Consider the following 113129-nt stretch of genomic DNA (forward strand, 5'->3'; position numbering starts at 1 on the left):
CTTCTTTGCTGTGACCTTTCTGATCCAGCCCGCTCCGAATCCCCTGACATCCTCAAAGGATTCCCTGAGGAGTAACGCCATCCTTGGGAATACTTCGTCCATCAGGAAATCGGTGGCCATGGCAGCGAGAGGTATCGTCGCGTAGGGGTCACGAAAGCGGAAGGAGATACCGCCGGCGAGCATAAATGCCCAGGCCCAAAGGGCAAAGCCCCTCCTTATGGGATCTTTTTCGAGGTAATATTTCGTTCCGAGAGCGCCAAATACGAGCTGGATGATCCCTATCCACTTGAAGTAGCCCAAGAAGCTGACTTCCGTCTTCTGCAGCCTCAGGAAGAAGTCCGCAACGAGGGAGTTAATGAACTCGACCTGGAGGTATGCTATGTACGCCAGAACTAGCAGGGCTAGGAAGTAGTGGAGGTTCCTCTTTACCGTTGGCCACAGGTAGGAGAAAACTATCAGTGCTGCCGCCATCATGAAGAATATCCATCCCCTATGGGTGAGCATGTACACCCCAAGCAAAACGCCAAGGATTATCAGATACTTGAGACGCCTGGTCTTCAGGAACTTTATCAGGAACAGCAGGCTGAAGGAGAACATTGCCAGTCCGAGGTTCTCAGGGATGTAGAGCCCAGTCCTGTATATGAAGTTCGGAGCGAAAGCTAAAAGCGCCGTCGCAAGGAGTGCGCGCTTTCTATCTTCCATGAGCTCTTTAAAGGCGAGATAGAAGCCAAACACAGCTATGGTGCCGTAGATGGGCGGGAGTATGAAGAATATGTAATCCGAGGGGAACAGCTTATACACTGCTGCTCCGATGATGTGGAAGAGCGGTGGGTAGCTGTAGGCCCTCAGACCGAGAAGGGATGGGATATCTTTTGATATCGCACTTAATCCCTGCTCGGCGAGCCTCAGTGTTATGTCTCTGTGAAGGTACTCGTCGTAGGTCGCCAGCAGAAGAGTCCTGTGAGGTATCAGCCTGATGATAAAAGACGCGACGAGGAGCAGTGGAAGGTAACGCTTTTCAGCCCTAGTTTTCATCTCACCGGCACCCCTCAAACCTTTTAAGCTCTCCCTTTAACATTAGTTGGTGGTAAAGTGAGGGGGTTAAAAATCTTTAGCCTCGCCTTTTTCAGTTATCTCCTCATCTCCCTCTATTCCAACTACTTTGACGGCGAGTTGAGGGAGCTAATTTATGCTAAGGGCCTTTCTCCCTCAATGCTACTGTTAGGCGTGGTTTATGCTCTGGCGTTCTTTGCAGTATTTGCCCTCGGATATTCAACCAGATTCAAGGTAAATCCTTGGTTCTACGCTCTGGGAATATTCGTGCTCTCATTCCTTGAATATCCCCTCGGCCCGCTGTTAGCCACCTTGCTCATTGTGGCTTATTGTCTCCGTATCAATGTGTACAACAGATTTGCAGTTCATGCTTTGGTTATTGCCCTTCTTATCCCGATTGGTCTTTATCTGGCCGTGGGTGTTCCTCTATTTGAGAAACACCTGAGGTATGAGCTGGTTGGACCGCTTGTCTTTTCTGCGCTTTTGGGGGCCCTCAGCATTGTGTACACAGACACCAGCACCAAAGTGAAGACTCTACTGTTCCTGATCTTTACCTTCATCTTCTTCCTCGGAACGTTCCGCTCCCTTATAGTGCTGATGTACCTCGCCTACGTCTTTGACCTGTACTCCCGCGGGATTTTCAGAGTTGATACAAAAACTCTGGGAAGTGGTCTCCTCTTGGGCCTTTTGGTGATATGGCTCAGCGGTAGCATCGAAGCAATTCTGATTAGGATTGGTTTTACTTTCTTAGTGTTTCACAACTTGGTTCGTCTTTCCCTTCCGACTGGCATCTTCCATGGGAGTCTGCTATTCAGCGACAATCCGAGGCATATGATTGCAGGGCTCTTTGGGGCGAGCGGCAACTACACATATTTCTTTTTCGGACAGGCAATTGCCGATTTTGGATTTTTTGGACTTCTGGAGGCTTTTTTGTTAGGTTTCCTCCTGAGGGAGAGTGAGAAAAACACAAAAAGTTTTGCATTTGTGCTTGCCATTATGATATACGCCCTCGATCCTGGAATCGATGCCTTCCTGCTGATATTCCTTCTGGGAACACTGTTGTTTCTAGAGGAGTAATCTGTACTGTTCCTATCCGGGTCAAGGCAGATTCTATGAAGAGTGTGGGAGTTACATCTCCCTACTATTAGATTCACTTTCCGTTTTATTGAGATTGACAAACTAGCATTCTAATGTTCAAAAAGAGTCACTGCTGGTGTTACAGGGTTAGTAGAGGAGATATGGTTACTCCATAGAACGAAATCTTTATATCCATGCGATTTTCACTGTATAGATGAGCATTACGATTAGGAGGTGTTAGGATGAATAAAAAGGCTCTGAGCCTTTTAGTCGTGGTAGTGATGCTACTATCGGCAATCCCAATGGCACTATCAACGGTGCCAGTCTCAGCTGCGCCTGTAATGGACTCTACCTCTACCATTCAAACGAGCGACACTCTCTCACAACGGGAATGGATCAGCGGTTCAACCATAGAAGAGCAAATACAGAGGATCATAAAGACCAGTGACAAGACCGTCAGGCTCATAGTTGCACCTGACAAGGAGCATGCCATGGACGTTTACAGCGCTTTAAAGAAGCTGGGTGAAATCGACCCCATAAGCAAGCCTCAGTACCAATTCATCGTCGTTACTATGCCTGTTTCTAAAGTTGAAGAGCTTGCTGATATTCCGGGAATCCTCTACGTCTGGAAGGACGCTATCGTCAAGCTTGCGGAGCCGGTTCTGCCAGAAGTGGGCAGTGAAGAGCCCTCCAAAGACGTTCCCGAGCTGCCTAACATGTTCATGAGCGTCTTCACTATCAAGGCCTACGATGCCTGGATCAACTACGGCGTATTCGGTGACAATGTTACAGTTGCCGTTCTCGATACCGGAGTTGACGTTGGACACCCGTTCCTTCAGATGACCCTCGACGGAAGAAGGAAGATAATTGACGTATATGATGCGAGCGATGAGGGGATTGCTGACATCTATTACAACACCAGTGTTGTCATCAATGGCACCATAGCGGTCAACCAGAACGTTACACTTGACTGGGGTGTTTACTACCTCTACTATGGCCATCCTGAGGAATTCACCAACTACACGATGGGCACTTACTACGTTGGCAACATAACCGGTGACATGTACTATATAGGACTCCTCCCGGAGAGGTACTTTGACTTGAACTTTGATGGTGATAAGAACGATGTTTACCCGGTTCTCGTCGTTGACAACAATGGCACTTACACCGCATACATGGATATCAATATGAACAATAACTTTACTGATGACACTGGAGTTGGCCTTTACAATGAGACGAGTGAATACTTCACCTTCAACACCAGCCTCGTTAACGTTGCGTTTGCCGAGTTCATGGCTCCATACTACGCAATGTTCATGTGGGACGCTCACGGTCACGGAACTCACGTCAGCGGTACCGTTGCAGGTGTTGGCCTGCCCACTGATCCAGTGTTCTACGGCGTTTACGGTGTGGCTCCGAACGCCCAGCTCATAGAAGTCAAGGTACTTCCTGGTGAGTACGGATTCGGAAGAACAAGCTGGATTATCAACGGAATGATATATGCTACCCTAGAAGGTGCCGATGTTATAAGCATGTCCCTCGGAAGCTCTCCGGAGTACAACGACGGTCTCGAGAACCCCGAAATATTCTACGTTAACCTGCTTAGCGATTGGTTTGGAGTTGTATTCTCAATAGCGGCTGGAAACGACGGTCCAACGACCAACACCGTCGGCTCGCCTGGTGACTCTGACCTCGCTATTACTGTCGGTAACTACTGGAGCAGTGAAAGGTGGGAGTTCTGGTACGGTGTTGATGGGGTTGCCAATGGGCCTGCAATGAGCTCCAGCAGGGGCCCGAGGATGGATGGTCTCCTTGACCCGGATGTTATGGCACCAGGAACACTGATATTCTCCAGCCTTCCAATGTGGTACACTATCGTTTACAACAACTCCTACAGATACTATGGAATATGGAGCGGTACATCAATGGCCACTCCGCACGTCAGCGGTGCTGTTGCACTCATGGTAAGCTATGCAAAGCAGCACGGTCTTAACTATGACCCAATCATGATAAAACGCGCCCTTGAGATGAGCGCCGCTCCCACCAATCAGACAATGATTGATCAGGGATTCGGCCTGATACAGATCGACAAAGCCATACAGACTCTCCAAGAGCTCAGCCAAGAGCCAACTACTTACATCTATGCTGGAACCACCTTCACGAGCTTCAAGAATCCACTAGGCCATGAGTTAATACCGCTTTCACCTGCCATTATAGAGTTCAATGGCTACTTCCAGGCAATGTTTGGACTCCCGTACCTCTACCGCGGCGTTTACATAAGGAACGAGTACCCTGGAAGCGTTCCGGTATACTTCTACCCGATGGACTACATACCAGGCGGGGGTCTCTGGTACACCTCTGCGGAGAAGACCTACAAGATAAGCACGAACGTTGATTGGATTATCCCGAACACCTCCGAGGTCATCGCAGGAAACGCCACTATCGGACAGTTCTCCATAAACATTGACTACTCCAAGCTCCAGAAGAGCGGCACCTACGTTGGTCTTATCTACATAGACGACCCGGACACCAGCTACATTGACGGTTATGTGGCTGTTACCGTTGACATCCCAATGAACCCGAACGGAGAGACCAGTGTTAAGCTTTCTGACGTCGAAAGTCCCGGTGAGGCCAAGCACTACTTCGTTGATGTCCCACGTGGAGCCAAGATGCTTGAGGTTACCCTTCGTGTTCCTGCCGATGAGAACGGCAATCCAATGGGTAGAACAACCCTCCTAATCGCAAAGCCCACTGGCAGTGTTGTTGCTGGCTATGTGCCAGATTACTACTACGTCGGTGCTAACCCAGCAGGAAACATCTTTGAGTACACATGGTACATACCTGAGCCAGAAGAGGGAACTTGGGAAATAACCGCTTACAGCAGTACCTTCACCAAGTACTTCAGCGGATACGACACCTCTACCTATGAGATTGAAGTCAAGATTAGCTCTATCTCAATAACTCCCGAAATCATCCAGAAAGACATCCCCTCACCGAACAACGTCAGCGTTAGTGCAGTTGTTGAGAACAGCTACATGACCCTCAACGCCAGTGTCGTCGGCTATGGTGTTGGCAGGCTGGACGAGGCATACGCCATGATCAGGGAAGTCAACCAGAGCGACTGGGATATCATAAGTGCAGTGGGGATCACCAGCTCTGACTACTACATCAAGTTCGGAATCACCCAGCCAGAAGACCCGAACGCTGACCTTGATCTGTACGTGTTCTACTTCCCGACTTACGAGGACCTCATGAACTTCACAAACTACACCCTTTACTGGGAGCAGATAGGCCCAACCTCCGACGAGGTATTTGAGAAGTTTATGCCAGAGCCGGGCTATTACCTCATCGCGGTTTACGGCTACGACACAGTTGACTACAACCCAATCCAGTACGTCTTCTACTACCAGATACTCGGCGATAACGGCAACGTCAGCGTTGATAGTACTCCGTTTACATTCACAGATGGCACCAGCAAGACCATAAAGGCCACTGTTGAACTCAACAACTATGGAACTTACCTTGGAGTCATGGGTCTCGTCGATTCCGGCACTGGCGAGGCTCTCACCTACGCGCCTATGATATTCCAAGTGGGCAGTCCGGAGATGTTTGTGGCAGTCTATTCAGAGGCCACGCTTGGCAAGCAGTCGGTGCTTAAGATCAAGCTCCTCGACCTTGCGACCATGCAGCTGATAAACGCTCCAGCCAAGGTCATCGTGAACGGCAGGGAGTACTACACTGACAACGGTGAAGTGGATGTCTACTTCGTTCCACTTAAGCTTGAGGAAACCTTCAATATCCGTGTCATCAGTGACTACTACATGGACTACTCTGGAACATTCACGATCAAGGTGAAGGAGCTTGCTGGCAATGAGGTTTACGATGCTACCCAGATAGAACCATACATCGCCACGGGACTTGGTAGTGTAACCAATGTCAATGTTTCGGACAGCGGCACGATGATAGAAATTACCGCTGAAGGTTCCAGCGGTACGATTGGATATCTCCTAGTCACCCTTCCAGTTGACACCCAGTACGTCAAGGTCGCCGGCGATCATGTGCTCGAGTACTATACCATTGAGGGCCAGAATGCCGTCTACACTATTGTCAAGGTCAGGTACGCGTCCCCAGTTACAGTCACCATCGAGTACAAGACCGCCCGCTACATCGTCAGCACCTGGAACTATGTCTGGTACATGCTCTACTGGAGGTACAACCAGAAGTTTGATCCGCTCTACCAGAAAGCAGTCAAACTCGGTGTTGACAACGAGACCCTTCAGGAGGCCATGCGCTACAAGGAGCTCGCCGACGAGTACTACGCAGAGGCAAAGAAGTACATGAACCCGTACAGAGAGAACCTCGCCGTTGCGGCACTTCCGTACGTCAGGAAGGCCTATCTCAACATCCTCAAGGCCTACACACTGCTCGAGGAGGCAGTTAACGAGATAGAAGGTTCCGAGGGCTGATGCCCTCTTTTCTTCTCTCTTGATTTTTCTACCCAATGCTTTTAAACCACCGGATGTTTCTCTTCTCGGTGGCGCTCATGATATACATCAAGGTCTATCGCGTTCAGGGAGAAGTTCTGTTAGCAGCATGCGACGAGGAGCTTCTTGGAAAGACCTTCAGAGAAGGAGAACTCAAATTAGAAGTAAAGGAACGCTTTTACAAAGGAGAATTAGTTGAGGAAGATGCCCTGGAGAGCCTTCTCGAGGAAGCCACGATAGCTAACCTCACGGGCGAAAGATGCGTTAGAAAGGCTATAGAGCTGGGCTATGTGGACGAGGATAGAGTCCTGAGGATCCAGGGAATTCCACATGCCCAAATGGCCAAGATGTTCCTCTAAGGAAATCAGAGGTTTTTTAAACATCCCTTCTCACTTCTTCTCCGGTGAGAACTATGAGTGAGAGGTTCTGCTACAGGTGTGGAATAAGCGAGAGCGAGGGTGGGCCTCTAGTGGTTGGTCTCTGCCAGGTGTGCTTCCGTAAAGAGAACCCTGTCCTGCTCATCGAAAGAGAGATAAACACAGAGCTCTGTCAAAACTGTGGGAGCTACAAGAAGCGAGGGGTGTGGGTTGACCCGAGCACCTACGAGCTTGAGGAGCTTATTTTTGAAGTTGCTGAGGGTGCTCTCCTTGAGGAGCTCGGGGATTCCCTCGATGAACGCGTGAGGAGCTTTGAAGTAGTTTCAATGGAAGAACTTGGAGAAATAAATGATCTCCCGGTTGGAGCGGCAGTAGTAGCCTTCCAGCCGGTGGACTGGCACATCGAGTACTTCCCCGCCATAATAACCTATGAAGTTCGTGTTAAAGCCAGAATCCACGAGCTCCAGCGCGAGCTCCACGACGAGGTCAAGTACGTGACGGTCTACGTCCGTCAGACGGTATGTCCCCGTTGCCAGAAGTTCCTTGGGGGCTACTTTGAGGCGATTCTGCAGGTCAGAGCGGAGGATAGACCTCTAACTGAAGAGGAGCGTAAAGCGATAGGCAAGCTCGTGGAGGAGAAGGTTGACGAGATAATGCGCAAGGACAGGATGGGCTTCATTCAAGATACCATAGAGAAGGAGGAAGGCTTGGACTTCTACATGGGTTCGACTTCGAGTGCCAGAAAGCTTGCCCAGGCAATAAAGGAACGCTTCGGCGGAACAATAAGTGAAGCCTATGAACTCGTGGGCATGGACAGGCTGACGAGTAAGGAAGTCTACCGCACGAGCGTGAGCATTAGAATCCCGAAGTTCCAGAAAGGGGACATAGTTGAAGATAGGCGCGGCAACGTCTATGAAGTTGAGAGGGTCGATGGGAAGGGCATGAGCCTCAGGAACCTTTCGACCAACGAAAGTGAGCACAGGGACTGGAAGACCGTGAAGAGGGAGGGCATAGATTGGGTGGAGTACGAGAAAAGCGAGGCAATGGTGACAAGCATAACCCCGAACGAAGTTCAGCTGATGGATATGGAAACCTATGAGACGTATGAGCTTGACAAGCCAGGCATTGATCTGAGGGAAGGTGAGATATACCGCATGGTGGAGGTCAGGGGCAGGAAGTACTTCCTTCGGAAGAAGGAGTGACCCGCTTTTGTCCACCAACTTTTTTAACCGTAGGTTTTGAACCTCTTTTGGTGATTCTTATGAGGAAGACAGTCGTTATCATAGGTGGTGGAGCAGCTGGAATGAGCGCTGCATCTCGCATCAAGCGCCTGAAGCCGGAATGGGACGTTAAGGTCTTTGAAGCAACAGAATGGGTCAGCCACGCTCCCTGCGGAGTTCCATACGTGGTAGAAGGAATCTCGCCGAAGGAGAAGCTCATGCACTATCCACCGGAGGTTTTCATTAAGAAGCGTGGCATAGACCTTCACATGAAGGCAGAGGTAATAGAGGTCGAAGAGGGTTCTGTGAGGGTTCGCGAGGAAGACGGGGAACACACCTACGAGTGGGATTACCTCGTCTTCGCCAACGGTGCTTCTCCTCATGTTCCATCCATAGAGGGACTCGAGCTAGAGGGAGTTTTCACTGCAGATCTCCCTCCGGATGCCGTTGCGATAAGAGATTACATTGAGAAGAACAAGGTTGAAAACGTCGTCATCATTGGAACGGGCTACATAGCCATCGAGATGGCCGAGGCCTTTGTCGCCCAGGGCAAGAACGTAACGCTCATCGGCAGGAGTGAGCGCGTTCTTAGAAAGACCTTCGACAAGGAGATCACTGACATTGTGGAGGAGAAACTCAAAGCCCACCTCAACCTCCGCCTGCAGGAGCTGACGATGAGGATAGAGGGTGACGGAAGGGTCGAAAAGGTAGTCACCGACGCCTCCGAGTATCCCGCTGACCTTGTTATAATCGCGACGGGCATAAAACCCAACACTGAACTAGCCAAACAGCTTGGAGTTAGAACAGGCGAAACTGGGGCAATCTGGACGAACGAAAAGATGCAGACCAGTGTTGAGAACGTCTATGCCGCTGGGGATGTAGCAGAGACTCGGCATATCATAACCGGCAGGCGCGTGTGGATTCCACTGGCTCCGTCAGGCAATAAGATGGGCTACGTGGCCGGGAGCAACATCGCCGGCAAGGAAATAACCTTCCCGGGTGTCCTTGGTACCAGCATAACCAAGTTCCTTGACCTCGAGATGGGCAAGACCGGCCTAACTGAGGCTGAGGCTATAAAAGAGGGCTACGACGTTAGAACCGCCTTCATAAAGGCGAAGACAAGACCGCACTACTATCCCGGGGCTAAGGAAATCCATCTTAAGGGCGTCGTTGACAACGAGACCAACAGGCTGCTTGGCGTTCAGGCCGTCGGTGGGGAGATACTGCCAAGGATTGACGCTGCAGCGGCCATGATTCAGGCTGGATTCACCACGAAGGATGTTTTCTTCACGGATCTAGCCTACGCGCCACCCTTCGCTCCTGTGTGGGACCCTCTGATAGTCCTAGCTAGGGTTCTGAAGTTCTGACTCTCTTTTCATTTCCTCAATAGCGCGATGCTTCCCCCAAGGAGCACTAAGCCAAGGCCAAAAGCTGTTCCAAAGCCTGCAGTGGCTACAATCCAGCCGCCGAGGGCGCTTCCCGTGATGTAACCAGCAGAGCTTACAACGTTGTAGGTCCCCATAGCGCTTCCATTTTCCTTTTCACCGGCATTTTCACTAACTATGGCCGTCGATGAAACACCTATGAAGGTCCAGGAGTAGCCAGCCAGGGCGTATGAGACGAACGCCAGGGGGAGCAGTGCTGGAGAGATCAGCGCGCCGGCGGTGATTGCTACGAACGCCCCTGCCCTGATAAGGAGGCCTTTTCTAAGCGTTCCTTCCTTGTTTTCACCCATACTCGTCCCGACGCTGGTGTAGTTGAGGGCCGCTATGGTGGAGTTGACGATCAGGGTAAGGTAAATGATTTCCCTAGTGAAGCCGTTCTCCGTAAGGAGCACGGGAACCTGCGGAAAATATAGTCCTGCAGCTATCCAGAAGAGCAGAAACGATATGTAGAACCTTTTCAGACCCTCTGGAAGGCTGAAATTGGTGTGGAGGATGAAGCTAGGGAAGTAGCGAGCCTTCTCGATGACGTAGTTGCCGAATGCTCTTATGGCTTTTCTGTTGACGTATATCGGAACCTCGCGTATCATCCTTTGGGCCATGAACACAGATGGCAGACCGAAGAGGGCGAATGCCACGAACAGCTGGGGAATCGTAAAAAATCTTGACAGGCCAAAGCCAAGAACTAGACCGAGCACCCAGCCCCAGCCACTTATCTCGTTGAACTTCCCTATGCCGTAGTCCCAGCTGTGCTTTCTGACGCTTCTTAAAACTAGGGCTATCGGTACGGAGAGCGTCGATGCAAGGAAGAATGCGTAGGCGGTGTTTATTGCTATGAGCTGTGCAGGAGTTCTCGCCAGTGCCATCAGCGTTAGGAAGAGTGGCACGCTCGCGAAGCCGAGCAGTATGAAGGGTTTCCTCCTCAGAGTCTTATCGCTGAGCTTTCCCCAGAAGAGAGCGCCGAGCATCGATGCCAAGCTCGCCAGTGCGAAAGTAAGACCGACGGTCGAGGCATTCCCGCCCAGCTCAAGGAGGTAGAGGCTGACCAAGGCGGAGCTTCCACCTGTGGCTACCTTGAAGGGCACGAAAGAGTAAAACCACCGCGGCATCTTGGGAACGTAGCGGTAGCGGTTCGAGACCATTGCGTTTCTAACCGCAACCGAAACTCTTTGACTCATTTTCTCACCTTGGAGCCTTCGGGAGTCGCTTTCGGTTTAAAAAGATTTGTGACGCGGAGAAGGCTATGATGTTCGGAATTGTTCATTGAATATGTGTGGAAGAAACGACAAAAGAAGAAAGCCCCGTCAAGGCTCAACGACGTACTTCTTGCTCTCGTCGGAGAATCCCGAAAACGTTGAGGTCATCAACGAGACTGAGACAGAGCTCCTTGATCCGTACACAGCTTTCAAGCAGTATACCGTCAGAGTTCTCGGCAACGGCACCCTTGACGTTGTGTTTAAATACGGCAGTGGCTGTCCCTACGGTACTGAGGAGAGAGTAACCATCGGGTTCTACATCGGATTGCCTCCTGAGGATATCAATCTCACCGTGACGAATCCCGAGGAAGTGCTCAACATCACGACTTTGAACATCACAGACATCGTTGAGGAGGTCAACTTGGTTGACCGCTATTTTGTCGTGGAGGGGGCAGACGATAGCGGTGAGGGGTAAGTGGACGGGGCCGGATGGGGCTGAATACAACTGGAAGGACATGCTTCTCCTTCTCCACGTTAGAGAGAGGGTTGAAGTCTTCGCAAGTTATGAGGATGATGAGCTGAAGGCGGATGTTATCATAATAAACGGTCAGAGGTTTGTAGGGGGTAGTGCCATGAGCTATAAGCTGAGGATGTGGGTTTCACTTACTCCCTTCGTCCTATGGTTGATCACGGGAATAACGGGGACAATCCTACTGGTTGCTCCACTGGCGGCTCAATTCGGACTAACCTTACCGGTTAGTCTGACCGATACCCTCCACACATACCTTGGCTTCGCCTTCTTCGGGCTGTCGTTCGTCCATATAGCCCTTAACTGGTCTACGATGAAGGCCTACTTCAGAAAGCTCAGTTCGTGAGCAAAGTTTATACGCTTTTAGGCTAACCTAATTCTGGTGGTGGCATGATAGCCTTTGGTCCAGTTTCATCGAGAATGTTAGGGAAAAGCTCTGGTGTCAACAACATTCCCGACAAGGTCTGCTCCTACGCCTAAGTTTACTGCCAGATAGGAAGAACACTGAAGATGGAGGTCGAGAGGAGGGCTTTTTACGAACCGGAATTCATCTTTGAGGAAGTTCGGAAAAGGTAGAAGCCGCTGGAACTTTTGAGGATAAGTCTGCTAATGGAGCTGGACTATAACGGGAAGAAGTTCTAGATGAGAACTCTGGAAAGCAGGAGAAAACTTAATTAGTTGCCAGATGAGTTTATTTGGGAGAGCCATGTGCGAGTATACCTACGAAAGCGGTAAAAGGTGCAGGTTGAAGTCCCTTGAAGGCTCTAAGTACTGCGCCCTCCATATCCCCTACGACGAGGGCGAACGCCTGTTCGGGGAGGATATAAAGCGCATCAAAGTGGAAGCCTTTCTCAAGAGGTTGAAGGAGGGTCAGACATACTTTGAGAGTGTCTACCTGTATGAAGCTAAAATAAGTAATTTCCGGGCTGAAAAACCGATAGTCTTCAAAAACTCGCGGATTAAGACAATCCTATTTGACGACGTCACAGTTCCGGGAATTACTTTCTACAACTCCTACGCAGGCAGAATAGTCGTCTTTGAGAGTAAGGTCGGAACGCTCCTTGTCCATAGTTCCAATGTCTTTGGCCTCAACATCCTCCGCGTAAAGTTCTCGAACTCGATGTATGTCAGGAACTCGAGTGTCAGGTACCTAATGATTAACTCGACAGAGTACGTTGGAAAGGCTGAAAAGAGTGAGGAGGAATACGGTGAGAGAAAGACGGCAACGGGCAGGATAGAGCTTAGCAATCTGGATAACGTTCGCAGAATAGGTGTGAACGTCAGGTATCCACTTATGAGGCGTATCCTCGAGGAGCATGGCATAACGCCCTCTGGCTCGTCGGAGAGGAGTGTGAAGGCAACGGTACTCGCCTTCAGGAACGTCAGGTTTGACCAATCCGCGCGCTTTAAGAGGCAGGTCAGGCTGAGCGTGAGACACTTCCACGGCCAGCTCGTCTTTGAAAACCTCAACGTCTTTGGTCACGCTGAAATTCTTGGCGGCAGGATAAAGTCCCCCGAGTTCGTTCACGTCACCGTGATGGGTAACTTCATTTTCAGAAGGGTTGGCTTCTACGGCGATGCCACCTGGAACGTGACTGTTCTGCCCCACCTTCCCCTCGAGCTAAGCGTTCAGGGCTTCGTCGTCGTTGAGGACTGCCGCTTCAGCAACCCAAGGATGGCGGAGATATTCTACAGGATAGCAAGAACTAGCTGGGAACGGAACGGTGATCTAGAGCGTGCCGATGAGTACTATTACAAAGAAATGGTTTCCAGAAGGCAATCTCGCCTCACAGCGAGGGTGAGGGGAATTAAGAAGGTCCTGCTGAAGCTGGAGGCGACCTTTGAATGGCTCTTCGCCGATTTGACATGCAAGTACGGAATGGACTGGAAAAGGCCGATACTGATATGGCTCGCGGCCGTTAACGTCTTCTTCCCACTCCTCTTCTTCTTAACCCAGAGCGTGGAAGGCGTTTCAGGTAACATGGGGTTCCTTGACTATGAGTACTTCAGCGTTGTGACCGCCACCACTCTTGGCTATGGCGACTACCATCCAGTGGGAGTGGGCAGGATTATAGCGTCTGTCGAGGCGCTGTTCGGAATGTTCATGTGGGCAGTGTTCCTTACAGTCTTTGCCAGGAAGTACATGAGGTGAGTCTATGAAAGTTGGACTTATCATTAACCCCATAGCGGGCATGGGAGGCAGGGTTGCCCTAAAGGGCACCGACGGAGTCGTTGAGGAAGCAATTAAGCGCGGTGCGAGACCGGTAGCTTCTGATCTGGTCAGGCTTTTCCTGAGAGAGCTTTCCCACTATGAAGAAGCCCGCTCGATAGAGTTCCTGACCGGACCAAATGGTCTCGGTGAGGATGTTTTGAGGGAGTTCAACTTCCCCTTCGAGGTGATACAACACAGGGAAATAAGCCCTCGTGAAATCCTTGGAGTTAAGATACCGGATACAAGTTCGGAAGACACGCGGGAGCTCGCCAGGCGCATGCTCGGGAAGGCTGAGCTCATAATCTTCGCTGGCGGAGATGGAACGGCAAGGGACGTTCACTCGGCCGTCGATGAGGAGGTTCCGATTCTAGGAATTCCTACCGGCGTCAAGATGTACTCGGGAGTTTTTGCAACCTCCCCGGAGGATGCCGCCAGGGTTCTCGTGGAGTGGCTCAGGGGGCGGGCAAAGCTCGTGGAGAGAGAAGTTAATGACATAGACGAAAACGCTTATCGCCACGATGAGGTTAAAGCAAGGCTCTATGGAAGGGCCCTCGTCCCCTACGTCGAGACCCTTGTCCAGGGGAGCAAGGAAGCGACCCCACTCGACGAAGAGGAAGAGCTTGAAGCTATAGCCGAGGCATTGGCCGAGGAAATCCTCGAAAGCGATGGGATTTACTTCCTCGGTGCTGGCTCGACGGTAAAGAGGATAAAGGAGAAGCTCGGTATAGAGGGAACCCTCCTTGGTGTCGACGTAGTCCAGGTGAAGGACGGAGAGGCTGAGCTTTTAGTTAAAGATGCCACCGAAAAAGACCTTCTGGAGTTTGCTGACAGAAATCCCAGGATAGTTGTCACTGTGATCGGGGGTCTTGGATTCCTCTTTGGCAGGGGCAACCAGCAGTTTTCTCCAGAAGTCCTGAGGCGCATTCCAAAGGAGAACATAATCGTCGTTACGACGCCTTCAAAGATTGAAAACGGTACCATCAGGGTATATACCGGTGATAGAGAGGTCGATGAGAAGCTCAGGGGTTACATCAGGGTTCGTGTAAGCCCCTGGATGGAACGGATGGTGAGGGTTATTTAGATAGGTCTCTTAGGCATAGAACAATAAACATAGGGAAAGGGAATTAAGTCTTCAGACCTTTTACCAGCTCTTCCATAACTCCGAGGAAAGTCTCAACCTCTTCGAGGCTGTTGTAGACGTGGAAGGAAGCCCTCACCGTTCCGTTTATTCCAAGCTTTTTCATCACCGGCAAAGCACAGTGGTGGCCGGAGCGGACCATTATGTTGTGGTCGTCGAGTATAGCAGCGACGTCGTGGGGGTGAAGTCCAGGCACATTGAAGCTTACGACTCCTGCATGCTTCTTCAGGTTCCTCGGTCCATACCATGGGACCTCGAGCTCGTCGAGGCCTTCGGTGGTTCTCTTAACAAGCTTGTGCTCCTGTCTCTCGATTCTGCCCAGCCCAATCCTCTCGATGTAGCGGATTCCTGCTGCGAGGCCTATCGCACCACCTATGTTCGGCGTTCCGGCCTCGAAGCGCTCTGGCGGCTCTGTGAGCTTATAGCCGTCTAGACTAACGTCCTCAATAGTCCCACCGCCTATGAAGGGCGGTTCGAATGTATCAAAGAACTCTTCCCTGATGTAAAGCACGCCTATTCCAGTCGGTCCCATGGGCCCCTTGTGGCCGGAGAAAGCCAAAAAGTCCGCGTGGAGCTTCTTAATGTTAACCTCCATGTGGCCAGCGCTCTGAGCGGCGTCGACCACAAATATCGAGCCTTCATCCTTGGCAATCTTTCCAAGCTCTTCCACCTCATGGATCACTCCCAGCGCGTTCGAGACGTGCTGAACAGCGACAAGCTTTGCTCCCTTTATCTTCTTTTCCGCATCGCTTAAATCAAGGTTGCCTTCGTCGTCACCTTCTATGAACTCCAGCTTAAGGCCGAGTTTCTTGGCCAGACGCTGCCAGGGGAGCAGATCGGAGTGGTGCTCGTAGGGGGTAGTCACGATTTTGTCGCCCCTCTTGAATATGTGCTCCAGGCCAAGGGCAACTAAATTAAGGCTCTCGCTCGTGTTCTTTGTGAAGACTATTTCTTCGAACTTGGCTCCAATGAAGTCCGCAACGATCTTTCTGGACTCTTCATACTTGTGAGTCGCCATCTGGGAGAGCCTGTGAACGCCTCTGTGAACGTTGGCGCGGTACTTCAGGTAGTACTCGTCCATGGCCTCAACAACTGGCTTCGGCGTGAGTGAAGTGGCGGTGTTGTCGAAGTAAATCACCTCATTTGTAAGAGGTATGTCCTTCCTAACATCCTCCGGAATCCTCATGAAACCACCTCCAATATTCCGGCGCAGTCGTATATGATTCTAGCCATCTCCTCACCCTTTTTCGAGTCCTCAAGGAGCTTGATGATTATCTTACCGCTTGGATAGACGCTGACCTCATAGCCTTCCATCTCAAGGATCAGCATCATCCCGGGGAGAATCTTTTTGATGACGTAACCTTTTTCCTTCAGGCACTGGGCGGTTCTCGTTAGATCCACCTCGACCTTTCTATCCCAAGAATAGCCGCTTATCACTATTCCCTTCATGGTTACGCATGGCTTCGCAATTATCATGCTCTCACCAATTGAGAGCTTGAGAAGGAAGGATTTATAGCTTTCCCAAACCGATGGTTAAGGACAAAAATGGGAAAATCAGCAGACCCTCGGAACAGGGTCTCCCGCAGGTGGCTCAAGGAATCTCTTTCCACCTATGCCTGTCTCAACTAAGACCTTTCCGCGGTAGTCCTCTATAACCTCACCGATTATCGCCGCGTTCTTTCCTTTCTCCGTCTTCCTCATAGCCTCTAGGGCTTCCTCGGCGTACTCTTTTGGAACTATCATGACGACCTTACCCTCATTTGCTACATCGAAGGGGCTTATGCCGAGCATCTCACTTGCAGCTCTGACTTCGGGCCTTATCGGCACGTCGGCTTCCCTTATCAGTATCCCAACGTTTGCCTTCCTGGCCATCTCGTTGAGGGCGTTGCTTAAACCACCCCTCGTAGGGTCCTTCATGGCGTGGATGTTTCCCCAGCCAATAGTTTTTGCAACGGCCTCAACGACCTCCCAGATTGGGGCCACGTCACTCTTAAGCTCGGTCTCGAAGCTTATCCCTTCGCGATGGCTCATCAGTGCTATTCCGTGGTCGCCTATCGTCCCGCTGATGAGGACAACGTCGCCGACCTTCGCCCCGGCGTCGCTTATAGGTCTCTCTGCGATTCCTATACCTGCCGTTATGACGAACATGCCTATCTCATCCTCAACGACCTTCGTGTCGCCTGTGACTATTGGAACGGGCACTTCACTAGCGGTTTTGTCCATCGAGCAGAGGATTTTTTTCAGGTCTTCCCCGTCGAAGCCCTCTCCAATTATCATCGAGTTCGCCAGCGCGAGGGGCTTTGCGCCCATAACGGCCAAATCGTTCACCGTTCCACTAACTGCCAGTCGCCCTATGTCTCCCCCCGGAAAGAAGAGGGGCTTCACGGTGTGGCCGTCGATGGTAAAAACGATGTGTTTATCCCCGAAGGGTATTGTGGCCCCGTCGTCGAGGGCATCCAAGCCAATTCCACCCGCAGATTTCAGGCTGAGGTTCTTCAGTATGACGTCTCTCAGGAGCTCCTCCATTATTTCTCCACCGGCTCCGTGTTCGAGCTTGATTTTCATGCTTACCCCTCCATATTCATCTTGATGGTGAACACCTTTAACTTTTTCACAGCATCAGGTCTTCCTTCGTTAGATATCCCTCCAAGTAAAGTCCACCGAGGAAGGCTTGACCGACGTTTATTCCGTTGTCGCCCCTCGGCACCTCGTAGGTCGAGTAGAATCTCAGACCATTGGCCTCCACTATCTTCCTCACCGTCTTCACGATAAGCTCGTTGAACGCAACACCGCCGCTGATTCCGACGTTCTTAACCCCAAACTCTTTGGCTTTCTCCACTGCTATCTCTGCGAATGCCCTTCCAAGGGCCAGGTGAACTGAATAGGCCACGTCCGCAGGAGAGGCATTGATCTCAAGCGCCTGCTGGAAGAGCTCCTCCACCTTTATCAGTTCGCCCTCCACAGGAACGCTGAAGCCGAGGTCGTTCTTGCCGCGCATGGCGAAGCTTTCAAGCTTCATTGCCGGCTCGCCTTCGTAGTGCCTTCTGTAGGCTACATTGAGCAGAACAGAGAAGGCATCGAGCACCCTGCCCGTAGATGATGCGTAACTCGTGTTTACCTCTTTCGCCAGCTGGGTGAGGACGACGTTGAATTCAACCTTTCCGTAGCGGAGGCTTTCGATGGCCTTTGGACAGCACTTCTCTATTACCTCTTCCAGCTCCTCTATGCCGTATACCTTGCTTAAAATTCCCATCAGAGCCCTCAGTGGATAGTAGCTCGCCAAATCACCGCCGGGAAGTGGATAGTAATCTATGTGCGCCAGCCTTTCAACATCCTCGTAGGAGAGGTAGATCACCTCGCCGCCCCACGTGTGCCCGTCCGTTCCGTATCCGACTCCATCGACCGCTATGCCGACTATTTCGTCAAGGTTGTGCTCCGCCATGATCGAGGCTATGTGGGCGTAGTGGTGCTGGACCTGCAGGAACTCGACGCCGAGTTCATTGGCCATTTCCATGGCGAGCTTGGTGGTGTTGTAGCTTGGGTGGAGATCGGCCACGATTAAATCGAAGTCCCTAACCCTGAGAATCCTCTTGAAGTGCTCCACCGCCTCGCGCATGAACTCAAGGACTTCCACCTTCGACGTATTTCCTATGTACTGACTCGGATAAACCTTACCGTTTTTGGCCACTCCGAAGGCGTTCATGAGCTCTGCACCGACCGCCAATCCCCTATAGTCGAAGGGGATCTCTATTGGAAGCGGGACGAAGCCGCGGGAACGCCTTATAACTGCCCTCCTCCCGTTGACAAATCTGACAACGCTGTCGTCAGCCCGGTTGAGTATCTTCCGGTTATGGAGAAGGAAGTAGTCGGCAACGTCCTTCAGCTCCTCGAAGGCCCTCTCGTTGTCCTTGACCATTGGCATGCCCGGATAGTTGGCGGAGGTCATGACGTAAACCGGAGTCTTGGAATAGTGGAAGAGGATGTAGTGGGTGCCGGCGTAGGGGAGCATCACACCGATGGTGTGCAAGCCGGGAGCGAGGTTTTCCGGAAGCGGGAAGGGCTCCTTCTTGCGGAGCGTCATGATGGGTCTTCTGTAACTCTTCAGTTCCTCTAGCTCTTCCGGGGATATGAAGGCGAACTCCTCTATAGTTTCCACGTCCTTCGCCATTATTGCGAAGGGCTTCTGTGGCCTGTGGGTTCTCTTCCTTAGCTCGGCAACCACATCTTCCCTCGTCGCGTCGCAGGCTAAATGGATCCCGCCGATCCCCTTGATGGCCACGATGTAGCCATTATCTATCAGCTCCGCGGCCTTTTTCAGCGGGTCGCCTATGAGCTCCTCACCGTCGTTGGTGTATAACCGGTAGCTCGGCCCGCAGACCGGACAGCAGACGGGCTCGGCGTGGTAACGCCTGTTCAAGGGATCTTTGTACTCGCTCTCGCAGAAGTCGCACATCGGGAACTCTCTCATTGTTGTGTTCACGCGATCATAAGGTAAATCCTCAATAATTGTGAACCTCGGGCCGCAGTTAGTGCAGACGATGAATGGGTACATATAGCGCTTGTTGGTTGGGTCGAAGAGCTCCCTTAGACAATCCTCACATATGGCTATGTCTGGCGGGATTATCGAGTCTCCTCCGCTCCCTCCTTGGGAGCTCTTCTCGATGTAAAAGCGGTCAAAGCCCTGAATCGGAATCTCCTTCTTTTTAATCTTCTCGATCTTAGCTAAAGGGGGGAGCTTCTCTCTCAGATCTAGCAGAAACGCGTCTATATCCTTCTCATGACCCTCAACGACGATCTCAACACCTGCATCGCCGAGATTTTTGACGTAGCCCCTTAAACCATGCTCATGAGCTATCCTGTAAACGAACGGTCGGAATCCAACCGCTTGAACGATGCCCTGAACGTGAAGTCTGTAAGCCTTCATTCCTCTCACCGCTTTCTTCTTGGTTTTTACAGTCTTTATAGGTTTCTAAAACCAAAAGTTAAAAACTTGGAAGGAGTTTTGAACCTCTGGTGTCAGAACAAAGCCCCATATTTGTAAAAGATGCTGCATGTTCCCTCATAGGACACCATGCATGGCCCTATCGGCTGTCTTGGAGTGCAGGTCTTCCCAAAGTGTGGACACTGTGGAGGGAGTGCCAATCCGCGCAGAATGGCACCGCAAAGACAACCCTTTTCAAGGTCGGGAAGCTTCGGGACTTCTGGATCATAGTATGTCCTTATCTCCAGCTCTTTCCACTCCTTCTTGAGTTCGAGTCCGCTCTTGGGCATCACACCTAGAGCACGCCATCTGGCGTCTTTAACCTCAAAGAACTTGTCCACAAGCCGCTGGGCTGTAACATTGCCCTCGTATCTGACGGCCCTGGTGTACTCGTTGATGATTCTTGCTTCACCAGCTTTGACCATCTTAAGGAGTAGCAGAATCGCAAGTAACATATCCACTGGTTCGAAACCAGCTATAACCTGCGGAATGCCATATTCGGTGGTTATATATTCCCATCCCTTGACCCCAATTATCGTTGAGACGTGGCCGGGATCTATTAATCCGTGGAACTTTGTGCCCTGCTTCACTAGAGTTTCAACTGCGGGGGGCGTTAGGCGGTGAACGGAATATATTTTGAAGTTCTCAAGCCCTTCCTCAACAACAGAGTTGAGCATCCCAGCGGCCGGTGCAGTGGTGGTTTCAAAACCTGGACTAAAGTGAACCACTGTTTTGTCGGGATTTTCCTTGGCAAGTTTGTATGCATCATAGATAGAATATACTATCCTAACGTCATAGCCTTCGCTCTTTAGGTCGGCGAAGCTTCCTCTTGGGGTTGGTATCTTGTACATGTCCCCAAATGTCGTGAGAATTATTCTCTCGCCTTCTTCATGAGCTTGGCGCATTATCTCTTGCATCTTGACTATGTCTTCGACCGGCGTTATGCAGACGGGACAGCCGGGGCCACTGACGATTTTGACATTCTCTGGAAGTAGTGACCGGATTCCGCTTCTCGTTACAGTGTCCTCATGGGTTCCGCAGACGTGCATGAAACGAACCTCTTCGAGACCATTTGCCTCTTCGTGGATTTTTTTAACGATTTTTTGGGCCAGTCCTCGATCCCTGAACTTCTCGAGCATCTCAATACCCCCGTGGGAGTTCCTCGCCCCGGGTTATTCTGAACACCTCGTCCCATGCTTCGAGTATCTCTTTAGCGCGCTCCTCGTCCAGCTTCTCTATTGCAAAGCCTGTATGCACGATCACGTAATCGCCAACCTCAACATCAGGAAGCAAATCAAGGCGAGCTTCCCTCTTTACGCCCCCGAAATCAACAATCGCAACGTTTCCGTTGATCTCAAGAACCTTAGCTGGAACTGCCAGACACATTTTTCTCACCTGTTTCTAGGTTTGTCCGGGACTTTTTAAATGTTGCATAAAAAAGAATTTCATATAACCTCAACTAAAGGGAGGATTCTCTAACTGCGAATTCTAGTTCTAACTTAAGGCCTGATCACACTCACAAATCAAAAATTCCAAAGAATAGCAGATTTGATATCCTTTAGGAATTATAATTATTCTATTGAGTGAATTGAATTATTTAAATTGCCGTAACTTTTTTATATAACGCCAATGACCTCGCAGTCAGTACTATACGGGGAGTGCTGGGGATGGACACTAAGGAACGGATATTGAAAGCTGCAGAAGAACTCTTTGCCGAGAAGGGCTACGATAAGACCACCGTTGATGAAATCGTTGAGAAAGCTGGAGTTGCTAAGGGCACTTTCTACAACTACTTTAAGAGTAAAGAGGAATTGATAAAAATCGTTGCTCTCCAGTCTCTGCCATACTCAGCAATACGAGAGGAGCTTGAAAAAGAGCATGAGGACCTCACTGATTTTCTGCACAGTATTGCAAAGGCGTACATCGTATATTACTGCGATCCTGTTCTGAGATCCCTGTTTTTCTACACGCTGGCTGTTAAGGGTAAGATAAGAGAGGTTGAGGAAATTCACAGGAAATTCTGCACAGAGGCGATTTCCAAAGGTGCCAAGAAGATATCACAGCTCGCAAACGTGGATGAAAAAACTGCCATGGTTGTTTTTAAGGCGTTTTATGGGGCCTTATTTTCGAGACTTGTTTTTGCTGAGTATTCGTGTATCCCCGATGTTGATTATGTTTCGGAACTCATCCAGCTTATAGAGAAAAGCTTGAAAAACTAGCACTTTTTATGAATAATTTTTTGGATATTCTGCTGGTTATTGAACTATTTTATGCATCCTAATGGAAGTGCGAACGAAAGTAAATACAATTATTAACCAATATTGACGCTTGATTAGATATCCGTTTAACTTTGGGTGCCTTTTCGTGTCCATCTAGTAATTGGTATTCAAATTGTTGTCATGCATATGTGAATTGTTACGAATTTTAGCATTATCATGCTGATCTGAATACTATGATTTCTATAGACTGAAAAATCCACACTTTTAGTCACTATATGACTAAATGGTCATAAATTTACACTGGAAAATCAATTATGTGTACAACATAATGTTAGAGAAAATTATTTAAATGGTCCATTACTCACACCATCTGAATAAACTGACTAGTCAGTCATCACGGGTTGGTGATGCATATGGCAGAAAAGCTCGTATCAGTGGTGTGTCCGTGGTGTTCCGTTGGTTGTAGATTCTACATAGTAAACGTCAATGGCTACCCAAAGAAGATCGAGTTCGACTACGACCACGACATCAGGAACCACGGCAAGCTCTGTCCAAAGGGTGTCGCAGCCTTCCAGCACCTCAGGCATCCAGACAGGCTTAAAAAGCCCCTTAAGAGGGTTGGCGAGAGGGGTGAAGGCAAGTTCAAGGAAATAAGCTGGGAAGAGGCTATTAAGGAAATCGCACAGAAGCTCAGTGAAATCAAGGAGAAGTATGGTCCAGAGGCTCTTGCCTTTCTCGGAAGTGAAAGGTGCTCCATAGAGGAGAACTACGTTCTTCAGAAGCTGGCAAGGGCTTTGGGAACCAATAACATTGAATATGTGTGTAGGATGTGTCAGTCAACGGCTGTTGCAGGTAAAGGAATGGTTCTTGGACACCCCGGCCTGACGAACCCCTTCGAGGACATTCTTAAGGCCAAAGTCATCGTCCTTTGGGGATACAATCCAGCCGCAACTAATCCGGTCTTCTTCGGCCAGTACATTGAGAAGGCAATTCTCGACAACAACGCCACCCTCATTGTCGTTGACCCAAGAAAAACGAAAACAGCCAAGTACGCGGACATGCACCTGCAGCCATATCCTGGAACCGACCTTGCCATTGCCTTGGCTATGCTCAACGTCATAATCACCGAGGAGCTCTACGATAAGGACTTCGTGGCGGAGCGCGCGGAGGGCCTTGAGGAGCTCGCCAAGACCGTCGAAAAGTACACTCCAGAATGGGCTGAGAAGGTCAGCGGCGTTCCTGCCGAGCTCATAAGGAAGGCCGCAATCACCTTTGCAACGGCTGGAACTGCCGCCCTGCTGACGAACGAGGGAGTGAACCAGCACGCCAACGGAACGAGGACAGTTATGGCCCTCACTGAGATGATGGTTCTCTGCGGCTACTTCGGAAAGGAGGGCGTTATGTCTGGAGCGATACCAGGTGCCCACAACGGTATGGGCGCTGGACTCATGGGGGTTGAGCCAGACGGGCTGCCAGGAAAGTTCCCGCTTCATGCTGAGGAGCACAGGAGAAGAATTGAGGAAGTGTGGGGCTTCAAGATTCCGGAGAAGCCTGGAATCACTTACGTTGAGATGATCGACGCAATCCTTGAGGGCAAGCTCAAGGCCCTCTACGTCATGGGAACTAACCCTGCTAAGGCCCTTCCAAACCTTAAGAAGGTCGAGGAGGCCTTTAAGAACATCGAGTTCCTTGTCGTCCAAGATATTTTCCTCACTGAGACTGCGAGATACGCTGACATAGTCCTTCCAGCGGCTGCATGGTTCGAGAAGGATGGAACTGCCATAAGCTTTGAGAGAAGGGTTCAGAGGAGCTTCAAGGCTGCTGATGCGCCAGGAGAGGCCAAACCAGACTGGGAAATCCTTGTTATGCTCGCTAAGGAGCTCGGTCTCGGAGAGTACTTCAACTACTCCGATGTAGACGACATCCTGAGAGAGATAAACAGAACGATCCCATTCCTCACCGGTGCAACACCAGAGAGGCTCAAGAAGAACCTCAAAGGGTGTATGATACCATGTCCAGACGAGAACATCGAGACCCCAAGACTCTTTGTCCAGGGCTTCCTCACGCCAAATGGAAAGGCTCAGCTCATTCCTGTGGAATATAAAGAGCCTGGTGAAGTTCCCGATGAGGACTACCCATTCTGGCTCACCAACTACAGGTTCGTTGGTCAGTTCCACACTGGAACTATGAGCCACAGAAGCAAGAGCCTGAACAAGAGATGGCCTGGTGAGTATATTGAAATCAACGAGAACGACGCGAAGAGGCTCGGCATAAAGGACGGTGACCTTGTAAAGGTCGAGACTAGGAGGGCAGCACTGGTTCTCAGGGCCAAGGTTACACCGCACATCCGGGAGGGTGTCGTTGCCGCGCCGTGGCACTGGGACTTCAACTACCTGACTACGGACGTCCTCGACGAATACGCCAAGATGCCGGAGCTGAAGACGGCCGCATGTAGGATCTCCAAGGTTGAGGGGTGATTTAAATGAGCAAGAAGATATTTATCGATTTTAAGCGCTGCATTGCCTGTAAGGCCTGTGAAGTCGCCTGTGAAATGGAGCATGGAGAAGCGAGGATTAGGGTTTTTGAGTTCCCTGACTTGACCAGCGTCGCCTTCAACTGCCGCCACTGTGAAAAGGCCCCGTGTATGGAGGTCTGTCCAGTCAACGCGCTCTCCAAGGACGATGATGGCGCAGTCGTTCTCGACCCCCTCAAGTGTATCGGCTGTCTCATGTGCGGTCTGGCCTGTCCATTTGGCATTCCAAAGATAGACGAGTACAACAAGATAATGGACAAGTGCGACCTCTGTGCCCACAGGAGAGCCGAAGGAAAGCTTCCAGCTTGTGTCTCAGCGTGCCCAACTGAGGCCCTCAAGTACGGCGACATAAACGATGTCCTCTGGGCCAGAGAAGGAAAGATAGTCGCCGAGCTTAAGGACATCGGGGATAGAACCAACGTCCTTGAGGCCTACATCATCAGATGAAAGGAGGTGCCGAGATGAACACCTCTCCATTCATCATATCTTTTTTGATTCCACTGCTCCTCGGTCCGCTCCTGTTCAAATTAGACGGTAGAAAGGCCGATGTATTCATGCTTATCTCCGTTGTGTCTTCCTTCCTGGCTAATCTGGTTGGAGTCCTCGAATACCTAAAGATTGGTGGCGCTCATCACATCGTTTACCTCGAAACTTCTTCCCTCGGTGAGGTCTACGGCGTTATAATCGACCCAATGAGCGTTTTGGTCGGTTTTGTCGTGAGCTTGGCTGGCGTGCTGTTCCTTCTCTACGCGGTGGACTACATGAGCGAGAGGAACAAGCAGCACCCTGTCTACTCTGATAAGGGCAGGTTCTATGCTTGGATGGTCATCTTCGTTGGGGCTACGCTGGCATTCATATACTCCTCCACGACGCTTCAGCTGCTCATATTCTTCGAGATAATGGGACTCGCCTGCTGGGGTGTCGTTGGGTATTATAAGGGCCCAAAAGCCGAGAGGGCTGCATACAAGGCTCTGCTCGTGCCGAACTTCGGTGCGATGGTTGGTCTTTATACTACCGTCGGTATCGGCATCCTCAAGCTCCATGATTTGAGCATCTATGCGCTCCAGAACCTGAATGATGAGCTCAAACTTCTCGTGTTTCTTGGCGTAATGGTTGCGGCATTTACCAAGAGCGCCCAGTTCCCACTCTATTCATGGCTTCCGGACGCGATGGTAGCGCCGACACCGGCAAGCGCCTTCCTCCATGGAGCAGCAATGGTTGAGATGGGCGTCTATCTGCTCGCCAGGGTCACCCAGTTCATGCAACCGATTCCGGAGACAGCTTTCTACGTTATGCTCGTCTTCGTGTCGCTAACTTTACTCATAGCAATTCTCTACTACCCGCTCCAGAAGGACGCCAAGAGACTCCTTGCTTATTCAACCATAGCAGAGGCAGGAGTGATGTACGTTGGCGTGCTCTATGCCGTGCTCGGCTCTGTCTATGGTCTCCAGGCGGCCATGTTCCAGCTGGCTAACCACGCTTTCGTCAAGGGTCTTGCCTTCCTCACCGCGGGAACCTTCAGTTACGCTTTTGGAACGCTCGACATGGAGAAGATTAAGGGCCTCGGAAAGCTCGTTCCGGTCGTTGGTGCAAGCTGGTTCTTAGCCCTTCTCGGCCTGGCTGGAGTTCCTCCGCTCGGTCTGTTCTTCAGCAAGGCGTATCTCTTCATGAACGCGTCTTCAATAACCAGCTGGGTTGGCTGGATTCCGCTCTTCCTAGTGTTGGCCGATGCCACGGTTTTCCTTGCGGTATCTCTCGGATGGATTAAGAGGATGGTATTCAGCGAGCCCCTCCAGGAGAGTGCAGAAGTTTCCCCGCTGATGCGCTTTGTCCTCGTAGTCCTAATAGTCCTGTCCATCGTTGCGCCGTTCCTAAGCGTGAAGCTCGTGACTCAGATAGGGTTCATGGGGTGATGCGGGATGATGGAAATTCCGATCGCGCTCTACTCGCTCTCAGCGATTTCCGGCCTGGTTGGGGACTTTAAGCGGAGCATTAAGATTTCGAGCGTCTTCTCAGCCATAGCATCCTTATCCCTCCTGGGCATAGCTGCCCATGCCCTATCCAGGGGGCTTCCCGTTCAGGAGAGCTTTTTGGGCATTCCCCTAATCATAGACAGCCTCTCCCTCCCGTTCATGTTCATCATCGCCCTGCTCAGCCTTGTGGTTTCAGTGTACTCCATTTCATATATGGAAGTCCACAGAGATACCGGAAGACCACTGGCGTACACCCTCCTCTACGGCACGTTCGTGCTGTCGATTGTATTCGTGGCTCTGACGTCAAACCTGCTCTGGTTCGTCTTTTTCTGGGAGATGATGACCCTAACTTCCTTCGTCTTCGTGAGCTGGAGGGAGCAGGACGCTGGAATTAAATACCTCCTCACGATGCAGCTCGCCAACACGGTGCCCCTCTTCGTGGCCCTCGGCATAATCTACTCCGCCACTGGAAGCTTCAGCGTTGATTACGCCACGCTCAAGGAGGTTGCATCTTCCCTTTCTCCAGTCCAGCTCAAGCTGCTCTACGCGATGTTCCTCGTGACGTTCCTTGCGAAATCTGGAAGCGTGCCCTTCCAGTTCTGGGTGCCCGATGCCTACGAAGCCGCTCCCAGCAATATAGCCTCGCTGATGGCCGGCGTCATGGAGAAGATGGCGGTTTACGGTCTGATAAGGCTCCTCTGCAATGCCCTGCCATGCAGTGAAGGCATTGGTTACGTTCTCGTTATCGTCGGCATACTTACCATGACCTTCGGAACCCTCTATGCCCTCAGAGAGACCCACGCGAAGAGACTCCTCGCGTACTCAAGCGTTGGACAAATGGGCTACATCTGGTTCGCGGTGGGCATGGGTATGGTCTTCCTGACGATGGGCATGGAGAGCCTGGCTTACCTGGCCTTCCTCGCCGGAGTCTTCCACTCCTTCAATCACACCCTCTTCAAGGGGCTGCTCTTTCTCATCTCGGGCAACTTCGAGTACTCCGCCGGAACCGCTGACCTCAACGAGCTGGGCGGTCTGAGGAGGGCAATGCCGTACTCGTCGCTCTTCACCGTCATAGGTGCGCTCTCCCTCGCTGGAGTGCCCCTCTTCAGCGGTTTCCTCTCTAAGTGGATGATTTACCAGGCCGGCTACTACTCTGGAATCGGCCTCTTCGTCTTTGGCTCCGTAATGGCGGTGTTTATGAGCGCCGTAACCTTGGCATATTCGCTCAAGCTCTACACCTCTGCCTTTGGAGGCGAGCCAAACAAGTGGACTGAAAATGCTATTGAAGTGCCATCGAGCATGCTCCTTGGTGAGGGAATCCTGGCTTTAATCTCGCTCGTCATTGGAGTGTTCCCTGTCATCGCTTATCCACTCTTGACGATTTCAGTGAAGGGAAGCGTTGCCGTTACCATGAGCTCAATATCCACAGGCTTTGATTACTTCTCGCCGATAGCCCTTCTCCTTGTGGTTTCATTCGTTGCAGTTGCTTCGTACTTCGTCCTCAGGCCAAAGACCTTCGATGTCAAACCTTGGAACACTGGAGCGCTTTTCCTGCCGGAGGAGAGGTATGGAGCGAAGGCCAGGGACTATTACAGGCAGTACTTTACCGAGATGGAGGGCCTCTACAAGCTTGGAAGCGCCGCTGGCAAGGTCGGAAGAGTCCTTCTCTCTGCTCTGATGTCCGTCTACCTCGTTCTCGCCAGGGGCCTCGTCTACACCGGCAGGGAGAAGAAGCGCTCCTTCACCCTTGACGAGCTTCGCCACCGCACCGTCAGGTACCTGGACGAGGCATTCTTCGCGCCGATGATGGATCTAGTCAAAAACATCGCCGTGCTGGCAGCGGGCATCTCGGTGTCCATGAACGAGCTCTTCCTGGCTTCAATGCTGACCACGGTGATAATACTCGCACTTCTTGTGTTGTGAGGTGATGGTGATGGACTACGTAAGCATTATCGCCGCTCCAATCGTCCTCTTCCTCCTTCCACCGTTCCTTGACGGAATAGGGAGAAGGATAAAGGCGAGGATTCAGTACAGGAGAGGACCGCCTATAATGCAGACGTTCTACGACCTCGAAAAGCTTCTCAAGCTGTCGTCAGTGCTTCCCACTGACAGCCCAATCTTCAGGCTGGCCCCGTACATAGCCCTGGCATCTGCCATTGCCGGCGGCCTAATGCTTCCCTTTGGAAGCGAGCCGGTGTTGGCTTTTGGAAAGAGCCTCATAGTGTTCTTCTACGTCATGGCTATGGTCAGCGTAGTGATGATACTTGCTGCTTTCTCCGTCCAGAACGCGTTCTCGCACATAGGCGGACACAGAGAGGTCATGCTGATACTCTCGATTGAGCCAGTGCTGGCCGTCGTCTTCGGTGTCCTGGCATTCAAGCTTGGAACGCTCAACGTCGCTGAGATGCCCTTCAGTGCTAACCTCTCGCTTTCCGTTGCCCTAGCTTACATCTTGCTGGCTTACACGGTCTACGTTGAGGGCGGATTCGTTCCATTTGACATAGCTGAGGCAGAAACCGAAGTAATCGGGGGCCCGCTCACCGAGTACAGCGGAAGGCTCCTCGGAGTCTTCAAGTACGCCCTGCTCGTCAAGAGGGTTGTCCTGCTCTGGTTGCTGGCGTCTATGATTGTGATTCCCGCCATGAGGTCTCTCGGTATAACAAGCTCAATGGCACTGCTCGTCGCCCAGCTGGTCGTTACGTTTCTGCTTTATTCGCTTGCCGTGGCCGTTGAGGCTGCAAACGCCCGCCTGAGGATCGACCAGGCGGTTTCCCTTAACAAGAAGGTCTTCCTGATGTCCCTTGCTGTCCTGATAATAGCGCTGGTGGGGTGGTGAATTATGGAGTGCAGCGTGTGTGCGGGTGGATGCAGATCGGCTGAAGTTGAGGACGTCCTTGAGGATGGTCATCTAAAGGAATTCGTGGAGAAGTTTAGGAGGGTAATCTTCGAGTGCAAGAAGCTGACGAGGAACCAGTACCTGTTCGTCGTTGATAGGGAGGCACTTCCGGAGATGGTCCTCCACTGGCACAACCATCCCGAGCTGAAAGAAACCCACTTCTCGATGGGAATAGGAACCGATGAGAGGAACATCACCGGAAAGTTCGCCTACGCTCCGGTGATAAACGTTGCCGTTGAGCCTGGAAACGGGGAGAGGAACTACTGGGTTATTCTGAAGGCCTACCTCGACGAGGACAACCCGGAGTTCCCCTCCATAGCCGCGAAGCTTCCAGCAGCCCTCTGGGCGGAGAGGGAAGTCTATGATCTGCTTGGCTTCAACCCCAAAGGCCATCCCGACCTGAGGCGGCTCATTCTTCCAGAGGACTGGCCGGAGGGTGTTTACCCGCTCAGGAAGGACCATGACTACAAGGCCTCGCCAATGGACACTCCAAAGTGTTACTACAAGCCCGGGCCGCCCGACACGATGACGGTTCCGATTGGTCCGTACCACCTGGCGCTCGACGAGCCAGCCCACTTCAGGATATTCGTCAAGGGGGAAACGGTGGTTGACGTTGACTATCGCGGTTTCTACTCCCACAGGGGAATTGAGAAGATAGGAGAGGGAAGACTGACCTACAATCAGGTGCTCTTCATAGCCGAGAGGATATGTGGAATCTGTGGCTTCCAGCACTCGACGAGCTACGCCCAGGCGGTTGAAAACATAGCCGGCGTTGAAATCCCCGAGAGGGCCATGTACATAAGGACGATAATGCTGGAGATAGAAAGGATTCACTCCCACATGCTCTGGGCTGGTGTTGCGGCTCACCTGACGGGCTTTGACACGGGATTCATGCACGCTTGGCGCGTCAGAGAGCCCGTCATGTGGCTCGCAGAGAGGCTCACAGGAAACAGGAAGACCTACGGAATCAACATCGTCGGAGGAGTTAGGAGGGACTTCCTCGACTACCGCAAGGAGATGATAATGGAGAAGATCAAGGAGCTCAGGAGGCAGGTCGAAGAGTTCATCGAAATAGCGACCGGTACAGCAACCTTCGTCAAGAGGGCTGAGGGAGTTGGGATTCTGCCGTACAAGGTGGCCAAGGCTTACTCAGTCCTTGGTCCGAACGGCAGGGCCAGTGGGAGGAACATTGACATTAGAAGGGACCAGCCGTTCGCGGCATACAAGGATTTGGACTTCAAGGTTCCAGTCTACAAGGAGGGCGACGTCTTGGCAAGGTTCCTCATCAGGATGGACGAGGTGCTCGAAAGCATCTGGATAATCGAGCAGGCCATTGACCAGATGCCCGGAGGAGACGTCTTTGTGCCGATAGGAGAGCTCCCGGAGTATGGAGAGGGTCTTGGTTACAGTGAAGCTCCAAGGGGTGAAGTCATCCACTACGTCATGACTGACAAGAAGAACAAGGTCTACCGCTGGAAGGTCAGGGCGCCGACTTACAACAACCTGCCCGCCGTTCCAGAGATGCTCAAGGGCTACAGCGTCGCCGATGCCCCGCTCATCATAGCGAGCATAGATCCGTGCTACTCCTGTACGGAGAGGGTTCAGATAGTGGACGTTGAGACCGGAAAGGCCCAGACCCTGAACGAGCAGCAGTTCAACATGCTCTCAATACAGAAGGGCAAGGGGGTGGCCTGATGGCCCAGGCGATTTCGTTCACCGACAGGCTCAAGTTCTGGAAGCGGCCAGAGGAGGACGTTAAGAAGGCTCCCGTCACGACTCCTTATCCTTTTGTTGATATCGAAAAGCCGCCGGAGTACAGGGGCATACCCCACATAGACCCTCACCTCTGCATTGGCTGTGGCGCCTGTGTTAGGGCCTGTCCACCAGACGCGCTCACGATAGAGTGGGACTTCGAGAACGGGAGGAAGAGGATAGTCTTCAACGCCGCGCGCTGCATAAGGTGCCATCGCTGCGTCGAGGTTTGTCCAACCGGTGCGATGCAGGGCACAACGAGGTTCGAGATAGCGACGCCGAACAAGGAGGACCTCATCGAGGTCGTTGACCACAAGCTCTACAGATGCCCGCGCTGTAGGCAGTACGAGGAGTTCACCGAGAGGCAGATACAGAAGATGTTCCAGATTCTTCCAAAGGAAGTTATTGACCAGCACGGCATAGCCGAGAGGGCTTTTCTCTGCAGGGAGTGCAGGATGGAGGAGAGCGCCAAGACCTTGGCGGTTCAAGGGCCCTATGCGGATAGCCTTCTCCTTTCCCTCTATCCGAGAGGCTCAAAGGTGATGGGTGAGAGGAGATGAGCGGGTTGAAGTCCGTTTGGGTCTTCCACGTTGACAGTGGGAGCTGCAACGGCTGCGACATAGAGATACTCGACGTGCTCACGCCCTACTACGACGCCGAGAGGCTCGGAATAAAGCTCGTGCCGAGTCCAAGACATGCCGATGCCCTCCTCGTTTCAGGCCCACTCACGAGGCAGACTTACTACGCTGTCAAAGCCGCCTACGAGGCGATGCCGCCGAAGCCGAGGATAGTTGTGGCCATAGGCACCTGCGCGTCCAGTGGCGGTATATTCTACAACGGTTACCCAATCTACAACCCGAACCCGGAGAGGGGAAGCGACAGGCTCAGGACGGGTGGAATAGAGGTTCTTTTGGCGGAGTACGGGAAAAAGCCCGACATGTACATACCAGGATGCCCACCGAGTCCAGAGGAGATACTATATGGACTGGCCCAGCTTCTCGGCCTGAAGGAGAAGAAGATGAAGGGCGAGTACTACTACGCAGACGAGATTGAGTTCGTTCTTCCAGAGAGACCGATTGAGGAGAGGATTTACCTGACGCTCAGAGAATCCCTGAGGCGCGTCGTGGGGTACTTCGACAGGGAGAAGGTTCTCGAGGACTTCATGGCCCTCGTGAAAAAGGCCCAGGAGAGCGAGAACCCGAGGGAGAGGCTCCACGAGCTAGTCATCGGCTACTTCCTGAGGGAGAAGGACTCCCGTGTGAAGTTCGCGATAAGGTTCCTCGAAAACGAGTACTGGAGGTTGAAGGATGCCTACGAAAAGAGGCACCTGGCACTTGTTAAAGCTGGTGTACGTTAATCCACCTTACGTCTCGAAGGCGATGGCACACTTCGCTGGCGACATTGCTGTGTTAGAGGAAATAGGCACGCTGAATGAGAAAAGCGTCGAGATAATCAAGGAGAGCCTCGGGGCAAAGGGAAACGAGATAGACCTGTCTATAGGCGACCTTATACTGATACCAGTGGAAAGGTTGCCCGAGGACGATAGGAAGCTCCTCTTAAAGGTCGCCCAGGAGCTTGGGGCGGACGCCAAGCTCAAGATAGTGAGGAGGTGAGGGTATGAGCCTTGAGTCCCAGTTCTTCCTCCTGATGAAGTTTGTGATACCGGTTTATCTGCTGGCTTTCATCGTCTATGCCGTCAGAGCCTTCAAGGGCCCAACGATAGCGGATATAATCCTCGCCGTTGACTGTCTCTCCTTCGATGTAGCAGCGTTCATGGCCATCCTTGCGGTTTACTTCAAGAGCGTTTACTTAGTGAGCGGGGCGATGATTCTGGCACTGTGGGGCTATCTGCTGGATATCTACATCGCCAAGCACCTGGTGAGCAAGGAGGTGGGAGCATGAGCGCTCTGTTCTACATAGGGGCGCTCCTGATAGTCATAGGCGCCCTCTGCGATTTCTTCGGAGCGTTAGGATTACTCCGCTTCCCTAACTTCTACGTTAGGCTGCACGCCGCGACCGTGGGTATCATTGGCGGTGCAGCGGTTCCGCTCTTCGGCGTTGCCCTGCTTGCCCTCGGTGCTGACTTCCTGCCCAACAGGTACGCCATAGCGGGAGCGAGCTTCATCACCGGGGTGATAGTGCTCCTTGCTTCCCCAGCTGGAAGCCACGCTTTGGCCTACGCCGCCCACAGGGCCAAGCTCATAGAGTGGAAGCCCAAAGTGGACCACCTCGGGGAGGTGAGGGAGAGTGATTGAAGTTCATCTGCTCATCCTCAGCCTTGCCCTCATCCTGGGATTCATAGCCAGCTATCTAGCGGTGATGGAGAGGGATCTGCTTAAGGCAGTGGGCTTTTCCTCCGTCCAGGCAATAGCCTACGCCATAGCCTTCTACATCCTAATGGCGCCGGACATAGTTCTCGCCTACATAGCGATAGCCGTGGGAATATACTCCGCCCTGCTGATATTCGCCATCAGCAAGACCGAGAGGTACGAGGTGGTGTGAATGAGGGGCAAAGGCCTCATCACGGCGGTTATAATCCTGACCTTCGCCGCGCTCATGACTTACGCCGTGGTTTCTCTCCAGGTCTTCGGTGAGGGTACTGGAGTTAGACCCCTTGGCGAGTTCTACCTTGAAAACAGCTATTTCGGGGATTACTCTGCCAGGAGTCCGGAGGTTATCACCTCAATCCTCTGGGACTACCGTGGCATTGACACGCTCTTCGAGACTGCAGTGTTCTTCCTCGCAATAATAGGCAGCCTGACCGTCTTCAGGCTCACCAGGGAGCAGGAGAAAGAAGTCAAGAAGGCTGAAAGCACTCCAACCGAGCTGACGCCAATAGTGAAGGACGTTACTAAAGTTATCGTCGTCATGATTCTTGCCGTTTCAGCTTCAATAGCCCTGCACGGTCACTTAACGCCTGGAGGAGGCTTCCAGGGCGGTTCGGCATTGGCTGTGGCACCACTCCTCATAATAGCGGCATACTCAAAATACACTCTGGAAGGCCACGGTATGGACAAAACCAGAGCTTTAATCCTTCGTTCCATCGGACTGCTTGGCATAGCCCTGGTTGCTTTGGTTCCCCTCCTCAGCGGCGGCTTCATCATGCAGAACCAGCCAATATTCCCAGCTGAGATTGGAGGTCAGCTTATCGGTGGTTCCCTAATCTACTACAACTTCTTCGAGTTCCTGGCTGTTGGCGCTGGATTCACGGCGGTATTCCTCCTCCTGAGCATACCAGAGGAGAAGTTCAAGAAAATCCTGGGGGTGAAGAAATGACCACTTCAGAGTTTCTGTGGGCTTACCTTTGGGTCGTCTTACTGCTCACGCTGGCGGTATCGCTGTACGGCATAATCGCTAGACCGAACATGCTGAAGAAAATCATATCCCTCACGATACTCGGCGATGCCGTCAACGTCATGGTCGTTCTCATAGGCTACCGCCTCACCTATCCAATCGCCCCACCGATACTGCCATCGCTCTCAAAGGAAGCATTGGAAGGGTTCGTGAGCTCTGCCGTTGACCCGCTTCCTCAGGCGCTCGTCATTACCGCCGTCGTCATAGGAATGGCAGTAAACATGCTCCTCGCGGTGCTGGCGATACAGCTCTACCGCCTTTACGGCACGCTCGACGTGAGGGAGATAGCGAAGAGGGGTGGTGAGGAATGAGGGGGGTCATTTCAACGGCCCTGCTCGCGTTCATCACGTACATAATCTTCTCTGGTTCAAGCAGCCCCTACGACCTGTTCACTGGAGCAGTTGTGGCAATAGGAGTGGGGCTGCTGATGGGGAAATACGTTGTCCAGAATGATGCCAAGGCCATGAATCCAGTGAGGTGGCTGTGGGGACTCGTGTACTTCCTCTGGTATATGCTCGTGGCAGAAACGAAGTCCCACATAGACGTCATAATCAGGACTATCACCGGCAACTACAACCCCGGAATTGTGAAGGTGCCTATTGGTGTCGAGACGAGCTACGCCAAGACCCTCGTGGCGAACTCCATAACCAACACACCCGGAACCGTTGTGGTGGACATGGACGAGAACTATCTCTATGTGAACTGGATTGACGTGACGACTCTGGACCCTGAGAAGGCTAAGGGAGAAATCTCGGCAGACTTTGAGAGGTTCGCGAAGAGAATATTCGAGTGAGGTGAGAGGCATGGATGTGGTCGGACTGACCCCAATCATTCCAGTACTGTTTGCCTTTGGCCTTCCCCTCACGTCGATTATTATCAAGGGCAACAGGAAGATAATCCAGGCGTATGCCCTCCTGGGAACGGGATTAACTTTAATCAGTGCCTTTAAGCTCTTCCAGCTGGCCTACTCCTCGGATAAGCCCCTGATTTACACCTTTGGTAAGTGGGTGGCTCCAATAGGCATAATCTACGAGGTTGACAGGACTGGCGCTCTCATAGCCCTGGTTACAGCTGCTCTGATGTTTCTGATTGCAATCTACAGTTACCGCTATCTGGAGCACGAGGAGGGCTTAGAGTGGTACTACACGCTCTACCTCGGCCTTGAGGCAGGTTTACTCGGCGTTCTCCTCACAGGCGACGCCTTCAACCTCTTCGTCATGATAGAAGTCACCAGCATCGCAGCGTATGCCCTCGTGGCGTTCTACAGGGGAAGGAGGGATGCCGTGCACGCTGCCCTTAAGTACGCATTCATAGGCGCCATAGGAACCACCATGTACTTCCTCGCGCTTGGAATACTCTACGGCGCCTTCGGCACGGTTAATCTTGCCGATTTGACGGCAAAGGTTCACGGAATGGACTTCCCTCTAACTGGTGCTCCAGTTGGGGATATCGCGGTTGCCTCGGGTGTTGCCTTGGCCTTGGCCACCTGGGCGTTTCTCATAAAGGCCGCAATAGTCCCGAACCACTTCTGGCTCCCAGAAGCACACCCAGCAGCACCAAGCCCAATCTCCGCCGTACTCTCTGGATTAGTCGTCAACGTCGGAATTTACGCACTCATCAGATTCCTCTACACCGTCTACGGCGGCGAACTTACGCCGGGCTTGGCGAAAGTAGTTAGTACCCTTGGAACGGTGCTCATTGCCCTCGGTGCAATCTCAGCACTCTTCGGTGCCCTTATGATGAACGCCCAGTGCGACGTCAAGAAGCTCATTGCTTACTCCACGATAATGCACATGGGTTACCTGTTCATGGCCGTTGGCCTCGGGACCCAGCTTGGACTTCAGGCGGCACTTTTCCATATCATTAACCATGCTATCGCTAAGGCCCTCCTCTTCCTCGCCGCTGGGATGTTCATCCACGCCGCTGGCTCCAGGGACATCGGCGATTTGGCCGGCCTTGGCAGGCAGATGCCCGTTGCCACCTTCGGCCTGGCCATAGCAACGCTGAGCCTCGTGGGGATCCCACCGCTCAACGTCTTCTTCAGCAAGTTACTGCTCTTCGATGCGCTGATGGAGAGGAGCCTCGCCCTGGCAATGGTCATAGTTGTCAGCTCAGTCACTGCGCTCGTTGCCTACATGCGCGTCCTCTACAGGGTATGGCTCGGCAAGCCGTCCAGAGAAGTGGCAGTAGGAGAATCTAGGAGCATGGCATTCGTGGTGCTCCTGCTGGCGGCTGCGGTTGTTGTGATAGGCCTCGCCGCGCCGGTGATACTCCAGCACTACATCGAACCTGCCGCGGCCCAGACGATGGACTACAGGCTTTACATCCAGACCGCCCTGGAGTATGCGTCAAGATTAAAACTCCTCTAACCTTTCAATTTTTGGAGGTGTTGGAATGAGCATTGAGGCGGCAAAGCAGAGTCTTCTTCAGCGGATAAGGGAATTCTACGGCGACAATTTGCTCTCCGTGGTCTTCTATGGGGCACACCTGAAGGGAGGGCTTGATGAGATTGATGTGCTGGTTATAATCGATGAACCCTACGACCCGGTCAAGATCAACCGGGTGGCGGACTTTATAGAAAACATCAAGGAGCCCGTTGAGGAGGAATACGGCCACTTTATAGCCTTTGAGCTCTACACGAGGGAAGAGGCGGAGAACTTCCACTCGTCCTTCCTCGACGTTGCCAAGGCCCACGAGATTGCCTACGACAGGGACAACTACTTCCAGAACCTGCTAAGAGAGATGCTAAATCCGAAGAAGACTATAGAGTACGTGAAGTACATAAGCACCATCGAGTACATCCCAGTTGATGAGGAGAAAAGGGAGGAGCAATGATAGGAGCAGTTTTGGCCGGGGGAAGGGGCAGACGCTTCGGCGGCAATAAGCTGCTCTTCAGGATAGACGGGAAGCCGCTTGTTCTTTACGCCGTCGAAGCCCTTGAAGCCACCAAAGAAATAGATGGGATCGTCCTTGTGGCTTCTCCCGAGAATGCAGAACGTCTGAAAAAGTTCGGCTACGAGGTCATCGTTGACGAGCTGATGGTCGGTCCCATAGGCGGCATCTACACTGCATTGAGCCTCGGTGATGCCTTCGTGGTGGCTGGCGACATGCCCCTGATAGTCTCAGAATTCGTTGATCACATAATTCATGAATTCTGGAAAAGTGGGAAAGCGGTCTGCGTTCCGCGCTGGAGTAATGGATACATAGAACCCCTCCACGCAGCTTACTCTGAGAGATTCAGAAAAATCCTTGAGGAACAGATTAAGAGCGGAGAATACATGATAAAGAAAGCCATAGAAAGAGTCGACACCTGCTACCTGCCGATAGAGGAGCTCCCAGAGAGGTGGCGCGAGAGCTTCTTCAACGTGAACAGGAAGGAGGATTTACGGAAGCTTACCTATACCTCCTTCTAATCCACCACTTCTTTGCCTCGGGCAGGTAGATTATCCCTGCAGCTGCAACGAACACCAGTCCGACAATGAACCCTCCCCAGTACCATGCGAGGAACCGATGCCAAGAAACAGGTCTTTCAAGGTCTCGTATCGGTTCTCCTCTGTCCTGAGATCCAGAAAGAAGGCTAAGAGTGAGAGGACACCTGCAATAAGCCACAGGAGGTTCCAGTCCATTCATTCGTCCCCGTTAAGCGAATCTGCAATTGCCTGTGCCAGCATCTCAGCCCTCTCTCTTATCACCTCGCTCGGCTCCTCGAAAAGGCCGAGTGAGCGTGGCTGGCAGCCTAGGAGGACGAACTTTGCGTTTACCTTCGTTTTGAGATACTGGACTAAGAATTTAAGGGGCAGACTGTGGGTCGAAACCGCCTCACCGAGTGTTCCCTCGGGATCGGCGACTACGAGCTCTCCGTGCTCCCCGCCGAAGTCAACGGCATCAACGAAGATAACCAGATCAGGCTTGAAATTCACTATCTTTCCGGTGTAGCTCTCGGGCACTTCACCGCAGTTGATGACTAAGACGTTCGGGCTTTTGACGAGCTCCGCCAGTATCTCCGCCACAAAGACACCAAAGGCGTCATCTCCCCTGATTTCGTTCCCTATGCCGCAGATAACGATACGTTTAGCGTTCTGAAAGAGTTCTTCAAGCTCCATAGTTCCACCCCAAAATAAAGAAGGATCAGAGCTTCCCCGCAACTTCCCTTATCTTCTCTGCAAACTCCGTCCTGAGGAGCTCCTCGGGCTTTCCTATCTTCTCCTCGAGGTCGTCGTAGAGCGGGATACCAGCCAGGTAGGGCACGCCGAACTCCTCTGCAAGAGCCTCTATGCCCTTCTCGTTGTTTCGTTGCTCCGAATGGAGTTTCATGTTCTCGACGATACCGAGAATCTTGTAGTCCCTCTCCTTCAGGAGGGTAAGAAGCTTCCTGACGATGTTGAGGGAAAGCTTTGAGGGTGTTGCCACAACCAGGAACTCGCCCCTCTTAAGGAAGCGAAGGACATCTAGGAACTGGTCGCCGAGGCCGGGCGGCATGTCAATGATGAGGTAGTCCAGCTCGTCCCAGCGCGTTATGGTGAGGAGCTCAATGAGCGCATCGCTTATCTCCATACCCCTCATGGGTGTTGGTTTATCTTCCGAGTAGTAGACAATGCTCATGAACTTTATTCCGTGAACCGTCGGCGGGACGACGCCTTTATCCTCCTCTGGGAAGTCCTCCGGCTCGAATCCAAGGATTACGTGGTCGCTCGCGCCGTGGAAGTCGAGGTCAAGGAGACCGACCTTATAGCCCTTCTCCGCCAGGACGAGGGCGAGCGTTGTTGAAACCAGCGACTTTCCAACGCCGCCCTTGCCACTGACGACGGGAATGATGCGCTTCACATTTTCAAAGCGAGCCTCTATGCCCTTGACGCGGGGATCGATGGCTATCATGTCTCCCCCTCCTTCTCGATTTTTATCCCGCTTATGTAAACTCCCCTGCCCTGTACGACTTCGAAGTCCCTGCTGCTACACTTCGGGCAGGCCAAGAAGGCATGAACTACCTCAGGGATGAAGTGGATGTCCTCTTTGATGCGCTCATCGAAGCTTCCCTTCACTTCCTTGAGCTTCCACTCGTGACCGCAGTCGCGGCACTTGAAAACTGCCTCCTCCTCGATGAACTCTATCTCCGCACCCTCCCCGATGGTGCCCTTGAGAAGCTCCTTCATGGCAAACTCGACTATCTCGGCGTTAACGTCCTGGAGCTCTCCGAGGACTACTTGAATTGCCAGAAGCTTTTTTGCACCTTCTCTTTGAGCGTAGTCGAGGGCGGTTCTAACTATTCCATCAGCCAGAGCCCATTCGTGCATTGTATCACCACCAACTTTTTCAGTGCTATCCTTAAAAAGGGTTGAGTTTTTAACCCTATGTTTATGTCTTCCCCTATCTGGGATTAAAACTTCCCAATTCTGACCTCAAAAGGCTTTTAAGTCTCCAATCAGACCCCTCTCAGGGAGAGAAATGGAACACAAACACTCCCACGGGGCCATGAAATCCCGTATGGTCTTCTCCATAATCCTGAACTTTGTCATTACGATAGCTGAGGTCATAGGTGGAATTCTCTCCGGTAGCTTGGCCCTCCTGAGCGACTCGCTCCACAACTTCAGCGACACTATGAGCCTTCTGGCGAGCTACATAGCGATAAGAATCGGTGAGCGTGAAAAGAACGAAAAGTACACCTTCGGCTATAAGAGGGCCGAGATACTCGTCGCCTTTGTCAACTCTGCCGTCCTCGTCGGCGTTGCCCTCTTCCTGCTCGTGGAGGCCTATAAGCGCTTCAGGAATCCCAATCCAATAGACACAGGGCTCATGCTTGTAGTGGCGGTTATTGGACTTCTGGCTAACCTTCTCTCCGTTCTCCTCCTCCATAAGCATGCCCACGAGAGCATCAACGTCCGCTCCGCTTACCTTCACCTCATGAGCGACACGCTGTCTTCTGTGGCCGTAGTGGCAGGTGGTCTGGCTATAAGATACTATGACCTCGTCTGGATAGACCCCCTTGTCACCGTGTTCATTTCCCTTTACATCCTCCGCGAGGGCTACGATATACTGAAAGAAAGCGTTGAGGTTCTCATGGAGGCATCGCCCGAGCTCGACTTCGATGCAATAAAGGCGGAAATCGAGTCAATTCCCGGCGTTAAAAACGCTCACCACTTCCACGCATGGCGCATTGGAGAAAATGAAACCCACTTTGAGTGCCACGTTGCTGTGAATGACATGTCCCTAAGCGAGGCCCAGCGCATCATTGATGAGGTCGAGAAGATTCTGGAGAAGTATGGAATAACCCATGTCACAGTGCAACTCGAGGTGAACCGCTGTGATGACGACGATGTGGTATGCAAGAGTTAAGCGCTTTCCTTGCCTTCGGGCTGTGCTTGGGCAATTTCCTTTCTCTTCTTGAGAAGGTATGCAAAGGTTGTTATTCCGAGGATGGACTAACCGAGGAAACCGTTCAGTCCAGGGATTATGTAACAAATCGAACCCGCACCACCTTAGTAGACGCAGAGGAAAAGGAACGTCAATGGATTGACGGCTTCCAGAGGGAGTGGAGCCTCTGAGCACCTCGGCGTAAAAGTTGAGGTGGAAGAAATAAGGGGAATCCCAGTGGTCGTTTCCCTTTCACATCTCGGCCTCTCCGAGGAATTCAAGTAAGTCAAGCAGCCTTCTGTCTTTGACTTTCTCGATGACTTTTCTGGCCTCTTCCAAGTCAATTTTACCATCCTTGTAGAGGGCTATGGCCTTAACACCTTCGAAGAACTCCTTGAGCTCCGGCAGGGCGTTGGCAAACATGTCCATGTGGAGATAAACTGTCTCGAAGTCGTCCTCGAGCATCAGCTGCCAGATGACGTCAATGAGCGCGTCGAATGCCACGTCATAGTACTCTGTACCCCTAGCCCTCAACAGGGCATAGAGGCACTCCTGCAGGGCGGCATCATAGTTCTCGTCGTCCTCGAATATCTCCTCATAGGAGAGGTGTATCTCAGCCAGGAGTTTGTCGTTGCCCATAGCTTTTGGAATGACTTCCGCGAGCATGGCCTTGGCCCTGTAAGGCTCACCCATCTCGAAGGTTACGTATGCCTTGTAGACCGCTATGTGGAGAATCTCCTCCTCATTTCCGAGCTCTCTGTAAATCTCCTCGGCCTTCTCCATGAGTTCAACGGCCTTCTCGTACTCCTGAAGCTCCTCGTGGATGAGAGCCATGTTGTAGTAGATCTTCGCTATGTTCTCCTTATTGCCCTTCTCGGTCTCTTCCTCCAGGAGAGCCCTGTAGAGGTCGAGGCTCTTCTCAAGCTCGCCAAGGAGGTAGTAGAGGTCAGCAAGCTGGAACTTGGCTTCGAAGGTGTCTTCCTCCCCGGCCATCTTTTCGAATTCGCTTATCTTATCCACACCAAGCAGCTCGTGGAAGTAGTAAACGATGAGCTTGTAGAGTTTGGGATCCTTACACTCAAGGGCGAGCTTTTCAGCTTTTTCGAGGACCTCCGTGAGATCCTCATCGCTCAGCCCGTCCACCTTGTAGTAGAGGAGGTTCGCCACTTTTTTGCAGTCTTTCTCCCCAATTGCTTTCAGAATTTCCTCCATCACGGTACACCTCATATTCAGTTGCCGCCCCGAACTATTTAACCTTTGGCCTAACTTTTTAACCCCTCCTGCGGAGATGAAACCATGCTTGAAGTGATATTCCTCGGCACCGGCGGTATAATGCCTAACCACGAGAGGAACGTCCCGGCCATAGCGCTCCGCTACAAAGGTGAGATTATCCTCTTCGATGTTGGAGAAGGCACGATGAGGCAGATGAGCACTGCCAAGCTCAGCCCCATGAAAGTCGAGAAGATATTCATCACGCACTTCCACGGCGACCACTACCTCGGCCTGGCTGCACTGATACAGACTATGAATCTCTGGGACAGGGAAAAGCCCCTCCATATCTACGGGCCGAAGTACACCTTCCAGTTCATCCAGAATTTTCTCAACAGCGGCTTCTTCAGGCCAGGCTTTGATATACACGTCCATGAGATAGGTGAGGTAAGGCTCAAGTTTGGCGATTACGAAATCTGGAGCTTCAAAGTTGAGCATGGAATTCCTGCTCTGGGCTATGTCTTCAAGGAAAAGGATAAGCGTGGGAAGTTCCTCCCTGAGAAGCTCGCAGAATACGGCCTGAGCGAGGGGCCGATTCTGGGGAAGCTTGAGAAGCAGGGTCAAATCGAGTGGAACGGTCGAATAATCCGCCTGGAGGACGTGACCGGACCGAGGAGGAAAGGTGTTAAGGTAGTTTACACCGGCGATACCGAGCCGTGCGAGAGGACGAGGCTCTTCGCCGAGAACGCTGACCTGCTCATCCACGAGGCGACCTATCTGAGGCCGGAGGATAGAGGGGACAGTTACCACACCACCGTTGAGGAGGCCTGTGAGATAGCCAAAAAGGCCAAGGTTAAACTTTTGGCGTTGTTCCACAGAGCGTTCCGTTATACTTATGACGAATACGTGGCAAAGGCGAGAGAATTGTGCGATGTCCCCTTTGTAATCCCTAAGGACTTCGACGTTCTGACTTTCAAATCCGGACGCTGGGAGATGAGAAACCTTCTGGAGGATTGGCAATGAGCTACCTGCGCTACGTCAAGCTTATCGGGACCATGCATGTCTCCCCAAAGAGTAGAGAAGAGGTAATAAGTACCATCCTCTCTGAGAAACCTCATGCAGTTGCGATAGAGCTCGACAGGGCACGTTTCCTGGCTATGAAGCAGAACAGAGAGCTAACGCTGGAGGAATCCCTCCGCTATGGAAAGAGAGGGCTTATAAACTACGTTCTGGCTAAGGTCGAGGAGAGGCTTGGGGAAGAGTTCGGCATGAAGCCGGGAGAGGAAATGAAGGCGGCTATAAGTGCTGCCCAAACCCTCGGCGTCCCGTTATACCTCATCGACGAGGACATCAACGTCATCTTAGCGAAGATAGCCGCGGCCCCATCGCGCGAGAAGCTCCTGATGGCGCTTGAGGCTTTGAGCGTCTTTTTGCCTGTTGGGGTCTCTGGGAGCTCTCCCGATGTTATGGCAGACTACAAAGTTATGATGATACAGTTCAGGTTGCGTTACCCCTATCTCTACCGAGTTCTTGTGGAAGAGCGCAACGAGGTCATGGCGAGAAACCTAATCTCAATCGTCAACTCCCTGAAGGCTCAAGGCGTTAAGAAGCCGAAGGTTGTGGCGGTAGTTGGCCTTGGCCACAAACCTGGCATTGAACACCTGCTAAACTCTGCAAAGGAAAAAGCATTTATATCTTCAAGTTGGAACTACTACTGGTGATCGACATGGAACACAGGCACCTTAAATGTCCCCTCTGCGGAGGGACAGATTTCAAAGTTGAGAAAGGAAAGCTCGACAGCAAGTGGGGCTTTACTGCCCATAAGGTCAAGATAGTCATCTGCAAGAACTGCGGCTATGTGATGATGTTCTACAAGGGAAGAACCATCTGGGACTTCGACTGATTTCGTTACTTTTATATTTGGAACCGCTGAGCATTCTTGGGGATTCACCATGAAGGACAGGCTGGAGAAAATGCTCAACGTTAAGATCTTGGAGATAGAGGAGCTCGACGACAAGATAGTTGTCTATGTTCCAGAGGATCAGGTGAGGATAGCCGTTGGTAGCGGCGGTGCTGCAGTGAAAGCCGCCGAGCTCGTTATCGGCAAGAAGATTGAGGTGAAAAGTAAATGAATCTCTCCCTTGGGGAGCGTTTCCACCGAAGGGAGCTGGAAGACCTAGCCATCTCTTTCCTTGTCCTTGTCTTGCTATTTTCCAACTTTGACCCCTATAACATCCCCTACGTCGTAGTGGCGGTTCTGACGGCCTTTATATTCCACGAACTCGCTCATAGAAGCATGGCCAGGCGCTACGGCTACGTTGCCTACTATAAGCGGTGGGACACTGGAATAGTGATGGCCCTTCTCATTGGTATAATCACGAAGCTCTTAACGGGGGGAGTGTGGATATTCGCAGCCCTGGGGGCGGTTTATATCTACGCGCCTTATCAGTACTGGGAGGATAAGGAGGCACATGGGAAGATAAGCCTCGTCGGCCCGCTGATGAACATAGTGGTAGGCATAGTGGCCATAGTCATGATGAGGGCGGTTACGCCGCTCACAACGCTGTGGTGGGTTCTCAGGACAACCGCGAGCGTGAACCTCTGGCTGGCCTTCTTCAATCTCCTTCCGGTTCCTCCGCTCGATGGCTGGAAGGTGCTCCGCTGGAACACCGGATACTGGGCGATAGCCATAGGTGTGGCCTATCTGCTTAGGGCCTTTATATAACACCCACAGTGATATAGAAGCGAAAGATTAAATAGGCCTGGAACGACTTTAGAGTGGTGATCAAAATGGAGTACAAAGCTCCGATTGGTGTTAAGATTGACCTTGAAACCGGCGTTATCCCCGGCGCCAAGAAGCTTGTGAGAAGGCTCAGTAACCTCAAGGGATACTTCATCGATGAAGAGGCATACAACGAGCTTCTCAATGAGGATCCAGTTGTTTATGAGGTCTATGCAATCGAACAGGAGGAGAAGGACGGTGATCTCAACTTCGCGACCACAGTTCTCTATCCGGGCAAGGTTGGAAAGGAATTCTTCTTTACGAAGGGTCACTACCATGCTAAGGCCGACAGGGCGGAGATATACTACGCCATCAAAGGTAAGGGAGGAATGCTCCTCCAGACGCCTGAAGGAAATGCCAAGTGGGTCCCAATGGAGCCGGGAACAGTCGTCTACGTCCCACCATACTGGGCCCACAGAACAGTCAACACCGGGGATGAGCCATTTATATTCCTGGCGATATATCCGGCCGATGCCGGCCATGACTACGGCTCAATAAAGGAGAAGGGCTTCTCAAAGCTTGTGATTGATGAGGACGGGGAAGTCAAGGTCATCGACAACCCGAAGTGGAAGGCCTGAGCCTCCTCCCAATTTTCATCCATTGATTTTTAACATCCACCGCAACCCTTATTAACTTTCAGGAGTTACATCACTTCTGGTGATACATATGATGTGGGACGATCTCTACTCATCGGCTTTTCAGCACATCAAGGATAAAATCGGAAAAGTCGGCGGCGTTCTTCTTGCGTACAATACCAACATCGACGCGATAAAGTACCTCGATTCGAAAGATCTTGAGGGGAGGGTAGGGAAGGTTGGAAAGGAAGAGGTTTTTCGCTTTTCTGAGGAGCTTCCTGGAAGGATAACGAAGATTCATCACCTTCTCGGTGGAATCCTCTGGAGCATTCGGAGGGGAAAGGCCGCCGAGCTCTTCGTCGAGAGCTGCACGGTCAGGCTCTACATGAAGAACTGGGGCTGGGACGAGCTCAGGATGGGCGGCCAGGTCGGAATAATGGCTAACCTCCTCGGCGGTGTTTACGGCGTTCCAGTTATAGCGCACGTTCCGCAGATATCAAAGCTCCAGGCAAACCTGTTCAAGGACGGGCCGATTTACGTGCCGAAGCTCGAGGATGGAAAGCTCAAGCTCCTCCACCCCAGGGAGTTCGCCGGCGACGAGGAGAACCTTATCCACTACATCTATGAGTTCCCGCGCGGATTCAGGGTTTTCGACTTCGAGGCCCCGAGGGAGAATCGCTTCATAGGATCCGCTGATGACTACAATCCAAACGTCTACATAAGGCCTGAGTTTAGGGAAGCTTTCGAAGAGATAGCTGGAAAGGCCGAGCTGGCGATAATAAGCGGACTCCAAGCTTTGACAAAGGAGAACTACAAAGAGCCCTTTGAAGAGCTTGAGAGGCACCTTGAGGTGCTTGGAGAGAGAAGAATTCCCGTTCACCTGGAGTTCGCCTTCACGCCAGACGAGACCGTCAGAAGGAGGCTCGTCGAGATTCTGGGCAAGTTCACGAGCGTTGGCCTGAATGAGGTCGAGCTAGCCTCGATAATGGGGGTTCTTGGCGAGAAAGCCATAGCGGAGAAGCTTCTTGCAAGCGACCCTGTTGACCCGATAGCTGTTACGGAGGCCATGCTCAAGCTGGCGGAGAAGACCGGCGTTGAGAGGATACACTTCCACACTTACGGCTATTACTTGGCTTTAACTGCCTACGATGGGGCCCACGTGCGCGATGCCCTACTCTTTGCGGCCCTAGCCGCCGCAGCCAAGGCTAAACTTGGTGACGTTAGAGACATAGACGACGTGGGTGAGGCCATAGACGTTCCAGTTAACGAGAAGGCCAAAGCTGTCAAGGGAGCTCTCGTTAGGGAGTATGGCATGAAGGATTGCATTGCTAAAGTGGACGACTATCAGCTCGCATTTGTCCCAACCAAGATAGTCACCAAGCCCAAGAGCACAGTTGGCATTGGTGACACGATTTCCAGTTCCGCCTTCATCGGGGAATTCGCCCTTCGCTGAGTTTTCCTTCTTTCCCCTTAAAGTTAAAAACTTTGAATGCTAAAGGAATTCAGAGCTAAACTAGGGTGATGCTCAATGAAGACCCTGATTCTTGCCGGTGGTAAGGGGACTCGCCTTTGGCCTCTGAGCAGGGAGCTGATGCCAAAGCAGTTCATGAGGATGTTTGATGACTATTCCCTCTTTCAGAAAACGGTTCAGAGGGCGTTGATGTTCTCAAAACCAAACGAAATATTCATCGTGACTAATAAGAAGTACAAGTTTCGTGTCCTTGACGATTTAAGAGAACTCGGCCTGGAGCTCCCAGAAGAGAATCTCCTCCTTGAGCCCGTGGGAAAGAACACCCTCCCCGCCATTTACTGGGGAATAATGAGAATCGAAGAAATCTTCAGAGACTCTATTGTGGCGGTCCTCCCGTCGGATCACCTGATAGAAGCGGATAAGAACTACGAGAAAGCCTTCAAGAGTGCCGAGAGGCTTGCTCATGATTACCTCGTAACCTTTGGGATAAAACCAACGAGGCCGCACACCGGCTATGGCTACATAAAGCCGGGGGAAAGGCTTGAAGGTGGCTACCGCGTTGTGGAGTTCAAGGAGAAGCCGGATTTGGAGACTGCCAAACGCTACGTTGAGGAAGGCTATTACTGGAACAGCGGCATGTTTATGTTCGATACTGAGCTCTTCATTGATGAAGTGAAGAGGCTAGCTCCCGAAATCTACTCTGCTTTTGAAGAGGCTGCGACTATCCGGGAAGCCTACGAACGGGTTCAGGATATCTCCGTTGACTACGGGATAATGGAGAAAACTGATAAAGCCGCCGTCGTCCCTCTCAACGTCTACTGGAATGATCTCGGCAGCTTCGACGCTATCTACGAGGTTCTCGAGAAAGACGAAAACGGCAACGCTGTGAAGATACGGGGAAAGAAGGGCTATCACGTCGGCATCGATTCGAGGAACAACCTCATAATGACGGAGCGTTTGACCGCTACAGTTGGTGTCGAGGATTTGATAATCATTGACACTGGCGATGCCCTCCTCGTCGCCCATCGCGGTGATAGTCAGAAAGTCAAGGAGGTTTACAAAAGGCTCAAGGAGAAGGGTGATGAGAGGGTCTTTGTTCATAGAACCGCTTATCGCCCCTGGGGAAGCTACACCATCCTCGAGGAGGGCGAGCGCTACAAGATAAAGCGTCTGACAGTTCTGCCCGGCAAAAAGCTTTCCCTGCAGATGCACTATCACAGGAGCGAGCACTGGGTCGTGGTGAGGGGAACGGCCAAGGTTTTCATTGACGGTGAGGAGATACTCCTCAGACCGGGGGAGAGCACTTTCATTCCCGCGGGCGTAGTTCACAGGCTTGAGAACCCCGGAAAGGTCGTCCTTGAGGTCATTGAAACGCAGATAGGAGAATACCTTGGTGAAGATGATATAGTCCGCTTTGATGACGACTTTGGGAGGGAGTGATTTTGACCGAGAAGGAAAAAGCCAAAAGTTGCGGCGATGGATGGGAAAAGCTTAGCAGTACTGTCTCATCATTTTCCCTCAGCTTGCTTCCCACGATGCTCTTCATCCTGATAATGTCTTACATCCTCGTAGTTGGTCTTCAAAACGCCGAAATAACATTCACCGTCCAGGGACAGGAGGTTACAGTCAACTACCCTGAGATTCCAGTTCCGATAGATTATTCTGCCATACGGAACGCGGTGATGTACCTCTTCGTCGCCGTTGTGATGGGCCTTCCGGTTCCTTTGCTGTCTGAGGGTAAGAAACTCCTGAAAGCTGCGATTGCACTCGTACAGGCAGGAATTTTCGTTTACGCACTCTACATTTTCGTGTCCATGATAATCCAGTTTGCAAATGCACTAACATGAGGTGTCGAACGTGGAAACCTGGTTCGTTTTTTCTTTTCTTTCGGCCCTCCTCCTCGCGGTGGGGAACATACTGATGAGAATTGAGTTTGCCAGGGGTAGGGATTTCTGGGACACTCTAATCGAAGCCATGTTCTGGGGACTGATAGTTCTGGTGCCCTTTTCCGTCCATGAGCTCTCCTCAAAGCACTACGCGATAACGCATGACCAGGCGTTGCTTTACTTGATCGTCGGTCTGCTTCAGTTTTTCCTCTCCAGGATAGCGTACTTCAAGGCTGTCGAGCTTGGAGGAGCCTCGGTTGCTTCCACAGCCTCCTCAGCCTCCGAGCCGATACTGACGGCTTTTCTGGCTCTCTTGCTTATACATGAGATTATCAGTCCCAAGCTTGCCTTGGGTGCAGTTATAGCGGCCCTCTCAATGCTCCTGCTTCATGTGGAATCCACCAAGTCATTTGTAGGCTCCACAACGGCAGTGCTTCTCGGAATGGGAGCTGGGTCTATAGCGGCCCTTACCGCGGTTATGCTACGTTATCTATCGCTCGCTGAGGAAATGACGTTTCCCATAACAGGGGTACTTATAGGGCAGGGTACAGCACTCGTTGCCATGCTTTTTCTTAGGGGCTTTCCGTGGAGAACATTCTCGGGATTTTCTCTCTGGAGGGCGGTTGTTTTTGCGGGATTTTCCTTGTCTCTAGCCCATGTAATGCGCTTCGCAGCACTTGGCATCGGTGGTGCAACAGAGGTCACAGTCGTGGTTCTTTCTTATCCTGCAATCATAGTTCTCCTTGGGGCAATTATCAAATCGGCCAGTGAGAACATCACACCTTATAAGGTGGCCGCCGTGATAGGTGTTGTCATAGCTAACGCCCTTGTGGTTTCGGCGGGGTGATAGGATGGAGGGAGAGTTTGAAAAGAGCTTTGAACTTTTTACCCTGATCGACGATACCTTCAGAAACGTGCTCATTGGAATACTCGGCATAATCCTTGCAATTCTTGCCGTGGAACCTTCCCCTCTTGAGGTGACCGGGAGCATACTCTCTATCCTTCCCACCCCCTACTGGGCATCCCTGATTTTGATTTCACTTATTCCCCTTATCCTCATGGCCTCAGGGGTTTACGGTTGGGTGTACGCCCGCCTCCTGGAGAGAACCGGAAAATCTGTTCTAAAACTCCTTAATGTGTTTATTGATTTCAGAAACTTCATAAAGGCGCTCACTATTGGGGGTCTCCTTCTCGTACTCTCTGCGATGACAGTAAGGTTACTAGACGATGGGACGCTGCTGCTCTTTTACTCCTACATCCTTGTGATTGTTGAAGTCAACCTCTTTGCGTTTTTCATCTACTTTATGTACAGGCTCTTCGTTGAAGTTTCAGAGACCCATCTCATTCTACCAAGAGAAAGGCCAGAGGAAATGGAGCACGTTGTAAATCTCTCCCAGAGCCTCAGAAAGGTGAGAAGGCTCAGCAACGAGACGTTTATCGTTTCGGGTCTTATAATAACCCTTCTCGTATCAATGGGAATTGCGTTCTCTTCTATAACCCAGCTTGGTGGCTCCGTGGGGAGTGTGGATTGGTGGTACGTGCCTTTGACGCTGGTTCTCTGGCTACCTTTGGGCCTTTTCGCGGCGTTTTTCATGAAGTCATATGAGCTGGGAGTGGAGTCTTTGGGTAAGCACCTCCTTGACGACTACGACATCGTGATATTCCTGACCGGATTCGAGTATGGAGATATACCGAGGAGCTTTTCCCTAATATCGGCAATAGAAAACGTTTTGAAGAAATTCAAGCCCAAGGAAATCCCAAAGAACACTTACTTCCGGAGCCTTTCAACCGACCGAGTGGCGGCTATGATAGCGGGCGTTGGTCTCGCCGGAAAGGTTCCATACCCCGACAGCGAGATATATGGCGTGGGGAAAAGTGACGATGGAAGGCTGGTTATAGTGGAAAGCTACGATTCATTCGGCGGGATAATGAACCTAATCCCTCCCCTTCTCCTGCCGGAAGAAGCCGCTAAGAAGGGCCTTACGAGTGTCTCCGGATCTCCGGTTCCAATTCTGGGAACGTTTCCCTACGCCCTAAAACTCGCCATCGAAGTTAAAGAAGAGAACGTTGACCTCGAGGGTATTTTTAAGGAGGTGTTCGGTTCCGGACAGGTTGGGTACTCCCCGACAATACTTGCACACGTTCTCGAAGAAGTCCGACAGTCACTCGGCGTGGAAAAGCTTAAGGTTGACGTCAGGTTTGAAGTGAGCACAGATGCTATACGGGAAGCCGTGAACCACAAGGAGGAGCTCGTCGGGATTATCGTTGACTTCATAAACGACCTAAGGGAGTCCGGCCTTCCCGAGGCGCTTTTCTATTCGGTTTGTCATCCTGACTTCTGCGAGAGAGATAACGAGGATCCCCACGTGGTCCTTCACATCCTTGGATACAACGAGGAACTTCCCGAGGGAGCGGTCGAGTACCCCCTGCCACTGCTGGTTCCCATAATCTCGGTTCGTGCCCTGGAGAAAATCCTGGGACTCTATGCCCAGAAAAATTCTCCCCATGAGAAAAAGCTCAAGATAGCGGTCGTTGCTTTGGGTTCAATCCAGTCAAACCCAGTTATTCACTACGTTATCGCCCACAACAGGTGGGTAGGGAGGGCGAGGGGAATCTATGACCTCTCGAATCCCTTCGACTGCGAGGAGTTCAGGATGAAGAGATATCGGCAGGGGCTGACGGTCAAGAGCGTTGGGCCGCTCCAGTTCTCTGTAAGCGGTTACGACCCCAAGGTCAGAAAGATAGTGACAGGCTTTGCGTGCGGCAGGGAAACGGAGAACAACTGCTTCCTGGTGGGTATGGTACCTTTCTCGTTCCTCTACTTCCCGTACAGTCCGCTCCACAAGGTAGTCCTTAGGGTAAGGGATGCACTGAAGGCCCTCGGGCTTGAGCCTAGGAAAGTCTCAGTGGACTTCTGGACGCTTAGCGGTGCGGGACATCCAGGGGCCATATCGACTATCATAGGTGTCATGATTCTCCCCGGGTTGCTGAAGAGTCTTGAGGGGGCAGTCATGAGGACGGAACTGCTAGATGACGATGACCCAACTTTCTACATAGTCTCCTTCCCCATCGATAAGACCCTGAGACTCCTCTCAAAGGATGGAAAAGGAACCGCGCCCTGCCCCAACTTAGGATCTATAAACTCCTGCTACACAGTTTTCGAGGAGATGGTTAAGGCTTTGGAGTCTGAAGAGGTTAAGTCGCTTAAGGTCGTTGGAATGAGGATTGATTGAGGAGGTGAAAGACATGGGAAAGATGTTTGGAACCTTCGGCGTCAGGGGGATAGCCAACGAGAAGATAACCCCAGAGTTCGCGCTTAAGATGGGCATGGCCTTCGGAACGATGCTGAAGAGGGAAGGAAGGGAGAAGCCGCTGGTAGTTGTTGGTAGGGACACCCGCGTTAGCGGTGAGATGCTCGAGGAGGCTTTAATAAGCGGTCTCCTCAGCGTTGGATGTGACGTTATCGATGTTGGAGTCGCTCCAACTCCCGCCATACAGTTTGCCTGCAGGTACTTCAAGGCCGACGGCGGAGCGGCAATAACTGCAAGCCACAACCCACCTGAATACAACGGCATAAAGCTCCTCGAGCCCAACGGCATGGGCTTGAAGAAGGAGAGGGAGACGGTAGTTGAGGAGCTGTTCTTCAACGAGGACTTCGACAGAGCTAAGTGGGACGAAATCGGAGAGGTCAGGAAGGAGGACATAATAAGGCCCTATCTCGACGCCATAAAATCGAGGGTGGACGTTGAGGCAATAAGGAAGAGGAGGCCATTCGTAGTCGTCGATACATCCAACGGTGCCGGCTCGCTCACTTTACCCTACCTGCTCAGGGAACTAGGCTGTAAGGTCGTCAGCGTAAACGCCCATCCAGACGGCCACTTCCCTGCGAGAAATCCTGAGCCCAACGAGGAAAACCTTAAGGACTTTATGAATGTTGTCAAGGCTCTCGGGGCGGACTTTGGAGTGGCTCAGGACGGGGATGCCGACAGAGCCGTTTTCATCGACGAGAACGGCAACTTTGTTCAGGGCGATAAGACCTTTGCGCTGGTTGCTGACGCTGTTCTCAGAGAAAACGGCGGCGGGCTGCTTGTCACAACCGTCGCTACCTCCTACCTGCTTGATGACATAGCCAAGAGGAACAACGCCAAGGTAATGCGCACGAAGGTCGGCGACCTTATAGTGGCGAGGGCTTTGTTGGAGCACGACGGAACCATAGGTGGCGAGGAGAACGGCGGCGTAATCTTTCCAGACTTTGTCCTCGGCAGGGATGGGGCCATGACAGCGGCAAAAATCGTGGAGATATTCGCGAAAAGCGGTAAGAAGTTCAGCGAGCTTATAGATGAACTCCCCAGGTACTACCAGTTCAAGACGAAAAGGCACATCGAAGGAGACAGGAAGGCGATAGTCGCTAAAGTGGCTGAGTTGGCCAGGGAGGGAGGTTACACCATCGATACAACTGACGGAACCAAGATACTCTTCGACGACGGCTGGGTATTGGTCAGGGCCAGCGGAACGGAGCCGATAATAAGGGTTTTCAGCGAGGCGAAGAGCGAAGAAAAGGCAAGGGAATACCTCGACCTTGGCCTGGAGCTTTTGGAGAAGGCTATGGAGTAGTTCTTCTGCATTCTTCGAGTATTTTTCTTGCCTCTTCAACGTTCCTTGGAACCTTCAGCCCCAAGCTCAGGAACAGCTCCGCGATGGATGGGACCTCAAGGTTGTGCTCTCTAAGGAGCCTGGGATTACCGAGTATCTCCTCGGGTGTTCCAACGGTTATTATTTTCCCACTGTCCATCAGGGCTATCCTGTCGCAGAGGGCCAGATATTCTGCCTCGTGGGAGGCCAAGATTACCGTCTTCCCTTCCTCCTTCATTCTCCTTATCAGCTCTCCGAGGAGCCGTTTCCCTCTGAAATCAAGGTTGGCGAAGGGCTCGTCAAAGACGATGATTTCGGGTTCCATCGCAAGGATCGTGGCTATTGCTATCCTCTTCTTTTCGCCGAAGCTGAGCTCCTTTGTTTCCCTGCTGGCGTAGTCCTCCATACCGACCTGTCTCAGTGCCCACAGGACTCTCTCCCTCAGCTTCTCCCCGCGGAGACCGAGGTTGTAGGGACCGAAGGCAACGTCCTCGAAAACAGTCGGCGAGAACAGCTGATCATTTGGGTCCTGAAAGACGATGCCAACCTTCCTTCGAACCTCCTTGGGGTTCTTAGCGGGATCGAGGCCGTCTATAATCACCTCCCCCTTCTTCGGCTTCAGTATGCCGTTGAGATGAAGAACAAGCGTGCTCTTTCCAGCCCCATTGGGTCCGAGAATCCCGAAAATTTCTCCTCCTTTGATGGTGAGGTTCACACCCCTCAGAACCTCTCTTCCTACGTACGAGAAGTGAACGTTTCTCAGCTCTATCATATCAGCAGACCCCCAATGGCAAGGAGCATCAGCAGTCCGATTGAGAGGTTTGGGCGTGGTTCTTCGAGCCTTGGGAACTCGCCAAAGCCCCTTGAGAGCATTGCCTTATAAATTCTCCCGTTTCTAAGGTATGCCCTCACAAAAATCTCGCCTATGAGTGCTCCAAGTTTCCGGTAGTATTCCTTTCTCCCGATTCCAAAGGCCCTGGAATCGAGGGCCCGCTTCATCCTCTCAGCCTCCTCTGCAAAGAGGTCGAGGTAGCGGTACGTGAACGCGAGCGTCAGGATGAGTACCCTCGGGAACTTCAGGGTCTCCATCTCTGCGAGTATCCTTGAAAAGCCGACCGAGCTGGTTATAACTACGGCGGTCCCCGCGGATAGAAAGGCCTTCCCGAGGAGCAGGAAGAATGAATAAAGCCCCTCGTGAGTTATCGGTCCTATGGGAGTATCGAGAATTGGTCTTCCAGGATTGAAGAGGGCAAGGATGAAGAGCAGCCCCTCAAACCCGAGGAGGAATCCGAGGTTGAGGAAAATCCTCTTCTTAGGCCTCATCATAATGACTACAGCAAAGAACAGGAGGGCAAAATAAGCTAACTCACTCAGGCTTTTTCGGGTAACGACGCCAATCGCGTAAATAAAAATGAACGGCAGGTACACTTCAGGCACCCTTGGCGAGCTTTGCTAAGCCGTAGCCAACCACGAAGGTCAAGGTTATTCCGAGGAGCCCCATGGCGAAGCTCTGAGCCCAGCTTTCGCCATAATCGAGGGGGGCGTGATAGATGGGATTCTCTTCGAGGCCGACCTTTTCCATGGTGGCCTCTAAACCATCGGGATTGCTCGAGGCCAGCGGAAGGACTATGGCCAGTATAACGGCTATGGCGATGAGCCCCTTCACTATAGTCCTCATGCGGTCACCCCCTCTATCTCGGGAAGCTTCATCCTAACGGCCTGGACGATGAGTATAGTGAGTATGGCCTCACCGATGCCGATTATAGCATGATAGCTTATCATCAGAGTGAGAATCTTGGCGAAGGGCAGGCTCTGACTGAAGCCTATCTCGATAGCAGTCATCGTTGCCCCCAGGAGCACTGAAAGCCACGCGGCAAAGCCCATGGCGAAAACCTCATTGATGTTCTTCAGCTTGGTGTAGATGGTATAGCCAACGAACGCCCCGATAAGTCCCATGTTGAGGATGTTCGCCCCAATGGCCGTTATTCCACCGTCACCGAAGAGCAATGTCTGAATGAGCAGCACCGCAGTCATGACTACTACCGCCGCGTACGGGCCGAGCAGTATGGCAACGAGCGTCGCTCCGAGCAGATGTCCACTGACTCCCCCGATTATCGGGAAGTTGACCATCTGGGCCGCGAAGATTCCAGCCGCAAAAAGGCCGAGGAGAGGTATTTTGTCTTCCGGGAAGTCCCTGAGCTTTTTGATTGAGTATAGAAGTCCTGCTATAGTTACTGCGTATGTCAATACTATAACAGGCGTGCTCAAAAGGCCGTCGGGTATGTGCAATTTATCTCCCTCCCTCTTGGTCTTGTTGTGTTATCAAAATCAAAAAAGGTAGCACCACATAAAAGTGTTTCTTTAACTCAGTATTATTAACCATAAGTTGGAGGCACCGGAGCTTAGCAATGAGAAAGGAAAGGGTCAGAGGTAACCCCTGTCCTCTTCCTCCGGTGTTGGAGGCATGGTCTGTTCGAGCATCGCTCTCTGCATCTCCTGAACCTTGCGGAGTATCTCCTCGGTTTCCTTGGCGCGCTCGTCGAGGGCCGTCATGTCGAGCTCGATGCCGAGTATCTTAGTTACCGCGCTGAGGACCGATTTGGCTGCCTTTGCGTCAACGATGTAGCCGAGGCTTTCGCCGAGCAGGCTTATTCCGTACATGCTCCTGAGCTTCCCCATGCCGAGGAGCAGTCCGGCGGCACCAACTATTGCGCCTCCCTCGTCCTCCCTCCAGACAACTTCGACCTGACAGCCTTCCAGCTTGGCTTTATAGTACTCAACAAGCTCCTCGTGGGTTACTGCCGCTAAAACCTTCGGCTCTCCCTGGAGCTCCGGCACCTGGTAGCCGCCCATCGTGATGATCTCCCTCGTGCCAAATTCGCTCACGAAGTCGAGCATCTTGCCAACGACCTCGAAGTGACCGGGGCTGTCCGTCGGCGGAACCTGCTGATCGCCCGTGATAATTATCAGGTCTCTTCCGTTCTCGTCGGGGTTCTTCCAGTAGTAGAACTCGTTTTTCATCAACTCAACTACGGAGTTCTTCTTGATGAGCACCTGGTGCATGAAATGCGGCGAGTAGAGCTCGGCGAACTTGACGGCCTCAAGCTCCTGAATCAGGTGTTCTGCGGCAAGCTTTCCAACCAGGCCTATCCCAGGGAGACCCTCGATGAACACAGGGTCCCTCAGCTGGGGCCTCTCGTAGACATAAATCATGGTTTCTTTCATGGTCTCACCTCTTCACAATGCCCAGCTGTTCGCGCTTCAGTCTGCGCCTGTACTCCCCGTAGGGATCCTCTGGCGAGAAGCGCGGCGGGTGGGCTATCTTTGTCTTGGTTCCGCAGACTGGACAGGTCTCTTTGAGGGTGTAGCGCCCGCAGCTGGGACATTTCCTTATGCGGAACCTCATGTCAATCCCCTTCAGGCGCCTCTCCTCTTTATCTTCTTGATGCGCTTCTCCTTCCTCAGGAGGGTTGCCTCTCCTCCCGCCTGCTTGATAACGCGAAGTATCTCCTCAGCGATGTCCTCGAGAACCTCTTCGGCCTTGTAATAGTCGGGTGCAGTTATGTCTATCCTGTATCTTGGAGCTCCCTGGTAGGTGAACTTGACTTCGATGTCCTTATCTTCGTTGACCCTGTCACGGGCCCTTATGAGCGCCTCCTTGATTATCTCTATGCCGTTGGGCTTCGGCACGGTTATCTCGAACTCGGCATCGATGGTTACCGTGGGAACCTCGACGTAGTTCTGGACTATCTCGTTGAGCGGCTCGAGCCATTCCTCGGGTATGATGCCCTTAAGAACCTCTATGCCGTTCTGGGCAGCGTCCTCAAAGGCGGCGTAAACTTCGCCGTACTCCTCCTCGAGGGGAACCCAGACCTCTTGCCAGGCCATCTCAAAGTCCTTCCCGAGCTTTTCTGCGGCCATCTTGAGGAGGTTCTCGGCCTTCTGGGCACGCTTGTACTCCTGGAGTTTGGCTTTCCTCTGCTGCTGGTTCACCCTCTTGAGGCTCAGGTCTATGTGCCCCTTATTCGGGTCAACGCGTATGACCTTGGCGACTACTTTCTGACCCTCTTTCACATAGTCCCTAATGTTCTTGACCCATGTCGAGGCGACCTCGCTTATATGCATGAAGCCCTCTTTACCGGGGTACTCGTCAAGCTTGAGAAACGCACCGTAAGGATGGATGCTCTTGACGGTCGCGATAACAAACTCTCCCTCTTCAGGATACTCCTTGGCTTTCCTCGGCATTCTAACCACCTCAAAATTTTCTTTGCCTGAGTAATTTACGAAAAGGAGGTTTTTAAAGTTTAGCAGAAGGCCGAAAGGGAAGAGAAAGAAAGGTGTTCACTCGAGAACCTCGAGTATCTTGGCCTTGATAACGCCCTTACCGCCGGTAGGCTCGACGAGCGTTGCACCGCAGACGAGGCACCTGACGGTGGTGGCCGGGTTGCTGAAGACTATCTGCTCGTTGCCGCAGTCGATGCACTTGACGCGGAGGAACCTGCTCCTCGGCATCGGGATGAGGTTCTTCGGGAGCGCCATGCGTCACACCTCCACGAGCTCGAACTTCTTAACGCGGAAGCCCTGTCCCCTCGTGTGGGCCTTACCGCAGACGGTGCACCTGAACCTGAGGTCGAGCTTCTTGACTGGCTTTTCCCTTCCAGCTGGGTTCGGCCTCGGGAAACCGCGGTAACCCTTCATGATCCTCCTGAACCTTCTCTGACCCTGGCTGAGCTCGCTCCTTGGCCTCTTCTTGACCTTCTCGACTTTGTGGATGGTGTGCTTCTTACAAAACGGACAGTAAGTCCTTATCTGCTTTGGATACTTCATTCTCTCACCTCCACAGAGGGCCCGGTGGGTTCCTTCTCCTCGGACACCCCCGAGCCGTGAGGGATTATCCTGCAACCCTCGCTAATCGTGAGGCTTTAAAAATGTTTTTGCTATCGACTGGGGCGAATTCCAGTGGACTCTCAGAGCGGAGTGAAGGAAATCGAAAGAAAGACCCCGCTGGAGAAATTGGAAGAAAAATACCTGGCTGACTCACTCGGCCGGCGCGTAGTAGCAGCGCTTCGGCGAGATTATCTTGCCTTCTTTTTTCAGAATCTTTATCGCCTTATCGACTTCTTTCTTGTCGATGCCGGCCAGCTCGGCTATCTCCTTGCTCTTAAGTGGCTTTCCGGCCTCTTTCAAAACCTTGAACACGAGCTCAACCTCGCTCATTCTCATCACCCTCGAGGTTTGTCAAAAGAACCTAAAACGTTTGAACTTAAAAGCTTATTGGTTAAAGCTGAAGGATGAATGGAACCACAAATGGAACGAGAGCAGTGAGGATGAATCCGTGGACAAAGGCTATTAGAGCGACTTCACTCCCGCCGAACTTGGTCATTATCGGCAGGGTGGTGTCCATGGTCGTTGCCCCGCCCATTGAGACCGCTAACTCCTTGGGAATTCTTTTGATTGCAACGGGATAGAGGAGAACCGTGAATATCTCCCTCGTCAGGTTGGCAAGAAAGCCGAGGGTTCCGTAGACGGCCGAATACTGAGCTATGAGCGGGCCTGTTAGGCTGTACCACCCACAGCCCGCTGAAACTGCCAGACCCCATCTCAGATCTATGCCGAGAATCAGAGAAGCCACGAGCCCTCCCAGGAGAGAGCCGAGGAGTGTTCCAAGGGGGAGCTTAACGGCGAGCCTTCCGAGCTTTCTAACCTCGTCGGGCCTGAAGCTTTCCCCGAGATCTATCCCTATGATGAATATAAGGAGATAGAGCATTATCTCGTAGAGGTTTCCGAAGTCGGGGGCGTAGAAGTGTCCGATGAGGATTCCGATAGTTAGTGAGGCCAAAACGTAGGCCAGAAATCTCATCTTTTCCTCCCTCCCAGAAGAAGGGCAATCCCAACGCTGCCTGCTATCGTCAACGCCGCAAAAGCCACGGATGAGCCAAGGAGCCAGAAGGCGTCTATCTCAACTTTTCCGGCCTCAACACCCATGAAGAAGATGAGGAGAAGCAACGCGACGCTCATTGGAAGGTCTACATTGACTTTCCGGCTCTTTTTCCTCAGGACGTAACCGAGGAATATCCCGAAAAGCAGGGGAATGAATATGTTCATGTAACGAGGTCTCTCTGAAGGTTAATAAACGTGTCGAAGGGCTCGGAGGGTGTTCACGTCATCATGTTGCATCGTCTCAGTATGCTTGCTATTCGTCATCGCCCGGGTTAGTTTGGATGCACTCTTTTTAAAGTTGCCTCAGCTTTTCCGAAGGCCTTTCCCTTTGAACCCGGCCAGGGAATGTGAAGGTTTTTATGAGGAAGTCTTCAACTCTCTCCGGTGGTGCTCATGATTCGCGCATCCGAAAGGGCTATGGGGATTGAATACGCTATAAGGGACGTTGTTCTTCCTGCCAGGGAGCTTGAGAAGAAGGGAATAAAGGTAATCAGGCTCAATATTGGTGACCCCGGAAAGTACGATTTCCAGCCGCCGAAGCACATGAGGGACGCCTACTGTAAGGCCATCCAGGAGGGCCACAATTACTACGGTCCGAGCGAGGGCCTGCCCGAGCTTAGGGAAGCAATAGTAGAGCGCGAGAAAAGAAAAAACGGCGTGGATATAACCCCCGACGACGTCCGTGTTACGGCCGCAGTCACGGAGGCGCTCCAGTTCCTCTTCGGCGCTCTGCTCAATCCTGGTGACAACATCCTCGTGCCGAGCCCGAGCTATCCACCCTACACCGGCCTCGTTAAGTTCTATGAGGGAGTACCCAGGGAGTACCTGACGGTTGAGGAGAACGGCTGGCAGCCTGACATAGACGACATGAGGAAGAAAATTGATGAGAAAACCAAGGCCATAGCTGTAATCAACCCGAACAACCCAACAGGAGCGCTTTACGAGAAGAAGACTATAAAGGAGATTCTCGATTTAGCGGGTGAATATGACCTTCCGGTTATAAGCGACGAGATATACGACCTCATGACCTACGAGGGCGAGCACGTCTCTCCGGGCTCACTCACCAAGGACGTCCCGGTCATCGTCATGAACGGCCTCTCGAAGATTTACTTCGCAACAGGCTGGCGTCTCGGCTATTTCTACTACGTTGATCCCGAGGGCAAGCTCGATGAGATTCGGGAAGCTGTCGACAAAATGGCGAGAATCAGACTGTGCCCCAATACACCCGCCCAATTCGCCGCAATAGCGGGTCTCACCGGCCCGATGGACTACCTCGAGGAGTACATGGCCAAGCTTAAGGAGAGGAGGGATTACATATACAAGCGCCTGACCGAGATTCCAGGAATAAGCACCGTCAAGCCTCAGGGAGCATTCTACATCTTCCCGAAGATAGAGGAGTGCTCCAAGTGGAAGAACGACAAGGAGTTCGTGCTCGATGCCCTCAACGAGGCTCACGTACTCTTCGTCCATGGCTCAGGCTTCGGCTACGCCGGTGAGTGGCACTTCAGGATAGTTTTCCTGCCGCCGGTTGAGATACTCGAGGAGGCCATGGATAACTTCGAGGCGTTCATGAGGAAGAGGCTGAGTTCCTGATTTCCTCTCCATTTTCTCTGTTGGGGAAAATAATGGGAGTTCTCATGGACCGATTATTTTGTAGGCTTTTACGCTGTTCCATGTTTTGATGTAAACTATGTTTCCATCAAGTTTCACGTCATATGGCCGCTCATTAAAGCTCTTGCAGGCAATTTTGATTAAATGGCCTGCCGTGTAAATGCAGACTCCGTTCTTTTCTTTGCCTTTCTCATTTTTAAGATAATATGCCACCGCAACATGGCTGTCATCAGCGTCTACACGCACTCTAATCCCAAGGCCCTCGCCGTTGATGCTTGTAATTGTTTTCCTCTTAACTTTCTTCCCTTCCACGATGTAAAGGATTACTTTAGTCTTAAGGGAAGACCACCCTCTGTCTGGCCACCCAACGGTCACGTAAGCTTTGTCACCAATAATTCTGACATCAGAGATATGGGCCCCCAAAACATCGGGGCAAAATCTGAATGTTGTTTCTCCTGTGGAGATATTCATGAGATATGCACAGGACTCACCTCCAGAGCCAAATGGGGCAGAACTAACGAGGATCATGCCATCTTTGGTATACTTGAGTGGATAAGCACTAAACGGACGCCACCATTTTATGTTCAGATTGTGATCGAGAAAAATCATAGACGTTCTTCCCCTTCCTCCTTCAAGGAAATACGCATATAGGAGAATCCCCTCTGGGGTGCAGATAGACCCCTTGTTCATCCCAGGTAGTATGTAGTTGGCAACAAGCGTGTCGTTCACAAAAATCCTGAAAACATGGGAAAAATTAGCAGGTATGTAAGTTGCATGAATCCTGAATGGACAACTTGTTGTTGATATGATGCTATCCTCAAAAGATACTCCTTCTGCGTTTGTTGGGATAAGCAGTCCTTTGGGTAAGAAGAAAATGGCAACAATCAATAATATGAAAAATACCTTTCTGGCTTTCATTTCACTACCCTCCAAGGTTACCCATTATCAAACAGCACCACCGTTGCTCTTCCACATTGGTCTCCATATTCTTCTTTGGTGCACACAACGAAATTTTGAGATCTTGCGTGGTCTGGCGCAAGCATCCTGCACAGTGATTGTTAGCCCACTTGCAGGAACTTCTGACATCTCCATACTTGTGTTCTGGCAGGTCTTTGAGTTGGTGTAGAATTTCGGGTTGTTCCTTTCTGCACGTACTCGAGACCACTCAAAACGAACAGCCCAATAATGAACATTACTGCCCATCTCTGCATTCGTCCCTTTCCAAGAGGATTACCATGTATAATCATTGCAAGTTGTATATAACACTTTTGCTCCAAGAATACATAAATTAAAAACTTCCGTTGGCCAAACTATTGCCTAAAACTAAAAAGTTCAGTTTTGTTCAAAATATTGAATAAATCTCTGTAACTCTGCTTCATCCGCCCGAAACTACAGGAATAACCTCCACGTAGTCACCATCTTTCACGTTTTCGTCCTCCAGAGCAACGCGGCCGTTGAGCTTCGCTATCGCGCTCTCTGTGTTGAAGCCCACTTCGCGGAGAACATCTGCGATCTTCATGCCTTTCCTCCACTCGAGTTCCTTCTCGATTCCTCTTCCAAGGACCTTGACCCTGATCATCGTCACCACCGAAAGGCATATCTTTCAAGCGTTTATAAAATCTCCCGGCCGATGAGGAACGTTTGGCCCGGCACCGAGGGGGTGATGAGGGCCACCACTTCCGAGGCCAGGAAACTTTTGCCAAGCAAAAGTTTCATCAAAGTTTGTGATTCCCGTTCAAAGGTGCAGTTGAGAAGGATTTAACCCAAAAGTCACCTTTTGAAAGATGGATTCACAAACAAACTCCCCATTTCACGCGGGTTCTACTTGAACCGCGCTCCGAAGGAGCGCAGGTTAGAGTGAACCCCCTTAAGGAGTCCCTCCTCACAAGTAAATCCCCCACCAATAATTCCCTCCTAAACTTGAAAATCCATGATGAGAAAGAGCATTCCAAGAAGAATCACAAACCTTGATCAAACTCTGCGGGACTGTCGTCCCTTGCGTCGAGCAGAGCTCGACGTCGTGCAGGCGAAGTTTTCGGGGGTGTGGGGACGTTAGCCCCCAGCAACCTTTGCTTGCGCAAAGCTTGACCAAAAAGGTTTAACTGTTCAAAAAGGAGAAGTTAAAAGTCGTCATGCTTCCCCAAGAGTTGCGTTTGAAAGGGGTTTGCACTTACGTTAGACAATTTGAAGGGTGTTTACTTTAAAACAGCGCGCGAAGGGCGCTCAAGCATGAAACACGCTTTAAAGAATCATCATTTTAGAAGGCAAACCCACTCAAAAGGACCAGGCACAAAAGGCATGCCAAACTTTGATGAAACTTTTGCCAAGCAAAAGTTTCCCAACGTGGGGCGAAGCCCCACTTCGGGGGTTTGAGAGTACAGAGAGATAAGGGGGCGGAGCCCCCTTGTCTTTCGTTATGGAGCCGGGAGGGGGATTCGAACCCCCGTAAAGCGGATCTGCAGTCCACCGCCTCACCTCTAGGCTATCCCGGCATTTGACCCAGAGAAAGATTTGGCGCCGCGGAGGGGATTTGAACCCCTGTGGGCAGCGCCCACCGGCTTAGCAGGCCGGCGCCCTACCAGGCTAGGCTACCGCGGCACTCCAATGCCCGAGTTATATGAGCCGGAGGGGGTTTTTAAGTTTTTTGGAAGATACTCGAGATGCCAGCGTTGGCAAACCATAAATACCTTCCCCGAGTAACTATTCCCGATGACCCAGCTCTTCAACTCCAAGCTCTGTGCCGTCTGCAAGGGCAGGAAACTCCTCTGTGGCCGGTCTACCTGTCCAATTCTCGAGAGGTTTAGGGTAGCCCGGAAGGTGGAGGAAAAGCTCAATAAGCGCCACCTTTTTGGCTCTTCTCCGCCGAGCATCTTCGTTGGGGAGTACGGCTATCCTAAGGTTCGCATAGGCCCTCTCGTGCCGCCGATTGAGGGAGATACCAGTCACCTCGACAATCCCATGAAGTGGGAGGACAAGACGATAAGGGACATCCTTTACTACCGCTCGCTATTGGTTATGGGCGAGACGAAAGCAGATGTCCACGTAAGGAGGAGCAGGAGAATACTTGGCGAGGTTCAGGAGCTGGCAATGTCGATAAAGCCCGTTGACAGCGAGATTTTGCTGAAGAAAAAGCCCATTCTCAAAGTCCTCCCAAGCGAGTTTGCCCCGCCGATAGGGCCAAAGGCGGAGCTTTTGGACTTTGAGCTCACGGAGAATCCGAGGATTCCGAGGAGGACGGACTACGTCGTTAGCGACGAGCTAAAGGCAGAGCAGGCAATAATGAGGCTTTACAACTGGGGCTTTGACGAGTACTATATTATAAGGCTCCTCTCCGCGGGACTTCTCGGCGTTGACAAGAGGCTTGTTCCCACAAGGTGGAGCATTACCGCCGTTCAGGACACGATAGGGAATAACCTAAGGCGCGAAATTCTGAGCTATCCAGAGATAAACGACTACGAGGTCTACTTCTACCGCTTCCTCGGAAACCGCTACGCTGTTCTTCTCATGCCTGAGAGCTATGCCTTCGAACTCCTTGAGGTGTGGCTCAAGGGCTCGCTCTTCGGAAGCGACGAACCGAGCGTCATCCACGACTACGAGGACTTCCGCGGAAGAAAGGAGTACGTCAAGGAAACGGCCGGCGCCTACCATGCAGCTCGTCTGAGCGTTCTTGAAGCTTTGAGAGTGAGGAGGAGACAGGCAAGGATAGTAGTTTTCCGCGAGGTTACTCCCGAGTACTACGCCCCCGTTGGTGTCTGGCAGATAAGGCTCGGCGTCAAGAAAGCTATGAACAACCTCATCGGCCGCTTCTCAACGCTGAACGAGGCGCTAGAGGTCATAAAGCGCCGTCTTGAGCATCCGTTCGAGAAGTACCTCGCGAGGAGCTACATACTTGGCAGCTTAGCGAGGCAGAAAACTTTAGACGAGTGGCTCGGAAAGAATTTATACCTGATTAACAAAGGGGACTTCGGTGGATGACGATCACTCCATCCCACTGAGGTATGATGACTGCACGTCAGGCCGACACCGATTGGGGGTGATAGCGTGAGTGAGGATGTTAGAGTGATTAACGAAATATTGAAGATAGAGCGCAAACTTGAGGAGATAGAACACAAACTAGAGGAGCTGATTGAGGCAAGCGAGCTTTATGGAGTCGTAAAGCTCTCAGAAGAATCCCTCAGGGAGTTTCTAGAATCCGAACCAGACCTGTACTCCTACGAAGACCTTAAGGTGAGATTCAAATGAGTCTCAAAGGCAAGATAGTTCTTGTGCACTTCCCTTTCACGGATCTACGGGCAACTAAACTTCGTCCGGCACTTGTCCTGTACGAAGGAAAAGATGATGTTGTAGTGGCGTTCATTTCGTCGAGACTTGAGAAGTTCGAGCCAAAAACTGACGTTCTCGTTGAACGCTCTCATCTGGAATTTAAAGTCACTGGGTTTAAAGTTTCTTCGATTATTAAGCTCAACAAGATAGCGACAGTTCATAAGGGTCTTCTTGCAGGCATTCTAGGTGAAGTTGGAGACCTACTCAAGGAAGAAATAAACGCAAAACTCTGTAATACGCTTAGGCTGTGATGAACATGAAGAAGCTCGCGCTGATAAGCCTCGACGGCTGTGGGGTTTACAACATCAAACACATGCCATTCCTGAGCGAGCTTGCTGAAAGCGGTGAGTTTGCGGTGGTTGACTCCATCTTTCCAACGCTCACGGACTTAGTTCACACCAGCGTGATGACGGGGATGTGGCCGAAAGATCACGGGGTCGTCGAGAACGGCTACTACGACCGCATCTCTGATCGGAAGGTCAACTTCTACAACTATGAGGTGGCCTTTAATCCCCACAAGGTCATTAAGTCCCCGACCATCATTGACCTGCTACGGCAGAAAGGTGTTAGAACCGCAGCCGTCAGCGGCTATACGATGCCCCCGTTCAGCGGGACGGACGTTAGAATCTTCCCACCCTTCTTTGCTGGCGATAGGATGTACCGTCAGCATGGTCGCGATTGGAGGAAGGACATCTGGGTCATGAACTCAGCCATCTACCTATACGAGGAATGCAGACCGGATTTGCTCCTCGTCCACTTTGCTTCGATAGACGGCATGAGCCACGACCATGGGCCGCTGAGCGAAGGGGCCCTGAAGGCCGTTGAGACCGTCGATACCGCAGTGAGAACCCTATGGGAGCGCCTGAAGGACGAGTACGCCTTCATAATCTTCGCCGACCACGGACAGGAGGAGGTTCACACCTGGGTGAACCTGAGAACATACCTCAGGAAACACGGCATCGAGACGCTACGCGTCTCCTCTGGCGGTGGAGTTCATGTTTATCTCAGAGACCCGAACCAGGCCGAGGAAGCTTTTGAAGTTCTGAGGAAGGCTCCGGGGGTCAAAGAAGTCTTTTTCCGCGATGAGCTTCCACACCTCGACACGCCGCTGAGCGGCGAGCTGATAGTCTCGGCCAAGCCCGGCTACTGGTTCTGCTCCCACAGAATGTGCAGGGGGATTAAGGGAGTAAGCCACTGGGTTAAGGGAATGCACGGCTCGATGAACGAGTCAGTTGTGAAGGTTCCACTGATACTGTGGGGTTTCGAGAAAGTTGAGCTTGAAAACCCGGGCCTCATGGACATAGCACCGACGGTTCTGGAGTTTTTTGGCGTTGAGAAGCCAGGGAATATGGTGGGAGAGAGTCTGCTAGATAGAAGTTGAATGGATGAAGGAGAAAGAGGACAAGAATCAGTCCCTTCGGCCTTCTTCATGCTAATTTCGGCGCTTTAACTTTTTCCAGTAAATCATAGAATTCATACTAATTACTTCATGATTGTTCTGCGCTTTCATATGTCACAACCAGTTCTCAAAATTATATTCCCTAAAAACATTGCAAGTGGGGGCAAAGTAGAAGCGTAGAAACAGAAGAGAACAAGAAGGGAAACCTGCCAGCCCTCAGCGTGAGGACTGGGCAATCCTCTCGATCTCTTCCTTCTTGCTGTAGGCGAAGCTCTTTGGATCCTTGTTAGCTGCTGCGATTATCTCCTCAGCGAGGGCCTGGGCGTAACTGGTCTTGTTGCGGTAGCACTTGGCGCTCGCACCGAGGGCGATGTTCTTGAGGGCTATGTCGAGCCTCCTGAGCGGTGAAACGTCAACGGCCATGTGGTAGCGGATTCCACCGAATGCAATGGTGGTCGTGTCTTCCCTTGGGGCAGAGTTCTCGATAGCCCTTATGAGAATCTGAATCGGGTTCTGCTTGGTCCTCCTCTCGATGATCATGAATGCCTCCTTGACGACCTCGTAGGCCTTCATCTTCTTGCTCATGAGGGAGCGGTGCTCTCTCCTCATGAAGTGGCCGCCGACCTTGTGGCTGCTGGCACCACTGCGCATGACCTTGTTGATGAGCCTCTCGACGATGTGAACCTGAGCCTTTCCAAAGGGCTTCTTGGCGTGCCTTCCATGGCTGTGCGGAAGAATTCTCGGCTCGAGGTTGATGTAAGGCCTGAGCGATGGGTCATTCACAACGACGTCCTCAACGCTCCACCTTCCCATGACCTTGAGCTCCTTAGGCTGGTAGAACCTCTCGGTGAGCGGCTTGGCCATTTCCTTCACCTCCTCGGCTTCTCCTTTCTGCCCTTAACGAGCTCCTTGAGGGAAACCCTGTTCACCTTGACGACCTTGTACCTGATTCCCGGGATATCACCCATAGAACCGCCCTTTGGACCGCCGATTCCCTCGATGATGACCTCGTCGTGCTCGTCGATGTGGTTGATAGCACCGTCACCCGGGGTGAACGCGGTAACGACCTTACCGTTCTTGATGAGCTGAACACGAACTGCCTTACGCATTCCAGAGTTGGGCTGCTTGGCCTCGACGGCTATCTTCTCGAGGACGATTCCCTTGGCCTGCGGGGCTCCCTCGAGCGGGTCGCTCTTCTCCTTAAGGCGAAGGACTCTTCTCTTATACCTTATGTCGCTCCAGCGGAACTTCTTCCTCTTGAGCTTGAGCTTTCTACCAGCGAACTCTCCATATGGAGCCTTCTTTCCCGGCATGAGCATCACCTCAAATTATGATCACGTCGTGAATACCGTGGTGTCTCTCCATCAATTCTTTCACGAGGTTGATGTTCTGGCCGCCCCTTCCAATGGCGCGCGGTTTCTCGCGCGGGCCTATGTCCAAGAGGGCGACCTTTTTACCATCCCTCTTTTCAGTGATGTGGACTTTTTTAACCTTTACCCCGAGACTCTTATAAATGTTCCTCAGGAACTCTTCGGGATTCTCCGAGTGCTCGATGAGCTCTATCTCCTTTCCAAGCATGTTCTGAACGCGCTTGACGTTGGCTCCCTTCTTTCCGAGGGCAAGTCCCATCTCGCCCCTCTTGATAACGTAGATAAGCCTGTTCCTGTTGCTGTCGATGAGGCAGTCAAGCACTGTAGCTCCCGTCATGCTCTCGAAGAGGGCTATGTACTTTATCTGATCAGTGTTGAGCTTGAGCGGCATTACTCCTTACCCCCGAGGGCCAGGATTTTGCTCTCACCAGGGTCTACCACTGCCAGAGCCGAGACAGTGTGCGGCCTTCCGAGGATGGTGCCGAGCTCAACGCTTGTTCCCTCAAACTCGTAAACCGGAATGCCGCTGAGCTTGGCGTAGTAGTAGATGTCTTCCTTGATGTCCGGCCTGGCGTTTCTGGCCACTATAATCAGCTTCGCTCCACCCATCTTGGCGAGCTGGATGGTCTTCTTAGCTCCCTTGATTATCTTTCCGGTCTCGTCAGCCTTCCTAAGTTCGAAAGCTAGATCCATCAATCACACCTCCCTACTCCCTTTTCGGTCTCAGGGGGAGATTCATTGCCAGTTTGACGATTCCGGTTCCGACTGGAACCGGCTGTCCTATGAGGACGTTCTCAACGACACCGTTGAGCGGGTCGGTTTCACCCCTCTCAGCGGCCTCGAAGAGGTGCTGAGTGGTGATCTCGAACGCGGCCCTGGCAAGCACGCTGGCCTTCTCCCCAACTATGCCGTGCCTGCCTATGGGCAGTATGACGCCGTCGAGCGTCATCATATCGGCGACAAGCATGATGTGCCTGACATCCACCTCAAGACCCTGATCGCGCATCGTGTTGACGATTTCCTCGATGATGGCGTTTCTTGCAGCCTCGATTCCGAGCACCTCGGCGATCTCGTGGATGTTGTTCGTCCTCGTCCTCGTCGGGTCAACGCCGGGAACCTTGAGGATCTGCTTGAAGTTGGAACCCTCTGTGTAGATGACGTACTCGTCGCCTTCCTTCCTGATAATCGTCTTTCCGACGCCCGAGAGACCCTTAAGGCGATGCTTTTTAACCTTTTCGGAGAGTCTCCTAAGGTCAGAGAGCTTGGTTACCTTCTTGGGCCTCATAATGAGCGTGTAGCCATCTACTTCGAATTCTGCGCTCTTGAAGGAGCTCTCCAACTTTTTCTGAATCTTCTCCATGTCGAGGCCACTCTTCTCAAGTCTCTCCGGGTCAATCTCAACGATGAATTCAAAGTTGAGGATGTCGATGCTCATCTCCCTGGCGAGGTTCTCAAGGGTCGTTCCCTCAATGCGCCTCGCAACTTCTAGGGCCTTCTCCCTATCGTATCTGTGCTTCTCGTCGAGGTAGACGGTCATGATTGGCGTGGACGGGTTCTTTCTGGCATCAACAATCTCGATGATTCTCGGCAGACCAAGGGTAACATTTATCTCTGCGACACCAGCGTAGTGGAAGGTGTTAAGGGTCATCTGCGTTGAGGGCTCACCGATAGACTGGGCAGCAACAGTTCCTATAGCCTCTCCAGGCTCGATGAGTGAGTTTTGGTACTCCTTAACGGTCTCCTCTATGATGGCCTCGACTTCAGCCTTCTTGAGCTTGTACTTCTTGTTGTACTCGATGAGCTTGTTGTAAAGCTCCTCCTTGATGTTATCGGGGAGGTTGGCCTTATCGACGAGGCTCTTGATAGTCTTGGCAGCAACCATTTCTCTCACCCCTTACTCCTGACCTTAAGCAGGGTTCTCACAATCACCCTATCCACATCCACGGTCTTGCCCTGCCAGCTCTTCATCGGGTCAACGCCATCCTCACCGTACTTGAACTGGACGATGATGCCCGTTGGATCTCTGACGGTTCCGTCGTAGTCCACCTTGAGATCCTGGAGGGCGTTGATGAGCCTGCGCTGCATGTAACCGCTCTGGGCAGTCCTGACTGCCGTATCGACGAGACCTTCCCTTCCACCCATGGCGTGGAAGAAGTACTCCTGCGGCGTTAGTCCGCTCTTGTAGGAGTTGACGACGAATCCCCTTGCCCTGGCTCCCAGGTCACCAGGCCTGAAGTGGGTCAGAACCCTTTCGCGGTAGCCGCGGTAGAGACGCTTTCCACGGATAGACTGCTGACCGAGCATTGCCGCCATCTGGGTGATGTTGAGCATCTTACCCCTCGCTCCGGTCTTGGCCATGATGACCGCGTGGTTTGTCATACCGAGGTATTTCTCAGCGACTTTACCTGCGTTGTCACGAGCCTCGGCAAGGACGGCCATGATATTACTCTCAAGGGTCTCCTCAAGGGTCTTACCTGGGAGAGGTTCGAGCTCACCGTTCTTGTAGGCCTCTATGAGCCTGTTAACCCTCTCCTCAGCCTCGCGTATAATCTCCTTGATTCTGTCAAGAGCCTCGCTCGGAAGGTCTTCATCGTCTATCGCAGTCGTGAAGCCCTTGTGGGTTATCACCCATATGGCGAGCTTGGTGACCTGATCTAGGAACTGTCTGGCCCTCTCAACGCCGTACTCTCTCACGATGATGTCGAGTATCTTACCATCCTCTCTTCCGTAGGCCTTCTTGTCAACGACACCGCTGAGGAGCTTGCCGTTGAGGATGTATGTGAAGCCATCATAGGCGAGCTTTCTCACTTCCTCTTCGTCCGGGATAAGCTTCTCCTCGATGAGCTTTTCAAGGGCCTCGCAGCGCTCCGGATCGTCGCAGAGCTTGTTTCTGTACCAGATGGTCAAGTCTTCGGGCAGGAGAAGGGAGAATATGGTCTTTCCGCTCCAGAGTTCAACGCCGTTCTCGACCTTGTCCGGCTTGGGGAGCTTGTCCACGTCAACGCCGGCAAACATAAGCATCTGCTCGACCTCTGAGCGGGTAAAGTAGGCTCCCTCGCGCGTTAGGAGGTAGCCGCCGGAAATGTGGTCCTGTATTCCGGCGATAAGCGGGCCACCGTAACGCGGTGAGATGATGTGGTTCTGGACTTCCATGAGTATCTTGGCCTCTGCCTGAGCTTCCTCCGTCTGCGGCACGTGGAGGTTCATCTCGTCACCGTCGAAGTCAGCGTTGTAAGGCGGACAGACGGCGAGGTTGAGTCTGAAGGTCTTGTAAGGCATGACTCTGACGCGGTGGGCCATGATGGACATCCTGTGAAGCGACGGTTGTCTGTTGAAGAGGACTATGTCACCGTCGAGGAGGTGTCTCTCAACCGTCCAGCCTATGTCGAGTTTCTCAGCGATGATCTCGAGGTTGTTCTCCATGAGCCTGATTCTTCTTCCCTCGGGGTCGATAACGTAGTTGGCTCCTGGATACTTCTCGGGCCCATTGAGGACCATTTTCTTGAGCTTCTCGTAGTTGAACTCAGTGACCTTCTCGGGAACGGTGAGCTCCATAGCTACCGCTATCGGAACACCAACCTCGTTGATGCTTATCATCGGATCGGGGCTGATAACGGTACGGGCTGAGAAGTTAACACGCTTACCGCTGAGGTTGCCCCTGAAACGGCCCTCCTTACCCTTAAGTCTCTGGGCGAGGGTCTTGAGGGGCCTTCCGCTCTTGTGCTTGGCCGGCGGAATTCCTGAGGTCTCGTTGTTGATGTAGGTGGTGACGTGGTACTGGAGAAGGTCCCAGAGATCCTCGATGATGAGCTGAGGAGCTCCGGCCTCGATGTTGGACTTGAGCCTGTTGTTAATACGGATTATGTCGACGAGCTTGTGGGTGAGGTCGTCCTCCGCCCTAATACCGCTCTCGAGAGTGATGGACGGTCTCATTGTAACCGGTGGGACCGGAAGGACTGTGAGGACCATCCATTCCGGCCTGGCCTTCTCCGGGTGCAGGCCGAGAAGCGGGAGGTCTTTATCGGGGATCTTCTCAAGCCTGTCCCTGACCTCACTCGGCATCATCCTGTGCTTGTACTCGTTGCCCTCCTCGTCCTTCCTGAGCTCCCAGTAGATGGTCGGTCTCTCAAACTTGATCGGGAACTGCGGAGCACCACAGTGTGGGCAGACCATTCTCTCCTTCGCTTTCTTGTGTATCTCCTTGATGAGCCTGTCCTTGGCTTTCTTTCTGTCGCCCATGACCTCGAACTTCTTTATGTACTCATCTATTTCCTCGTCGGTGAGTTTTATCCTTCCGCACTCCCTACAGGTGCTCTCAAGGACACGGTGGATGGTCTTGGCGAAGCCGACGTGGATTATCGGCCTAGCAAGTTCAACATGGCCAAAGTGACCGGGGCACTCTCCCGCTCTCGCTCCACAGGTCTCACACCTGAGTCCGGGATCAATGACACCCAGCCTTTTGTCCATGAGGCCGCCTTCGATTGGGTAACCGTCATCGTCGTAAGTGTCTGGAACGGTTATCTCGGCCGCGCTCATCTTCCTGATTTCCTGGGGTGAGAGGATTCCGAACTCAATACTCCCGATGACCTTTTTCATCGACTGCATGGCAATCACACCCTGTCAACGATATTGAGAGACGGCCTTATTCCCATCGCCTTCAGCTCATCGAGCAGCAGCTTGAAGGCGTAGCTCATCTCTACCTTGCTTATCTTTTCTTCCTCTCCACAGACCGGACAGTAGACCTTTCCTCTGCGCTTATCCTCTAGGGCTAGATGTCCACAGCTTTCGCAGGCCCATACCTCAGTCTTGTCGCTCTCCTCGAGGAGACGCTCTATGAGCAGCATTGCAGCGCCGTGACCGATGAGGACGTCACGCTCCATCTCACCGAACCTGAGACCACCTTCCCTGGCCCTACCCTCGGTCGGCTGCTTGGTGAGAACCTGCACAGGACCCCTGCTCCTCGCGTGCATCTTGTCAGCGACCATGTGGTGGAGCCTCTGGTAATAGATGACACCGACGAATATGTCAGCCTCTAATCTTCTTCCAGTTATGCCATCGTACATGACTTCCCTGCCGCTGTGCTTGAAGCCGAGCTCTTCAAGCTCCTTCCTGAGCCTCTCTTCAGGCTCTCCGATGAAGGCGGTACCATCAACCCTTCTTCCCTTGAGTGAAGCCACCTTTCCGCCTATGGCCTCTATGAGCTGTCCGACGGTCATACGGGATGGGATACCGTGCGGGTTGACTATGAGGTCTGGCACTATTCCGCTCTCGGTCCAGGGCATGTCCTCCTGTGGAACAATGAGGCCTATAACACCCTTCTGACCGTGCCTTGAGGCGAATTTGTCTCCGAACTCTGGAATTCTGAGATCCCTGACGGTGACCTTGACGAGCTTGGTTCCGTCACCGGTCTCGGTGATGATAACCTTGTCAACTATGCCCTTCTCGCTCGGTCTGACAGCTACGCTGGTCTCTCTTCTTTCCTGGAGGATTATTCCCCCAAGGCCGCTCTGTTCCTCAAGGAACCTCGGTGGGGAGGTCCTTCCGACGAGGACGTCCTTACCCTCGACCTTTGACTCGGGGAAGATTATACCATCCTCATCGAGGTGTCTGTAGTACTTCTCACCGAGATAGCCCTGTATGGTCGGGTCCGGAACCTCAAAGCGATCGGTCTGACCACCGAGGTAGCGCTTCTCCTCAGCTTCGTAGGTTCTGAAGAAGGTACTCCTCGCGAGTCCCCTCTCAATGGAGGCCTTGTTCATTATGATTGCATCCTCCATGTTGTATCCCTGGTAGCTGAGAACCGCGACGACAAAGTTCTGACCTGCTGGCCTCTCCTCGAAACCGACGGCCCTCATTATCCTTGAGTTGACGAGCGGAACCTGCGGGTAGTGCATGAAGTGACCGCGGGTGTCAACACGAATCCTGAAGTTGGCCCAGCCGAGACCAAGGCTCTGCTTGGCCATACCTGCACCGTAGGTGTTACGCGGGGCAGCGTTGTGCTCAGGATACGGAACGAGCGAAGCTGGAATACCAAGTATGGCAGCGGGCATCAGCTCAAGGTGTGTGTGCTCTGCAGTTACTTCCCACGGCCATGTTGCAACGTAGGCGTTCTCCTCTTCCTCGGCGTCGAGATACTCAATGACACCCATCTTGATGAGATCACTCCAGGTGAGCGTTCCGTTCTTTATGCCCTCGACGTGTTCGCGGGTGAGCTTTGGCTGGCCGTTCTCGACTATGATAAGAGGCCTCCTCACCCTACCGTCGTCGCTGTTGACATAGATTTCCTTCACTTCCTCATCCTGGTAGATAGCCACGTTGATGACGTCGCTTATCCTTCCGCTCCTTCTGTCTGTCCTTATCCTCTTGACAAGTCTCTCTCCGTCCTCAACTGTTCCAATGAGAACACCGTTTAGATAGACACGCCAGAGCTCTAGACTCGGCCTCTTCTCCTCGATCGGAACGACGCCAAGCCTGTTAAGGTAATCCCTGACTTCCTCCTCAGGAATTCCGGTGGTTATCTGGGCCATCAAAGCCAGGTTCTTGACGAGACCACAGTTTGGACCTTCTGGCGTTTCCGTCGGACAGATCCTGCCCCAGTGGGTTCCGTGTAGATCACGAGCCTCGAAGTGGGGCTGATCCCTGCTGAGCGGAGAAGTGACACGCCTGAGGTGAGAAAGGGTTGACATGTAGTTGGTTCTGTCAAGAAGCTGGCTTACACCGGTTCTTCCACCAGGCCAGGCACCGGTCGCAAGGGCGTGCTCAATTCTCTCGCTGAGAACGTCTGGTCTTATCGAGTTTCTCACGAACCTCTGGATGTTCTCAAAGGTGTAGCGTTCGCCCTTCCTCTGGTAGGTCTTGGTCATCTGGTACTGCATGTCCTTAACAAGCTGGCCGAAGGCGACGCGGAAGAGGTCTCTCAGGAGGTCACCAGCGAGCTTGAGCCTCTTGTTGGCATAGTGGTCTTTATCATCCTCGCCACGGAGGCCAAGGGAAAGCTCAAGGACCTTAAGGGCCATCATGCCGAGGTAGTAGGCCTTGGCGCGCCTGTCTTTCTCCTCGACACCCATGTGCGGCAGGAGGTTGTTGTCTATGATGTGCTCGGCTCTTCTAAGCCTGTACTCCTTCGGCTGGCCCGGCAAAGCAAGCTTACCAATGTAGTCCAGAGCCTCCTCCCTGCTCATTATGTCGCTGGCATCCTCGAGGTTGTCGAAGAGAACCTGCTGTATCCTCGGGTCGTCGCTTACCGCTTCAACTATCTCCTTGTCGCTCTCAAGACCGAGGGCGCGCATGACGTAGACGAACTTAACAGGTCTCGGAACGTTCGGGATGTTGACGTAGAGAATACCATCCTTTCTTCTCTCAACGGTGATTAGAGCCCTGTATCCATGCCTGTAGGAGAAGCACTTTGCTATAATTCTGTTCTGCCTTTCGTCTCTCTCGACGAGGGTCTTGTTCGGGGCAAGGTCTTCGATAGAGACAATAACCCTCTCAGAGCCGTTGATAATAAAGTATCCTCCTGGATCCTTCGGGTCCTCGCCGAGCTTGATGAGCTCCTCGTCGCTCAGGCCGTAAAGCCTGCAGGCCTTTGACTTGAGCATTATTGGGAGCTCGCCTATGCGAACCTCAACCGGCTCCTGTGCAATGCCGTTGACGACGGGAATGAGCTCGAGGTAAAGTGGAGCTGAGTAAGTCAGGTTCCTTATACGAGCGTCCATTGGGTAGAGCGGCTTCCTTTGCCCCTGAGCCTCCTGGAACTCAGGCTCGCCGAGGCGAATCTTTCCGAACTTGACCTCGAAGTCAGGAATGTCCGGCTTTATGCCGCCGAACTCGTTTATAACCTGCTGCATTCCGTAGTCTATGAATGCGTTGTAAGAGTCAAGGTGCTGTCTAACCAGTCCCTTCTCCTTCCAGTAAGCTTCCATAACGAGCCAAAGATCGTCGGGAGTAACATCTACAACGGTTGGCCCTCTCATGGTCTCACCTCAAGAATCAGTCCTCCACCACAAGACGGTAGTAGTAATAATAGCCCGCCGTTGGGCTCTTCCTTTTGATCTCGAGAACGTCTCCAGGCTTAGCGCCGAGAGCGACAACAGCCGGGTCCGAGGCCTTAATCTGCGGAAGCTGAGAAATTTTAATTCTGTACTTCCTGAGGAGCTCCTCTTTCTCCTCCTCGCTGAGTATTCTGTGCTCGGGAACCAGCTCATGGGTGAATATATCAAATTCTTTTTTCGCCGCCACCGAGAATTGCCCCCTTAACATTTTTTAAGAATGATTACCACTACCTCCCACCTGCGGGTTTCGGTATATAAGCTTTTCGAGTAGTAACTGGCTTGTAGGAGTTTATATCGGTTACGAAAAGTTTAAGAACCGTTTTTCGCGCCGAAAAGCGACTTTAGTGTACTAGTATGTTCACCAATACTGGAAAAGACTTATAAAGGCTCTGCATGGGTTCGAGGTTCGAACTTCCGGAAAAACGGCCAAATGGCTAGAATTTGTTGGAGATTCGACATTATTGGTGATAGAATATTGGCGTCATACTCGCTTTTTATGGGATCAATTGCCATATTCAATCAAAACAAGACCAAAATTGGTCAGTTTTTGGTAAGAAACGGAGAACGTTTGAGGCTTTAAATTGGAGTTTGCTCTTAAATCGGAGTATTTAGAGAAGTACTTGGGTTTTGCACTCCCACACAGATAAACAAGCTTTATCCTTCAAAGGTTGATCAAAGTGTTATCTTTCACTAGATTAGCTGAGACGAGTTGGTCTCCTTAAGAATGGCATTTAACAGGTTTCATCTTTACTCCGGCGCTCAAAGAGCGCCAGCAAGAGTGAAACACTGAGAGACAGCAAAATCCAACAGATAAACCACTCAAAGGTTAGCAAGTTTAAAAGCGACATACAAGCTTTGATGAAACTTCAGCGGAGAACGAAGTTCTCCGTGTGTTGGAGCGAAGCTCCAACATTGCTTGACAACAAGCTTTTGGGAAAAGCTTGACCAAAATGGTTCCATTTCCGTTGAATTGGCGAGGAATGAGAGCGTGCACTCTCAAAAGTACTTTTGATACAGGTTTACATTTAAAATTGCCACTTGAACGGGTTTCTCTTTTTATTCTGACGTCCTTCGGACGCCTTGTGGAGAGTGAAACTTCGTAAAATCGGCTATTTGGAGTGTAAACCGCCTACAAATGAGCACTTTAGAACTACACGCAGGTTTTCCGCCAGCGCTTTGCGAAGCAAAGGGCTATTATGGTGGGCCCGGGGGGCTTTGAACCCCCGACCACGCGGTTATGAGCCGCGCGCTCTGACCAGGCTGAGCTACGGGCCCACTGCTGGCGCCGCCGCCCGGATTCGAACCGGGGACCACTGGATTAACAGTCCAGCGCTCTACCGTCTAAGCTACGGCGGCACGACCCAATGTAGGGAATACAGGGTGGATTTATAAAGATTACGGTGGTCTCGTGATGACTACGATAAGCTTCTCCAGAGCCTATGCGGGATGAATATTCATCTTCGAGACCTCGAGAAGAGTCTCGTGAAGGTTACGAAAACTTTATATTTCTCCCTTCGGTCTTTAGACCGTGCCCCGGTAGCCTAGCCTGGCGGGGCGGCGGACTTGTAATCCGCCGGTCGCGGGTTCAAATCCCGCCCGGGGCTCCATATTCTCAGCTCGTCTCATCAAGGCTCGCCTCGTAGACTGGCCACGTTATGTAGCCGTCCTGGATGTAGATCTCAATGATCTCGGCTCCCTTATATTTGATCTCCCTGACTAGGAGCTTCTTCCTAGCCTTTCCCCTAAGGATGTCCTCGTTGATGTCCTTGGGGAGCTCTTCCGTCACAGGGAGAAGGCCACCCCTAACGTATATTCCCTTAAGCGTTCCTCCTTTGAAGAGAAACCCCCTGATGGGAACCTCATACTCTTCTATAATCTCTCTGTATGAAACGAACCCGGACTTTCCCAACACTTCTGCCATTTGTTTCACCCATATGTAAGTGATTTATTACATATTTATTAAGCTTTCGGTGCAAATCTGAGTAAGAAGGATCTCAGATGGAATGCAGAAAATTGTGGGAAGGGGCAAAAAGATCAAATATCGACTTCTCCCTTCTCCTTCAGCTCTCTGTACATGCGCCATGTTATTATTGGCCTCTTCGCCGCTAGGACATCATCCACGCGCTTGGCCGCTGTATTGTGTGGTGCGCTCTTCACGAGCTCGGGGTTGCTGTAAGCCTCTTCGCTTATCCTCTTGAGGGCTTCAACGTAGGCGTCGAGCTCCTCCCTGCTCACAGTCTCGGTTGGCTCTATCATGAGGGCCTCGTGGACTATCAGCGGGAAGTAGATAGTCGGCGCGTGCAGGCCGAAGTCGAGAAGCCTCTTGGCAACATCAAGGGCTTTAACGCCAGTCTCCTTCTTCATGGGCTCGGCGCTGAAGACCACCTCGTGCTTTCTGAGCTCCTTGTGCGGCAGCTCGTAGCCGCGGGTTCCTTTGAGCTTCTGTGTGAGGTAGTTGGCGTTGAGAACCGCTATCTCGCTGGCTTCCTTCAGCCCGTCCCTTCCCATTATCTTGAGGTAGGTGAGAGCCCTTACCATGACTGCAAAGTTGCCGTAGAGCTCCTTAACTTTCCCTATGCTCTTGGGCACGTTGTAGTCGAGGTAGTACCTCCCGCTCTCCTCGTCATAGCCAACGAGCGGAACCGGGAGGTAGTCCTTCAGGAAGTCCTTGACACCAACCGGGCCGCTTCCTGGACCGCCGCCGCCGTGGGGCGTCGAGAACGTCTTGTGGAGGTTGAGGTGAACGATGTCAAAGCCCATGTCGCCGGGCCTTATTTTTCCGAGGACGGCGTTTAGGTTTGCTCCATCGTAATAGAGCAGGCCTCCAGCTTTGTGAACTATCTTGGCGATCTCAAGTATCTCATCCTCGAAGATGCCGAGCGTGTTGGGATTGGTGAGCATCAAACCTGCAGTCCTCTCGCTGACGGCGTTCTCGAGGGCCTCCAGATCAACGGTTCCGTTCTCGTTCGATGGGATCTCGATGACTTTGAAACCTGCCATGGCAGCTGAGGCGGGATTGGTTCCGTGCGCTGAGTCTGGAACTAGCATCTCAGTCCTCTGCGTTTCTCCACGGTCAAGGTGGTAGGCGCGGATTATCATAACTCCGGTGAACTCGCCGTTGGCTCCGGCGGCAGGCTGTAGCGTGAAGCGATCCATTCCGGTGATTTCCTTAAGCCACCCTTCAAGCTCCCACATTATCTTAAGAGCGCCCTGGATGGTTCTCTCGTCCTGGTATGGGTGGACGTAGGCAACACCCGGATGGCCGGCTATCTCCTCGTTTATCTTTGGGTTGTACTTCATAGTACATGAACCGAGTGGGTATATGCCGCTGTCAACGCCGTAGTTCATCTCGCTGAGCCTGGTATAGTGCTTGACGACTTCCGGTTCGCTGAGCTCTGGCAGGTTGAGCGGGCTCTTGCGCTTGAGCTTTTCCGGGACTCTGATCTCAACGTCCTCAATCGGCTTTGGAAGGGTATAGCCGACCCTGCCTGAACGGGAAAGCTCGAAGATGAGCGGTTCATCCCACTTAGCCTGACGGAACATTCAGGCCACCTCCCTAAGGGCCTCGATGAGGGCATCGACCCATTCCTTCCTTGTTGTTTCAGTTGCCGCAAAGAGGGCGCTCTCGCCAAGCTCCGGGAAGTGTGGCTTGAGGTAGAAGCCGCCGTGGATGTTTCTCTCAAGGAGGCCCTCGTGTATTTCTTCGTAAGATTTCTCGAAGCGGACGAGAACATCTTTGAAGTTCACGCCCTCAAAAGGAATCTCAGCGACCTCACTCAGGCGCTTCTTGAGATAGGCCGTGTTCTTGAGGATTACCTCGCCAAGTTCCCTCAATCCCACCGGTCCGAGGCTCGCGAGGTGTATCGCGGCCGCAACGGCAACCAAAGCTTCGTTTGAACAGATATTAGAGGTTGCCTTTGCCCTTCTTATGTGCTGCTCCCTCGTCTGGAGGGTCATCACGAAGGCACGCTTTCCGTCGGCATCTTTCGTCATTCCGATTATCCTTCCAGGCATCTGGCGGATGAGCTTTTTGTCGTCCCTGACAGCGAATATACCTGCTCTTGGGCCCCCGAAATTCATTGAGTTTCCAAAGTAAGCGGCCTCGCCGACGACTATGTCCGCACCGAGCTCTCCAGGGGCCTCAACTATGCCGAGTATCGTTGGATCAATGCCCACAACGAAGAGCGCCCCGGCATCGTGGGCTATCTCACCTATAGCTTGAATCTCCTCTTCAAGAATACCGAAGAAGTTGGGCATCTCGACGTAAACCCCGGCGGCTCCTTCTACTTTCTCCTTGAGCTCCTCGAGGTCGAGCTGGCCGCGCTCGTTCCAGTTCACGTACTCGATTTCAAGTCCCGGTCCGGCGGTGTAGGTATGAAGGACTTTCTTCTTCTCCGGGCTCATGTGCTCTGGAACCACGAACTTGTTCTTTCTGGTTACACGGGCACTCATTAATGCCGCTTCTGCCATGGCTGTTCCCCAGTCATACATGGAAGAGTTGACTATCGGAAGACCAACGAGCTCCGCGATAAGGCTCTGGTATTCGAAGAGCGCTTGGAGCATGCCTTGGCTTATCTCGGACTGGTATGGGGTGTACGCGGTGAGAAACTCGCTCCTCTCGATTAGGTATTTTACATGAGCCGGAATGTAGTGGAAGTACGTTCCCGCTCCAAGGAAGCTGGGCATTTCGAGGACAGTCTTGTTCTTTGAGAGGACTTCGTTGAGCTCGAGAAAGACCTCGTACTCGCTCCTACCCTCGGGGAGGTTGAACTCCTTGACCATGCCCTTGGGCACGTCGGAGAAGAGGTCTTCAATTGAGGTGAACCCGATTTCCTTCAGCATTTCATCCTTATGTGCTGAGTTAGGCAGGTAGTGCTTTCCCATGCCTATCACCCTCTGAGCTTTAAGATGGTCGTTGAAAATATGCCCAGCAGATTATATGCTTTGTGTTTCAGCTGACCTCCTCCCCGCTCTGAAAGGGAACCCCTATCCTAGAGCTAGGGAGGTTTGAGGGGTCTCTCCTACTAGTGTCACCACTTTCGGGTCATACAACCCCTCGGGGACGGTCTTACCCCCATTACCCCTCCCCTGAGCGAGTAAACCGCCCAGATTCGGGGTTATGGTTTTCACAGCCTTCCTCAAAATGTTAAACGCTCCAACGAGGTCTGCATTCAGAACCAGCCCCTCTTGTGGACATAAATATAATCCTCTAACAAAACGAGCCCCGTAATGGGACCGTCCACAGAAGGGGCAAGTGAGAGAAGTGTAAGCCTCATCAACAACCTCAACCACAATACCATACTCCTCCGAGACTTCCCTCAATCGTTGAATAATATAGCTGAACAGCCAGACTCTTGATAGGAGGAAGTTCTGCCTTCTTCCCTTACCAGAATTTCTGGCTATTCCCTTGGGATAACCAACGATGATTTTCGAAACTCCCAAGTCGTGGAGACTCCTGACAACTTGTCTTACTGATGAATTCACGTAATTTCTCGTTTGTAGTTTCCACTTCAGGTGATACTTTTTCAGCCGTTTACTACTCTTTTTACCGTTCTTGTTTAGTTCAGACTGGTAATCGGCTATTTTTCTCTGCCAGTAGAAGGCTATGCTCTTCAATGGTCTTCCATTCACGAGGAAGGAATGGCCATCAGAAACATAAACAGCCATCAAGTTGTTTATCCCCAAGTCAATTCCAGCAGTAAGGTTTCCCTTCGGAGTTTTCGGAACGCTAACCCATTTCCCGCCTTCAAGTTTTTCCTCGACCTTTGAAATTGAAACGTGAGCATACCACTTGCCCTTAACGTCGTCATAAATTATTTCAAGTCTCCCTTGTTTCCCTTTAAGGTGAATTCTTCCCTTGAATTGGACTCCAAGTTTTCCAAACTTTCCGAGGCCCTTGAGGATTAGCCTGTTTCCCTCGATTTTGTATTGGTCGTTTCTGAGGATTATGAAGGGTTTTCTCTTTTTATTTCCCTTTCGATAACCAGGTGGAGAGGGTTTGCCAAACCACTCGGGAAGTTTTCCGCTCTTGGATTTCTTCAAGAGGGCGAAGAAACTCCTCCAACTTTCTGTATTCTTCCGACAGATTTGCTGAACCGTTGCGGAGCCGATTTCTCTTTTGTATTTCTCATAAACTATCTTCTCCGTCGTTCCATAATCAACGCCTTTACCTTCGAAGAAGGCTCTCCTCCTGAGATAGTTCACCTCGTTCCAGACTTTGGCTCCGGTATCGGCTAATTCGAAGAGTATTCTCTCTTGCTCCTTGCTCAGTTGGAGTTTCACCGTTACAGTCCGCTTCATCTCGAAGTATGGTATGGTTTTTAGGTTTTAAAAGAGTGTTGCCTACCTCTCAATTGGCTGGATTTTTAATTACTGCATTCCCGTCCTAAAGGGCGAGGCTTGAAAGAGAGAAAAAGTAAAGAGAAAAGACTTCATGAGAGGCCCACATCTTCGAAGAACTTCTCCATAAGACCTGCAACGAGCCTAATGTTGTACTGCATGCTCTCATAGACTGCCCACTGGACGTTGCTGTATTCTCTGCCATCAATGGTCTTGAAGCCGCTTGGGGCATTGATGTCGAAGTTGGCGTGGAGTTCTATGTTTCTGATGGCCCAGCCGTCGACGTCGCTGTCGAACCAGTCGTTTTTGTCGACGTGGGTGTATATGTAAACAGTGTCTCCTGGAACGGTGACACTGGTGTCAACGAACAGGTTTGGATCTTGGGCGTACTTGGCAATGAGGTTCCAGTTCTTGTCATATATTTCGACGTAACCGAGAGTCCTACCATAAACATTCTGCATATCGATGTCCTTGAAGACGATAGTTATCGAGCTGGCGCCCTTGAATTCGAGCTTCAGAACGCTCCAGTCACCCCTCCTAAGCTCCTTCGTCCAGAAGTAGCTGCCAAGGTGTCCCCATTCGCTCCAGAGAATTATGTCCTGACCAGTTGAGTAGAGCATGTATCTCCAAGAGTTGTGGGCTGCCAAATCGGCATAGGCCCAAGCAACACCATTGGCAAGGCTCATGTGGCCGTTTTCGTTATCGGCTATGTAGATGTCCCCACCCCACATGAAGCGTGCCTTCTCGTCCGGGATCTGCCACCACTTTATGGGCATAAGGTCGAGTGGGACGCGGTTGTTGAGAATATCATCGGCCACTGCTGGTGAAATCTCATTCTCAACGAAGTCGTGGGCGTTTTCAATGTATTTGAACTGTTCGAGATCCTCGAAGAGGTGCGGGGTCTGATGAGCGATGAGCATACCCTGGTCCTCGATTATGTGGACCGCCCTACCGAGATAGTACATGGCCTCCCCGTACTTGCCCTGCTTCCAGAGCTGGACAGCAGTATCGTAAAGTCTCTGGGCCATGTCTGCCGCAGAGGTATCTGGGTCTCCGAGTAGATTAACTGTGAAGAGTTCAGCGTGATCCATCGGGTCGAGAAAGTGGTACTGGGACTGGATGGTGTAAACCTTCCCGTCAATCTCTATGCTTCCACCGGTCCAGTCCTCATCGTAGGCTCCGTAGAGGAGCTGATCCTTGTACTGCATCAGTATCTGGCCGAGCTCCGGGTTGTCCTGATAGACGGCTTCAATAGCCTTATAGGTCAGCTTCTGGTGGACGTTCATGGGGTTGTCAAGGGTTGGACCGTCCGTTGGCCAAGCACTGACGAGTCCACTTAGAACCAGAAAACCGAGAAATATTGCCAGCAGTTTTTTCATTTAACTCCCTCCTTGTTGTATGCACTGCAAATCAAACAATAGAGAACCCGAATTAAAAATTTTTCGAGTTACAGGAGTTACAAGAACCACAAGTTTTGAGTCAAAACGTAGCGGGGATTGGGGGAATATTGTGAATTGAGAGGATAAAGCTTAAAGTTCAAAGGGCATCATTCCGCCGGGGGATAGCATGATAATCGCCTTCGACTTTGACGGAACACTCGCCGATACGTACTCATGCATCGAGGAGGCCTTCAGGCGAGCCCTAGAGAAGCGCTACCGCTGGCTCCCATTCAAGGGTTTCTGGGCCAAGGTTCTGACTAAAATCGAGATGTACTTTGAGAGACCAGCCTTCGGACGTCACAAGAAGAAGTCAGAGCCACCGTTCTTCCTTAGGACTAAGTTCATGGAGACATGGTTTGAGGAGCGGGCAAAGCTCAGTAAACCTCTCGACGATGCTCCCGAGCTCTTGAAAAGGCTCAAGGAGGAGGGCCACACAGTGATATCTTTCTCGGCCGAGGACTTCATAGATGGCATGAAAGTGAAAAGGCTCAAAGCTATGGGTATCTACGATCTCTTTGACGATGTCATCGTTTTCGGGCGTGATTTGACGATAGACGAGGCGTTTAAGCTTGTCCGCGAAAAGTACGGGAATGAAGTCTTTATCTGGGTCGATGACAAGCCCTGGCGCTTCATCGGACACGGCGACGAGAACACTGAGTACGTCTGGTACTACTTTCCGTCAACTGCGAGGTTCATGGAGAAAAACCGCGAAAGGCTCGCCCTAATTCCACATCTGCACGTGATACGGGATCTGTGGAGCCTCCTTGATGTGATAGAACGGGTGAAGCAGGAGCGAAAAGAGCTCAGTCGCCACTGAGATATTCCAGCGTGTCTTCTACGAACTCGTCAACGTCCCCTTTTTCAACTTCTTCGAGTTTGAGCCCGAAAGTCTTCCCGAGGTTCCATCTGATAGCGACTTCTCCCCTGTCTGTCTCAGCGATGATCAGCCCAAAGGGTGCATCCCCCATCCAGTGGTGCTTGGAAAATGTGACATCAAAGCCCCTCTTCTCAAGCTCTTTCAGAATTAGCTCGTACGTTTTAGCCGGCCCGTAAGGGCTTTTGACGAAGCCTATGTAGGGCATTTTTACTCACCATTGTTCCATCAATGGCCAGATTTAAAACCTTTTCGGTTCCCCTAACAAAGTTTAAAAGCCGGAGGTTGAACCTCCTACCATGAAGCCAGAACCCCTCCCCGACAAGGCCCTCCGATTGGGGAGCGCACTCATCATAGCGGATCTCCATCTAGGCTACGAAGTCAGTATGGCGAGGGAAGGCTTCTATCTTCCGAGGGTCTTCCATGAGGTTGTCGGTCAGCTTAAAACCCTCCTCAAGAGGGAGAAACCAAAAATCCTGATAATCGACGGCGATTTGAAGCACTCATTCATTCCTGAGTGGCGAGAGAGGGAAGAGCTCAAGGCCCTCGTGGATGAAATCAGCCCGCTCGTTGATGAGATAGTTCTTGTAAGAGGAAACCACGACGTGGGAACGCTCTGGCTTAAAGAGTCCGGCGTTGAAATCGTTGACGAGCTTGAACTTCACGGCTGGAAGCTTGTTCATGGACATAAGCTCGTGGAGGGTGAACGATTTATTATCGGCCATGAACACCCGGCAATAAGGCTACGCGACGAGGTAGGGGCGCTCATAAAGGTTCCTGCCTTCATTATGAGTGACAATCTGGTCGTTCTTCCTGCCTTCAGCCCCTGGGCATACGGCAACGATGTTCTGCGCGAGATAGTGTCCCCTTTCCTGAGAGCGTACGATGTAACAGGCTCGAGGGTTCTTGTACCCTTAGAGGAGGACCTCCTTGATTTTGGATCCCTCGGAAGATTGGCTCAAGTATTAAAGGGCCTTTGAGGTCAACCTTTTAATACCCCCAAAATGGAAGCTTACTCCAGGTGATGAAATGAGGAAGCTTTACGTGGGAATTCTCATCACGTTGATGGTATTCGTCGCTGGGTGCATATCCTCCGGAGGAACAACCTCGACGACGACCACAACCCCCAATCTCCCCTTCACGGCAGAGGATATTGAGAACGCCGTGAAGAGCCTTAAAAGCTATGAGTACACAATGAAGGTGGACAGCTACAACGGCACGAGGCTCGTCGCGCAGCTGGTGACCAGCGGGGTGATTGACTTTGAGAATGAGATGAAATCAACAGTTACCATATCAAACGGCACCCTGATGGGACCCCTTTACTACAAGACCTACTACTACACGACCCCCAAGGGCTACGCGACCCTGACTGACAGGAACGGGACAATCGTCTGGGAGGCGACCTGCTACGGACCCAATGAGGGGCCGAACCTGACGACATCTATACTTGACAACGTTTGGAAGGTGCTGACACTCCCCGAGGTCAGGGTTGAAGGAGAGGGGGACTACTACGTCATCTACGCGAATGTAACCGGAGGAACCTTCGAGGTTGGGATGGAAAACACGAACGTTTACAGCACCAAGATTGAAATCAAGCTCACCAAAGACCTGATACCTATTGAAGTCAAGCAGACTGCATACTACACCAAAGGCGACGAGAAGTGGGTTGACGTCATCACTATCGAGATCAAAAACATTAACAGTGCAAAAGTGGAGCCGCCGTCGGAGCTGGTTCAGTACTTGAAGGAGCAGGGCATAGACCTGGACGAGCTCCTTGCCAGATGCTAAACCTTTAAATTTCCAGCCTTCCATTCTTTTTTGGTGAGCAACAATATGGACGTGTTGAGTGCACTTGTGTTCTTCGCCTACGCTCCTGCGCTTGTCATACTCTGGTACTTCTATCACGCGGACAAGTTCGAGCCAGAGCCCAAAAAATACGTCATAGGCACATTCATCCTCGGCGGAACGCTCTCCGTTGGAATAGCGTACATCCTGGAGATGTTTCTTACTATCGGCGGCAGGGTGGATCCGGTACTCCCGACGACTGCCTTCTATGTGGCTCTCGTCGCAGGCATCGTGGAAGAGCCGGCCAAGGCCCTGGCGATTAGGTGGCCGTTCAAGGCGGGCCAAATGGACGGCATAATGGACGGCCTTGTTTACGGAGTCGCCGCTGGCCTCGGCTTTGCCGCCACGGAGAACTTCCTGTATGGCCTCGGTTACGGCATTCCGGTCACGATTGTGAGGGGATTCTTAACGCCCTTTGCCCACGCCACGTGGAGCGCAATAATTGGCGTTGGCTACGGCATGAAGGCCGAAGGAAAAGTGGACTCAATGGGCCCGTTCTTCCTGCTGGCCATCATCCTGCACTTCGTCTGGGACTACTACGCCTTCCTAAGCTACAACGTGGCGGCATACCACATAATGTTGATTCTGTTCATTATGATCAACTTGGCGATACTGCGCTACTTCCTCCTGATGGGCCAAGCGGAGGATGCCAGTAGGGTATGGTACTACTGGTTCAGGAGGGGTGGGTATGAGTGACAAGCTTAACGAGGCTCTCTTCGAGACGAGGCCTTACGTGGAGTACTATGAAAAGCTAGAAAACCTTGTAAAAAGGCTCTGGACGGAGGCAGCGACCGAGGAGAACTTCCTTCGGCTCCTGAATGAGGAGATTGAGCGTGCCGAGGAACCCTTCAGGACGGACCTTAGAATATTCCTCCAGAAGTTCGAGGCGCTTTGATTTTCCACTTTTTAACATATTTGGGTGGAGGCGTATGAGAGCAAGCTCTCTTTACGTCTTCTTGCTTCTTATGATTATCACTCTGGACGTAGTTTATTACGTGGGACCTGCTTCCACGGATAGTGGATACTCATACAACTTTTCCGGTTTCTGGTGGTGGGGCCCGATGGGGAGACACGAGTTCTACGGGCGCGGTTACTGGAACTGCAGTTCTATTGGCTGGCGTAAGGTGGTGTACTATCCTGATGACATAGATGTTAAGAAAACTGAAGTCTTCACGGCGGATGACAGAATCGTAATCGTAAAGTGGAAGTGGTCCCGAAAGGAAACTCAAACCTTAAACTTGACTTTGAAGAACCTCCGCGAAGTCTTCTATGATCCTTGGTCTCATGCGGTACAACTCTCCATAAGTCCCAATGTGAGCGTCTTCACGAATGGCAGTGTTACCAGATACGTTCTGAGGAGCGTTTCCGAAGATGAGTGTGCCATTCACGAGGCAGTTCAGAAGGCCGTTTTTGTAGGAGGCATGCCCGTGAGTTTGACCATCATTAAGGTTGGCAGAACAAAAATCCAGAATGGTACTATAACTTGTCTGGACGCCGATTATGAGAATCGGATTGAATACACAATCTCCCCACAATGCCCATCTCCACTCTATGGAGACGGGTTAAACAATGATGTCATCCGGGCTCTCTTTTCGTGGATTGAGTTCATTGGAGGGTAGTGCCGCTTTCCACTTTTTGCTGACTATTTTCGGTGGTGTATAAAATTTGAATAGATAAATTATTTAAACCTACTACTCTCTTTTATTTGAACAACTACTGGAGGGTGTACTATGAGGAGGTTCCTGGGATTTGCCTTGGTACTTTTGGTAGTTGTGATGAGCGGATGCATTGGAAATAATGCCCTTACGGAGGAAAAGGTAATAAACGCCATAGACTCGATAGATACATACTCTTCCCACCTCAACGAGAGCTTAGTAATGAACATGACGTTTATCTCACCTCACAAGAATGATACCCTGAATCTGAGGATTCTCTATTCCATTCTCGGCAACGAGAGCTTCAAAGAATCAAGGATGCTGTTCCACATAAACACGACAGTTGAGATGATGGGGATGACAGTTCACTTCCCCGCTGAGGTCTACGTTAACGGGAACTCTTCATACGTCAAAGCAGAGAGTAAATGGATGACTTACGATGAATTTGTTGAAAAATACGACGCCGAAGATACGGCCCAAGACGTTGAGAGAATCGCCGAGAAGTTCAACCTAACTTACACGACCATCAAAAAGCTCATGCAGAACAAGACCATCGAGTTCACGATGGAGGATGAGCTTTATGTTGTAAGGGTTAACGTTACCTTGAGGGAGCTGTGGAACGCCACGGGAGTGGAGGATGTAATCCTCGGAGACCTTGAAAAGGAACTCAGGAGCGCGGGAGTGGAGTTTATTTACAACGAGACGCCTGGATACATCATCATCAAGTTCACGAAGGATGGCTATCCCGTCTATTTCGAGAGGTTCAACAGCGGCGTCATGGAGTTCTACGACCCTGAAACTGGAAAGAAAGCCATCATCCGCTGGTCTGACCACGTTGTGGAGAAGTTCTGGAACATAAATCAGGCTAAGATTGAGCCTCCCAAGGACTTGATGGAGATTATCCGGGACAACCAGTGACTTTATTTTTCCTTTTAGAACCTTGGTCCACGGAAAACCCTTTTAAAAGAAAAGGGGAATCTAAGCCCCTCTCGTTGCGACTATTTTTATCCCTTCCCACTCGGTCATAACTTGACCGATTTCCACCGGCGCCTCCACCTCCAGCTTTGAAAGGAACTCCATCAGCTCCGGAATCTTCTTCTTGGGGACTGGCTCTGCGGTCTTAACACTCACCGTCGGCAGGGCACCGTTCCTGACCTTGATGACGCTCATGACTACTCTCTTCGGATTGGTAACCTCCTCGATGGCCCACTCCTTGCCCCTAGGACAGGTGTATCCTTTGACCTCGCCGATCTTGCCGTTCTCAACCTCGACCTCCAGTGCACAGCCGAGGGGGCAGACAATGCAGGTAAAGCGATAGGTCTTCTTCATAGCGGCACCACCTCCATGGTGATGCCATCCCCGGCCTTCGCGATCTCCTCCTTTCTTAGCTTCACTCTGAGCATCTCCGCCGGCTTGACCACTGGAAGGCGGAGCTTTTTGCATATCTCTGGGAAACGAACCTCGACGTTCTCCATTGGTTTTGAAACGCGCGCGTATATCCAGACGTCCCTCTCACCGCTGAGATAATGTGGAACCAAAAGCCTGACGTTCTCGCCTTTTTCCAGCTTAATCCAGCGCCTCGTTGGTATCCCCTCGTTGTCTATGAAGAGCTTCGCCCCCTCCGCGGCAAGCTCACCCTGCTCGGCAACGTAGTCCACGAGGTCGTTTATAATGACCGAGTTTCCAGCGGCAAATATTCCTGGAACACTCGTCTCAAAGAGGTCGTTAACGACAGGTCCGCCTGTTGTCGGATCTATTTCAACCCCGATGGCAGTGAGGAGTTTGACGCTTGGCACGAGGCCGGCCGAGATTATCAGCGTGTCAGCCTCAATCCAGAACTCCGTTCCTGGGATTTCCCTTAGATTCTCATCAACTTTAACGATCTTGACCCTCTCGACCCTCTCCTTTCCTCGGACTTCAACGACCTTATGGCTCAGATATAGCGGAATATCGAAGTCCCTGAGTATCATTATGTTCCTGGCCAAGCCTCCGGGATAGGGCATCAACTCGATTACGGCCTTGACCTTTGCTCCCTCAAGGGCAAAGCGGCGCGCCATTATTAGTCCAACGTCGCCTGAACCCACGATGACGATTTCTTTTCCCGGCATTACACCGTAGATGTCCATAAGCGTTTGGGCCTCTCCTGCGGTGTAGATTCCCGCCCCCCTGTCTCCGACGATTCCTATCTCAAATGCGTGCCTCTCACGCGCTCCGGCGGCGTAGATTATAGTCCTTGTCCAGACCTGATAGGCTCCGCTCGGAGAACTGAATACAACGACTTTCTCGAGGTCTGAGTAGTTTTTAATCTCCAGAACCCTCGCGGCCGTCCTGTAATCAACGCCAAGCTCCACAAGCCTCTTAGCGAAGCGTGCCGCGAACTCCGGCCCGGTGAGCTCCTCTTTGAAGTAGTGCAGTCCGAAGCCGGGATGTATGCACTGGGGCAGGATACCGCCAAGATAGTCGTTGTCATCGAGAAGGAGAACTTTAAGTCCGAGCTCCTTTGCCCTTACGGCGGCCGCCATTCCTGCAGGCCCGCCGCCAATGACGACAACGTCGTAGTTGAGCATTGGAAGGTCGTTCATGCCTCCTCACCTCTGAGGAGAACCTTAACGTCGCCTATACCGACCTCGCTTCCCTTTCCTTTCAGTGTAACCTCCCAAGGCCCGACACCATACTCCCTCGCTAGGAGCTGGATTATTCTCGGCCTGCAGAAGCTTCCCTGACAGGTTCCGGTCGTTGCCTTGGCCCTGAACTTGACCGAATCGACGCTCGGTGTCTTTACACCGATGAACTTCATTCTCTCTATTGCCTCTAGAACATCCCCCTCGCTAACGCGGTTGCATCTGCAGATAACCTTTCCGTAGGCGGGGTCTCTTTTGACGACCTCGTTTATTTGAGCCGGCGAGAGCATGAAGAAGTGGGTGATTTCCTTCCTGTAGGGATTCCACTTCCTCTTTTCAACGAGTTCTATTCCAAGGTCACGCTGGATTATTTCGGCTACCTCGTAGGCTATCGCAGGGGCGCTCGTGAGACCGGGCGAGCGAATTCCGGCGACGTTTATGAAGCCCCAGACTTCCTCTTCGGCCTTTATTATGAAGTCTCCACCCGTTGGTTCGGGCCTCAGACCGGCGAACGTTCTGATAACCTTGCTCCTCGGCGGCAGCTGCGGCCAGAGTTTTTTCGCACCTTCCCAGACCTGCTCAAGTCCTTCCCTTGTGGTCGCCAGGTTCTCCTTTTCCTCGGGTGGCAGGTCTTGGGCGTTCGGTCCTATCATGAGGTGTCCGCTGATCTCTGTTGTGACAACTATGCCCTTGCTTATTGGCGTCGGCGTTGGGAAGAGAACGCGCCTCGGTCCGGGGATGCTCTCATCAAAGAGGAAGTACTCGCCCTTCCTCGGGTGAATCTCGAAGTAGTCTATCCCCGCCATCCTAGCTATCTCGTCGGCGTAAAGTCCGGCGGCGTTAATAACTATGTCCGCCTCTATGAAGCCATCCTTCGTCTCAACACCTCTAACCTCGCCGTTCTCCACCTTTATCCCGGTAACTTCGGTCTCAAGGTGGGTTTTGACGCCGTTGGCAACTGCATTCTCGACTATCGCTATAACCGCTGGAATTGGACCTATCTGACCTACTATTGGAACCCACAGCGCTCCAATGGCTTCCTTCGTGAGGTTAGGCTCAAGGTGGAAGAGCTCTTCCTTATCGACTATCCTCATCTCGGGCACGCCGTTCTCCCTTCCACGCTCCAAAAGTTTCTCAAGCTCGTCGAAGTCCTCTTCCTTCGTTGCCACTATCAAGGCCCCGTTCCAGACGTGGGGAATCTGAAGTTCTTTAACCCACTGGTGCCAGAGTCTGTTACCACGGATGCACAACTTGGCCCTCATCGGGTACTTTTTCGGGTCGTCATCGTAGCCGCCGTGAATTAAGGCTGTGTTGGCCTTGCTGACGCCCCAGCCGACGTCTGGAGCTTTCTCAATCAGATGCACTTCAAGGTTCTCGTACCTGCTCAGAACGCGTGCTATGCTTGCGCCGCTTATTCCCGCGCCGATTATGGCGACCTTGGTTTTCATATTTTCTCCCTCCGATTTAACTTGAGAAAGGACTTTCACCGTTTTAAAGCTTTCTTTAACCTCAGGTTTGGCCCAAAAGGAAGGAAAGAACAGTTCTGGGCATAAAAGGGGAGAGCATTAGTAGACATCAACCGAATGAACATATATGGCGTTCGGGTTCACTCCTCCCGTTTAAAGATGAAAGAAAAAACGGGCCATGCCTTCGTCAAGCATCCACAACCTTGGCCCAGCCCATAGCCCTCTTTACTGCCTCCTTCCAGCCGCGGTAGAGCTTCCTGCGGGTTTCTTCGTCCATCACTGGCTCGAAGACCTTCTCTGCCTTCCACAGGCTCTTTATTTCTTCGAGGCCCTCCCAGTAATCGACGGCCAGTCCCGCCAAATACGCCGCTCCCAAGGCAGTAGTCTCCTTCACAACGGGCCTGACGACCCTCCTGTTGAGTATATCCGCCTGGAACTGCATCAGGAAGTCGTTCGCTGTTGCTCCCCCATCGACGCGGAGCTCCTTTATCCCCACGAGTCTCTCCATCTCCTCGACCACGTCGCGCGTCAGGTAGGCTATGGCTTCCAGCGTCGCCCTTGCAAGGTGCTCCCTACCAGTTCCGCGCGTTATGCCAATTAGCAGCCCCCTCGCGAACTGATCCCAGTAAGGGGCTCCAAGGCCAACGAAGGCAGGAACGAAGTAAACCCCCTCGTTACTCTGCAGCTTCCGGGCGAGTTCCTCCGTCTCCGGCGCGCTCTTTATGATTTTGATTCCGTCGCGGAGCCATTGAACTGCCGCCCCTGTTATGAAGACGCTCCCCTCAAGGGCATAGGAGACTTTTCCATTTAACCCCCACGCTACCGTGGTGAGCAGGTTATCTGAATAGCGGACGGTCTTGCCCGTGTTGGCCAGGATAAAGTTTCCGGTTCCGTATGTTGCCTTAACCATGCCCGTCTCGAAGGCGGCCTGGCCGAATAGAGCTGCCTGCTGGTCGCCCGCGTCGCCACTTACGGGAATTTCAGCGCCGAGAAGTTCTTTCTTTGTGTAACCGTAGATTTCACTCGACTCTTTGACTTCGGGCAGGACGCCCTCGGGAACCCCAAAAATTTCGAGAAGCTCGTCGTCCCATTCGAGCTTCTTGATGTTGAAGAGCATTGTCCTGGATGCGTTTGAGTAATCCGTAACATGCTCGCCCGTGAGGCGGTAGATGAGGAAGGTGTCAACCGTTCCGAAGAGAACCTCGCCTTTCTCGGCCTTCTCCCTTAGGCCAGGTACGTTGTCGAGGAGCCACTTAAGCTTGCTGGCCGAGAAGTAAGCATCCGGAACTAACCCTGTCTTCTCCTTGATGACCTCGCCGTATTCCCGCTTTATTTCTTCGACCATCTCAGCGGTTCTTCTGCACTGCCAGACTATCGCGTTGTGGAGCGGCTTTCCGCTTTTATCCCAGACTATCGTCGTCTCGCGCTGGTTGGTAACGCCTATCGCCACTATCTGAGTTGGCTCGATTTTAGCCCGTTCGATAGCGGTCTTTATCGCCCTGAACTGGGCCTCCCATATCTCGTCCGGGTCGTGCTCGACCCAGCTTGGTCTGGGATAGTGCTGGGGGAACTCGTACTGACCAACGCCGAGAACGTTGCTCTCCCTGTCGAAGACTATGGCCCTGGCTGAGGTAGTTCCCTCATCAAGCGAGAGAATGAACCTGTCCATCCCTGTTCACCAGTGATGAGAAAAGTAAAAGATGGTATATTAGGGCTTCGGTCGTTGCCTTACCTGAGTCCCAATCTCCTTAAGTACTCAATCATCCTCTCAACGTCATTCGCTATGACGATCTCGAAGAGGCCCTTCAGCTTGGCCAAGTTATCGTCTTTGTAGAAGAGAACGTCGTTCTCCGTCCAGAGGGCGACCTTGAGGCCCATCGAACGGGCCCAGTGGAGTGCCTGAACCGTCTTCTCGAGGCCAATTACTGGAATGGCCTCCATCGGGACGTTTATCGACCAGAGGTCGAGCTCTTCCTTGAGCTTCGGTATGAGGGGTACAACTTCTTCCCTATCTATGAGCAGCCCCATGGCCGTTTCCGTGTCCTGCTTCCGGTATTCCCTGAGTGCCTCAATCTCGAAGGAGGATATCATGACCCGCTCGGGATCGTTCTCGCTAACTATTCTGGCAACTTCCCTCGCTGTATCGACGTCCTTGAGCTCGACGTTAATCAGTGCATCTTTTGGAAGAACCTCAAAAACTTCCTCAAGCGTTGGAATCCTCTCGCCCATGCCTATGTCCGCCTTCTTGAGCTCCTCCAGCGTCATTTCTTTCTGCTTTCCGCTTAGGTTGCTTGTCCTATCTATGCTCTCGTCGTGCATAACTATGACTTTTCCGTCCTGGGTGAGCCAGACGTCGAGCTCGATTCCATCTGCCCCGGCTTCCACGGCCTTTCTAAAAGCCAAGAGACTGTTTTCAGGGTATTTGCTCATGTACCCGCGGTGTCCGAGGACGATAACCCTATCACGTTCCCATAGCATTGCCATCGCCTCCAGCGAATAGACCTTTGGGGTAAAAACTTTTTCTCAATCTGGCAGGGTCGTCCGAGATGACCGCGTCGACAAAGGGGAGGATCCTCGAGACCCAGTAGAGTTCATCCATCTGGTAGTTCCAGAGGTAAACCCTCGTCCCCCGCTTCCTTAGGGTTCTGAGGAGAACCACCAACGCTTTGTAGCCGACGTAACCGATGGTATCAATCGGCACGTGGACGGAATAGAGACCTTTCAGTCCGGCAAGATGGGTAATAGATGAGTAGCTGACTATGGAAAAGCCCACCTTGCAGGATGGACATTCCTTCATGAGGTGTTCTGCAATTTCTCTGTTTTCTGTTGAAAAAACTACGTTTTCAAGAATCCCAAACCTTTCCGCGAGCCTCAGGGTTCCCCCCACAGCATCTATCTCTTTCAGGTCAGCGTTGAGTAAGGCTCCAGAGAATTCCCTAAAAACATTCCTGACCGTTGGGATGAGCCTCCCGTTGGGATGTACCCTTCGCAGTTCCCTCAGGCTCAGCTCCCGGATATACCGATAAGAACCGTTAGCCTGAAAACCCTCGTCGTGATGAACCACAAGCTTTCCGTCGCCTGCGACTCTCACATCGAATTCTATTCCATCGGCGTATCTGAGCGCCCTTCTAAAGGCGGGAAGCGTGTTCTCAAGCCTTCCCCTGAAGCCCCTGTGTCCGAGGATCGTTGGTGATACCATCGCCACTCCCACATTTGCGGAGACCAAAAAAACCTTAAAAACTCAGCGTTCCAGTTCATTGGGGACTAAAATAGATGGGTGATGAACATGAAAGACTTCAGGTACAGCAGGATATTTATCCTTGGTTTTGGTTTCTTTGGGATAAGCATCATCTGGGCTCTCTACAACGCTTACGTACCGATTTTCCTGCAGGATACATTCCACCTCAGCAAGACTGTTACTGGCTTTATCATGACGATAGACAACCTATTCGCGGTTTTGCTCCTCCCTTTCCTTGGGGCTTTAAGCGATATGACGCGCACCAAACTCGGAAGGAGGAAGCCTTACATTCTCCTCGGTGCACCTTCGGCCGCTCTTATGTTCGCGCTCATTCCCGTGGCCAGGGAATACGAAAGCCTTGCCCTCTTTATGGGAACTATTATATTCATGAACTTCTTCATGGCCCTCTTCCGCTCGCCGGTCATAGCATTTATGCCGGACATAACGCCGAGTGAAAAGAGAAGTCAAGCGAATGGAATAATTAACTTCATGGGCGGCCTCGGCGCCCTGCTCGCTTACTTCGGCGGTAAAGCCCTTTACGATATGAACTACGCATATCCCTTCTATCTTGGTGCGGCGATAATGCTCCTTGCCAACCTGCTCGTGGTCCTTTTTGTCCCCGAGCCCGAGGAGTACCGCGTCCCTGGGAAGAAGCTTGAGCTCAAGAAGCTTCTCAAGGAAACAACCAGAAAGAGCTTCGGCGAGTTAAAGGAGAACCTCAAGGACGTCTTCGCGAGTAAGGAAAGGAGCCTCTTTGCCATCCTTGTGGCGATATTCTTCTGGTTCATCGCCTTCAACTCTCTGGAGACCTTCTTCACGAGCTACGCCAAGTATCACCTCAGAATTGAGGAGAGCACTGGAGCCTTCATGCTGGGGGTCTTCTCGCTTAGCTTCATGATATTTGCCATTCCCGCCGGTTTCATAGGTGGCCGCTTTGGAAGAAAGAGGACGATAACCCTTGGCCTTCTCATAGTCGTTGCTATAATGCTCTTAGCTTACCAGCTCGGTGAAAGCTCGAAGCCGGCCAGCAGCTCCCTCAACGACCCGGTAGTGATGAGCTTCATGGGACTGTTCTTCGTCGGCGGCATAGGCTGGGCAATGGTCAACGTCAACTCCCTGCCGATGGTTGTCGACATGACCACCGAAGAAAAGCTCGGTGGCTACACGGGTCTCTACTACTTCTTCAGCCAGGCCGCAAACCTTGTGGCACCGCCCCTCTCCGGAGCGTTCATAGACGTGGCTGGATATAAAACGCTACTGCCCTTCGCAACGCTGTTCTTCATACTAGCAATGATAGCCATGCAGTTCGTCAGAAGGGGAGACATCGTCAGGGGGAAGGGCAACATCTACGACTACGTACCCGATATGGACTGAGACCTTTTCTATTCTTACTCCTTTTCTTAGTCCTTCGAACCGAAAATGTAAAAACTCCGTTTTAACATAAAGGTGTCAAAATAAGGAGGTGAAACCATGAACAGGAAAGGCTTCAGCTGGAGTGTTGTTCTCGGTCTGGCCCTGCTCGGATTCAGCAGGAGCGTCGGCTGGGCACTGAATAAGGGCCTCTCCTTCCCGCTGCTTTCGAGCTACACACAATCGGCCTTTGTGAAAGGAACGATTTTGGCTTTCGAGGGTTTCATCGGTCTGTTCATCCCCGTTCTTCTCGGCTATTACAGCGATACGCTCAAATCAAGGCACGGAAGGAGAAGGCCATTCATTATGGTGGGTGGTCTTCTGGCAGGAATAGCTGCGTTGATGATCTACACTGCCTACGCCATGGGAGTTCCACTCTGGGGCTTTGCACTGACGCTGGGCTTCTTCTACCTCTCGATGCACCTTTACACAGCACAGTATAGGGCTTTGATGCCCGACACCATCGAGAGCGGTCAGAGGGGTAAGGCCAGCGGAGTTATCACACTCCTCGAATGGGCCGGCAACCTCTTCCTCTTCGGCCTTGCCGGCTACCTCATAGCAAAGGCCGTGGCCGAAACTGGTGAGAGCGAAGGGATAAAGGCCCTTGCACAGACGCCCTACCTCAAGGTTCCATTCCTCGTTACGGCTTTCTTCCTCATAGGTGCGGCCCTCTTCGTTTACTTCATCGTTAAAGAGCCCGAAGCACCGGAGATTGAGGAGAACGAGAGCCTCAAGGATTACCTCAAGAGCATCGTCGAAAACCGTGACTTCCTCAAGTTCTACGCGGCTCAGACACTCTGGTGGATGAGCTTCGAGTTCATAGCGATTTTCCTCTACGGCATCTTGGCGTACATCCTCCACGGCTCGGCCAGCGAGGAGAACGTTAAAGCTGTGACCTCCCTCGGCCTCTACCTCATGGCGCTCTTTAATGTCACTGTTCTGCTAGGTGCTCTACCGGGAGGTCTCATCTACGACAAGCTCGGCAGGAGGCTCAGCATAATCCTTGGCGGCGTTATCTTTGCACTACCGCAGCTCTGGGGCTGGTTCATAACGAGCCAGACGGAGATAGTGATAGCCCTTGGAATAGCGGGAATCGGCTGGGGAATCCTGATGGCTGCATCCTACCCTGTCATTGGCGATCTGCTTACCCACTATGAAAAAGAGGCCTTCACTGGCAGATACTATGGCTTCTTTGAGGCGACGCGCTCCCTTCCGGTGCTGCTGGCAGGAATAGTCGGCGGTGCCATAGTTGATCTGGCCGGCGAGAACTACAGAATACTCTTCCCCATAGGCGCAATCCTTGTGCTCTTGGCTATGCCGATGATATGGCATATGAAGAACCTCGAGGTCAGCAAAGCAGAATCAGAGTGAGGTGATAGCATGGGCTGGCTTATTGGCCTTGGGATTCTTATCTTCCTCTTTATTCTCTTCGTCGCATTCATCGGCTACAAGATGGTGAAGCCCCCCCGGCTTGTGGAAGACTGGACACCCCGAGATTTTGGCTTCGAATACGAGGACGTTGAGTTCACCACTGAGGACGGCCTGAAGCTCAGCGGCTGGTGGATCGACAATGGGAGCGAGAAAACTGTTATCCCTCTTCACGGCTACACAAGGAGCAGATGGGACGACGTCTATATGAAACCGGTTATCGAGTTCCTCCTCGGGGAGGGCTACAACGTCCTTGCCTTCGACTTCCGGGCTCACGGAAGAAGCGAGGGAAAGTACACGACCGTTGGTGACAGAGAACTGCTCGACATCAAGGCTGCCGTTGGGTGGCTCAAGGAAAACCATCCAGAAAGGGCCGGGAAGATAGCCCTCGTCGGATTCTCCATGGGCGCCATAGTGACGATACGCTCGCTGGCCGAGATTGAAGAAGTCTGCTGCGGTGTTGCAGATTCACCACCGATGGATCTCGACAAGACAGGGGCGAGAGGTCTCAGGTACTTCGCTAGCCTTCCTGAGTGGCTCTACATCTTCGTCAAGCCTTTTACAAAGCTCTTTAGCGGCGGCAGGGAGTTTCACCCGCTGAAATACTCGGACAGGATCAGAAAGCCACTCCTACTGATAGCCGGCGAAAAGGATCCACTCGTCATGGTGGATGAGGTTAGGGAGTTCTACGAGAGGAACAGGAAGATAAACCCAAACGTTGAGCTCTGGGTAACCGATGCTGCCCATGTCAGGACGCTCAAGTTCCATCCCGAGGAGTGGAGAGCGAAGGTCGGAGAGTTTTTGAGGAAGCATCTTTAACTTTTCTCCCCTTTCCTTTCACTCGGGTCAGTCCCTATACCCATTATATGCTTCAAGCAGAATTATATTGCATAGTACAGGCTTACCAGGAGTTCTGAAATTCAGAGTAAATCTCACGAGCAATTTTTCTTCTTGGTCGCTTGAAGATGAGAACCTCCGAAACTCCCGAAACACCGTGCTCTGGTGGAGTTATCAATTCGGCATCCTTGAAGAAAATCTTTCCCAGGGCGAGCTGTGAAGCTAAGTCCCATGCCCTCAGCTCCATCTCCGTGACCTTCTCAAAGCCCGGCAGTCTGTAGTATCCCCTCTTCTCGATCCCCCTTCGAACATCGTATCCCTCGTGAAGTGAAACTAGCGTGTACTCTTCTGTTTTTGCCTCAACTAAAAAGTTCTTGTAGTTGGAGTGGTAGAGAAACCTGCTTATTCTGTCTGTTTCTTCGATAAAGAAAGTCCCATCCTCACTTAGAACAACGGCAACACCAGCGAACAATCTTACCACCTCAAACGGGTCAAAATGCGGCATTGTATGTCCCCAAAGAACGGCAACGTCGTGCTTGTCCACGAGAGTGGGAAGTGTCAAGACATCTCCAGCAATCAGGTTGAGTTCTGGGTTTATGCTGGCTATTTCAAGCCACTCTCTTGCTTTTTCTAAATCCTCCTTTCTAGCTTCCACAATTGTCAATTTTGATGCAGAAAGGGCTTTGGCCGCAGCTACCCCTGCAATCCCGGTTCCAGCGCAGAGGTCAAGAACGCTTGAGGCCTTGTAACTCTGGCTTTCAAAAAAGCGGACTATTGAATGAAACCTCTGCACTGCCCTTACATCTTTTGGCTCCATCCACCATCTAAAGTGCCTGTAAAATTCTTTAAGCGACATCAGACCACCATAAGGTGCTGTGAAGTCTATTTTAAAACTTTTAAGGCCTCGGCTAACCCTCTTTTCCTCACCGCTCAGCGTGGCTAACGCTCGTCATCGGCCGAGAAGAGTTCGCCTCAAGGTTTAAAAAGAATCCGCCGAAGAAAAGCGGGGGATGAGGAGCGTTTACCGGTCTGAGACCGCGCTCCGTGCGGCACATGATGACATCGGCACTGGCCGACCCCTTACTTCTTGAGGAGCTCGTGCTCGACCAGGGCCACGATGTCGTTGTGGATGTCTTCCACGCTTGCCAGTGCGTTCACTATCCTCATCTCGGGGAACCTCTCCGCAAGCTTGAGATAGTTCTCCCTGACCTTCTTCTGAAGCTCTGCTATCTTGTCGAACTCCGTCTTTATGCTCCTGCCGTTTATGCGCTTCATGCTCTCCTTGACCGGCAAATCAAGCAGAATAACGAGGTCAGGCCTTACAGCAAAGCGGTTTAAGTCAATCAGCCACTCGAGGTCGAGACCGCGAGCCCATTGGTAGGCGAGTGAGGAGTAGAAGTAGCGATCTGAAATAACGATCTTCCCTGTCTTGAGGGAGGGTTTTATCAGCTTATGAACGTGTTCAGCCCTGTCGGCCGCGAAGAGGAGCGCCTCTGCTTCGTGGCTTATTCGAGCGCCATCTATTATACCTTCCTTACCACCCGTTAGGACGAGCCTCCTGATGAGCTTTCCAAAGGCGGTATCGGTCGGCTCTTTCGTCAGAACAACGTCGTAGCCTTTCTTTTTGAACCACTCCGCCAGAAGCCTTGCCTGAGTTGATTTGCCTGCACCATCGATGCCTTCAATGACAATGAACATTCCCACAGGTGCCACCCCCAAAATGAACGGGAAAGGTATAAGGGACTCCCCTTTTAACGCTTTTCTCTTTGGATTTTTTGAAGGCTTTAAAAGAGAGAGTAAAAAATCTCAAAGGTTCTTCTTCATGTGATCGAGGAGCTTCCACATGCTGCTAAACTCAAGCTCTTCGCCATCTTTGTATAACTCGACGACACCTTCTGGCCTGAAGCGCAGTCCAAAGTCGTAGTCCCCCTTGTTCAGCTTATGAAGGAAGACCTCCTTCGGTTTCGGCGGTAAATAGCTCGTCATCATGTCGTTTATCAGCTCGACCTCGAAGCCGAAGTGGTCGCTTATCCTTGGGAAGAAGAGCACCGCGGGGGTGTTCATTGCATCCACGAGGGCTTTGCCCTTAACGCGGAAGTTGTAGTGCTTGAATATTTCGTGCAGGAAGTCGTCGAGAGCGTTGGGATAATAGACTGTCGCGCCAATGTCGTTGGGCTGCGCTTCTATGAAGCTCTTGCTCTCGAGGATGGCCTTTATTTCCTCGCTGTCTATGCCGCTGACGTAAACCCTAACGCCGCCGTAGTAGTAGACGTAAGCCAGGGGAAGGCCCTTCCTGTGGGCAAAATCTTTGAGCGCTATGAGGGGAATGAGCCTGACGTCCATTATGGTCGAGCCGGTGCTGACTATTCCGACCACCATTGCCCTCTTTCCGTAGCGGGAAATCGCTCTGCCGTCCCTTCCGACGATTATGGTCCCGTGGGATATCGTTCCTATGGCCCTTCCAAGAAGGGCAAGCTCCTCGGGGTTGAACCTCTGGGAGTAATACACTTCCACATTCACCACCTCAGTCAGGCAGTATAATACTTTCCCTACCAATCCTCGACTCCACCCAAACCTTAACGTTGGAGCCGATCTTGCTGAAGTCTTCGATGAGCGTGTTATCACCTATAAGGCTTCCGGACTGGATAATCACGCCCTTACCTATGTGAACATTCTCGCCTATTATGGCTTCCTCAATCTCGACACTTTCATCTATCGTGACATTTGATAATATCACCGAACGCTCTATTTTAACGTTTCTGCCGATTTCCACATCATCCCCGAGCAGGGCGAAGCCCCTTATCTCAGACGAATCTAATGATTCAGCCGTTGTGGTCTATTATGGTTACGCCATACTGCGTTGGATCTTCAACTTTGGACAGTGCTATCGTCGCGAGGCCCTTTTCCTGATGTGGTAGTTGTAGAGCGCCTTGAGGTCAAGGTTCGTGAGCACATCACTGGAAACGACGAAAAATGTCTCGTCTATGTGAGTGACCACCTTTTTATCGCACCTGCCGTCCCAAGCTTGACGTTCTTGCCGTTGGAGTAGTGTATCTCAACTCCCCACTGGCTGCCCTCGCCGAAGTACTCCATGATGCGCTTCTTGAGATAGCCAAAGAGAATGTATATCTCCTCAACCCCGGCTTTGATGAGGTTCTGGAAAGTGTACTCCATCAGCAGCCTGTTGAAGAACGGTATCATGGACTTTGGTCTGTAGACTGTAAGCGGAAGTAGTCTAGTTCCCTTCCCCGCCAGAATAACTGCCTTCATTCCATGCACCGCTGGACTATATTGCCAGAGGTTAATATACTTTGCGTACGGGGACATGACTGAACTTATAAATACACTGAGGAACGAGGTTTACCAAATAAACTATTTAAGACATCGTTCAACTCTTTCTGGAGGCGATAACATGAATGCCCTCGAAAGGCTTGAAAAGCTTCTCGATAAAGAGCAATTTGAGAAGATTAAAGCCATCGACAATCCAGAGCTTCACAAGTTTTTGGTGGAGTGGATTGAGTGGCTTGAACCAAGCAAGGTTTTCGTCTGTACTGACAACGAAGAGGACGAGTTCTACGTCCGCTGGAAGGCGCTCTACTACGGTGAGGAAAAGATTCTCGAGACACCGAACCACACCGTCCATTACGACAACTACTACGACCAGGCCCGCGACAAGGCCAATACTAAACTCCTCGTTCCTTGTGGAAAGAAGATTCCCTTCCTCAACACTAAGGATAGGGACGAGGGGTTGAAGGAAATCCGCGAGCTGATGAAAGGAGTTATGAGGGGTAAGGAGCTCTTCGTGTGCTTCTTCGTCCTTGGGCCGAAGAACTCGGTCTTCACGATTCCTGCCGTCCAGCTCACGGATTCTGCTTATGTAGCCCACTCAGAGTTCATCCTTTACAGGAAGGGCTACGAAGAGTTTAAACGCCTCGGAAGAAGTGCGCGATTCTTCAAGTTTGTCCACTCAGCTGGGGAGCTCGACGAGAGGAAGACCAGCAAGAACCTCGATAAGAGGCGCATCTACATCGACCTCGTTGATGAGACCGTTTACTCCGTCAACACCCAGTACGGCGGTAACACGATAGGCCTTAAGAAGCTCGCATTCAGGCTCACCATCCAGCGCGCCGTTAGAGAGGGCTGGCTCAGCGAGCACATGTTCCTGATGGGAGTAAACGGTCCCAAAGGCAGGAAGACCTACTTCACCGGCGCTTATCCCAGCATGTGCGGAAAGACATCGACCGCCATGATATCCTGGGAGAACATCGTCGGCGATGATTTGACGTTCATCGTACCTATGAACGGAATAGCCCGTGGAGCAAACGTCGAGAAGGGTGTCTTTGGCATAATCCAGGGCGTCAACCCCGAGGACGACCCAATAATCTGGCAGGTTCTCCATTCGCCCGTCGAGATAATCTTCTCCAACGTCCTCGTCAAGGACGGAAAGCCCTACTGGAACGAGATGGGCGTGCCAATACCAGACGAGGGTGAAAACCACAGCGGGGAGTGGTGGCGCGGAAAGAAAGACGCCGAAGGAAACGAGATTCCACCGAGCCACAAGAACGCTCGCTTCACAGTCAGCCTTGAGCACTTCCCGAATGTTGACCTTGAAGCGCTTGAGGCTCCCTGCGGCGTCGAGGTTGGTGGCATGATCTTCGGAGGCAGGGACAAGGACACATGGCCGCCAGTCAGGGAAGCCTTCGACTGGAAGCATGGCGTCATAACGATGGGTGCTGCTCTTGAGAGTGAGACAACCGCCGCAACCCTTGGAAAGGAAGGAGTTAGAGCCTTCAACCCGATGGCTATACTCGACTTCATGAGCGTTCCCCTCGGCGAATATATCGAGAACTACCTTGAGTTTGAGAAGAAGCTCAGAAAAGCCCCCAAGATATTCGCGGTGAACTACTTCCTCCGCGATGAGGACGGCAACTGGCTCAACCATAAGCTAGACAAGGCAGTCTGGCTCAAGTGGATGGAGCTCCGCGTTCACGGCGACGTCAATGCCATAGAGACTCCCATAGGCTACATCCCGAAGTATGAGGACTTAGCGAGGCTCTTCAGGGAGGTTCTCAACAAGGACTATAGCAGGGAGGACTACGAGAAGCAGTTCACCATTAGGGTTCCGGAACTTCTGGCGAAGATAGAACGTATCGAGAAGATCTACCGCGAGCAGGTTAAGGAAGCTCCGGAGGAGCTCTTCCAGGTTCTCGAGGAGGAGAGGAAGAGGCTGCTCGAGGCCAGGGAGAAGTACGGCGACTATATCAGCCCCTTCCAGCTTGAGAAGGCCTGAGCCCTTCTCTTCTTTTCCTTCTCCGGGTGCACTTTTCTGGGCACTCCCAAAATCCTTTTTAACCCCGCTCCCCACATAGTATCACCGAAAATGATACATAGGTGGTTGCCATGGCCGACGTTGAAACTCCCACCCACGATTTAATCAGGGAGAAGCTTCCCCATCCCATCAAGGATTTGGCTGATCTGGCCTACAACTACTGGTGGAGCTGGAACAGGAGGGCAACGAGGCTCTGGGAGTATATTGACCCGGAACACTGGAGGGAACACAAGAATCCGGTTAAGCTCCTTCTCGACGTTTCTGAGGAGCGCCTTGAGGAGCTTCTGAAGGACGACGACTTCATGAACCTCTACGAGCTCGTTGTGGAACAGTTCCGGGATTATATGGATCCAGATTCGACCTGGTTCTCAACCAACTATCCCAAGTGGGACAAGCCCATAGTGTATCTCTGCATGGAGTACGGCATAAGCAGGACTCTGCCCATATACTCTGGTGGTCTGGGGATACTCGCTGGTGACCACGTGAAGACCGCCAGTGACCTTGGCCTGCCTTTCATAGCAATAGGTCTGCTCTATAAGCACGGCTACTTCAAGCAGGAGATAGACAGAGACGGAAGACAGATCGAGATCTTCCCAGAGTACAGGCCAGAGGAGATGCCGATAAAACCGGTTCTCGGGAAGGATGGAAAGCCACTCCTTATAGAGGTCCCCATAGAGGACAGAATCGTTTACGCGAGGGCCTCGAAGGTTGAGGTTGGAAGGGTGAAGATATATCTACTGGACACCGACGTTCCCGAGAACAGCGCGGACGACAGAACCATATGCGACTACCTCTACAATGCCGAGATAGACAAGCGCATAAAGCAGGAGATACTTCTAGGAATCGGTGGAATGCGCCTGCTTAAAGCTTTGGGCGTTGAACCCGGCGTTGTCCACCTCAACGAGGGGCATCCAGCCTTTGCTAACCTCCAGAGGATAACCTGGTACATGGATGAAGGGTTGACCTTTACCGAGGCGTTGAGTATTGTCAGAGGGACTACGGTTTTCACCACGCACACCCCAGTTCCAGCGGGCCACGATCGCTTCCCAATTGAGGAGGTCAGGAAGAGGCTTGCCAAGTTCCTTGAGGGTAAGGACGAGAGACTCCTGGAGCTCGGCCGTGAGGGGGATGAAATCAACATGACCCTACTGGCCATAAGAACCTCCAGCTACGTCAACGGCGTCAGTAAGCTCCATGCCGAGGTAAGCAAGCGCATGTGGCAGAATCTCTGGCCCGGAGTTCCGCTGGATGAGATACCCATCGAGGGCATCACCAACGGCGTACACACCATGACCTGGGTCCACAGCGAGATGAGAAAGCTCTTTGACCGCTATCTCGGAAAGGCATGGCGCGAGCACACGAACATCGAGGGTCTGTGGTACGCCATTGAGAGGATTCCCGATGAAGAGCTCTGGGAGGCCCATCTTAAGGCCAAAAGGGAGTTCATAGAGCTACTGAAGAGGAAGATTAAGGCGAGGAACGAGAGGCTTGGAATAGATGAGCCCCTGCCGGAGATAGACGAGAACGCGCTCATCATAGGCTTTGCCCGGCGCTTCGCGACCTACAAGCGCGCCACCCTACTCTTTACGGATATTGAAAGGCTCAAGAGACTTCTGAACAACCCAGAGAGGCCAGTCTACATAGTCTTTGGTGGAAAGGCCCATCCAATGGATGAGGCCGGCAAAGAGTTCCTAAAGAAAGTCTACGAGGTCTCTCAGATGCCCGAGTTCAGGGGCAAGATATTCGTCCTTGAGAACTACGATATGGGAAGTGCAAGGCTCATGGTGGCTGGAGTTGACCTCTGGCTCAACAATCCGCGCAGGCCGATGGAAGCTAGTGGAACGAGTGGAATGAAAGCCGGGCTGAACGGAGTGCTCAACGCGAGCATCTACGAGGGCTGGTGGGTGGAAGGCTACAACGGCAGGAACGGGTGGATCATTGGAGAGGAGAGTACGGAGCCTGAGACCGAGGCCGACGACATAAAGGACGCAGAGAGCCTCTACAATCTACTGGAGAAGGAGATAATCCCAACTTACTACGGCAACCGCGGGAAATGGATTTACATGATGAAGGAGAGCATCAAGAGCATAGCCCCGCGCTTCAGCACTCACAGGATGGTCAAGGAGTACATGGATCGCTTCTATTCCAAGGCTATGAGTAACTACATCTGGCTCACGAGAGATAACTACATCGGTGCCAAAGAGATGGCCACATGGAAAGACCGCGTTATTGGCGCATGGGGCAACGTGAGCATCGAAAGTGTCGTCATAAAAGATGGAAGCAGACTTGAGGTCCTCGTCTACCTCGATGAACTTAAGCCCGAAGACGTCCGTCTTGAGCTCTACTACGGCGTCCATGCCGAGGAGCAACGCATAGAGAAACCGCATATCGTTGAGCTGAGGCATCCAAAGGAGCTCGGGGGTGGCTCTACACCTATGAGGGAAGTGCTCTGAGGCACCTCGGTGATTCCTGCTGGAACTATGCGATAAGGATTTACCCCCACCACGAAAAGCTACCCCACCGGTTCTTGCTTGGATTGGTGAAGTGGAGAGGTTTCTTTGAGTGAGTCTTCCCATTTGTTTCATTTTTGGCAAAATTTACTCCATAAACTGGAAGTAAGAACTTTTAGACGTTCCTCGTGGGGAGTCATATTTTTAACCTCAAACGTCAATTGTGGGATATACAAACCAGGGGGTGAAACCATGGACGAGATTAAGAAGTGGACAATATACCTGATATTCCTTGTTGCCGGATTCGCCACTGGAGTAGGTAGCATCGGTCTATTCCCACAGTTCTGGCTCCAGTACGGTCTGACTGGAATGATTGTGCACTTAGTATTCCTTGCAATACTGACGTATGTCGCAATACTCGAGGCTGAGACCGTCATGAAATCCGGCTACTACTTCGTTGAACTCTACAACAAAGTCTCAAAACGGCCCGCTATGGTGCTCTCAATCTTCGCTGCCATTGCAATGTTCCTCTCGTACTACACCGCCAACACCATGCTGACCGTTCTCTCACCAGTTCTTGGAACAGGAACCGTCGCCAGGCTCATAGCCAAGATACTGATGTTTGCCATAGCCTTCGTTATCCTCACTAGGGCTAAAGAGAAGACCTTCGCAATCATGGCGATAGGTTCTGTGATATTTGTCGTCGCGGTTACAATAACTACGGTTGCGTTCAAGGTACAGATATCTGAGGGTGCCACCTACCTGGCAATGGCCAAGCACATGCTCGTTGCAAGGCACCCAATAACACTTGACCTTATAAAAGCTGCCGCTGAAAGGGCAATCTACGGTGTTGGACTTGGATTTGCATTCTACTTGATGCTTGGAAGCTTTATCAACGAGCGCTTTAACGCGAAAGTAATCATTGGGGTTGGGATCCTGGTTCAGCTTTTCATCGGGGTTCTATCAACGATAACTGTTGTCTATGCAATTGCTCCCACCACCCCTGACAGGCTTCTCCAGTATGTCTATGGTGGCGAAGAGGGTGCTATTCAGCTCATGGGCGAACTGCCACACATCCTTGCGGACTATCCGACGCTGATACTCCTCATAGGAATCTCTGCGTTCTTTGCAGGTATCACCAGTCTGCTGCCAACTGCGGAGGTCGGTCTCCAGATAGTTGAATCAACCCTTAGGGTGAGCAGGAATAAAGCTGCCACCTATCTTGTAGCTGTGGCCCTTGCAATAGGCGTAATAGACTCCTCTCCATCAATAGCAGACATGGTGCTCAAAGCAGTGAGTGTGACAACGTTCTTCACGGCAATTTTTGAGCTCTATCCAGTGCTGGCTTCCAAGGAAAAACCATCAACTTCAGCCCTCGCAATGGCTGGAATAGCAGCGGTGCTGTTCCTCGTTGGTGGTCTCTATGCCCTCTTTGCAGTCTTCAAGGCTGGCGGCGTCTACATTGTCTCGGGAATCATTGCCGCGGTAGTGATTCTGTTCGGTCTCTTCGGCGACAAACTTGTGCCCGAAAAGGCCTGAATAGGCCTCCTATCCTTTTTTGTTTTGCATGGAAAATAAAAGAAGAGGTCACTTGTGGGCAAATATCGCCACCACTTTCTCGGGTGTTACATCATCTATCCTTACAAAGCCGAAACGCTCAAACTGGACAACGTCATCAACCTTGACGTTGGCATCATTCTCGAGCAGGCCTTTTCTGACTATCAGCTCGTCGCCCTGCGGGATGAGAACCTCACAGGCCCTGCCTTCAGTGACCCAGTGCACCATCCTCCAGCGGTTTTCTCTGGCGATTTCGTACTCAATGCTGTGGAACCTGGCTTTTATGCCTTCCTCTGAAACTTCAAGGATTTCCACATTGAAGAGGTCCTTGAGACGGACGAAGCTACCCGGTTTGAACAGTTCCATATCATCCTTGGAGACGTAGACGGGCCTGCCTGGCTCGAACTTAAGCTTTCTGACTCCCCTGTCCGGGTGATCCGGATGCAGCGGTACCTCTGCCACGAATTCTTCATCGTAGCCTTCAATATACATAGGTATCGGGTCGGCAACGAAGAAGTAACGGTTGGCTATTGGCTCGACTATGCGCCTGTTTATGGCAGCAAGATTGTCCCAGCTTATCGTCGTGTCGCTCCTCTTAAGGCCGACCTCTATAATAAGCTCTCTTATAGCCTCCGGCCTTATACCGCGCCTTTTGAGCGCCCTTATGGTCCCAAGCCTTGGATCGTCCCAGCCGAAGTATTTGCCTTCCTCTATTCCCTTCCTAGTCTTAGACTTGCTGAGAATAACACCCTCAATTGAGAGCCTGCCGTGGTGAACGGTGACGGGATATTCCCAGCCAAAGTAGTCATAGATGTAGCGCTGTCTTGTCTCGTTCTCGGCGTGCTCCTGGCCGCGGAAGATGTGCGTAACGCCCAGCTCATGGTCATCTATGGCTGAGGCGAAGTTGTAAAGCGGCCAGACGCGGTACTTGTCACCTGTTCTTGGATGGCTCGGGTTGTCGATTATCCTAAGAGCGGGCCAGTCGCGAACGGCTGGGTTCGGATGCTTAAGATCTGTCTTTATTCTAACCACAGCTTCGCCTTCTTTATATTCGCCGTTGAGCATCTTTCTCCAGCGCTCGAGTTGAACCTCTACCGGCTCTTCCCTGTGCGGGCAGGCGATTCCATTGTCCCTCAGCTCGCGGAACTTCTCCGGCGGACAGGTGCAGACGTAAGCCTTACCCATCTTGATGAGTTCTTCTGCGTATTTATAGTATATTTCAAGCCTGTCGCTGGCTATGTGGATTTCGTCAATCTGAAAGCCGAGCCACTTGAGGTCTTCGATGATCCAGTCGTAGAACTTAGGTTCGGGTCTCTTGACCTTTGGATCAGTGTCATCGAAGCGGAGGATGAACTTGCCGCCGTAGAGCCTTGCGTACTCGTGGCTTAGGATAGCAGCACGGGCGTTACCGAGGTGGAATGCTCCGTCAGGGTTAGGGGCGAAACGGGTAACCACATTACCCTTTTCTGCCTTCGGGAGGGGCGGAAGGCCTTTCTTTTCCTCTTTCTTTTCCTTCTTTGCCTCGAAGAACTCTGGATAAATCTCCTTCAGCTTTGCTTCCTGTTCTTCGATGCCCATTCCATTGACCTGCTCCACTATCTGGTTGACGAGTGGGATTATCTCCTTTGCTTTGGGCCTAAGTTCCGGGTTCTCGCCGAGAACCTTCCCTATCACAGCCTTTGGGTTGGCCTTGCCCTTGTGGCTGATCGCATTGATGAGCGCGTACTTCATAATCAACTCTTCCACGTTCATTCTCCTCACCGGGGGAAGAAGGGAGGGAGGAGTTATAAAGTTACTCCCCTTCGCAACGTGGTTCTTCCTTCCGTTTCTCTTGCGGCAGGAGTATCTCCAGGAACACCAGGGCTAAACCGAGGATTCCGAAGAACATGCCTCCGTTATTGTTCATTAGTATCCCAAAAGAGAATGAACGAAACTCCCCAAGAGCATCAGCTCAAGACCCTCATCCATGGAACCACCAGAAGATTCTACCCAAAGAAGTTGAAAGTTTTGTGATGGGAAATAAGAAGGTGCGGAACTCACTCCGCAAAGGTCACTATCTTGAGATTGACCGGCCTTCTGACGACGTTGTACTTCCTCGCCCCGACAAGGTACTTTACCCCGCTCTCGCTGACTGTGTCGATGAGCCTCTGGGTTATGACGCCGTTGAAGACGACAGCGTAAACGTCCTTTCTTTCCTTGAGCTGGTTGGTGAGCTCTCTGACGGGTATTTCCGCTATGACACTCTTGTCTTTGTCGAGTAGGAGCGCCATCGAGTCTTTGGAGCTTTTGACCTTTTCGATGAACTCACCGAACTCGTCCAGCTCGCTCGGCCTGGGCTGCTGAATCGGCTTGACTATCTTCTCCTCCCTCTCCTTGGGCTCAGGCTTTTCTAGTGGCTTTGGTGCAGGTGCTGGAGCCGGTGCAGGTGCTGGCGGTTTGACCTCCCTTGCCTTCTCCTCCCTGCCGTTCTTGGCCCTTTCCTTCTCCTTTATGACCTCGTAGAAGTTTCTACCCTTGTAGAATATCTCGGTTATGACCTGCTCAGCAGGCACCTTGCTCCTAAGTGCCTTCACTATCTCCTTCTTGGTGAGCTCCTCGACTTCTTTGCCCTCTGGTGCTCTGGCGACGTAGTCAACATCTGCGACCTGAAGGAGCTCCTTGAGGATGAGCTCTCCACCGCGATCGCCGTCGGTGAAGGCGGTAACGATGCGCTCCTTGCTGAGCTTTATTATGGTCTCCGGAACTGAGGTGCCTTCGACGGCTATGGCGTTCTTTATGCCGTGCTTGAGCAGGTTTAGTACATCTGCCCTTCCCTCAACGACAATGATTGAATCAGAGAACGGTACATGCGGTCCGGCGGGAAGCTTCTCCGGCCCATACTCTATGAGCTCCTTAGCCCTTACGGCCTTCTTGACTTCCTCTGTGAGCTCCTGGGTCTCTGGGATTTCCTGCTCCATCAGGGTCTCGAGGATCTCCTTGGCCCTCTCGATAATATATTTCCTCTTGGTTGCCCTGACGTCCTCTATGCGGAGAACCTTTATCTTGGCCTCGGCTGGACCGACCCTGTCTATCGTCTCAAGAGCAGCCGCCAAAATGGCCGTCTCAACTCTATCAAGGCTCGAAGGAACGGTTATCGTTCCGTAGGTCTTTCCAGCCTTTGCGTGAACCTCAACCCTTATCCTTCCGATCCTTCCGGTCTTTTGAAGCTCCCTTAAGTCCAGATCGTCACCAAGAAGACCTTCAGTCTGACCAAAAATAGCACCAACAACGTCGGGCCTTTCAACAATTCCGTTTGCTTCAAACTCGGCATAGATTACATATTTGGTCGTTCCAAATTCATCTTTGGCTGACATACTACCACCCTCTTTCCGTTTTTCAAACTTCTGCTTTTCAGCTAAAATGTGGTGAAGCACTGTCTTTTTCCTCTTCATCGAATTCCCTCCAAGTGGGGGTCAGAAACGGAGATGACCTTAAGATAGAGGCCATAGAGATCCTCAATCCCCTTAATGTCCTTCTTTGCTATCCTTTTGAGCTCCTTCCGCGTCTCTGCATCGACCCTGCAGGGATACCCCTCCAGATAGCGGAGGAGCTTCCTTGCAAGCTCTTCGCCCTTTCTGTCGAAGTCTGTAAGTATCATGACCTCTCTATATGATGACGCGATGAGCGCGATTTCTGATAGTGGGAGGCGTGAAAGTCTTATTATCTCCGCCCTGACCCCCAAATTTCTCAGAGCCACCTCGTCTCGCGGGCCCTCAACTATGATGGCCCCTTCAAACTCTCGCAGTTTGTCTATAAGCTCCTCGAATCTTTTATAGTTTTCGGCGTACATGTTGCCGTCGTGCTGATAACGAACGAATGGGGTTATAAGTTTATTGGATAATTTTTGACGCTTTTCTGCCTATTTCAGCAAACCTTCCGCACGGTTCCAATGTAGCTCATAGGTTCCTCGTAAAACTCATCTATAAGATTCTGGAGCTTTCTTGAGAGCTCAATCTGCTTGCCCCACGACCCCTCTATCTTGCCCTTTGCTGCCATCCTGCCCAGAAATTTCTTCATCTCCTCACTCAGAGGTGAAGGCTTGCACCGTGCCCACGGGGTTCCTGGAAGGGGCATGAAGTAGTGTGCTCTGACCTTGCCGCCCTTCTTCATGATCCACTCCATAAGCTCGATGCTCTTCCTCTGGCTTTCAGGCGTCTCGTTCGGCAGACCAACGATGAAATCAACCACAGGCTCGAAGCCGTACTCCAGCATATACTCAACGGCCTTTTGGACGTGCTCCACTTTGTGGATCCTGTGCATGGCTCTCAGCATTGCGTCGTCACCGCTCTGAGCGCCGATAGCCAAGCGTCTATTATCTGCATAATCAATCAGGAGCTCCAAAGTCTCTGGAAGGACGAACTCCGGCCTGACCTCACTGGGAAACGTGCCGTAGAAAAGCCTCCTGCCTTCCTTCCTTAGGGGCTGAAGGGCCTTGAGAAGGGCCTCAAGCTTGTTGATTTTAAGTATCGCCCCAGGACTTCCGTAGGCGAATGCGTTTGGCGTTATGTAGCGCATGTCCTTCATCCGGCGAGAGTACTTTACTATTTGGTCTATCGGCCTGTGCCTCAT

At 51.8% G+C, this 113129-nt stretch carries 112 protein-coding genes, 5 tRNA genes and 3 pseudogenes (2 of these 120 running past the window's edge); 61 read left to right on the top strand and 59 right to left on the bottom strand.

Annotated elements, in window-relative coordinates; genetic code table 11:
• On the bottom strand, window positions 1–1035 hold the 5' portion of the coding sequence (locus tag E3E32_RS04565; RefSeq protein ID WP_167730493.1) for a glycosyltransferase family 39 protein. The gene continues 1428 nt to the left of window position 1, outside the view; the window shows 1035 of its 2463 coding nt (coding positions 1–1035); it begins with the start codon at window positions 1033–1035; the stop codon falls past the left edge of the window.
• Window positions 1036–1092: 57 nt separating this feature from the next.
• Between E3E32_RS04565 and E3E32_RS04570 the strand changes: the two genes are divergently transcribed.
• From E3E32_RS04570 to cdr, 5 genes are all read left to right on the top strand, one after another.
• Window positions 1093–2130, top strand: coding sequence for a hypothetical protein (locus E3E32_RS04570; protein WP_167730495.1), 1038 nt, complete (start codon window positions 1093–1095; stop codon window positions 2128–2130).
• A gap of 242 nt (window positions 2131–2372) precedes the next feature.
• Complete coding sequence (locus tag E3E32_RS04575; protein WP_167730497.1) at window positions 2373–6596, top strand: S8 family serine peptidase; 4224 nt, start codon at window positions 2373–2375, stop codon at window positions 6594–6596.
• A gap of 77 nt (window positions 6597–6673) precedes the next feature.
• Window positions 6674–6973, top strand: coding sequence for a DUF424 domain-containing protein (locus E3E32_RS04580; RefSeq protein ID WP_012571264.1), 300 nt, complete (start codon window positions 6674–6676; stop codon window positions 6971–6973).
• A 53-nt stretch (window positions 6974–7026) separates the two neighbouring features.
• Window positions 7027–8193, top strand: a complete 1167-nt coding sequence (locus tag E3E32_RS04585; protein ID WP_167730989.1) for a 60S ribosomal export protein NMD3 — start codon at window positions 7027–7029, stop codon at window positions 8191–8193.
• 59 nt (window positions 8194–8252) lie between these two features.
• Window positions 8253–9578 carry a CoA-disulfide reductase gene (gene cdr / locus E3E32_RS04590; protein WP_167730990.1) on the top strand — a complete coding sequence of 442 codons (1326 nt, stop codon included), beginning with the start codon at window positions 8253–8255 and terminating at the stop codon, window positions 9576–9578.
• Between the two features lie 8 nt (window positions 9579–9586).
• Here cdr and E3E32_RS04595 read toward each other — a convergent pair whose 3' ends face one another.
• Window positions 9587–10831, bottom strand: a complete 1245-nt coding sequence (locus E3E32_RS04595; protein ID WP_167730499.1) for an MFS transporter — start codon at window positions 10829–10831, stop codon at window positions 9587–9589.
• Between the two features lie 91 nt (window positions 10832–10922).
• Here E3E32_RS04595 and E3E32_RS04600 point away from each other — a divergent pair, with 91 nt between their 5' ends.
• The 5 genes and pseudogenes from E3E32_RS04600 to E3E32_RS04620 all read left to right on the top strand — a co-directional run bounded on the left by E3E32_RS04600 (window position 10923) and on the right by E3E32_RS04620 (window position 14671).
• Window positions 10923–11324, top strand: coding sequence for a hypothetical protein (locus E3E32_RS04600; protein WP_206205206.1), 402 nt, complete (start codon window positions 10923–10925; stop codon window positions 11322–11324).
• Window positions 11314–11724, top strand: coding sequence for a DUF4405 domain-containing protein (locus E3E32_RS10100; RefSeq protein ID WP_240910563.1), 411 nt, complete (start codon window positions 11314–11316; stop codon window positions 11722–11724). Before E3E32_RS04600 ends, E3E32_RS10100 begins: the two co-directional genes overlap by 11 nt.
• A gap of 44 nt (window positions 11725–11768) precedes the next feature.
• Window positions 11769–11951, top strand: a pseudogene (locus E3E32_RS04610) (radical SAM protein); the annotation flags it as partial.
• A gap of 133 nt (window positions 11952–12084) precedes the next feature.
• A complete protein-coding gene (locus tag E3E32_RS04615) occupies window positions 12085–13530 on the top strand; it encodes a potassium channel family protein (RefSeq protein WP_167730500.1) in 1446 nt (481 codons plus the stop codon).
• A gap of 4 nt (window positions 13531–13534) precedes the next feature.
• On the top strand, window positions 13535–14671 hold the full coding sequence (locus tag E3E32_RS04620) for an ATP-NAD kinase family protein (RefSeq protein ID WP_167730502.1): 1137 nt from the start codon (window positions 13535–13537) through the stop codon (window positions 14669–14671).
• A gap of 43 nt (window positions 14672–14714) precedes the next feature.
• Here E3E32_RS04620 and E3E32_RS04625 read toward each other — a convergent pair whose 3' ends face one another.
• From E3E32_RS04625 to E3E32_RS04650, 6 genes are all read right to left on the bottom strand, one after another.
• Window positions 14715–15914 carry an aminotransferase class V-fold PLP-dependent enzyme gene (locus tag E3E32_RS04625; protein ID WP_167730504.1) on the bottom strand — a complete coding sequence of 400 codons (1200 nt, stop codon included), beginning with the start codon at window positions 15912–15914 and terminating at the stop codon, window positions 14715–14717.
• The gene (locus tag E3E32_RS04630) at window positions 15911–16204 is read right to left on the bottom strand and encodes a hypothetical protein (RefSeq protein ID WP_012571246.1); all 294 of its coding nucleotides are present in this window, start codon (window positions 16202–16204) and stop codon (window positions 15911–15913) included. The genes E3E32_RS04625 and E3E32_RS04630 overlap by 4 nt, the downstream gene beginning before the upstream one ends.
• 78 nt (window positions 16205–16282) lie before the next feature.
• Window positions 16283–17293 carry a hydrogenase expression/formation protein HypE gene (gene hypE / locus E3E32_RS04635; protein ID WP_167730506.1) on the bottom strand — a complete coding sequence of 337 codons (1011 nt, stop codon included), beginning with the start codon at window positions 17291–17293 and terminating at the stop codon, window positions 16283–16285.
• Window positions 17294–17339: 46 nt separating this feature from the next.
• A complete protein-coding gene (hypF, locus tag E3E32_RS04640; RefSeq protein ID WP_167730508.1) occupies window positions 17340–19652 on the bottom strand; it encodes a carbamoyltransferase HypF in 2313 nt (770 codons plus the stop codon).
• A 92-nt stretch (window positions 19653–19744) separates the two neighbouring features.
• The gene (hypD, locus tag E3E32_RS04645; protein ID WP_167730509.1) at window positions 19745–20848 is read right to left on the bottom strand and encodes a hydrogenase formation protein HypD; all 1104 of its coding nucleotides are present in this window, start codon (window positions 20846–20848) and stop codon (window positions 19745–19747) included.
• Between the two features lies 1 nt (window position 20849).
• Window positions 20850–21095 (bottom strand): HypC/HybG/HupF family hydrogenase formation chaperone, encoded by a 246-nt coding sequence (locus E3E32_RS04650; RefSeq protein WP_167730992.1) that lies wholly within the window; start codon window positions 21093–21095, stop codon window positions 20850–20852.
• Between the two features lie 281 nt (window positions 21096–21376).
• On the opposite strand from E3E32_RS04650, the gene E3E32_RS04655 reads away from it, so the two are divergent.
• From E3E32_RS04655 to mobA, 19 genes are all read left to right on the top strand, one after another.
• Entirely contained in the window at window positions 21377–21928 is a 552-nt protein-coding gene (locus E3E32_RS04655; protein WP_167730511.1) for a TetR/AcrR family transcriptional regulator, read from the top strand.
• Between the two features lie 407 nt (window positions 21929–22335).
• Complete coding sequence (fdhF, locus tag E3E32_RS04660) at window positions 22336–24405, top strand: formate dehydrogenase subunit alpha (protein ID WP_167730513.1); 2070 nt, start codon at window positions 22336–22338, stop codon at window positions 24403–24405.
• A gap of 5 nt (window positions 24406–24410) precedes the next feature.
• Window positions 24411–24908, top strand: coding sequence for a 4Fe-4S dicluster domain-containing protein (locus E3E32_RS04665; RefSeq protein ID WP_167730515.1), 498 nt, complete (start codon window positions 24411–24413; stop codon window positions 24906–24908).
• Between the two features lie 14 nt (window positions 24909–24922).
• On the top strand, window positions 24923–26374 hold the full coding sequence (locus E3E32_RS04670) for a hydrogenase 4 subunit D (protein WP_167730516.1): 1452 nt from the start codon (window positions 24923–24925) through the stop codon (window positions 26372–26374).
• A 6-nt stretch (window positions 26375–26380) separates the two neighbouring features.
• Window positions 26381–28357 carry a complex I subunit 5 family protein gene (locus E3E32_RS04675; protein WP_167730518.1) on the top strand — a complete coding sequence of 659 codons (1977 nt, stop codon included), beginning with the start codon at window positions 26381–26383 and terminating at the stop codon, window positions 28355–28357.
• Between the two features lie 4 nt (window positions 28358–28361).
• Window positions 28362–29270 (top strand): respiratory chain complex I subunit 1 family protein, encoded by a 909-nt coding sequence (locus E3E32_RS04680; protein ID WP_240910564.1) that lies wholly within the window; start codon window positions 28362–28364, stop codon window positions 29268–29270.
• Window positions 29271–29273: 3 nt separating this feature from the next.
• Entirely contained in the window at window positions 29274–31025 is a 1752-nt protein-coding gene (locus E3E32_RS04685; protein WP_167730520.1) for an NADH-quinone oxidoreductase subunit C, read from the top strand.
• On the top strand, window positions 31025–31642 hold the full coding sequence (locus E3E32_RS04690; protein ID WP_167730523.1) for an NADH-quinone oxidoreductase subunit I: 618 nt from the start codon (window positions 31025–31027) through the stop codon (window positions 31640–31642). The genes E3E32_RS04685 and E3E32_RS04690 overlap by 1 nt, the downstream gene beginning before the upstream one ends.
• Entirely contained in the window at window positions 31639–32439 is an 801-nt protein-coding gene (locus E3E32_RS04695) for an NADH-quinone oxidoreductase subunit B family protein (protein ID WP_167730524.1), read from the top strand. The genes E3E32_RS04690 and E3E32_RS04695 overlap by 4 nt, the downstream gene beginning before the upstream one ends.
• Window positions 32429–32695 (top strand): hypothetical protein, encoded by a 267-nt coding sequence (locus E3E32_RS04700; RefSeq protein WP_167730526.1) that lies wholly within the window; start codon window positions 32429–32431, stop codon window positions 32693–32695. The genes E3E32_RS04695 and E3E32_RS04700 overlap by 11 nt, the downstream gene beginning before the upstream one ends.
• A gap of 4 nt (window positions 32696–32699) precedes the next feature.
• Window positions 32700–32984, top strand: coding sequence for a monovalent cation/H+ antiporter complex subunit F (locus E3E32_RS04705; RefSeq protein WP_167730528.1), 285 nt, complete (start codon window positions 32700–32702; stop codon window positions 32982–32984).
• Window positions 32981–33337: a monovalent cation/H(+) antiporter subunit G gene (gene mnhG / locus E3E32_RS04710; protein WP_167730529.1), complete on the top strand. Its 357-nt coding sequence runs from the start codon at window positions 32981–32983 to the stop codon at window positions 33335–33337. Before E3E32_RS04705 ends, mnhG begins: the two co-directional genes overlap by 4 nt.
• Window positions 33330–33584 (top strand): hydrogenase subunit MbhD domain-containing protein, encoded by a 255-nt coding sequence (locus E3E32_RS04715; protein ID WP_167730531.1) that lies wholly within the window; start codon window positions 33330–33332, stop codon window positions 33582–33584. The genes mnhG and E3E32_RS04715 overlap by 8 nt, the downstream gene beginning before the upstream one ends.
• Complete coding sequence (locus tag E3E32_RS04720) at window positions 33585–34358, top strand: MnhB domain-containing protein (protein ID WP_167730533.1); 774 nt, start codon at window positions 33585–33587, stop codon at window positions 34356–34358.
• Window positions 34355–34747 carry a sodium:proton antiporter gene (locus E3E32_RS04725; protein ID WP_167730535.1) on the top strand — a complete coding sequence of 131 codons (393 nt, stop codon included), beginning with the start codon at window positions 34355–34357 and terminating at the stop codon, window positions 34745–34747. The genes E3E32_RS04720 and E3E32_RS04725 overlap by 4 nt, the downstream gene beginning before the upstream one ends.
• Window positions 34744–35229 carry a Na+/H+ antiporter subunit E gene (locus tag E3E32_RS04730; RefSeq protein WP_167730536.1) on the top strand — a complete coding sequence of 162 codons (486 nt, stop codon included), beginning with the start codon at window positions 34744–34746 and terminating at the stop codon, window positions 35227–35229. The genes E3E32_RS04725 and E3E32_RS04730 overlap by 4 nt, the downstream gene beginning before the upstream one ends.
• A 10-nt stretch (window positions 35230–35239) precedes the next feature.
• Window positions 35240–36805 (top strand): proton-conducting transporter membrane subunit, encoded by a 1566-nt coding sequence (locus E3E32_RS04735; RefSeq protein WP_167730538.1) that lies wholly within the window; start codon window positions 35240–35242, stop codon window positions 36803–36805.
• Between the two features lie 25 nt (window positions 36806–36830).
• Window positions 36831–37271, top strand: coding sequence for a nucleotidyltransferase (locus E3E32_RS04740; protein ID WP_012571223.1), 441 nt, complete (start codon window positions 36831–36833; stop codon window positions 37269–37271).
• Window positions 37268–37849: a molybdenum cofactor guanylyltransferase MobA gene (gene mobA, locus E3E32_RS04745; RefSeq protein ID WP_167730540.1), complete on the top strand. Its 582-nt coding sequence runs from the start codon at window positions 37268–37270 to the stop codon at window positions 37847–37849. Before E3E32_RS04740 ends, mobA begins: the two co-directional genes overlap by 4 nt.
• A gap of 30 nt (window positions 37850–37879) precedes the next feature.
• Here the strand turns inward: mobA and E3E32_RS04750 are convergent, their stop codons facing one another.
• The 4 genes from E3E32_RS04750 to hypA are packed head-to-tail and all read right to left on the bottom strand — an operon-like array spanning window position 37880 to window position 39727.
• On the bottom strand, window positions 37880–38062 hold the full coding sequence (locus E3E32_RS04750) for a hypothetical protein (protein ID WP_167730542.1): 183 nt from the start codon (window positions 38060–38062) through the stop codon (window positions 37880–37882).
• A complete protein-coding gene (locus tag E3E32_RS04755; protein WP_167730544.1) occupies window positions 38063–38539 on the bottom strand; it encodes a hydrogenase 3 maturation endopeptidase HyCI in 477 nt (158 codons plus the stop codon).
• Between the two features lie 25 nt (window positions 38540–38564).
• On the bottom strand, window positions 38565–39311 hold the full coding sequence (locus E3E32_RS04760) for an Mrp/NBP35 family ATP-binding protein (protein WP_167730546.1): 747 nt from the start codon (window positions 39309–39311) through the stop codon (window positions 38565–38567).
• Window positions 39308–39727: a hydrogenase nickel incorporation protein HypA gene (hypA, locus tag E3E32_RS04765; protein ID WP_167730548.1), complete on the bottom strand. Its 420-nt coding sequence runs from the start codon at window positions 39725–39727 to the stop codon at window positions 39308–39310. The genes E3E32_RS04760 and hypA overlap by 4 nt, the downstream gene beginning before the upstream one ends.
• Before the next feature lie 151 nt (window positions 39728–39878).
• On the opposite strand from hypA, the gene E3E32_RS04770 reads away from it, so the two are divergent.
• Complete coding sequence (locus tag E3E32_RS04770; protein ID WP_167730550.1) at window positions 39879–40766, top strand: cation diffusion facilitator family transporter; 888 nt, start codon at window positions 39879–39881, stop codon at window positions 40764–40766.
• 270 nt (window positions 40767–41036) lie between these two features.
• On the opposite strand, the gene E3E32_RS04775 is transcribed toward E3E32_RS04770, so the two are convergent.
• Complete coding sequence (locus E3E32_RS04775) at window positions 41037–41996, bottom strand: tetratricopeptide repeat protein (protein WP_167730552.1); 960 nt, start codon at window positions 41994–41996, stop codon at window positions 41037–41039.
• An 84-nt stretch (window positions 41997–42080) separates the two neighbouring features.
• Between E3E32_RS04775 and E3E32_RS04780 the strand changes: the two genes are divergently transcribed.
• The 12 genes from E3E32_RS04780 to glmM all read left to right on the top strand — a co-directional run bounded on the left by E3E32_RS04780 (window position 42081) and on the right by glmM (window position 53321).
• The gene (locus tag E3E32_RS04780; protein WP_167730554.1) at window positions 42081–43016 is read left to right on the top strand and encodes a ribonuclease Z; all 936 of its coding nucleotides are present in this window, start codon (window positions 42081–42083) and stop codon (window positions 43014–43016) included.
• A complete protein-coding gene (locus E3E32_RS04785; RefSeq protein ID WP_167730556.1) occupies window positions 43013–43714 on the top strand; it encodes a TraB domain-containing protein in 702 nt (233 codons plus the stop codon). The genes E3E32_RS04780 and E3E32_RS04785 overlap by 4 nt, the downstream gene beginning before the upstream one ends.
• Window positions 43715–43719: 5 nt before the next feature.
• Window positions 43720–43896, top strand: coding sequence for a zinc ribbon domain-containing protein (locus tag E3E32_RS04790; protein WP_240910591.1), 177 nt, complete (start codon window positions 43720–43722; stop codon window positions 43894–43896).
• A gap of 49 nt (window positions 43897–43945) precedes the next feature.
• Window positions 43946–44125, top strand: a complete 180-nt coding sequence (locus E3E32_RS04795; RefSeq protein ID WP_012571207.1) for a KH domain-containing protein — start codon at window positions 43946–43948, stop codon at window positions 44123–44125.
• A complete protein-coding gene (locus tag E3E32_RS04800) occupies window positions 44122–44718 on the top strand; it encodes a site-2 protease family protein (RefSeq protein WP_167730558.1) in 597 nt (198 codons plus the stop codon). The genes E3E32_RS04795 and E3E32_RS04800 overlap by 4 nt, the downstream gene beginning before the upstream one ends.
• Window positions 44719–44783: 65 nt before the next feature.
• Window positions 44784–45353, top strand: coding sequence for a glucose-6-phosphate isomerase (gene pgiA, locus E3E32_RS04805; RefSeq protein WP_167730994.1), 570 nt, complete (start codon window positions 44784–44786; stop codon window positions 45351–45353).
• 88 nt (window positions 45354–45441) lie between these two features.
• Window positions 45442–46803, top strand: coding sequence for an ADP-specific glucokinase (locus E3E32_RS04810; protein ID WP_167730995.1), 1362 nt, complete (start codon window positions 45442–45444; stop codon window positions 46801–46803).
• A 75-nt stretch (window positions 46804–46878) separates the two neighbouring features.
• Complete coding sequence (locus tag E3E32_RS04815) at window positions 46879–48261, top strand: mannose-1-phosphate guanylyltransferase/mannose-6-phosphate isomerase (RefSeq protein ID WP_167730560.1); 1383 nt, start codon at window positions 46879–46881, stop codon at window positions 48259–48261.
• Between the two features lie 2 nt (window positions 48262–48263).
• Window positions 48264–48668, top strand: coding sequence for a hypothetical protein (locus E3E32_RS04820; RefSeq protein ID WP_167730562.1), 405 nt, complete (start codon window positions 48264–48266; stop codon window positions 48666–48668).
• A gap of 10 nt (window positions 48669–48678) precedes the next feature.
• The gene (locus E3E32_RS04825) at window positions 48679–49554 is read left to right on the top strand and encodes a DMT family transporter (protein WP_167730564.1); all 876 of its coding nucleotides are present in this window, start codon (window positions 48679–48681) and stop codon (window positions 49552–49554) included.
• Window positions 49555–49558: 4 nt separating this feature from the next.
• Window positions 49559–51940 (top strand): hypothetical protein, encoded by a 2382-nt coding sequence (locus tag E3E32_RS04830; RefSeq protein WP_167730566.1) that lies wholly within the window; start codon window positions 49559–49561, stop codon window positions 51938–51940.
• A 13-nt stretch (window positions 51941–51953) separates the two neighbouring features.
• Window positions 51954–53321 carry a phosphoglucosamine mutase gene (gene glmM, locus E3E32_RS04835; protein ID WP_167730569.1) on the top strand — a complete coding sequence of 456 codons (1368 nt, stop codon included), beginning with the start codon at window positions 51954–51956 and terminating at the stop codon, window positions 53319–53321.
• On the opposite strand, the gene E3E32_RS04840 is transcribed toward glmM, so the two are convergent.
• The 12 genes from E3E32_RS04840 to E3E32_RS04895 form a co-directional block, all read right to left on the bottom strand.
• A complete protein-coding gene (locus E3E32_RS04840; RefSeq protein ID WP_167730571.1) occupies window positions 53311–54111 on the bottom strand; it encodes an energy-coupling factor ABC transporter ATP-binding protein in 801 nt (266 codons plus the stop codon). The two genes, glmM and E3E32_RS04840, sit on opposite strands and share 11 nt — an antisense overlap.
• Entirely contained in the window at window positions 54108–54767 is a 660-nt protein-coding gene (locus tag E3E32_RS04845; RefSeq protein WP_167730573.1) for a CbiQ family ECF transporter T component, read from the bottom strand. The genes E3E32_RS04840 and E3E32_RS04845 overlap by 4 nt, the downstream gene beginning before the upstream one ends.
• A 1-nt stretch (window position 54768) precedes the next feature.
• Entirely contained in the window at window positions 54769–55017 is a 249-nt protein-coding gene (locus E3E32_RS04850) for a PDGLE domain-containing protein (protein ID WP_167712167.1), read from the bottom strand.
• On the bottom strand, window positions 55014–55628 hold the full coding sequence (locus tag E3E32_RS04855) for an energy-coupling factor ABC transporter permease (RefSeq protein ID WP_167730575.1): 615 nt from the start codon (window positions 55626–55628) through the stop codon (window positions 55014–55016). The genes E3E32_RS04850 and E3E32_RS04855 overlap by 4 nt, the downstream gene beginning before the upstream one ends.
• Window positions 55629–55763: 135 nt before the next feature.
• Entirely contained in the window at window positions 55764–56564 is an 801-nt protein-coding gene (locus E3E32_RS04860; protein ID WP_167730577.1) for a proteasome assembly chaperone family protein, read from the bottom strand.
• A gap of 4 nt (window positions 56565–56568) precedes the next feature.
• The gene (locus tag E3E32_RS04865) at window positions 56569–56745 is read right to left on the bottom strand and encodes an RNA-protein complex protein Nop10 (RefSeq protein WP_012571196.1); all 177 of its coding nucleotides are present in this window, start codon (window positions 56743–56745) and stop codon (window positions 56569–56571) included.
• Between the two features lie 11 nt (window positions 56746–56756).
• Window positions 56757–57584, bottom strand: a complete 828-nt coding sequence (locus E3E32_RS04870; RefSeq protein ID WP_012571195.1) for a translation initiation factor IF-2 subunit alpha — start codon at window positions 57582–57584, stop codon at window positions 56757–56759.
• Between the two features lie 96 nt (window positions 57585–57680).
• A complete protein-coding gene (locus E3E32_RS04875) occupies window positions 57681–57878 on the bottom strand; it encodes a 30S ribosomal protein S27e (protein WP_012571194.1) in 198 nt (65 codons plus the stop codon).
• 3 nt (window positions 57879–57881) lie between these two features.
• Window positions 57882–58166 (bottom strand): 50S ribosomal protein L44e, encoded by a 285-nt coding sequence (locus tag E3E32_RS04880; RefSeq protein WP_012571193.1) that lies wholly within the window; start codon window positions 58164–58166, stop codon window positions 57882–57884.
• A gap of 210 nt (window positions 58167–58376) precedes the next feature.
• Window positions 58377–58562, bottom strand: coding sequence for an HTH domain-containing protein (locus tag E3E32_RS04885; RefSeq protein ID WP_234394333.1), 186 nt, complete (start codon window positions 58560–58562; stop codon window positions 58377–58379).
• A gap of 55 nt (window positions 58563–58617) precedes the next feature.
• A complete protein-coding gene (locus E3E32_RS04890) occupies window positions 58618–59199 on the bottom strand; it encodes a lysine exporter LysO family protein (RefSeq protein ID WP_167730579.1) in 582 nt (193 codons plus the stop codon).
• Window positions 59196–59444: a hypothetical protein gene (locus E3E32_RS04895; protein WP_167730581.1), complete on the bottom strand. Its 249-nt coding sequence runs from the start codon at window positions 59442–59444 to the stop codon at window positions 59196–59198. The genes E3E32_RS04890 and E3E32_RS04895 overlap by 4 nt, the downstream gene beginning before the upstream one ends.
• Window positions 59445–59672: 228 nt before the next feature.
• Here E3E32_RS04895 and E3E32_RS04900 point away from each other — a divergent pair, with 228 nt between their 5' ends.
• On the top strand, window positions 59673–60872 hold the full coding sequence (locus E3E32_RS04900) for a pyridoxal phosphate-dependent aminotransferase (protein ID WP_167730996.1): 1200 nt from the start codon (window positions 59673–59675) through the stop codon (window positions 60870–60872).
• Between the two features lie 42 nt (window positions 60873–60914).
• On the opposite strand, the gene E3E32_RS04905 is transcribed toward E3E32_RS04900, so the two are convergent.
• From E3E32_RS04905 to E3E32_RS04920, 4 genes are all read right to left on the bottom strand, one after another.
• Complete coding sequence (locus E3E32_RS04905; RefSeq protein WP_167730582.1) at window positions 60915–61808, bottom strand: hypothetical protein; 894 nt, start codon at window positions 61806–61808, stop codon at window positions 60915–60917.
• Window positions 61809–62265: 457 nt separating this feature from the next.
• On the bottom strand, window positions 62266–62469 hold the full coding sequence (locus E3E32_RS04910) for a MoaD/ThiS family protein (RefSeq protein WP_012571186.1): 204 nt from the start codon (window positions 62467–62469) through the stop codon (window positions 62266–62268).
• A gap of 838 nt (window positions 62470–63307) precedes the next feature.
• Window positions 63308–63382 (bottom strand) — tRNA-Cys (locus E3E32_RS04915).
• Between the two features lie 20 nt (window positions 63383–63402).
• A tRNA-Ser gene (locus E3E32_RS04920) sits at window positions 63403–63488 on the bottom strand.
• Window positions 63489–63599: 111 nt separating this feature from the next.
• On the opposite strand from E3E32_RS04920, the gene E3E32_RS04925 reads away from it, so the two are divergent.
• The 4 genes from E3E32_RS04925 (at window position 63600) to E3E32_RS04940 (ending at window position 66594) form a co-directional block, all read left to right on the top strand.
• Window positions 63600–64865 (top strand): Nre family DNA repair protein, encoded by a 1266-nt coding sequence (locus E3E32_RS04925; protein WP_167730584.1) that lies wholly within the window; start codon window positions 63600–63602, stop codon window positions 64863–64865.
• A gap of 66 nt (window positions 64866–64931) precedes the next feature.
• Complete coding sequence (locus tag E3E32_RS04930; protein WP_012571184.1) at window positions 64932–65132, top strand: hypothetical protein; 201 nt, start codon at window positions 64932–64934, stop codon at window positions 65130–65132.
• On the top strand, window positions 65129–65464 hold the full coding sequence (locus E3E32_RS04935; protein ID WP_167730586.1) for a type II toxin-antitoxin system PemK/MazF family toxin: 336 nt from the start codon (window positions 65129–65131) through the stop codon (window positions 65462–65464). The genes E3E32_RS04930 and E3E32_RS04935 overlap by 4 nt, the downstream gene beginning before the upstream one ends.
• Window positions 65465–65469: 5 nt before the next feature.
• Window positions 65470–66594, top strand: coding sequence for an alkaline phosphatase family protein (locus E3E32_RS04940; protein WP_167730997.1), 1125 nt, complete (start codon window positions 65470–65472; stop codon window positions 66592–66594).
• 234 nt (window positions 66595–66828) lie between these two features.
• On the opposite strand, the gene E3E32_RS04945 is transcribed toward E3E32_RS04940, so the two are convergent.
• The 10 genes from E3E32_RS04945 to E3E32_RS04990 form a co-directional block, all read right to left on the bottom strand.
• Window positions 66829–67476 carry a 30S ribosomal protein S7 gene (locus E3E32_RS04945; protein WP_167730588.1) on the bottom strand — a complete coding sequence of 216 codons (648 nt, stop codon included), beginning with the start codon at window positions 67474–67476 and terminating at the stop codon, window positions 66829–66831.
• Window positions 67477–67481: 5 nt separating this feature from the next.
• Window positions 67482–67925, bottom strand: coding sequence for a 30S ribosomal protein S12 (locus tag E3E32_RS04950; RefSeq protein ID WP_012571180.1), 444 nt, complete (start codon window positions 67923–67925; stop codon window positions 67482–67484).
• A gap of 10 nt (window positions 67926–67935) precedes the next feature.
• Complete coding sequence (locus tag E3E32_RS04955; protein WP_012571179.1) at window positions 67936–68373, bottom strand: NusA-like transcription termination signal-binding factor; 438 nt, start codon at window positions 68371–68373, stop codon at window positions 67936–67938.
• On the bottom strand, window positions 68373–68675 hold the full coding sequence (locus tag E3E32_RS04960) for a 50S ribosomal protein L30e (RefSeq protein WP_012571178.1): 303 nt from the start codon (window positions 68673–68675) through the stop codon (window positions 68373–68375). The genes E3E32_RS04955 and E3E32_RS04960 overlap by 1 nt, the downstream gene beginning before the upstream one ends.
• Before the next feature lie 13 nt (window positions 68676–68688).
• A complete protein-coding gene (gene rpoA2, locus E3E32_RS04965) occupies window positions 68689–69864 on the bottom strand; it encodes a DNA-directed RNA polymerase subunit A'' (RefSeq protein ID WP_167730590.1) in 1176 nt (391 codons plus the stop codon).
• A 5-nt stretch (window positions 69865–69869) separates the two neighbouring features.
• Window positions 69870–72587, bottom strand: coding sequence for a DNA-directed RNA polymerase subunit A' (locus E3E32_RS04970; protein WP_167730592.1), 2718 nt, complete (start codon window positions 72585–72587; stop codon window positions 69870–69872).
• 5 nt (window positions 72588–72592) lie between these two features.
• Window positions 72593–75955, bottom strand: a complete 3363-nt coding sequence (locus tag E3E32_RS04975) for a DNA-directed RNA polymerase subunit B (RefSeq protein WP_167730594.1) — start codon at window positions 75953–75955, stop codon at window positions 72593–72595.
• Window positions 75956–75971: 16 nt separating this feature from the next.
• A complete protein-coding gene (locus E3E32_RS04980; RefSeq protein WP_012571174.1) occupies window positions 75972–76220 on the bottom strand; it encodes a DNA-directed RNA polymerase subunit H in 249 nt (82 codons plus the stop codon).
• A gap of 1010 nt (window positions 76221–77230) precedes the next feature.
• Window positions 77231–77308 (bottom strand) — tRNA-Ile (locus E3E32_RS04985).
• A gap of 5 nt (window positions 77309–77313) precedes the next feature.
• Window positions 77314–77389, bottom strand: a tRNA-Asn gene (locus E3E32_RS04990).
• Window positions 77390–77563: 174 nt separating this feature from the next.
• On the opposite strand from E3E32_RS04990, the gene E3E32_RS04995 reads away from it, so the two are divergent.
• Window positions 77564–77640 (top strand) — tRNA-Thr (locus tag E3E32_RS04995).
• 5 nt (window positions 77641–77645) lie between these two features.
• Here E3E32_RS04995 and E3E32_RS05000 read toward each other — a convergent pair.
• The 5 genes from E3E32_RS05000 to E3E32_RS05020 all read right to left on the bottom strand — a co-directional run bounded on the left by E3E32_RS05000 (window position 77646) and on the right by E3E32_RS05020 (window position 83751).
• Window positions 77646–77954, bottom strand: coding sequence for a hypothetical protein (locus tag E3E32_RS05000; protein ID WP_012571173.1), 309 nt, complete (start codon window positions 77952–77954; stop codon window positions 77646–77648).
• Window positions 77955–78067: 113 nt separating this feature from the next.
• Window positions 78068–79576, bottom strand: a complete 1509-nt coding sequence (gene gcvPB / locus E3E32_RS05005; protein ID WP_167730596.1) for an aminomethyl-transferring glycine dehydrogenase subunit GcvPB — start codon at window positions 79574–79576, stop codon at window positions 78068–78070.
• On the bottom strand, window positions 79577–80917 hold the full coding sequence (gene gcvPA, locus E3E32_RS05010; RefSeq protein WP_167730597.1) for an aminomethyl-transferring glycine dehydrogenase subunit GcvPA: 1341 nt from the start codon (window positions 80915–80917) through the stop codon (window positions 79577–79579).
• 102 nt (window positions 80918–81019) lie between these two features.
• Entirely contained in the window at window positions 81020–82333 is a 1314-nt protein-coding gene (locus tag E3E32_RS05015; protein WP_167711804.1) for an RNA-guided endonuclease TnpB family protein, read from the bottom strand.
• Between the two features lie 131 nt (window positions 82334–82464).
• Window positions 82465–83751 carry a phospholipase gene (locus E3E32_RS05020; RefSeq protein ID WP_167730599.1) on the bottom strand — a complete coding sequence of 429 codons (1287 nt, stop codon included), beginning with the start codon at window positions 83749–83751 and terminating at the stop codon, window positions 82465–82467.
• Between the two features lie 187 nt (window positions 83752–83938).
• Between E3E32_RS05020 and E3E32_RS05025 the strand changes: the two genes are divergently transcribed.
• Entirely contained in the window at window positions 83939–84628 is a 690-nt protein-coding gene (locus tag E3E32_RS05025) for an HAD family hydrolase (protein ID WP_167730601.1), read from the top strand.
• Here the strand turns inward: E3E32_RS05025 and E3E32_RS05030 are convergent.
• Entirely contained in the window at window positions 84615–84893 is a 279-nt protein-coding gene (locus E3E32_RS05030) for a hypothetical protein (RefSeq protein WP_167730602.1), read from the bottom strand. The genes E3E32_RS05025 and E3E32_RS05030 overlap by 14 nt on opposite strands.
• Window positions 84894–84984: 91 nt before the next feature.
• Between E3E32_RS05030 and E3E32_RS05035 the strand changes: the two genes are divergently transcribed.
• From E3E32_RS05035 to E3E32_RS05060, 6 genes are all read left to right on the top strand, one after another.
• Window positions 84985–85665 carry a metallophosphoesterase gene (locus E3E32_RS05035; protein WP_167730605.1) on the top strand — a complete coding sequence of 227 codons (681 nt, stop codon included), beginning with the start codon at window positions 84985–84987 and terminating at the stop codon, window positions 85663–85665.
• A gap of 49 nt (window positions 85666–85714) precedes the next feature.
• A complete protein-coding gene (locus tag E3E32_RS05040; protein WP_167730606.1) occupies window positions 85715–86473 on the top strand; it encodes a hypothetical protein in 759 nt (252 codons plus the stop codon).
• 45 nt (window positions 86474–86518) lie between these two features.
• The gene (locus E3E32_RS05045) at window positions 86519–87226 is read left to right on the top strand and encodes a PrsW family intramembrane metalloprotease (protein WP_167730998.1); all 708 of its coding nucleotides are present in this window, start codon (window positions 86519–86521) and stop codon (window positions 87224–87226) included.
• Window positions 87219–87425, top strand: a complete 207-nt coding sequence (locus tag E3E32_RS05050) for a hypothetical protein (protein WP_167730608.1) — start codon at window positions 87219–87221, stop codon at window positions 87423–87425. Before E3E32_RS05045 ends, E3E32_RS05050 begins: the two co-directional genes overlap by 8 nt.
• Window positions 87426–87591: 166 nt before the next feature.
• A complete protein-coding gene (locus E3E32_RS05055; RefSeq protein WP_167730610.1) occupies window positions 87592–88149 on the top strand; it encodes a hypothetical protein in 558 nt (185 codons plus the stop codon).
• Window positions 88150–88260: 111 nt separating this feature from the next.
• Window positions 88261–89103: a hypothetical protein gene (locus E3E32_RS05060; protein WP_167730612.1), complete on the top strand. Its 843-nt coding sequence runs from the start codon at window positions 88261–88263 to the stop codon at window positions 89101–89103.
• Window positions 89104–89163: 60 nt separating this feature from the next.
• On the opposite strand, the gene E3E32_RS05065 is transcribed toward E3E32_RS05060, so the two are convergent.
• The 6 genes from E3E32_RS05065 to E3E32_RS05090 form a co-directional block, all read right to left on the bottom strand.
• Entirely contained in the window at window positions 89164–89514 is a 351-nt protein-coding gene (locus E3E32_RS05065) for a DUF1667 domain-containing protein (RefSeq protein ID WP_167730614.1), read from the bottom strand.
• Window positions 89511–90767: an NAD(P)/FAD-dependent oxidoreductase gene (locus tag E3E32_RS05070; protein WP_167730616.1), complete on the bottom strand. Its 1257-nt coding sequence runs from the start codon at window positions 90765–90767 to the stop codon at window positions 89511–89513. Before E3E32_RS05070 ends, E3E32_RS05065 begins: the two co-directional genes overlap by 4 nt.
• Window positions 90764–92254, bottom strand: a complete 1491-nt coding sequence (locus tag E3E32_RS05075; protein ID WP_167730618.1) for an NAD(P)/FAD-dependent oxidoreductase — start codon at window positions 92252–92254, stop codon at window positions 90764–90766. Before E3E32_RS05075 ends, E3E32_RS05070 begins: the two co-directional genes overlap by 4 nt.
• 205 nt (window positions 92255–92459) lie before the next feature.
• Entirely contained in the window at window positions 92460–93941 is a 1482-nt protein-coding gene (gene glpK, locus E3E32_RS05080; RefSeq protein WP_167730620.1) for a glycerol kinase GlpK, read from the bottom strand.
• 59 nt (window positions 93942–94000) lie between these two features.
• Window positions 94001–94750, bottom strand: a complete 750-nt coding sequence (locus tag E3E32_RS05085; RefSeq protein WP_167730999.1) for a glycerophosphodiester phosphodiesterase family protein — start codon at window positions 94748–94750, stop codon at window positions 94001–94003.
• Window positions 94734–95483, bottom strand: a complete 750-nt coding sequence (locus tag E3E32_RS05090) for a glycerophosphodiester phosphodiesterase family protein (protein WP_370456355.1) — start codon at window positions 95481–95483, stop codon at window positions 94734–94736. Before E3E32_RS05090 ends, E3E32_RS05085 begins: the two co-directional genes overlap by 17 nt.
• Window positions 95484–95558: 75 nt before the next feature.
• On the opposite strand from E3E32_RS05090, the gene E3E32_RS05095 reads away from it, so the two are divergent.
• From E3E32_RS05095 to E3E32_RS05105, 3 genes are all read left to right on the top strand, one after another.
• Window positions 95559–96884: an SLC45 family MFS transporter gene (locus E3E32_RS05095; protein WP_167731001.1), complete on the top strand. Its 1326-nt coding sequence runs from the start codon at window positions 95559–95561 to the stop codon at window positions 96882–96884.
• 96 nt (window positions 96885–96980) lie between these two features.
• Complete coding sequence (locus E3E32_RS05100; protein ID WP_167730622.1) at window positions 96981–98291, top strand: MFS transporter; 1311 nt, start codon at window positions 96981–96983, stop codon at window positions 98289–98291.
• 9 nt (window positions 98292–98300) lie between these two features.
• A complete protein-coding gene (locus tag E3E32_RS05105; protein ID WP_167730623.1) occupies window positions 98301–99167 on the top strand; it encodes an alpha/beta hydrolase in 867 nt (288 codons plus the stop codon).
• Window positions 99168–99249: 82 nt separating this feature from the next.
• On the opposite strand, the gene E3E32_RS05110 is transcribed toward E3E32_RS05105, so the two are convergent.
• From E3E32_RS05110 to E3E32_RS05125, 4 genes and pseudogenes are all read right to left on the bottom strand, one after another.
• A complete protein-coding gene (locus E3E32_RS05110; protein WP_167730625.1) occupies window positions 99250–100041 on the bottom strand; it encodes a class I SAM-dependent methyltransferase in 792 nt (263 codons plus the stop codon).
• 224 nt (window positions 100042–100265) lie between these two features.
• Complete coding sequence (gene tmk / locus E3E32_RS05115; protein WP_167731002.1) at window positions 100266–100883, bottom strand: dTMP kinase; 618 nt, start codon at window positions 100881–100883, stop codon at window positions 100266–100268.
• Window positions 100884–100991: 108 nt separating this feature from the next.
• Window positions 100992–101699 carry a phospho-sugar mutase gene (locus tag E3E32_RS05120; RefSeq protein WP_012571153.1) on the bottom strand — a complete coding sequence of 236 codons (708 nt, stop codon included), beginning with the start codon at window positions 101697–101699 and terminating at the stop codon, window positions 100992–100994.
• 10 nt (window positions 101700–101709) lie between these two features.
• Window positions 101710–102455: pseudogene (locus E3E32_RS05125) on the bottom strand (sugar phosphate nucleotidyltransferase).
• A gap of 142 nt (window positions 102456–102597) precedes the next feature.
• On the opposite strand from E3E32_RS05125, the gene E3E32_RS05130 reads away from it, so the two are divergent.
• The 3 genes and pseudogenes from E3E32_RS05130 (at window position 102598) to E3E32_RS05140 (ending at window position 108503) form a co-directional block, all read left to right on the top strand.
• Complete coding sequence (locus E3E32_RS05130; RefSeq protein ID WP_167730627.1) at window positions 102598–104475, top strand: phosphoenolpyruvate carboxykinase (GTP); 1878 nt, start codon at window positions 102598–102600, stop codon at window positions 104473–104475.
• A 110-nt stretch (window positions 104476–104585) separates the two neighbouring features.
• Window positions 104586–107080 (top strand): annotated as a pseudogene (gene malP, locus E3E32_RS05135) (maltodextrin phosphorylase).
• A 136-nt stretch (window positions 107081–107216) separates the two neighbouring features.
• On the top strand, window positions 107217–108503 hold the full coding sequence (locus E3E32_RS05140) for a sodium-dependent transporter (protein WP_167730629.1): 1287 nt from the start codon (window positions 107217–107219) through the stop codon (window positions 108501–108503).
• 48 nt (window positions 108504–108551) lie between these two features.
• Here the strand turns inward: E3E32_RS05140 and E3E32_RS05145 are convergent, their stop codons facing one another.
• The 4 genes from E3E32_RS05145 to E3E32_RS05160 all read right to left on the bottom strand — a co-directional run.
• A complete protein-coding gene (locus E3E32_RS05145; protein ID WP_167731003.1) occupies window positions 108552–110273 on the bottom strand; it encodes a glutamate--tRNA ligase in 1722 nt (573 codons plus the stop codon).
• A 284-nt stretch (window positions 110274–110557) separates the two neighbouring features.
• Complete coding sequence (gene dnaG / locus E3E32_RS05150; protein WP_167730631.1) at window positions 110558–111952, bottom strand: DNA primase DnaG; 1395 nt, start codon at window positions 111950–111952, stop codon at window positions 110558–110560.
• Window positions 111949–112350 carry a toprim domain-containing protein gene (locus E3E32_RS05155; RefSeq protein WP_167730633.1) on the bottom strand — a complete coding sequence of 134 codons (402 nt, stop codon included), beginning with the start codon at window positions 112348–112350 and terminating at the stop codon, window positions 111949–111951. Before E3E32_RS05155 ends, dnaG begins: the two co-directional genes overlap by 4 nt.
• Window positions 112351–112424: 74 nt before the next feature.
• Window positions 112425–113129, bottom strand: the 3' portion of a protein-coding gene (locus E3E32_RS05160; RefSeq protein WP_167730635.1) for a TIGR04013 family B12-binding domain/radical SAM domain-containing protein. The gene runs 570 nt beyond the window's last position; 705 of the gene's 1275 nt are visible here — the last part of the coding sequence; the start codon falls outside the window, past its right edge; its stop codon occupies window positions 112425–112427.

Origin of the sequence: Thermococcus sp. GR6 (genome assembly GCF_012027415.1) — an archaeon.
GTDB classification, from domain to species: domain Archaea; phylum Methanobacteriota_B; class Thermococci; order Thermococcales; family Thermococcaceae; genus Thermococcus; species Thermococcus onnurineus.

Bases quoted from the DNA above. Each gene is read 5' to 3' on its own strand.
- E3E32_RS04575 (WP_167730497.1), top strand. From the start codon at position 2,373: ATGAATAAAAAGGCTCTGAGCCTTTTAGTCGTGGTAGTGATGCTACTA.
- E3E32_RS04580 (WP_012571264.1), top strand. From the start codon at position 6,674: ATGATATACATCAAGGTCTATCGCGTTCAGGGAGAAGTTCTGTTAGCA.
- E3E32_RS04585 (WP_167730989.1), top strand. From the start codon at position 7,027: ATGAGTGAGAGGTTCTGCTACAGGTGTGGAATAAGCGAGAGCGAGGGT.
- cdr (WP_167730990.1), top strand. From the start codon at position 8,253: ATGAGGAAGACAGTCGTTATCATAGGTGGTGGAGCAGCTGGAATGAGC.
- E3E32_RS04595 (WP_167730499.1), bottom strand. From the start codon at position 10,831: ATGAGTCAAAGAGTTTCGGTTGCGGTTAGAAACGCAATGGTCTCGAAC.
- E3E32_RS04600 (WP_206205206.1), top strand. From the start codon at position 10,923: ATGTGTGGAAGAAACGACAAAAGAAGAAAGCCCCGTCAAGGCTCAACG.
- E3E32_RS04615 (WP_167730500.1), top strand. From the start codon at position 12,085: ATGTGCGAGTATACCTACGAAAGCGGTAAAAGGTGCAGGTTGAAGTCC.
- E3E32_RS04620 (WP_167730502.1), top strand. From the start codon at position 13,535: ATGAAAGTTGGACTTATCATTAACCCCATAGCGGGCATGGGAGGCAGG.
- E3E32_RS04625 (WP_167730504.1), bottom strand. From the start codon at position 15,914: ATGAGGATTCCGGAGGATGTTAGGAAGGACATACCTCTTACAAATGAG.
- E3E32_RS04630 (WP_012571246.1), bottom strand. From the start codon at position 16,204: ATGATAATTGCGAAGCCATGCGTAACCATGAAGGGAATAGTGATAAGC.
- hypE (WP_167730506.1), bottom strand. From the start codon at position 17,293: ATGAAAATCAAGCTCGAACACGGAGCCGGTGGAGAAATAATGGAGGAG.
- hypF (WP_167730508.1), bottom strand. From the start codon at position 19,652: ATGAAGGCTTACAGACTTCACGTTCAGGGCATCGTTCAAGCGGTTGGA.
- hypD (WP_167730509.1), bottom strand. From the start codon at position 20,848: ATGCTCGAGAAGTTCAGGGATCGAGGACTGGCCCAAAAAATCGTTAAA.
- E3E32_RS04650 (WP_167730992.1), bottom strand. From the start codon at position 21,095: ATGTGTCTGGCAGTTCCAGCTAAGGTTCTTGAGATCAACGGAAACGTT.
- E3E32_RS04655 (WP_167730511.1), top strand. From the start codon at position 21,377: ATGGACACTAAGGAACGGATATTGAAAGCTGCAGAAGAACTCTTTGCC.
- fdhF (WP_167730513.1), top strand. From the start codon at position 22,336: ATGCATATGGCAGAAAAGCTCGTATCAGTGGTGTGTCCGTGGTGTTCC.
- E3E32_RS04665 (WP_167730515.1), top strand. From the start codon at position 24,411: ATGAGCAAGAAGATATTTATCGATTTTAAGCGCTGCATTGCCTGTAAG.
- E3E32_RS04670 (WP_167730516.1), top strand. From the start codon at position 24,923: ATGAACACCTCTCCATTCATCATATCTTTTTTGATTCCACTGCTCCTC.
- E3E32_RS04675 (WP_167730518.1), top strand. From the start codon at position 26,381: ATGATGGAAATTCCGATCGCGCTCTACTCGCTCTCAGCGATTTCCGGC.
- E3E32_RS04680 (WP_240910564.1), top strand. From the start codon at position 28,362: ATGGTGATGGACTACGTAAGCATTATCGCCGCTCCAATCGTCCTCTTC.
- E3E32_RS04685 (WP_167730520.1), top strand. From the start codon at position 29,274: ATGGAGTGCAGCGTGTGTGCGGGTGGATGCAGATCGGCTGAAGTTGAG.
- E3E32_RS04690 (WP_167730523.1), top strand. From the start codon at position 31,025: ATGGCCCAGGCGATTTCGTTCACCGACAGGCTCAAGTTCTGGAAGCGG.
- E3E32_RS04695 (WP_167730524.1), top strand. From the start codon at position 31,639: ATGAGCGGGTTGAAGTCCGTTTGGGTCTTCCACGTTGACAGTGGGAGC.
- E3E32_RS04705 (WP_167730528.1), top strand. From the start codon at position 32,700: ATGAGCCTTGAGTCCCAGTTCTTCCTCCTGATGAAGTTTGTGATACCG.
- mnhG (WP_167730529.1), top strand. From the start codon at position 32,981: ATGAGCGCTCTGTTCTACATAGGGGCGCTCCTGATAGTCATAGGCGCC.
- E3E32_RS04720 (WP_167730533.1), top strand. From the start codon at position 33,585: ATGAGGGGCAAAGGCCTCATCACGGCGGTTATAATCCTGACCTTCGCC.
- E3E32_RS04725 (WP_167730535.1), top strand. From the start codon at position 34,355: ATGACCACTTCAGAGTTTCTGTGGGCTTACCTTTGGGTCGTCTTACTG.
- E3E32_RS04730 (WP_167730536.1), top strand. From the start codon at position 34,744: ATGAGGGGGGTCATTTCAACGGCCCTGCTCGCGTTCATCACGTACATA.
- E3E32_RS04735 (WP_167730538.1), top strand. From the start codon at position 35,240: ATGGATGTGGTCGGACTGACCCCAATCATTCCAGTACTGTTTGCCTTT.
- E3E32_RS04740 (WP_012571223.1), top strand. From the start codon at position 36,831: ATGAGCATTGAGGCGGCAAAGCAGAGTCTTCTTCAGCGGATAAGGGAA.
- mobA (WP_167730540.1), top strand. From the start codon at position 37,268: ATGATAGGAGCAGTTTTGGCCGGGGGAAGGGGCAGACGCTTCGGCGGC.
- E3E32_RS04750 (WP_167730542.1), bottom strand. From the start codon at position 38,062: ATGGACTGGAACCTCCTGTGGCTTATTGCAGGTGTCCTCTCACTCTTA.
- E3E32_RS04755 (WP_167730544.1), bottom strand. From the start codon at position 38,539: ATGGAGCTTGAAGAACTCTTTCAGAACGCTAAACGTATCGTTATCTGC.
- E3E32_RS04760 (WP_167730546.1), bottom strand. From the start codon at position 39,311: ATGATAGCCATCGATCCCCGCGTCAAGGGCATAGAGGCTCGCTTTGAA.
- hypA (WP_167730548.1), bottom strand. From the start codon at position 39,727: ATGCACGAATGGGCTCTGGCTGATGGAATAGTTAGAACCGCCCTCGAC.
- E3E32_RS04770 (WP_167730550.1), top strand. From the start codon at position 39,879: ATGGAACACAAACACTCCCACGGGGCCATGAAATCCCGTATGGTCTTC.
- E3E32_RS04775 (WP_167730552.1), bottom strand. From the start codon at position 41,996: ATGGAGGAAATTCTGAAAGCAATTGGGGAGAAAGACTGCAAAAAAGTG.
- E3E32_RS04780 (WP_167730554.1), top strand. From the start codon at position 42,081: ATGCTTGAAGTGATATTCCTCGGCACCGGCGGTATAATGCCTAACCAC.
- E3E32_RS04785 (WP_167730556.1), top strand. From the start codon at position 43,013: ATGAGCTACCTGCGCTACGTCAAGCTTATCGGGACCATGCATGTCTCC.
- E3E32_RS04790 (WP_240910591.1), top strand. From the start codon at position 43,720: ATGGAACACAGGCACCTTAAATGTCCCCTCTGCGGAGGGACAGATTTC.
- E3E32_RS04795 (WP_012571207.1), top strand. From the start codon at position 43,946: ATGAAGGACAGGCTGGAGAAAATGCTCAACGTTAAGATCTTGGAGATA.
- E3E32_RS04800 (WP_167730558.1), top strand. From the start codon at position 44,122: ATGAATCTCTCCCTTGGGGAGCGTTTCCACCGAAGGGAGCTGGAAGAC.
- pgiA (WP_167730994.1), top strand. From the start codon at position 44,784: ATGGAGTACAAAGCTCCGATTGGTGTTAAGATTGACCTTGAAACCGGC.
- E3E32_RS04810 (WP_167730995.1), top strand. From the start codon at position 45,442: ATGATGTGGGACGATCTCTACTCATCGGCTTTTCAGCACATCAAGGAT.
- E3E32_RS04815 (WP_167730560.1), top strand. From the start codon at position 46,879: ATGAAGACCCTGATTCTTGCCGGTGGTAAGGGGACTCGCCTTTGGCCT.
- E3E32_RS04830 (WP_167730566.1), top strand. From the start codon at position 49,559: ATGGAGGGAGAGTTTGAAAAGAGCTTTGAACTTTTTACCCTGATCGAC.
- glmM (WP_167730569.1), top strand. From the start codon at position 51,954: ATGGGAAAGATGTTTGGAACCTTCGGCGTCAGGGGGATAGCCAACGAG.
- E3E32_RS04840 (WP_167730571.1), bottom strand. From the start codon at position 54,111: ATGATAGAGCTGAGAAACGTTCACTTCTCGTACGTAGGAAGAGAGGTT.
- E3E32_RS04850 (WP_167712167.1), bottom strand. From the start codon at position 55,017: ATGAGGACTATAGTGAAGGGGCTCATCGCCATAGCCGTTATACTGGCC.
- E3E32_RS04860 (WP_167730577.1), bottom strand. From the start codon at position 56,564: ATGAAAGAAACCATGATTTATGTCTACGAGAGGCCCCAGCTGAGGGAC.
- E3E32_RS04865 (WP_012571196.1), bottom strand. From the start codon at position 56,745: ATGAGGTTCCGCATAAGGAAATGTCCCAGCTGCGGGCGCTACACCCTC.
- E3E32_RS04870 (WP_012571195.1), bottom strand. From the start codon at position 57,584: ATGCCGAGGAAAGCCAAGGAGTATCCTGAAGAGGGAGAGTTTGTTATC.
- E3E32_RS04875 (WP_012571194.1), bottom strand. From the start codon at position 57,878: ATGGCGCTCCCGAAGAACCTCATCCCGATGCCGAGGAGCAGGTTCCTC.
- E3E32_RS04880 (WP_012571193.1), bottom strand. From the start codon at position 58,166: ATGAAGTATCCAAAGCAGATAAGGACTTACTGTCCGTTTTGTAAGAAG.
- E3E32_RS04885 (WP_234394333.1), bottom strand. From the start codon at position 58,562: ATGAGAATGAGCGAGGTTGAGCTCGTGTTCAAGGTTTTGAAAGAGGCC.
- E3E32_RS04890 (WP_167730579.1), bottom strand. From the start codon at position 59,199: ATGAGATTTCTGGCCTACGTTTTGGCCTCACTAACTATCGGAATCCTC.
- E3E32_RS04895 (WP_167730581.1), bottom strand. From the start codon at position 59,444: ATGAACATATTCATTCCCCTGCTTTTCGGGATATTCCTCGGTTACGTC.
- E3E32_RS04900 (WP_167730996.1), top strand. From the start codon at position 59,673: ATGATTCGCGCATCCGAAAGGGCTATGGGGATTGAATACGCTATAAGG.
- E3E32_RS04905 (WP_167730582.1), bottom strand. From the start codon at position 61,808: ATGAAAGCCAGAAAGGTATTTTTCATATTATTGATTGTTGCCATTTTC.
- E3E32_RS04910 (WP_012571186.1), bottom strand. From the start codon at position 62,469: ATGATCAGGGTCAAGGTCCTTGGAAGAGGAATCGAGAAGGAACTCGAG.
- E3E32_RS04925 (WP_167730584.1), top strand. From the start codon at position 63,600: ATGACCCAGCTCTTCAACTCCAAGCTCTGTGCCGTCTGCAAGGGCAGG.
- E3E32_RS04935 (WP_167730586.1), top strand. From the start codon at position 65,129: ATGAGTCTCAAAGGCAAGATAGTTCTTGTGCACTTCCCTTTCACGGAT.
- E3E32_RS04940 (WP_167730997.1), top strand. From the start codon at position 65,470: ATGAAGAAGCTCGCGCTGATAAGCCTCGACGGCTGTGGGGTTTACAAC.
- E3E32_RS04945 (WP_167730588.1), bottom strand. From the start codon at position 67,476: ATGGCCAAGCCGCTCACCGAGAGGTTCTACCAGCCTAAGGAGCTCAAG.
- E3E32_RS04950 (WP_012571180.1), bottom strand. From the start codon at position 67,925: ATGCCGGGAAAGAAGGCTCCATATGGAGAGTTCGCTGGTAGAAAGCTC.
- E3E32_RS04955 (WP_012571179.1), bottom strand. From the start codon at position 68,373: ATGCCGCTCAAGCTCAACACTGATCAGATAAAGTACATAGCCCTCTTC.
- E3E32_RS04960 (WP_012571178.1), bottom strand. From the start codon at position 68,675: ATGGATCTAGCTTTCGAACTTAGGAAGGCTGACGAGACCGGAAAGATA.
- rpoA2 (WP_167730590.1), bottom strand. From the start codon at position 69,864: ATGGTTGCTGCCAAGACTATCAAGAGCCTCGTCGATAAGGCCAACCTC.
- E3E32_RS04970 (WP_167730592.1), bottom strand. From the start codon at position 72,587: ATGCAGTCGATGAAAAAGGTCATCGGGAGTATTGAGTTCGGAATCCTC.
- E3E32_RS04975 (WP_167730594.1), bottom strand. From the start codon at position 75,955: ATGAGAGGGCCAACCGTTGTAGATGTTACTCCCGACGATCTTTGGCTC.
- E3E32_RS05000 (WP_012571173.1), bottom strand. From the start codon at position 77,954: ATGGCAGAAGTGTTGGGAAAGTCCGGGTTCGTTTCATACAGAGAGATT.
- gcvPB (WP_167730596.1), bottom strand. From the start codon at position 79,576: ATGTTCCGTCAGGCTAAGTGGGATGAACCGCTCATCTTCGAGCTTTCC.
- gcvPA (WP_167730597.1), bottom strand. From the start codon at position 80,917: ATGGGAAAGCACTACCTGCCTAACTCAGCACATAAGGATGAAATGCTG.
- E3E32_RS05015 (WP_167711804.1), bottom strand. From the start codon at position 82,333: ATGAAGCGGACTGTAACGGTGAAACTCCAACTGAGCAAGGAGCAAGAG.
- E3E32_RS05020 (WP_167730599.1), bottom strand. From the start codon at position 83,751: ATGAAAAAACTGCTGGCAATATTTCTCGGTTTTCTGGTTCTAAGTGGA.
- E3E32_RS05025 (WP_167730601.1), top strand. From the start codon at position 83,939: ATGATAATCGCCTTCGACTTTGACGGAACACTCGCCGATACGTACTCA.
- E3E32_RS05030 (WP_167730602.1), bottom strand. From the start codon at position 84,893: ATGCCCTACATAGGCTTCGTCAAAAGCCCTTACGGGCCGGCTAAAACG.
- E3E32_RS05035 (WP_167730605.1), top strand. From the start codon at position 84,985: ATGAAGCCAGAACCCCTCCCCGACAAGGCCCTCCGATTGGGGAGCGCA.
- E3E32_RS05040 (WP_167730606.1), top strand. From the start codon at position 85,715: ATGAGGAAGCTTTACGTGGGAATTCTCATCACGTTGATGGTATTCGTC.
- E3E32_RS05045 (WP_167730998.1), top strand. From the start codon at position 86,519: ATGGACGTGTTGAGTGCACTTGTGTTCTTCGCCTACGCTCCTGCGCTT.
- E3E32_RS05050 (WP_167730608.1), top strand. From the start codon at position 87,219: ATGAGTGACAAGCTTAACGAGGCTCTCTTCGAGACGAGGCCTTACGTG.
- E3E32_RS05055 (WP_167730610.1), top strand. From the start codon at position 87,592: ATGGGGAGACACGAGTTCTACGGGCGCGGTTACTGGAACTGCAGTTCT.
- E3E32_RS05060 (WP_167730612.1), top strand. From the start codon at position 88,261: ATGAGGAGGTTCCTGGGATTTGCCTTGGTACTTTTGGTAGTTGTGATG.
- E3E32_RS05065 (WP_167730614.1), bottom strand. From the start codon at position 89,514: ATGAAGAAGACCTATCGCTTTACCTGCATTGTCTGCCCCCTCGGCTGT.
- E3E32_RS05070 (WP_167730616.1), bottom strand. From the start codon at position 90,767: ATGAACGACCTTCCAATGCTCAACTACGACGTTGTCGTCATTGGCGGC.
- E3E32_RS05075 (WP_167730618.1), bottom strand. From the start codon at position 92,254: ATGAAAACCAAGGTCGCCATAATCGGCGCGGGAATAAGCGGCGCAAGC.
- glpK (WP_167730620.1), bottom strand. From the start codon at position 93,941: ATGGACAGGTTCATTCTCTCGCTTGATGAGGGAACTACCTCAGCCAGG.
- E3E32_RS05085 (WP_167730999.1), bottom strand. From the start codon at position 94,750: ATGCTATGGGAACGTGATAGGGTTATCGTCCTCGGACACCGCGGGTAC.
- E3E32_RS05095 (WP_167731001.1), top strand. From the start codon at position 95,559: ATGAAAGACTTCAGGTACAGCAGGATATTTATCCTTGGTTTTGGTTTC.
- E3E32_RS05100 (WP_167730622.1), top strand. From the start codon at position 96,981: ATGAACAGGAAAGGCTTCAGCTGGAGTGTTGTTCTCGGTCTGGCCCTG.
- E3E32_RS05105 (WP_167730623.1), top strand. From the start codon at position 98,301: ATGGGCTGGCTTATTGGCCTTGGGATTCTTATCTTCCTCTTTATTCTC.
- E3E32_RS05110 (WP_167730625.1), bottom strand. From the start codon at position 100,041: ATGTCGCTTAAAGAATTTTACAGGCACTTTAGATGGTGGATGGAGCCA.
- tmk (WP_167731002.1), bottom strand. From the start codon at position 100,883: ATGTTCATTGTCATTGAAGGCATCGATGGTGCAGGCAAATCAACTCAG.
- E3E32_RS05130 (WP_167730627.1), top strand. From the start codon at position 102,598: ATGAATGCCCTCGAAAGGCTTGAAAAGCTTCTCGATAAAGAGCAATTT.
- E3E32_RS05140 (WP_167730629.1), top strand. From the start codon at position 107,217: ATGGACGAGATTAAGAAGTGGACAATATACCTGATATTCCTTGTTGCC.
- E3E32_RS05145 (WP_167731003.1), bottom strand. From the start codon at position 110,273: ATGAACGTGGAAGAGTTGATTATGAAGTACGCGCTCATCAATGCGATC.
- dnaG (WP_167730631.1), bottom strand. From the start codon at position 111,952: ATGAAGAGGAAAAAGACAGTGCTTCACCACATTTTAGCTGAAAAGCAG.
- E3E32_RS05155 (WP_167730633.1), bottom strand. From the start codon at position 112,350: ATGTACGCCGAAAACTATAAAAGATTCGAGGAGCTTATAGACAAACTG.